At 33.0% G+C, this 115,343-nt stretch carries 124 protein-coding genes and 1 tRNA gene (1 of these 125 running past the window's edge); 40 read left to right on the top strand and 85 right to left on the bottom strand.

The features are described from left to right. The 32 genes from HNP99_RS07230 to recR all read right to left on the bottom strand — a co-directional run. Positions 1-199 carry the start of a GumC family protein gene (locus tag HNP99_RS07230; RefSeq protein ID WP_173852710.1) on the bottom strand. Its footprint begins 2,150 nt before the window's first position, so 199 of the gene's 2,349 nt are visible here — the first part of the coding sequence; it begins with the start codon at positions 197-199; its stop codon lies off the left edge, out of view. Between the two features lie 6 nt (positions 200-205). Then, positions 206-970 carry a polysaccharide biosynthesis/export family protein gene (locus tag HNP99_RS07225; protein WP_217424399.1) on the bottom strand — a complete coding sequence of 255 codons (765 nt, stop codon included), beginning with the start codon at positions 968-970 and terminating at the stop codon, positions 206-208. 199 nt (positions 971-1,169) lie between these two features. Beyond that, positions 1,170-2,318 (bottom strand): DegT/DnrJ/EryC1/StrS family aminotransferase, encoded by a 1,149-nt coding sequence (locus HNP99_RS07220; protein ID WP_173852709.1) that lies wholly within the window; start codon positions 2,316-2,318, stop codon positions 1,170-1,172. Then, a complete protein-coding gene (locus tag HNP99_RS07215) occupies positions 2,311-2,937 on the bottom strand; it encodes an acetyltransferase (RefSeq protein WP_217424398.1) in 627 nt (208 codons plus the stop codon). Before HNP99_RS07215 ends, HNP99_RS07220 begins: the two co-directional genes overlap by 8 nt. Further along, entirely contained in the window at positions 2,927-3,529 is a 603-nt protein-coding gene (locus tag HNP99_RS07210) for a sugar transferase (protein ID WP_173852708.1), read from the bottom strand. Before HNP99_RS07210 ends, HNP99_RS07215 begins: the two co-directional genes overlap by 11 nt. Continuing rightward, positions 3,522-4,682, bottom strand: coding sequence for a glycosyltransferase family 4 protein (locus HNP99_RS07205; RefSeq protein ID WP_173852707.1), 1,161 nt, complete (start codon positions 4,680-4,682; stop codon positions 3,522-3,524). The genes HNP99_RS07210 and HNP99_RS07205 overlap by 8 nt, the downstream gene beginning before the upstream one ends. 9 nt (positions 4,683-4,691) lie before the next feature. Beyond that, positions 4,692-5,786 carry a hypothetical protein gene (locus tag HNP99_RS07200; RefSeq protein ID WP_173852706.1) on the bottom strand — a complete coding sequence of 365 codons (1,095 nt, stop codon included), beginning with the start codon at positions 5,784-5,786 and terminating at the stop codon, positions 4,692-4,694. A gap of 148 nt (positions 5,787-5,934) precedes the next feature. Then, complete coding sequence (locus HNP99_RS07195; RefSeq protein WP_173852705.1) at positions 5,935-6,996, bottom strand: glycosyltransferase family 4 protein; 1,062 nt, start codon at positions 6,994-6,996, stop codon at positions 5,935-5,937. Positions 6,997-7,012: 16 nt separating this feature from the next. Then, positions 7,013-8,107, bottom strand: coding sequence for a glycosyltransferase (locus tag HNP99_RS07190; RefSeq protein WP_173852704.1), 1,095 nt, complete (start codon positions 8,105-8,107; stop codon positions 7,013-7,015). Continuing rightward, positions 8,104-8,460 carry a hypothetical protein gene (locus tag HNP99_RS07185; RefSeq protein WP_173852703.1) on the bottom strand — a complete coding sequence of 119 codons (357 nt, stop codon included), beginning with the start codon at positions 8,458-8,460 and terminating at the stop codon, positions 8,104-8,106. Before HNP99_RS07185 ends, HNP99_RS07190 begins: the two co-directional genes overlap by 4 nt. 45 nt (positions 8,461-8,505) lie before the next feature. Continuing rightward, positions 8,506-9,636, bottom strand: coding sequence for a glycosyltransferase family 4 protein (locus tag HNP99_RS07180; RefSeq protein WP_173852702.1), 1,131 nt, complete (start codon positions 9,634-9,636; stop codon positions 8,506-8,508). A gap of 18 nt (positions 9,637-9,654) precedes the next feature. Continuing rightward, positions 9,655-10,563 carry a glycosyltransferase family 2 protein gene (locus HNP99_RS07175; RefSeq protein WP_173852701.1) on the bottom strand — a complete coding sequence of 303 codons (909 nt, stop codon included), beginning with the start codon at positions 10,561-10,563 and terminating at the stop codon, positions 9,655-9,657. Further along, positions 10,563-11,939, bottom strand: coding sequence for a surface carbohydrate biosynthesis protein (locus HNP99_RS07170; RefSeq protein WP_173852700.1), 1,377 nt, complete (start codon positions 11,937-11,939; stop codon positions 10,563-10,565). The genes HNP99_RS07175 and HNP99_RS07170 overlap by 1 nt, the downstream gene beginning before the upstream one ends. 19 nt (positions 11,940-11,958) lie before the next feature. Beyond that, positions 11,959-13,389: a lipopolysaccharide biosynthesis protein gene (locus HNP99_RS07165; protein WP_173852699.1), complete on the bottom strand. Its 1,431-nt coding sequence runs from the start codon at positions 13,387-13,389 to the stop codon at positions 11,959-11,961. 254 nt (positions 13,390-13,643) lie between these two features. Beyond that, positions 13,644-14,390, bottom strand: coding sequence for an SDR family oxidoreductase (locus HNP99_RS07160; RefSeq protein ID WP_173852698.1), 747 nt, complete (start codon positions 14,388-14,390; stop codon positions 13,644-13,646). Further along, positions 14,372-15,283, bottom strand: a complete 912-nt coding sequence (locus tag HNP99_RS17845) for a Gfo/Idh/MocA family protein (protein WP_173852697.1) — start codon at positions 15,281-15,283, stop codon at positions 14,372-14,374. Before HNP99_RS17845 ends, HNP99_RS07160 begins: the two co-directional genes overlap by 19 nt. Next, positions 15,283-16,005 carry an acylneuraminate cytidylyltransferase family protein gene (locus tag HNP99_RS07150; RefSeq protein ID WP_173852696.1) on the bottom strand — a complete coding sequence of 241 codons (723 nt, stop codon included), beginning with the start codon at positions 16,003-16,005 and terminating at the stop codon, positions 15,283-15,285. Before HNP99_RS07150 ends, HNP99_RS17845 begins: the two co-directional genes overlap by 1 nt. 5 nt (positions 16,006-16,010) lie before the next feature. Further along, a complete protein-coding gene (locus tag HNP99_RS07145; RefSeq protein WP_173852695.1) occupies positions 16,011-17,057 on the bottom strand; it encodes a nucleotidyltransferase family protein in 1,047 nt (348 codons plus the stop codon). Beyond that, positions 17,044-18,153, bottom strand: coding sequence for a UDP-N-acetylglucosamine 2-epimerase (gene neuC, locus HNP99_RS07140; RefSeq protein WP_173852694.1), 1,110 nt, complete (start codon positions 18,151-18,153; stop codon positions 17,044-17,046). Before neuC ends, HNP99_RS07145 begins: the two co-directional genes overlap by 14 nt. After that, entirely contained in the window at positions 18,150-19,163 is a 1,014-nt protein-coding gene (neuB, locus tag HNP99_RS07135) for an N-acetylneuraminate synthase (protein WP_173852693.1), read from the bottom strand. The genes neuC and neuB overlap by 4 nt, the downstream gene beginning before the upstream one ends. Continuing rightward, on the bottom strand, positions 19,163-19,792 hold the full coding sequence (locus tag HNP99_RS07130; protein ID WP_173852692.1) for an acetyltransferase: 630 nt from the start codon (positions 19,790-19,792) through the stop codon (positions 19,163-19,165). Before HNP99_RS07130 ends, neuB begins: the two co-directional genes overlap by 1 nt. Beyond that, on the bottom strand, positions 19,779-20,927 hold the full coding sequence (locus HNP99_RS07125; protein WP_173852691.1) for a LegC family aminotransferase: 1,149 nt from the start codon (positions 20,925-20,927) through the stop codon (positions 19,779-19,781). The genes HNP99_RS07130 and HNP99_RS07125 overlap by 14 nt, the downstream gene beginning before the upstream one ends. Continuing rightward, on the bottom strand, positions 20,927-22,114 hold the full coding sequence (locus tag HNP99_RS07120; protein WP_173852690.1) for a UDP-N-acetylglucosamine 4,6-dehydratase: 1,188 nt from the start codon (positions 22,112-22,114) through the stop codon (positions 20,927-20,929). Before HNP99_RS07120 ends, HNP99_RS07125 begins: the two co-directional genes overlap by 1 nt. A 112-nt stretch (positions 22,115-22,226) precedes the next feature. Further along, positions 22,227-23,231, bottom strand: coding sequence for an NAD-dependent epimerase/dehydratase family protein (locus HNP99_RS07115; RefSeq protein WP_173852689.1), 1,005 nt, complete (start codon positions 23,229-23,231; stop codon positions 22,227-22,229). A gap of 52 nt (positions 23,232-23,283) precedes the next feature. Next, positions 23,284-24,564 carry a nucleotide sugar dehydrogenase gene (locus HNP99_RS07110; RefSeq protein WP_173852688.1) on the bottom strand — a complete coding sequence of 427 codons (1,281 nt, stop codon included), beginning with the start codon at positions 24,562-24,564 and terminating at the stop codon, positions 23,284-23,286. A gap of 727 nt (positions 24,565-25,291) precedes the next feature. Beyond that, positions 25,292-26,299, bottom strand: coding sequence for a mannose-1-phosphate guanylyltransferase (locus HNP99_RS07105; RefSeq protein WP_173852687.1), 1,008 nt, complete (start codon positions 26,297-26,299; stop codon positions 25,292-25,294). A gap of 87 nt (positions 26,300-26,386) precedes the next feature. Then, positions 26,387-26,854 (bottom strand): UpxY family transcription antiterminator, encoded by a 468-nt coding sequence (locus tag HNP99_RS07100; RefSeq protein ID WP_173852686.1) that lies wholly within the window; start codon positions 26,852-26,854, stop codon positions 26,387-26,389. Between the two features lie 68 nt (positions 26,855-26,922). Further along, a complete protein-coding gene (locus tag HNP99_RS07095) occupies positions 26,923-28,314 on the bottom strand; it encodes a UDP-glucose 6-dehydrogenase (RefSeq protein WP_173852685.1) in 1,392 nt (463 codons plus the stop codon). A gap of 108 nt (positions 28,315-28,422) precedes the next feature. Next, positions 28,423-29,406 carry an SDR family oxidoreductase gene (locus HNP99_RS07090; protein WP_173852684.1) on the bottom strand — a complete coding sequence of 328 codons (984 nt, stop codon included), beginning with the start codon at positions 29,404-29,406 and terminating at the stop codon, positions 28,423-28,425. A gap of 27 nt (positions 29,407-29,433) precedes the next feature. Next, entirely contained in the window at positions 29,434-31,890 is a 2,457-nt protein-coding gene (locus tag HNP99_RS07085) for a polysaccharide biosynthesis tyrosine autokinase (protein ID WP_173852683.1), read from the bottom strand. Between the two features lie 16 nt (positions 31,891-31,906). Next, on the bottom strand, positions 31,907-32,695 hold the full coding sequence (locus tag HNP99_RS07080; protein ID WP_173852682.1) for a polysaccharide biosynthesis/export family protein: 789 nt from the start codon (positions 32,693-32,695) through the stop codon (positions 31,907-31,909). A 70-nt stretch (positions 32,696-32,765) separates the two neighbouring features. Further along, entirely contained in the window at positions 32,766-33,386 is a 621-nt protein-coding gene (gene recR, locus HNP99_RS07075) for a recombination mediator RecR (RefSeq protein WP_173852681.1), read from the bottom strand. Positions 33,387-33,518: 132 nt separating this feature from the next. On the opposite strand from recR, the gene HNP99_RS07070 reads away from it, so the two are divergent. After that, positions 33,519-35,027 carry a sodium:solute symporter gene (locus tag HNP99_RS07070; RefSeq protein ID WP_173852680.1) on the top strand — a complete coding sequence of 503 codons (1,509 nt, stop codon included), beginning with the start codon at positions 33,519-33,521 and terminating at the stop codon, positions 35,025-35,027. A gap of 117 nt (positions 35,028-35,144) precedes the next feature. Here HNP99_RS07070 and HNP99_RS07065 read toward each other — a convergent pair whose 3' ends face one another. Next, the gene (locus tag HNP99_RS07065; RefSeq protein WP_173852679.1) at positions 35,145-35,510 is read right to left on the bottom strand and encodes a CoA-binding protein; all 366 of its coding nucleotides are present in this window, start codon (positions 35,508-35,510) and stop codon (positions 35,145-35,147) included. A gap of 175 nt (positions 35,511-35,685) precedes the next feature. Between HNP99_RS07065 and HNP99_RS07060 the strand changes: the two genes are divergently transcribed. Next, positions 35,686-36,318, top strand: a complete 633-nt coding sequence (locus tag HNP99_RS07060; protein WP_173852677.1) for a MarC family NAAT transporter — start codon at positions 35,686-35,688, stop codon at positions 36,316-36,318. A 186-nt stretch (positions 36,319-36,504) separates the two neighbouring features. Here the strand turns inward: HNP99_RS07060 and ctlX are convergent, their stop codons facing one another. From ctlX to rpsL, 37 genes are all read right to left on the bottom strand, one after another. Continuing rightward, positions 36,505-37,440: a citrulline utilization hydrolase CtlX gene (gene ctlX, locus HNP99_RS07055; RefSeq protein ID WP_173852675.1), complete on the bottom strand. Its 936-nt coding sequence runs from the start codon at positions 37,438-37,440 to the stop codon at positions 36,505-36,507. Positions 37,441-37,482: 42 nt separating this feature from the next. Beyond that, positions 37,483-38,397 (bottom strand): dimethylarginine dimethylaminohydrolase family protein, encoded by a 915-nt coding sequence (locus tag HNP99_RS07050; protein WP_173852673.1) that lies wholly within the window; start codon positions 38,395-38,397, stop codon positions 37,483-37,485. 71 nt (positions 38,398-38,468) lie between these two features. Continuing rightward, a complete protein-coding gene (locus tag HNP99_RS07045; RefSeq protein WP_173852671.1) occupies positions 38,469-39,749 on the bottom strand; it encodes a citrate synthase in 1,281 nt (426 codons plus the stop codon). 154 nt (positions 39,750-39,903) lie between these two features. Continuing rightward, positions 39,904-41,196, bottom strand: a complete 1,293-nt coding sequence (eno, locus tag HNP99_RS07040; RefSeq protein WP_173852670.1) for a phosphopyruvate hydratase — start codon at positions 41,194-41,196, stop codon at positions 39,904-39,906. A gap of 263 nt (positions 41,197-41,459) precedes the next feature. Next, complete coding sequence (gene carA / locus HNP99_RS07035; RefSeq protein WP_173852668.1) at positions 41,460-42,560, bottom strand: glutamine-hydrolyzing carbamoyl-phosphate synthase small subunit; 1,101 nt, start codon at positions 42,558-42,560, stop codon at positions 41,460-41,462. A 230-nt stretch (positions 42,561-42,790) separates the two neighbouring features. Then, entirely contained in the window at positions 42,791-43,279 is a 489-nt protein-coding gene (rplQ, locus tag HNP99_RS07030) for a 50S ribosomal protein L17 (protein WP_173852666.1), read from the bottom strand. A gap of 63 nt (positions 43,280-43,342) precedes the next feature. After that, positions 43,343-44,335: a DNA-directed RNA polymerase subunit alpha gene (locus tag HNP99_RS07025; RefSeq protein ID WP_026706997.1), complete on the bottom strand. Its 993-nt coding sequence runs from the start codon at positions 44,333-44,335 to the stop codon at positions 43,343-43,345. A gap of 21 nt (positions 44,336-44,356) precedes the next feature. Beyond that, on the bottom strand, positions 44,357-44,962 hold the full coding sequence (gene rpsD / locus HNP99_RS07020; RefSeq protein WP_066334062.1) for a 30S ribosomal protein S4: 606 nt from the start codon (positions 44,960-44,962) through the stop codon (positions 44,357-44,359). Positions 44,963-45,053: 91 nt separating this feature from the next. Then, positions 45,054-45,437 carry a 30S ribosomal protein S11 gene (gene rpsK, locus HNP99_RS07015; protein ID WP_024981527.1) on the bottom strand — a complete coding sequence of 128 codons (384 nt, stop codon included), beginning with the start codon at positions 45,435-45,437 and terminating at the stop codon, positions 45,054-45,056. 8 nt (positions 45,438-45,445) lie between these two features. Then, on the bottom strand, positions 45,446-45,820 hold the full coding sequence (rpsM, locus tag HNP99_RS07010) for a 30S ribosomal protein S13 (protein WP_173852664.1): 375 nt from the start codon (positions 45,818-45,820) through the stop codon (positions 45,446-45,448). A 2-nt stretch (positions 45,821-45,822) separates the two neighbouring features. Then, positions 45,823-45,939 (bottom strand): type B 50S ribosomal protein L36, encoded by a 117-nt coding sequence (ykgO, locus tag HNP99_RS07005; RefSeq protein WP_008992256.1) that lies wholly within the window; start codon positions 45,937-45,939, stop codon positions 45,823-45,825. 12 nt (positions 45,940-45,951) lie between these two features. Continuing rightward, the gene (gene infA / locus HNP99_RS07000; protein ID WP_007136545.1) at positions 45,952-46,167 is read right to left on the bottom strand and encodes a translation initiation factor IF-1; all 216 of its coding nucleotides are present in this window, start codon (positions 46,165-46,167) and stop codon (positions 45,952-45,954) included. A gap of 4 nt (positions 46,168-46,171) precedes the next feature. Then, the gene (gene secY, locus HNP99_RS06995; RefSeq protein WP_173852662.1) at positions 46,172-47,518 is read right to left on the bottom strand and encodes a preprotein translocase subunit SecY; all 1,347 of its coding nucleotides are present in this window, start codon (positions 47,516-47,518) and stop codon (positions 46,172-46,174) included. Between the two features lie 11 nt (positions 47,519-47,529). Beyond that, entirely contained in the window at positions 47,530-47,982 is a 453-nt protein-coding gene (gene rplO / locus HNP99_RS06990; protein ID WP_173852660.1) for a 50S ribosomal protein L15, read from the bottom strand. A gap of 11 nt (positions 47,983-47,993) precedes the next feature. After that, a complete protein-coding gene (rpmD, locus tag HNP99_RS06985) occupies positions 47,994-48,176 on the bottom strand; it encodes a 50S ribosomal protein L30 (RefSeq protein WP_026707002.1) in 183 nt (60 codons plus the stop codon). 12 nt (positions 48,177-48,188) lie between these two features. Then, complete coding sequence (gene rpsE, locus HNP99_RS06980; RefSeq protein ID WP_026707003.1) at positions 48,189-48,713, bottom strand: 30S ribosomal protein S5; 525 nt, start codon at positions 48,711-48,713, stop codon at positions 48,189-48,191. Positions 48,714-48,719: 6 nt separating this feature from the next. Next, on the bottom strand, positions 48,720-49,070 hold the full coding sequence (rplR, locus tag HNP99_RS06975; protein ID WP_173852659.1) for a 50S ribosomal protein L18: 351 nt from the start codon (positions 49,068-49,070) through the stop codon (positions 48,720-48,722). Positions 49,071-49,083: 13 nt separating this feature from the next. After that, positions 49,084-49,626, bottom strand: a complete 543-nt coding sequence (rplF, locus tag HNP99_RS06970; protein WP_173852657.1) for a 50S ribosomal protein L6 — start codon at positions 49,624-49,626, stop codon at positions 49,084-49,086. Between the two features lie 15 nt (positions 49,627-49,641). Continuing rightward, the gene (rpsH, locus tag HNP99_RS06965) at positions 49,642-50,040 is read right to left on the bottom strand and encodes a 30S ribosomal protein S8 (RefSeq protein ID WP_026707006.1); all 399 of its coding nucleotides are present in this window, start codon (positions 50,038-50,040) and stop codon (positions 49,642-49,644) included. 71 nt (positions 50,041-50,111) lie between these two features. Next, the gene (rpsN, locus tag HNP99_RS06960) at positions 50,112-50,381 is read right to left on the bottom strand and encodes a 30S ribosomal protein S14 (RefSeq protein WP_126745308.1); all 270 of its coding nucleotides are present in this window, start codon (positions 50,379-50,381) and stop codon (positions 50,112-50,114) included. A gap of 3 nt (positions 50,382-50,384) precedes the next feature. Next, positions 50,385-50,936: a 50S ribosomal protein L5 gene (gene rplE, locus HNP99_RS06955; RefSeq protein ID WP_173852655.1), complete on the bottom strand. Its 552-nt coding sequence runs from the start codon at positions 50,934-50,936 to the stop codon at positions 50,385-50,387. 2 nt (positions 50,937-50,938) lie between these two features. Then, the gene (rplX, locus tag HNP99_RS06950; protein ID WP_173852654.1) at positions 50,939-51,253 is read right to left on the bottom strand and encodes a 50S ribosomal protein L24; all 315 of its coding nucleotides are present in this window, start codon (positions 51,251-51,253) and stop codon (positions 50,939-50,941) included. Positions 51,254-51,264: 11 nt separating this feature from the next. Further along, positions 51,265-51,633, bottom strand: a complete 369-nt coding sequence (rplN, locus tag HNP99_RS06945; RefSeq protein WP_007136556.1) for a 50S ribosomal protein L14 — start codon at positions 51,631-51,633, stop codon at positions 51,265-51,267. 2 nt (positions 51,634-51,635) lie between these two features. Further along, on the bottom strand, positions 51,636-51,896 hold the full coding sequence (gene rpsQ, locus HNP99_RS06940) for a 30S ribosomal protein S17 (protein WP_072945395.1): 261 nt from the start codon (positions 51,894-51,896) through the stop codon (positions 51,636-51,638). Positions 51,897-51,913: 17 nt separating this feature from the next. Further along, positions 51,914-52,105, bottom strand: a complete 192-nt coding sequence (rpmC, locus tag HNP99_RS06935; protein WP_026707011.1) for a 50S ribosomal protein L29 — start codon at positions 52,103-52,105, stop codon at positions 51,914-51,916. 13 nt (positions 52,106-52,118) lie between these two features. Next, on the bottom strand, positions 52,119-52,544 hold the full coding sequence (gene rplP, locus HNP99_RS06930) for a 50S ribosomal protein L16 (RefSeq protein ID WP_173852652.1): 426 nt from the start codon (positions 52,542-52,544) through the stop codon (positions 52,119-52,121). Between the two features lie 18 nt (positions 52,545-52,562). Then, complete coding sequence (gene rpsC, locus HNP99_RS06925; RefSeq protein WP_026707012.1) at positions 52,563-53,312, bottom strand: 30S ribosomal protein S3; 750 nt, start codon at positions 53,310-53,312, stop codon at positions 52,563-52,565. Between the two features lie 6 nt (positions 53,313-53,318). Continuing rightward, positions 53,319-53,729 carry a 50S ribosomal protein L22 gene (rplV, locus tag HNP99_RS06920; RefSeq protein ID WP_173852650.1) on the bottom strand — a complete coding sequence of 137 codons (411 nt, stop codon included), beginning with the start codon at positions 53,727-53,729 and terminating at the stop codon, positions 53,319-53,321. A 6-nt stretch (positions 53,730-53,735) separates the two neighbouring features. Further along, on the bottom strand, positions 53,736-54,014 hold the full coding sequence (gene rpsS, locus HNP99_RS06915) for a 30S ribosomal protein S19 (protein ID WP_007136562.1): 279 nt from the start codon (positions 54,012-54,014) through the stop codon (positions 53,736-53,738). Between the two features lie 6 nt (positions 54,015-54,020). After that, entirely contained in the window at positions 54,021-54,845 is an 825-nt protein-coding gene (gene rplB / locus HNP99_RS06910) for a 50S ribosomal protein L2 (RefSeq protein ID WP_026707014.1), read from the bottom strand. A gap of 9 nt (positions 54,846-54,854) precedes the next feature. Continuing rightward, entirely contained in the window at positions 54,855-55,145 is a 291-nt protein-coding gene (gene rplW / locus HNP99_RS06905; protein WP_026707015.1) for a 50S ribosomal protein L23, read from the bottom strand. A 6-nt stretch (positions 55,146-55,151) separates the two neighbouring features. Then, entirely contained in the window at positions 55,152-55,781 is a 630-nt protein-coding gene (rplD, locus tag HNP99_RS06900) for a 50S ribosomal protein L4 (RefSeq protein ID WP_173852648.1), read from the bottom strand. After that, positions 55,781-56,398, bottom strand: coding sequence for a 50S ribosomal protein L3 (rplC, locus tag HNP99_RS06895; protein WP_026707017.1), 618 nt, complete (start codon positions 56,396-56,398; stop codon positions 55,781-55,783). Before rplC ends, rplD begins: the two co-directional genes overlap by 1 nt. Before the next feature lie 156 nt (positions 56,399-56,554). Then, on the bottom strand, positions 56,555-56,860 hold the full coding sequence (rpsJ, locus tag HNP99_RS06890; RefSeq protein WP_007803605.1) for a 30S ribosomal protein S10: 306 nt from the start codon (positions 56,858-56,860) through the stop codon (positions 56,555-56,557). A 10-nt stretch (positions 56,861-56,870) separates the two neighbouring features. Next, positions 56,871-59,027 carry an elongation factor G gene (gene fusA / locus HNP99_RS06885; RefSeq protein ID WP_173836777.1) on the bottom strand — a complete coding sequence of 719 codons (2,157 nt, stop codon included), beginning with the start codon at positions 59,025-59,027 and terminating at the stop codon, positions 56,871-56,873. Positions 59,028-59,037: 10 nt separating this feature from the next. After that, entirely contained in the window at positions 59,038-59,514 is a 477-nt protein-coding gene (gene rpsG / locus HNP99_RS06880; protein WP_173852647.1) for a 30S ribosomal protein S7, read from the bottom strand. Positions 59,515-59,587: 73 nt separating this feature from the next. Next, positions 59,588-59,971, bottom strand: coding sequence for a 30S ribosomal protein S12 (gene rpsL, locus HNP99_RS06875; RefSeq protein ID WP_007136570.1), 384 nt, complete (start codon positions 59,969-59,971; stop codon positions 59,588-59,590). 179 nt (positions 59,972-60,150) lie between these two features. On the opposite strand from rpsL, the gene HNP99_RS06870 reads away from it, so the two are divergent. From HNP99_RS06870 to rlmB, 7 genes are all read left to right on the top strand, one after another. Next, positions 60,151-61,845 (top strand): BamA/TamA family outer membrane protein, encoded by a 1,695-nt coding sequence (locus tag HNP99_RS06870; protein WP_173852646.1) that lies wholly within the window; start codon positions 60,151-60,153, stop codon positions 61,843-61,845. Positions 61,846-61,929: 84 nt separating this feature from the next. Next, a complete protein-coding gene (locus HNP99_RS06865; protein WP_173852645.1) occupies positions 61,930-65,013 on the top strand; it encodes a SusC/RagA family TonB-linked outer membrane protein in 3,084 nt (1,027 codons plus the stop codon). 10 nt (positions 65,014-65,023) lie between these two features. Further along, the gene (locus tag HNP99_RS06860) at positions 65,024-66,526 is read left to right on the top strand and encodes a SusD/RagB family nutrient-binding outer membrane lipoprotein (protein WP_173852644.1); all 1,503 of its coding nucleotides are present in this window, start codon (positions 65,024-65,026) and stop codon (positions 66,524-66,526) included. 12 nt (positions 66,527-66,538) lie between these two features. After that, the gene (locus HNP99_RS06855; protein WP_173852642.1) at positions 66,539-67,360 is read left to right on the top strand and encodes a DUF4843 domain-containing protein; all 822 of its coding nucleotides are present in this window, start codon (positions 66,539-66,541) and stop codon (positions 67,358-67,360) included. Between the two features lie 715 nt (positions 67,361-68,075). Continuing rightward, positions 68,076-71,318, top strand: coding sequence for a SusC/RagA family TonB-linked outer membrane protein (locus tag HNP99_RS06850; RefSeq protein WP_173852640.1), 3,243 nt, complete (start codon positions 68,076-68,078; stop codon positions 71,316-71,318). 4 nt (positions 71,319-71,322) lie between these two features. Continuing rightward, positions 71,323-72,774, top strand: a complete 1,452-nt coding sequence (locus HNP99_RS06845) for a SusD/RagB family nutrient-binding outer membrane lipoprotein (RefSeq protein WP_173852639.1) — start codon at positions 71,323-71,325, stop codon at positions 72,772-72,774. Between the two features lie 64 nt (positions 72,775-72,838). Then, the gene (gene rlmB, locus HNP99_RS06840; protein WP_173852637.1) at positions 72,839-73,573 is read left to right on the top strand and encodes a 23S rRNA (guanosine(2251)-2'-O)-methyltransferase RlmB; all 735 of its coding nucleotides are present in this window, start codon (positions 72,839-72,841) and stop codon (positions 73,571-73,573) included. A 50-nt stretch (positions 73,574-73,623) separates the two neighbouring features. Here rlmB and HNP99_RS06835 read toward each other — a convergent pair whose 3' ends face one another. Beyond that, complete coding sequence (locus tag HNP99_RS06835) at positions 73,624-74,391, bottom strand: rhomboid family intramembrane serine protease (RefSeq protein ID WP_173852635.1); 768 nt, start codon at positions 74,389-74,391, stop codon at positions 73,624-73,626. 228 nt (positions 74,392-74,619) lie between these two features. On the opposite strand from HNP99_RS06835, the gene HNP99_RS06830 reads away from it, so the two are divergent. Next, positions 74,620-75,897, top strand: coding sequence for a replication-associated recombination protein A (locus tag HNP99_RS06830; RefSeq protein WP_173852633.1), 1,278 nt, complete (start codon positions 74,620-74,622; stop codon positions 75,895-75,897). A 65-nt stretch (positions 75,898-75,962) separates the two neighbouring features. On the opposite strand, the gene HNP99_RS06825 is transcribed toward HNP99_RS06830, so the two are convergent. Genes HNP99_RS06825 through radC form a run of 3 tightly spaced genes read right to left on the bottom strand, consistent with a single transcriptional unit; the run spans position 75,963 to position 78,119 of the window. Then, entirely contained in the window at positions 75,963-76,724 is a 762-nt protein-coding gene (locus HNP99_RS06825; RefSeq protein WP_173852632.1) for a hypothetical protein, read from the bottom strand. A gap of 3 nt (positions 76,725-76,727) precedes the next feature. Next, positions 76,728-77,417: a YjjG family noncanonical pyrimidine nucleotidase gene (locus HNP99_RS06820; protein WP_173852630.1), complete on the bottom strand. Its 690-nt coding sequence runs from the start codon at positions 77,415-77,417 to the stop codon at positions 76,728-76,730. Between the two features lie 9 nt (positions 77,418-77,426). Further along, entirely contained in the window at positions 77,427-78,119 is a 693-nt protein-coding gene (gene radC / locus HNP99_RS06815) for a RadC family protein (protein WP_173852628.1), read from the bottom strand. Positions 78,120-78,213: 94 nt separating this feature from the next. Between radC and HNP99_RS06810 the strand changes: the two genes are divergently transcribed. Next, positions 78,214-78,840 carry a DUF1287 domain-containing protein gene (locus HNP99_RS06810; protein ID WP_173852626.1) on the top strand — a complete coding sequence of 209 codons (627 nt, stop codon included), beginning with the start codon at positions 78,214-78,216 and terminating at the stop codon, positions 78,838-78,840. 49 nt (positions 78,841-78,889) lie between these two features. Here HNP99_RS06810 and HNP99_RS06805 read toward each other — a convergent pair whose 3' ends face one another. Together HNP99_RS06805 and HNP99_RS06800 are read right to left on the bottom strand one after the other, a co-directional pair. Then, entirely contained in the window at positions 78,890-80,245 is a 1,356-nt protein-coding gene (locus tag HNP99_RS06805; protein WP_173852624.1) for a UDP-N-acetylmuramate--L-alanine ligase, read from the bottom strand. A 17-nt stretch (positions 80,246-80,262) separates the two neighbouring features. Continuing rightward, entirely contained in the window at positions 80,263-80,952 is a 690-nt protein-coding gene (locus tag HNP99_RS06800; RefSeq protein ID WP_173852622.1) for a tetratricopeptide repeat protein, read from the bottom strand. A 243-nt stretch (positions 80,953-81,195) separates the two neighbouring features. On the opposite strand from HNP99_RS06800, the gene HNP99_RS06795 reads away from it, so the two are divergent. The 3 genes from HNP99_RS06795 to lysM all read left to right on the top strand — a co-directional run bounded on the left by HNP99_RS06795 (position 81,196) and on the right by lysM (position 83,417). Next, positions 81,196-82,185 carry a glycosyltransferase family protein gene (locus tag HNP99_RS06795; RefSeq protein ID WP_173852620.1) on the top strand — a complete coding sequence of 330 codons (990 nt, stop codon included), beginning with the start codon at positions 81,196-81,198 and terminating at the stop codon, positions 82,183-82,185. 212 nt (positions 82,186-82,397) lie between these two features. Next, on the top strand, positions 82,398-82,859 hold the full coding sequence (locus tag HNP99_RS06790; protein ID WP_173852618.1) for an Mpo1 family 2-hydroxy fatty acid dioxygenase: 462 nt from the start codon (positions 82,398-82,400) through the stop codon (positions 82,857-82,859). Between the two features lie 99 nt (positions 82,860-82,958). Then, on the top strand, positions 82,959-83,417 hold the full coding sequence (lysM, locus tag HNP99_RS06785) for a peptidoglycan-binding protein LysM (protein ID WP_173852616.1): 459 nt from the start codon (positions 82,959-82,961) through the stop codon (positions 83,415-83,417). A gap of 84 nt (positions 83,418-83,501) precedes the next feature. Here the strand turns inward: lysM and obgE are convergent, their stop codons facing one another. The 4 genes from obgE to hpt all read right to left on the bottom strand — a co-directional run bounded on the left by obgE (position 83,502) and on the right by hpt (position 87,253). Beyond that, positions 83,502-84,503, bottom strand: coding sequence for a GTPase ObgE (obgE, locus tag HNP99_RS06780; RefSeq protein WP_173852614.1), 1,002 nt, complete (start codon positions 84,501-84,503; stop codon positions 83,502-83,504). A 204-nt stretch (positions 84,504-84,707) separates the two neighbouring features. After that, positions 84,708-85,982 (bottom strand): hemolysin family protein, encoded by a 1,275-nt coding sequence (locus tag HNP99_RS06775; protein ID WP_173852612.1) that lies wholly within the window; start codon positions 85,980-85,982, stop codon positions 84,708-84,710. Positions 85,983-86,133: 151 nt separating this feature from the next. Then, positions 86,134-86,706, bottom strand: a complete 573-nt coding sequence (locus HNP99_RS06770; protein WP_173852610.1) for an adenylate kinase — start codon at positions 86,704-86,706, stop codon at positions 86,134-86,136. Between the two features lie 16 nt (positions 86,707-86,722). Then, the gene (gene hpt, locus HNP99_RS06765; RefSeq protein ID WP_173852608.1) at positions 86,723-87,253 is read right to left on the bottom strand and encodes a hypoxanthine phosphoribosyltransferase; all 531 of its coding nucleotides are present in this window, start codon (positions 87,251-87,253) and stop codon (positions 86,723-86,725) included. A gap of 111 nt (positions 87,254-87,364) precedes the next feature. On the opposite strand from hpt, the gene HNP99_RS06760 reads away from it, so the two are divergent. The 12 genes from HNP99_RS06760 (at position 87,365) to HNP99_RS06705 (ending at position 96,419) form a co-directional block, all read left to right on the top strand. Further along, positions 87,365-87,895 (top strand): hypothetical protein, encoded by a 531-nt coding sequence (locus tag HNP99_RS06760; protein WP_173852606.1) that lies wholly within the window; start codon positions 87,365-87,367, stop codon positions 87,893-87,895. Positions 87,896-87,950: 55 nt separating this feature from the next. Then, complete coding sequence (locus HNP99_RS06755) at positions 87,951-89,108, top strand: 5-(carboxyamino)imidazole ribonucleotide synthase (RefSeq protein ID WP_173852604.1); 1,158 nt, start codon at positions 87,951-87,953, stop codon at positions 89,106-89,108. Between the two features lie 11 nt (positions 89,109-89,119). After that, entirely contained in the window at positions 89,120-89,524 is a 405-nt protein-coding gene (locus tag HNP99_RS06750; protein WP_173852602.1) for a hypothetical protein, read from the top strand. Positions 89,525-89,535: 11 nt separating this feature from the next. Continuing rightward, on the top strand, positions 89,536-90,021 hold the full coding sequence (gene purE / locus HNP99_RS06745) for a 5-(carboxyamino)imidazole ribonucleotide mutase (protein WP_173852600.1): 486 nt from the start codon (positions 89,536-89,538) through the stop codon (positions 90,019-90,021). A 60-nt stretch (positions 90,022-90,081) separates the two neighbouring features. Next, positions 90,082-92,109: a M3 family metallopeptidase gene (locus HNP99_RS06740; protein WP_173852598.1), complete on the top strand. Its 2,028-nt coding sequence runs from the start codon at positions 90,082-90,084 to the stop codon at positions 92,107-92,109. A gap of 140 nt (positions 92,110-92,249) precedes the next feature. Next, positions 92,250-92,753: a GbsR/MarR family transcriptional regulator gene (locus HNP99_RS06735; RefSeq protein WP_173852596.1), complete on the top strand. Its 504-nt coding sequence runs from the start codon at positions 92,250-92,252 to the stop codon at positions 92,751-92,753. A 61-nt stretch (positions 92,754-92,814) separates the two neighbouring features. Continuing rightward, on the top strand, positions 92,815-93,129 hold the full coding sequence (locus HNP99_RS06730; RefSeq protein WP_173852594.1) for a hypothetical protein: 315 nt from the start codon (positions 92,815-92,817) through the stop codon (positions 93,127-93,129). Positions 93,130-93,131: 2 nt separating this feature from the next. Beyond that, positions 93,132-93,842 (top strand): YqjF family protein, encoded by a 711-nt coding sequence (locus tag HNP99_RS06725; protein ID WP_173852592.1) that lies wholly within the window; start codon positions 93,132-93,134, stop codon positions 93,840-93,842. After that, positions 93,839-94,660, top strand: a complete 822-nt coding sequence (locus HNP99_RS06720; protein ID WP_173852590.1) for a DCC1-like thiol-disulfide oxidoreductase family protein — start codon at positions 93,839-93,841, stop codon at positions 94,658-94,660. Before HNP99_RS06725 ends, HNP99_RS06720 begins: the two co-directional genes overlap by 4 nt. Positions 94,661-94,664: 4 nt before the next feature. Next, positions 94,665-95,570, top strand: a complete 906-nt coding sequence (locus HNP99_RS06715) for a TIGR01777 family oxidoreductase (RefSeq protein WP_173852588.1) — start codon at positions 94,665-94,667, stop codon at positions 95,568-95,570. Between the two features lies 1 nt (position 95,571). Continuing rightward, the gene (locus HNP99_RS06710) at positions 95,572-95,967 is read left to right on the top strand and encodes a hypothetical protein (RefSeq protein ID WP_173852586.1); all 396 of its coding nucleotides are present in this window, start codon (positions 95,572-95,574) and stop codon (positions 95,965-95,967) included. Then, the gene (locus tag HNP99_RS06705) at positions 95,967-96,419 is read left to right on the top strand and encodes an SRPBCC family protein (RefSeq protein ID WP_173852584.1); all 453 of its coding nucleotides are present in this window, start codon (positions 95,967-95,969) and stop codon (positions 96,417-96,419) included. The genes HNP99_RS06710 and HNP99_RS06705 overlap by 1 nt, the downstream gene beginning before the upstream one ends. Positions 96,420-96,441: 22 nt before the next feature. On the opposite strand, the gene HNP99_RS06700 is transcribed toward HNP99_RS06705, so the two are convergent. Beyond that, the gene (locus tag HNP99_RS06700) at positions 96,442-97,254 is read right to left on the bottom strand and encodes a UbiA prenyltransferase family protein (protein ID WP_173852582.1); all 813 of its coding nucleotides are present in this window, start codon (positions 97,252-97,254) and stop codon (positions 96,442-96,444) included. Positions 97,255-97,392: 138 nt separating this feature from the next. Between HNP99_RS06700 and gcvP the strand changes: the two genes are divergently transcribed. From gcvP to HNP99_RS06670, 6 genes are all read left to right on the top strand, one after another. Next, positions 97,393-100,236: an aminomethyl-transferring glycine dehydrogenase gene (gcvP, locus tag HNP99_RS06695; protein WP_173852580.1), complete on the top strand. Its 2,844-nt coding sequence runs from the start codon at positions 97,393-97,395 to the stop codon at positions 100,234-100,236. Positions 100,237-100,522: 286 nt separating this feature from the next. After that, entirely contained in the window at positions 100,523-101,584 is a 1,062-nt protein-coding gene (locus HNP99_RS06690; protein WP_173852578.1) for a 3-oxoacyl-ACP synthase III family protein, read from the top strand. A 202-nt stretch (positions 101,585-101,786) separates the two neighbouring features. Next, positions 101,787-102,320, top strand: coding sequence for a methyltransferase domain-containing protein (locus HNP99_RS06685; protein ID WP_173852576.1), 534 nt, complete (start codon positions 101,787-101,789; stop codon positions 102,318-102,320). Between the two features lie 49 nt (positions 102,321-102,369). After that, positions 102,370-103,218: a glycosyltransferase family 2 protein gene (locus HNP99_RS06680; RefSeq protein WP_173852574.1), complete on the top strand. Its 849-nt coding sequence runs from the start codon at positions 102,370-102,372 to the stop codon at positions 103,216-103,218. Between the two features lie 79 nt (positions 103,219-103,297). After that, positions 103,298-104,047 carry an MlaE family ABC transporter permease gene (locus HNP99_RS06675; protein ID WP_173852572.1) on the top strand — a complete coding sequence of 250 codons (750 nt, stop codon included), beginning with the start codon at positions 103,298-103,300 and terminating at the stop codon, positions 104,045-104,047. Continuing rightward, positions 104,044-104,805, top strand: a complete 762-nt coding sequence (locus tag HNP99_RS06670) for an ABC transporter ATP-binding protein (protein WP_173852570.1) — start codon at positions 104,044-104,046, stop codon at positions 104,803-104,805. Before HNP99_RS06675 ends, HNP99_RS06670 begins: the two co-directional genes overlap by 4 nt. 66 nt (positions 104,806-104,871) lie before the next feature. On the opposite strand, the gene HNP99_RS06665 is transcribed toward HNP99_RS06670, so the two are convergent. The 3 genes from HNP99_RS06665 to HNP99_RS06655 form a co-directional block, all read right to left on the bottom strand. Continuing rightward, positions 104,872-105,471 carry a SprT-like domain-containing protein gene (locus HNP99_RS06665; protein ID WP_173852568.1) on the bottom strand — a complete coding sequence of 200 codons (600 nt, stop codon included), beginning with the start codon at positions 105,469-105,471 and terminating at the stop codon, positions 104,872-104,874. A gap of 15 nt (positions 105,472-105,486) precedes the next feature. After that, complete coding sequence (locus HNP99_RS06660; RefSeq protein ID WP_173852566.1) at positions 105,487-106,164, bottom strand: SDR family NAD(P)-dependent oxidoreductase; 678 nt, start codon at positions 106,162-106,164, stop codon at positions 105,487-105,489. A 112-nt stretch (positions 106,165-106,276) separates the two neighbouring features. Then, positions 106,277-107,416 (bottom strand): acyl-CoA dehydrogenase family protein, encoded by a 1,140-nt coding sequence (locus tag HNP99_RS06655; protein ID WP_173852564.1) that lies wholly within the window; start codon positions 107,414-107,416, stop codon positions 106,277-106,279. A gap of 224 nt (positions 107,417-107,640) precedes the next feature. On the opposite strand from HNP99_RS06655, the gene HNP99_RS06650 reads away from it, so the two are divergent. From HNP99_RS06650 to HNP99_RS06615, 8 genes are all read left to right on the top strand, one after another. Then, positions 107,641-108,708, top strand: a complete 1,068-nt coding sequence (locus HNP99_RS06650; protein WP_173852562.1) for an anhydro-N-acetylmuramic acid kinase — start codon at positions 107,641-107,643, stop codon at positions 108,706-108,708. 146 nt (positions 108,709-108,854) lie between these two features. Then, positions 108,855-109,439: a chalcone isomerase family protein gene (locus HNP99_RS06645; protein WP_173852560.1), complete on the top strand. Its 585-nt coding sequence runs from the start codon at positions 108,855-108,857 to the stop codon at positions 109,437-109,439. 90 nt (positions 109,440-109,529) lie between these two features. Further along, positions 109,530-110,756, top strand: a complete 1,227-nt coding sequence (locus tag HNP99_RS06640; RefSeq protein WP_173852558.1) for a Glu/Leu/Phe/Val dehydrogenase dimerization domain-containing protein — start codon at positions 109,530-109,532, stop codon at positions 110,754-110,756. Positions 110,757-110,974: 218 nt separating this feature from the next. Continuing rightward, positions 110,975-111,679: a MotA/TolQ/ExbB proton channel family protein gene (locus tag HNP99_RS06635; RefSeq protein WP_173852557.1), complete on the top strand. Its 705-nt coding sequence runs from the start codon at positions 110,975-110,977 to the stop codon at positions 111,677-111,679. A gap of 46 nt (positions 111,680-111,725) precedes the next feature. Continuing rightward, positions 111,726-112,118: an ExbD/TolR family protein gene (locus tag HNP99_RS06630; protein ID WP_173852555.1), complete on the top strand. Its 393-nt coding sequence runs from the start codon at positions 111,726-111,728 to the stop codon at positions 112,116-112,118. Positions 112,119-112,151: 33 nt separating this feature from the next. Continuing rightward, positions 112,152-112,946 (top strand): energy transducer TonB, encoded by a 795-nt coding sequence (locus HNP99_RS06625; protein WP_173852553.1) that lies wholly within the window; start codon positions 112,152-112,154, stop codon positions 112,944-112,946. 46 nt (positions 112,947-112,992) lie between these two features. Continuing rightward, positions 112,993-114,213 (top strand): bifunctional folylpolyglutamate synthase/dihydrofolate synthase, encoded by a 1,221-nt coding sequence (locus HNP99_RS06620; protein ID WP_173852551.1) that lies wholly within the window; start codon positions 112,993-112,995, stop codon positions 114,211-114,213. Between the two features lie 87 nt (positions 114,214-114,300). Continuing rightward, a tRNA-Val gene (locus tag HNP99_RS06615) sits at positions 114,301-114,375 on the top strand. Positions 114,376-114,478: 103 nt separating this feature from the next. Here the strand turns inward: HNP99_RS06615 and HNP99_RS06610 are convergent. Beyond that, on the bottom strand, positions 114,479-115,060 hold the full coding sequence (locus tag HNP99_RS06610; RefSeq protein WP_173852549.1) for a MiaE family protein: 582 nt from the start codon (positions 115,058-115,060) through the stop codon (positions 114,479-114,481). Positions 115,061-115,343: the final 283 nt, after the last annotated feature.

Raw genomic sequence — 115,343 nt, 5'->3', positions numbered from 1 at the left:
CACTTTTACTATTATCTTTAATTAGTATTGTAGTAGCAGCTTTATATAAAGGCTTGGTGTATCTTAATTTTAAATAGACCGCAAAAAAAGTGATCAATAAGCACAATACAAACCATTTCCAGTGTATTGTATATTTATTAATCTCCATTTTAAGATCGAAATTTTTTTCTACATCTTCATTTGAAAGTTGATTTTCCATAAGTAATTATTTTGCAATAGCAATAATGAACGTTGTAACTGAAATTAATAATGAAGCGATAGTTGTAAATGAACGAAGGTTAGGATTCATAACCGTATATCCTGGTTCTACATAAATCACGTCATTTTGAGCTAAGTAATAATAAGGTGAATTGATAAAGTCTGCCTTGGTAAGATCTATTTTTTCAATACTTTTAACACCGTCATTCTCTCTAATTATCATCACGTTTTTCCTGTTAGCCAAACTAGTTAAATCACCTGATTTAGCTAATGCTTCAATTAGTGTAAATCGATCCGATGTTACACTATACGTACCTGGTGCATTTACTTCACCTTGAACACTCACTTTAAAGTTGAGTAATCTCACCGTTATAATAGGTTGCTTTATGTAGTTCCCTACTCTAGTTTGAAGTAAACTTAGCACTTCGGTGCGAGTCAATCCTGCTAACTTTAGTTTCCCTAACACCGGAAAATCGATACAACCACTTGCATCAACAAGGTAAGAAGTAGTATTAGTTTGTACATTTGCACTTTGTCCCACTACATTTTGCGGATTCAAATTAAAAGGAGCAGATATTTCTGGATCTTCGGCAGATACATTTATCGATAATAAATCATCTGGCTGGATTTTTATTTCATACGAGTTTGGATTCTGTTTTGCTACACTAGCAATATCTTGATAATAAATCATATCTTTTTTAGGAATACAAGAAACCAACAATAGGATTGACAATAACGGAATTACTCTTTTTATTTTAAAAAAATTTCTCATTTTTTTTTATTTTTAGGGTGCAAATATAGGAAATTCGCTGTGAATTAAAGTGTAATTAAAATAGATATATAAACTTTAAAATTAAAGTTGTTTAATTGTACCTCAACCCACTTAACACTAATTATTTAATCTTTAAACAAGCTTAGCGCTTCCTAAAGCAATTGCATTAGGAAGTAAGCTCGATTGTATTTCAAGCTTACTAATTGGTCTTGGTCAGTAGGTTTAAAAATACTGTTTTTATTCTATTGCGTTCTTCATCAGATAGGTTTGACCCAGAAGGCAAACACAAGCCTGTTTCAAATAGTGTTTGCGCTACTTCGTTTCCATAATAAGGATACTCTTTAAAAATAGGTTGCAAATGCATCGGTTTCCACAATGGACGAGACTCTATATTGGCCGCATCTAAGGCTGCTCTAATTTTATCAGCAGTTAAACCATTTGTTTTATCAGAATCTATCAAAATGGCACTCAACCAGGAATTTGAAAAGTAGTCCTCATTAGGAGTAGTAAAAACAGTTATACCGTCATAAGTATTAAATAAATCCTTATAAAAGGAATTCATAGCTCTTCTTAAATTTACATGCGCATCTAAAACTTCCATTTGTCCGCGCCCAATACCGGCACATATATTACTCATTCTATAGTTATACCCCACTTCACTATGCTGATAATGTGGTGCATTATCTCTAGCTTGTGTTGCTAGAAAAATTGCTTTTTCTTTTAATTCTTTTGTTTTTGTAACTATTGCTCCTCCTCCAGAAGTAGTAATGATCTTATTTCCATTAAATGACAATACGCCTATAGTACCAAAAGTACCACATTGCTGTCCTTTATAACTACTTCCTAAAGCTTCGGCACTATCTTCTAAAATAGGAATTTCATAACGCACTCCAATTGCTGTAATTTCATCAATTTTATAAGGAACACCGTATAAATGTACTGCAATAATCGCTTTAGGTTTTTTACCTTTGGCAATTCTATCTACAATAGCTTCCTCTAATGCTACAGGACAAAGATTCCAAGTCTCTTTTTCACTATCAATAAAAATAGGCACTGCCCCAAGGTAGCGTATTGGGTTAGCAGATGCTGAAAACGTCATGCTTTGACAAATTACTTCATCACCAGCTTGAACTCCTAGTAAAATAAGTCCTAAATGTATGGCTGCCGTACCGGAACTCAATGCACCCACATAACAATCGCTACCTAAGTAGTTTTCTAAATCTTTCTCTAACCCATTTACGTTAGGTCCTAATGGAGCTACCCAATTGGTATCAAAAGCTTCTTGGACAAATTTTTGCTCACTTCCTCCCATGTGCGGAGAAGAAAGCCAAATTTTTGAATTATTCATTATCTATTATCTTTTTACTTTTTATCACTCTACCTGGATTCCCTACAACTACTGCATAATCTGGGACATCTCTTATTATTACTGTACCGGCACCTATTATTGCCCATTTCCCAATAGTAACTCCTTGAATTACACAGGCTCCTACACCTATGTGAGCACCCTCTTTCACTACTACGTTACCACTAAGGGTAGCGTTTGGAGAAAGGTGCACGTAATCTTCAATGACACAATCATGCTCTATAATAGCTCCAGTGTTTACAATACAGTGCTTACCAACCACCGCATCCACATTGATTATTGCTCCAGCCATCACCATTGATCCTTCCTTTACTTTTGAAAACAAAGATACAATTGCTTTTGGGTGTATCGCAGTATGAAAATTACCCTTAATTTTATTTACTATTTTCTTTCGTATCTCGTTATTGCCTATAGATACGATTAGTTTTTGATTATTCTCAGCAACAAATTCTGTGGAATGAATTACTGGAACGGCTAACAATTCTTTAGTTTTAGGATTGTCATCAATAATAGCAGTAATCTTTTCTTGATTGGCTAACAAAATAGTCATTACCACTTTGCAATGTCCACTAGCGCCGTATAAATAAATTTTATTTTCCATTAAAAGGTTCAATTGTCGCTGCATCAGCCGCATTAATACCTTCACTTTTCACTACTTTTTGGACTGTTTTAAGTATAATTTTCACATCTAATACAAAAGAAATATGATCTACATACCAAACATCAAGCTCAAATTTTTTATCCCATGATATAGCATTTCTTCCATTTACTTGCGCCCATCCAGTTATTCCTGGCTTGACTTCATGTCTTCTATTTTGAAAATCCGAATATAAATCCAGATACTGAACTAATAAGGGTCTAGGCCCAATTAAACTCATGTCTCCCTTAATAACATTGATTAATTGCGGAATTTCGTCTAGAGAAGTTTTACGAACAAAGCTTCCTATTTTAGTTAATCGGTGTGCGTCAGACAGTAAATTGCCAGTACTATCTTTTTTATCATTCATCGTTTTGAATTTGATGATTTTAAAAATCGTTCCCTTTTTTCCTGGACGCAACTGAAAGAAAAAAGGCTTGCCTTGATTGGCAAAAAACAATCCAATAGTCACCAATAAAAAAATAGGACTTAATACAATAAGACCAAGTAAAGAGGCAGTAAAATCAACAAAGCGTTTTATAAATAGGCTATACATTTTCCTCTAATTTTTTATATTCTGATAGCATTGCTTGCCAAACAACTTCTTGCTCGTATCGAGACACAATCATAGCCCTCGCATTATTTTTTAACTCTTGCCAAAAAGCAACTTCAGAAATCATTCTTTGCATTGCATCATGTATTGCTTGCGTACTTTTTACCGGAATAATAATCCCGTTTTTACCTTCAATAATAATTTCGTCACAGCCATTAATATTCGAGACGATACTGGGTAAACCCATCGCTCCTGCTTGCAGTACTACATTAGGAAATCCTTCGCGATAACTAGGAAAAACCAAACAATGCGCTAAAGCAAAATAGGGACGAACATCTGATTGAAACCCAACGTTAATTATATTGACATTATTTTCAATTTGCGCTACAGTATCTGCAGACAAAGGGTCTAATTCATCTTCAAAAGGACCAACCAATAGTAATTTAGCATTGCTATAATTTAATGCTAATTTTGTAAAAGCAGCTACCAGCTCATTGATTCCTTTGTCCTTAACTAACCTACCTACAAAAATAAAAACAAAATCAGTAGTTGCTAAATTTAACTCGTTCAGCAACACCGTTTGACGCTGCATAACTAAGTCATTTTTTGAATAAAGTGTCGTATTAATTCCATTAGAACTACCATTTGCAATCACCTTTAACTTATGTGGAGTTGTTAATTTTTCTTCAATAATAAAATCATTCAAGCCTTTAGAATTTGGATATACCTTCGTTGCACAAGCATACGTTAGCTTTTCTACAGCATCTAAAATTTTTCTTTTAAAACCTATAGCCTCCATTAATGGTAATCCCGCGACAGTATGCAAGCGGTGCGGTACTTTAGCGAGTTTAGCCGCTAGCATTCCTACAATACCGGCTTTTGGAGTATGGGTATGAACAATAAATGGCTTTGTTTTTTTAAACAAAGAATACAACTGATAAACCGAAATTAAATCTTTTATAGGAGTTATTTTTCGACTCATTTCAATGGGTACCACAGTAATTCCCTCCTCCTTTTTTACTTGCTCTAAATCTGGACCACTTGACGCTACTCCAATAACTTCAAAATACTGAGACATGAATTGCAACTGGCCTTTGAGTAGAATTTTTAATGAAATGGGTACCGTAGTAATGCGTATGAGTTTATGGCGTTTCATAATACTATGTTATATTAGATTGCCTTTTGAAACTTGCAATGCTTTTTTCTTTTGTTTTTGATATGATAATGCCCAAAGAATATAAATTAACAGTCCCGGTAACAACATGTTTCGCATTCGTATCATGATCCCCACATTCCCTAAAGATTGTGAAAAAGCTAAGGTACCTATTAGCAAGAAAATAAAAAGTCCTTTGATAATGAAAGGGGCTTTCCTAAAAGTTTCAATCCGGTCTTTTTTAAATGCTTTTATTGTTAGTAATAGTAAAGCCAAATTTTCGAATGACGCAATTATTGCCGGAACACCATTAATATCAAAGAAAAAAGGACGGAATAAAAAAGTAAAGATTTTTAATGGTAAAGGATAAGAGGCTATATCTACAGACGAACCTGTGTTTTTACCACTCAAAACCAACGCTTTGGATTCAGAGTACTTACTAATAGAATCAGCAGAAATTTCTTCAATTTTCACATATTCCATAACACTAGGAAGTATCGCAATCCCGCCTCCTAATAAAACGATCATAAAAAAAATACGTTTAAAACCAGACACTTTGTTAGAAAATAAATAAGCCATCCCAAAAGATACCACAAGAAATAATGCAATATGAGGACGCACTAAATAACTAATTAATAAACTCAATATTAATAATGGCAGCCTTTTTATTACATTTAACATGGCATAACAAAACATACCAATACACATAAAAAGTATAGTATCCTTACCAATACCGGAAGACCAAAAGTGCAAGTTGGGCATAAAAAAAAGCAATGGAAAAAGCCAAAATTTACTATAATAAGTATTATTAGGAACAACTTGTTCACATATTGTATAAAAAAAAGTAATCCCAATATAGCCCAAAAGGGAAAACAACAAGGTATTAGTAAAGAAATCCATATCCAAAACATTTGCTGGAAAATAATTCAAGGCATGCATAAAATAAGTTCCCTTTGCTGTTTGAATATTTACTATAAAATCATTAAAATTCATTCTTCTTGCCAGTGTCCAATATCCCCAAGCATCTCCCCCTCCATTGTTCGTTAAGAGATAAAAACCAACAGTTGTTAGTAAATGGAAAGACCACAAATTCCTTAAATTCTTCAAGTGGTATTTTTGTTCTTTATCAAAAAAAAGAAAACGAATAAAATAACCAATTAACACTAGTAGTGTTATATAAACTAAATCCAATATATATAATTAAATAATTGCGTAATTATTGTTGTACTCGTTGTCAAAAAACTATTAAATTTCTTTATGCTTGACTACTATTTTTAAGTAAAGATGTTAATTTCCCCTGTGTTTGTTGCAAACAGTACTCTTTTGCCACTTTCGCTCTACCTTTTATTCCTAATGCTTCACGTAAGGAAGTATTGCATATTAATTTTTCTAATGCCGTAAACCAATCCTTTTCACTAGTCACTAAAAAACCTTGTTCTCCCTCTTGTACTACCTCTTTATTCATTCCAACTGCCGAAGCTACAACAGGAACCCCACAAGCCATATATTGAATTAATTTATATGAGCATTTACCCAATTCCCAAGGAGTATCTTCTAATGGCATGATACCAATATCGAAGTCTAAAATAGATTCCACTTCTGAATCCTCTGTCCAAGAAATATAGTGCATGTTATCACCAAAACCAAGATCCTCTTTAGCACCTACAATATTAATTTTTACGTTGTAGCGCGCTACTAATTGCTTTAAAACAGGCGCAATTTGTTTTACATATTTAAACGTTGAAGGGGAGCCTATCCAGCCAATCGTTACTTGTTGCGTTGCGTATTCATTTTTAACTTGATAGCGGTCTAAATCAATAACGGTTGGAATAATTTCGATTTTTTTTGCACCTGCTATTTTTGCTCTATGAGCTAAGTAGCTATTCCCCGCAATTACACAATTGCTACAACGCATCACCGTATTGATTTTATTTTTTAGAAAAAAACAAATCCACTTGTTTGTACTCAAATCATAATTATGAAAAATAGCATCGTCATAATCTACAATATAGCTAACGCCTAAAAATGCCAGCAATCTTTCAAACCAACTAAAAAAATAAGGAAATAATTCTTTTTCTATTACCACCACATCATATCTAAATACGGTTCCTAAATTAATAAGCCTTTTAAAATAAGCTTTTATAATGGCCGCTTTATTTTTTTTTCCCAAATACAGCGACTTCAAATAAGCATCATCAAAAAACGGTTTTACTGTAACTAATAAACCCGATTTTTCCAGATAAGGAAAATATTGAAAACTTCGCAATCGGCTGCTCGCTCCTTGCTGTGAATATTTAGTAAAATAAAGTACTTTCATAAACTATTATTATTACCTAAACTAAATATTTCTTAATAACTATTTCATACTGTGCAAATATCAAATCATCTGAAAAAATGAGTCTGCTTTTTTGCATAATATCTTTTTTAGAATCCTTAACCTCATTTTGCATTGCGTTCAACATAGTATTAGCCAAAGCTTCGCTATCTTTTATATCACATAACCAGCCGTTATTCCCGTCATTAATAACCTCTGCATTCCCACCTGGACAATTAGTAGCGACTACCGGAGTTCCTAAGCATAAAGATTCAATGATAACATTAGAAAACCCTTCATAAAGTGAAGAAGAAACCAGATAGCTAGCTGTTTTTATATACGGGTACGGATTTGCTTGATGTCCTAATAAAAAAACTTCATTCTGTAAATTTGCTTTTTCAATTTGATGCTGTAAATCAGCTTTTAAATTACCGTCTCCCAAAATAGCTACTGAAAATTCATATTTTCTTTGTTTCAAAATTGCAGCAGCTTGAATTAATGTTTTATAATCTTTTTGAGGATTTAATCGCCCTACAGCAACAAAAGTGTACCGATGAGCTATTTCTTTTGAAGCTAAGTCAATAACATGATCAATTTTTACGGGATTGTAAATTATCGAAAAATGCTTTGGAGTTACTTTAGTTTCTTTGCAATAATCCGCAGCCATATAATTACACTGAAAGATAACATGATCAGACATTTTTGCTATAATCTTATTTGCAAAAATGTACAAGAATCGTTTTATACTATTTTTAAATAAAAGTTTTTCAGCACCTATCGTATTTCCTATACGATTGATAATTACGGTATCATTAGGAATAAATGGTTTGGCTAAACTAGTGGTTAAACTTGCCCCTAAGCTGCTAAAAACAATATTAGGCTTTAACTTGTTACAAAAAGAAACAAACGAAATAACTGATTTTGAAGCACCAGTAGTGTTCAATTCATAAATTGGTATTGTTTGCGGAACTTCTCCCAATAAAGGGCCTTCTTTTTTAAACAATAGCAAGCTTACTTTTACTTCTGGAAAATCGTAATGATATCGCAATAATAGGTTAAGCATTACTCGTTCAGCACCACCAGCCCTTAGATCAGGAAGGAAAAAAACTATCATTTATTTCTATTTTCTAAAAATTTAACCATTGTAGCAATTTGATTATATTGTCCTTTGTATTTCTCTGGAGATTGAGAATCGATATTCTTAACATTTCTTAAATCAACATCCGTTGTTTCTTTGCCAATCACTAATCCCGAATAACCTTTAATCAATTCTTTATCTTCTAAAAGATATTGCTTCTGTGATTTTATGAATGTGGTAGCAAAAGAGATAAAATGAAAATCCTCAATTTTCTTCTCAAAAACATTATAATGTTTGAGCTGATTTATTTCATTTATTATTGATAATGAATTATCAACAAATGAAGGAATAAAATCTTTATTCCCATATTTTAATATCCAAATATTCATAAAATTGTAATGTTTTATTTTAAAGATTTCATTAAAGAAATTGTTTTATTTTAATTTATTAACAAACCTATTTAACAAGCTCGGTTTGTATTCCTTGTATATATGCCAATCTTTAAATGGAAGTGCTACAGGTTTTTTAAATAATAAAACATCATTAAATATTTGCTGGTATCTATAACAAATTTCAGTTAAATTAAATCTGGTTATAACTGTATCTCTTGCATTGTGTTTTAGCTCCATTAATCTTTTAGGGTTATTGTATAGATTATTCAAAATCTTTAAATAAGAGTTAATATTATTCTCTTTAACTATAAATCCATCATGATCATTAGTTATTATATAATCCGTAATACCTGGCAGTAAATTAGCAATAGGAACTACTCCACAATTCATTGTTTCAATGAGCGTCAAACCAAAACCTTCAACAACAGAAGGAAAAATCATAATATCCCACTTAAGAACTAGATTATTTATTTCTGCGTTAGGTAATGCTCCAAAATTAGTAAAGGATATTTTATTTTTTTTTAATGCCTCTATAAAGGCATCACCGTCAACTCCATCGCCAATAAGTTCAAAATGAAATGGAAATTCTATTCTCTTTAGAACTTCTAATATAACTGATATTTTTTTTTGACCTTCATTTAGTCTTCCTAAATAACCGATAACTAAAGTTTTGCTATTAGATTCTTCAGAAATTATTTCATTAAGTACAACTCCATGTGGTACTATTTCTAATCGTGAGACTATTAAATTACTTTTGGATAAAACTGCCTTTTTTTGCTGTGGAGAAATACAAATAAATTTACTAACATAATTGAAATGACTTAATATATATTGGTATACCCGTTCTGTATTACTGTTCACTATTTGAATTACCTGAACAGATTCAGGCATAAAAGGAATCGCAGATACCACCAAAGGTGAATTCATAGGTATGACGATATCAATTTTATTTTCTTCAATGTACGCTAATAATAGCGTTACTAATTCTTTTTGCTGTTTATTCCTATCCATACCCTTCCCTAGTTGAATAAAATCAGGATCATAATGAATATTTGTATTTATTTCCCCTAGCGTCATCATGGTAAATTGCGCATTTTTAATACCTTCTCTTAAATAACAAAAATGAGTATAGTTACCACTAACAATAGGTAAGCCAAAAAATAAAATTTTCATATTTAATTCTTATATTTTTTACGTAATTTTTCTTATTTTCCTGTAAAAACGGGTTCCAAACCCTAATAATACAATTTTTACTAATGTGGAAAATCTTTTTGGATAGTAGCGGTAAGAAGTAATAAATGCATAAAATGCTGCTTTCTTATTACCGTTTATGGCATTTAATTCCCCCAGACGTTCTTGAATCTCACTCCATCGCCTCCGAGGGAATATTAACTCTGCTTGATATTTACTAATAAATTGGACCATATAAAATAGTTTATCAGTATGAATTTTACTTAATGTAATATTATGGATATTATATCTCATTATTAAATCTTCAACATAGTCTATTTGATACAATTTAGCCAACCGATAATAAAATTCAATATCTTCACGAGAACGGAAAGTTTCATCAAATCCACCTATATTTTCAAACACCTCTTTTCTACACATAATCATCGATGGAGAACCAATATGGTTCAATCCAAGAATCGATTGCAAATCTCCCCTATATTTAGGCATAATGTTTGTAGTTTTTCCATTTTCAGAGCGGATAAAACTACCATAAACTAATCCTAAATTTTCATTGCTTTTATCAAAACAATTTAGTTGAAGATCAGTTTTATTAGGTAAAAATTCATCATCATCATCTAAAAAGCTAATGAAGTCACCTTTTGCTGATTTAATACCTGTATTTCTAGCTGCAGAAATACCTTTATTACATTCATGTTCAACATAAATAATACTAGAATTTAAAATATATTTATTTAGATTTATTTTAGTTTGTCTTCGATCCTCGTTATCTCCGTCATTATCATCAACGACAATTATTTCAATGTTGGGGTACGTTTGTGCCAACACTGAATCAATTGCCCTAATTAAATATTCGGATCTTTTGTATGTTGGTATTATTACCGAAACCAACCTAGTACTACTATTCATTAATTAATTTCTATTAGTTTAGAATTATGATATTTTACACTAATATTTTTATCTAAAATATTGGCTATTTTTTTAATCTTATCATTAAATTCTTTTTCATCTATTCCGTAAAACTTAGTTGCATGATACTGCAATTCTTTTGCTTTTTTCGGCTTTAAAATTGGATAAACAATACTCTTTAAAATACTTTTATAATAAGTTATAGATACGGCAGTACTATTTATAGTAGCGTGAGGAGTCTCTTTTTTACCACTGATTTTTGTATCTATGACATTTAAAAGAGCTTCAAAACTATCGCCTTTAAAATTGTACAAAATTTCAGATATCGCGTTTTGATTAGGATTTGACTCAAATGGAACATTTATTTTACCATTAATAGCATTATGAACGTGTTCAACTACTTGGTCAATTGATGCTGCTTTTACTCCCATTTGATTAGGTAACCATATATCTGTTTCTAAATTAGACTCCGGCTTATAATTAATTACAGGCACTCCAGAAAGTGCAGCTTCAATAGCAGTTGTACACCCATCATGAATTATTGCCTGTGATGCTAATATCCATGGTAAGATGGGGCCATCGTGTGAAACAATGATATTTTTCACTCCTGAGAAAACAGTTTTATAATAACTGTGATTTTCTGAAGGGTGTGGTCTATAAATAAAATTTAAGTCAGGAAACTTTATTGCTAGGTAATGTGTTAACTGAATCATAGATAATAATTGCTTAGACGAGTACGAAAAAAAATCTACTCTTTTTAGTCTTTCGACTTCATTAACTACATTATAATTTCCTTTATCAGAGAATACATAATCTATACCTAAACCATGATTAGCCAATCCATAATTTCCATTTATTAAAACAAAATCTCCATACATTGACTTAATATTTTCAATTTTACTATCTTGGATAAAATGCCATTTTTCTTTACACAAATCAAATCTAGGATGCCCAGTTGTAATTACAGGAACCTTCCCTTTTATATTTCTATCGGTATCGACTTTATTTTGAAAATCACCCCAAACACATACAGCGTCATTTTCATCAAAATAATCAATATTATACTGTGATTTCAAAACCGTGATCCAATTATTTTTATCTCCCGCAAAAACCCCACCTTCCTCATGTAAATATACTATGTCAAACCCAAATTTTTTTAATAAATGGTACTTCTCTCCCTTTTCAATATCTGCCCTTTTATTAAAGATATTTTTCCCAACGTAAATGCCTCCATTTTTAAATTTTGGTAAAATTTTCATTAAAAAGTCATGTTGCCCTAAATATATTGTATTATTAGAATCAGCTAAAAGCCCAGCTAACACAATCTTAAAATCGATTTCTCTATTAATTGTCTCAATTGGAAGTAAAATATTCATAAATAATTGATTAAGTAAATTAAACTTTTTTTAAAATTAATTTTAATTCTTTTTTATTAAATACATAAAAAAGGCCAGTAGTTGTAATTGTATAAAAAAAGCCAAAATATAAAAATGAAAACAAAGCTGACAAATCGGGAAACACATAATCTAGTAAAATTTTAATTCCTATGCCAACTAATATATGAGTTAAAAACAAAAATATAAGTGATCTCAACTCTAATAAAAAAGAGAATTTAAGTATCAAACTAGTAAAATAAAAATTGATCAATGATGTTAAAAAAGTTATTAAGACTAGAATTCTTAATATTGTAGCTAAATCATACAATGAAATACAAGAGAAAATAATAATTAAACCTAAAGCTTTAGATATTAATTCAATTTTAAGAAATAAATTCACCTTATTCTTAACTTTAAAGATGCTTTGACATTGGCCATTCATGGGTATAAGAAGACTTCCAACAGCAACTATTTTTAGAAAGACCTCCATTTTTAACCATTTATCACCTAATAATAGTTTTATAATCTCATGTGCTTGAAAATAAAATACTCCATTAACAACTAGAATTAGGAAAGTAACTACTTTTATATTAGGGAGAACAATTCGTTTTAATAAGACTACATTATTTTGTAATGAGACTAAAGTAGGATAAAGACCTTTTAAAAATGGACTTGTAATTATTTCTATAGGAGTATTTTGCAAACTATTGGTTTTAGTATATAAACCAAGAATAGCTGGCGAAAATACTTTTGCGTAAATTAAATTTAACGATTGTACATAGAAACGAGACAATAAATTCACTCCCAATAATCGAACACCAAATTTATACAAAGGTAAAACGACTTTTAAATCAAAAACAAATTGTGGCTTAAACTTAATGTTAATTATTAACATCAAAGAATAAATGAAAACATTCACCAATTGTTGTACGATCAAGGAAACAATTCCATAACCAAAATACGCCATGGATATACCTACTAACAAGCTAATTAATGACGCTGGTATTCTTGCTGTAGTAATTTTTTTTAGTTTTAAATCTTTAGTTGCTTTTACAATTTGAATCAAACCGAAAGCTTCTATAATCAACGTTAATGATTGTAGACGTATATAAAACGCTAAATTTTCAAAACCATAAATACTTTGAATAAATGGTGCCGCAACAAAAAGTATTAAGTAAATCAATGAGGACTTACCTATGTTCAACCAAAATACCGATGAATAATCTAAATCTGTTACATCATTCTTTTGAATTAAAGCTTCTTTTAAGCCTGCGTCAATAAAAAGAGTTGTCAACAGATAGAAAACATTAACCACTGCCAGGATCCCAAAAGCACTAGGCTCTAACAACCTAGCTAAAACTATACCCAATACAAAGCTCACTAATTTTAAAGAAATGGACTCAATAAAAGACCATTTCACATTACTTATAGTTGCATTCTTAATACTCATTTTAACTATATATTAAAGACTAATACATTTAAATTATTTCTGATAGGCTGTTGTAAACATGAATTTTATACATAATAGGGCATCTAATTGATGAATTGACCCGTAAATTGTAAAAATAACATAATTCGTCCGGGGTATTTGACCAGTAAGATATTACAGAAGAGAATAGTTATTAAAAGTAACCTAAATTAGATAATATCTAACTCTCAAGTCAGTCTTTATAATTATTTCATAAATGCGCATCTAAATCTAAATTAGATTGCAGTCCATCCTCCATCTACCATCAAATTATGACCTGTTATAAAGGATGCTTCATCCGATAAAAGAAAAGTAACAGCTGGAGCTATTTCTTCTGGTTTACCCATCCTTTTCAATGGAGATTTTTGTTCATATCTTTCTACAAAAGATTCATGTTGATTATCTTTAATTCCTCCTGGAGACACGCAATTTACTCTAATATTGTGCTGACCAAAATAAGAAGCTAAATATCTGGAAAAATTAATCACACCCCCTTTTATAGCTGAATATGCAGCTGGAGAAGTACCACCATAACCTTCGTAAATGGTAAAATCGTTTCCTACTACTCCATATATGGATGCAATATTAACTATAGACCCACTATTTTGATTTTTCATAACTTTTAAAACTTTTTGACAAATTAAAAAAACAGCATTCATTTGCATGTCTACATTTTTTTGCCATGACTCATATGAAATATCTTCAAATTTATTAGCCCAGTCATCTGTTCTAGGGTAAGCGTTGTTCACAAGCCCATCTATTCTTAGGTATTTTTCTTCAACTTCTTTTACAAGTCTGTTCACCTCATCGTAATCAGTAATATCACATTTATAATACCCTTTACTCCAATCAGTCTCAATATTAACGTCAACATTGACAACTAAAGCACCATTAGCTTTTAAGTTGTTAACGATTTCTTTGCCAAGTAATCCATTACCTCCGGTGACAATAATAACTTTATCTTTTAATCTTTCTGTAAGCATAATTTAAGTATTTCAAAGGCTTCATTAATTGAGTTTACATTTTTTTTATTTTTCAAAACTGTGTTCATAAAATACTTAAGCTGATCCTCATAAGTATCTAAAACAGTTTTTTGAGATGTAAATATTACTTTATCATTAAATAAAACTTTATTTTTTAACAAGTCAACGTATATAGTCCCTTCACTCGTTAGAATTTCTAAACTTCTTTTAGCATCAACTCGATAATAATTCAATATAAGATTAACATTAAAAGAGGGATATTCTAATGTATAATTAGCATAATCATAAGCTGAAATATTTAAAGAAGATTTATTTGACATGGTAGCGTTTACTTTTTCAGGCATGCCAAAAAACCAATATAGGTAATCCATTTCATGTATTAGATCGATATGAACACCACCTCCCATTACTTTATTAGCACTATATGATTTCCTAAAATCAACATTAGGCCTCCAATAAGGTAGAAAGGAACCACAATAACTATTTACTTCATTAATTCTTTTATTTTTAATAAAATCTAACGTAAAAATTAAACAATCCAAAAAACGTAAATTACATGCTACATAAGTCTTTAAGTTTGCAGCAAACACTTCATTTATAATTTTTTCGTTATCAATTTTATTAAAAAGAGGTTTTTCAATAAAAAGTGGAATATTAAAAGGTATTAAATTTTCAATAGTATCAGCATGAAGTGCTGTAGGATTTGAAATAATTACAAAATCAAAATTATATTGAGGAATTTCAGAAAACTTATAAATATTGGTGATTTCATTTGTTTCTGGTGATGACTCTATAGATCTTAATGCAAAAACCTCAGTACTTGAGTCAATTATTTTTAAAGCTTTAATATGCTTAACCGCTATCGAACCTAAACCAATAATTAAAACTCTCACTATAACTTAAAATTAAGTTTATTATTAACTAATAAAAATTCCATAAAATCAAAATCAATAGGATGATCTAGATCAAAGCACAAATGGGGAACTTCATAAATCATCGACCTGCTGGTAATAGCTCCTTTGAAATTATTGCTAAAAAAACTGTGTTTATAGATATAAAAAGAAGCATTCATATCATAAACATTTGGAGCCGACTGCCTCGTTAAAAACGAACCTTTTTTGGACGTGCTGTAATAACCAGAACTGTCCTCTTCTACCATATTAAAATAAGGATTACGATTTGCAGGGCTAACAGAAAAAATATTGTAAGCCTCTGAATCATTTTTTAATAATTCAAATGCATCTTTAAGATCATTTAAAGTACGTAATGGAGATGTTACATCTAAATCAATTACGTAATCAAAATTAACATTATTTTTTTTTTCGGAGTAACTAAGTACATCTTTGATTGCATCAATTTTCCCAGCAGAATCTGATGCTAAAAACTCAGGTCTAGAATATTCCGTATCAATTTCAACATTAAAGTTATTAACCACCGCTTTTATCTCAGCATCATCAGTTGATAACACAACTTTTGTCCCTAAGAATTCTTTAGCAAAATCTATAGCTGTTTTGATTGAATAATAAATTAATGACTTACCATTAATCATTTTAATATTTTTACCAGGAATTCCTTTTGAACCACCTCTAGCGCATATTGTAATTAAAATAGCCACTTTTTTTAAAATTTTATTTGTTTAATATCCTCTTGTGCTTTCTGAAAATCATCATGTTTGCCAATATCTAACCAATATCCAACTAATGGGTACGATACAACTTTTAATTTTTCATCAATTAATTTATCTATTAAATCTGTAGCATTAAAAAAAGCTTCTTTAGGAAGGTATTTCAATACTGTTTTTTTCATCAAATAAATACCTCCATTAGAATAATAAGTATACGTAGGTTTTTCTTTAAAACTTTTAACATGCCCTCCTTCGGTTTCCAACACTGCATAAGGGACATTCACTTGATACGGGATAGTAACAACTGAAAAGTCAGCATCTTTAGATATAAAATCAAGAAATAAATGTTCGTAATCTAAATTCGTCAGTAAATCTGAATTCATAATCAAGACATAATCATGTATAAAATTATCAATCTTAGAAACTGCCCCAATAGTTCCTAAAGCAACATCCTCCCAAACATAGTTAATTTTAATATTTCTTTCCGCCCCATCACCAAAATGACTCACAATTTGCTCACCTAAATATTTGACAGAAAACCAAAAATCATCTATGCCATATAACGCAAGACGATCTATGTTATATTCCATAATAGCCTTATTACCTATCTTTAAAAGTGGTTTTGGGATTGTATCAGTTAGGGGCTGTAAACGCTGTCCGCGTCCTCCAGCCATTACAACAACATCAACAGGCAAATATGATCTAATTTCTCGAAAGTTTATGACATTTACAACATTATCATTGTTATCTAAAATAGGCAAAATCCTATAATTACCTTCGCGGTATTCAATTATTTTCTCAATATCTTGATCCCCTTTCCTAATGTACTTAGGCTCTGATTGAATTATTTCATCTACAGCCTTATCTATAGTAACACCGTTAATAAGTGCTCTCCTAACATCTCCATCAGTGAGCGACCCTAATAACTTATCGTTACTATCAACTACAAACAATATTGCATCTTTAGAAAGAATGTTCAGTTTCAACAACCCTTCCTTTATAGTACTTCCTGAAAAAATCAGATAATCTCTAAAATTTCTCATATTCTTTTTTTAAAATTTTTATGATTTTGGAAGCAGTTTCTCCATCTCCGTAAATACTTTTAAAACTCACGCTATTCTCACCTTCAATAAAATTTGTTGCTTCTAAAATAGCATCTTTATCAACTGGTATAGAAATAATATTTTTACTTACAATCCTACCGTCTTGCCTATTACCAATATTGATAACCCATTTTGGAAAAAAGGCCGCTTCAACAAACCCACTAGATGTATTTCCTATCATAAAACTAGACAATTTCATACAAGATAAATATCCAATCATTCCAAAAGAATCAACTATTTTTAGGCTTGGATTATGTTGACCGAACTTGATAATAATTTCCTTTATCTGATCGCCAATTGTATCTGCATTGGGCAACGTAATTACTATCTGATATCTTTTCATTAACTCTGAAAATGAAGATAATAATTCATTGATATAATTTATATTCTTTTCCAAATTTACTGTTTCAGGGTGAAAAGTGCATAAAATCGTAGGTAAAGCTAAGTCAATATTAAATTTAGACTTAAAATCATGAATATTTAAATAATCTATTTTTTTTAAATTTTCTACACTTAGAGCTCCAACATTAAAAGTTTGTGCTAATGGATTTATCTGAATAGCTTTCTTTTTATATATCTCAGTTGAAACGAATAGCAGATTAGACATTAATGAAATAGCATGTCTGTATACATTATCTATTGCACCTAAAGTTGTTTCGCCAGCGTGTAAATGAGCAATTCTAAACACAAAAGGTGTAGTAGCTGTTACAGCTGCAAACATTTCATATCGATCACCTAATGCAATTATATAGTCATAAGATTTATTTGACCAAAAATCAGCAAAAACAGTAATAGTTTCTCCAATGTTTTTACTAATATCTACTGAATTTCTATTAATTAAAGGTGTCTCCACTTCATAAACATTTTCAAAATTAGCATTTTTAATTTCATTAATTGTATAACCATGTTGCCTGGATAGGTGTGTTCCAAAAGCAACCACATCTAAATCAAAAAAATCATCAGCTTGAAAGGCTTTTAATAAAGGTAAATAAATACCAAAATCTGCACGTGAGCTCGTTAATACCGCAATTTTCATAATTCTATTAAGTCGTCTTCATTAAAATCATTGATCGCTCTCCTACCTATAACCTCATCCCATTGCATTGGAGAAATTCCGTTTCCTGGTCGTTTTACTGTAATGTTTTGTTCTGAAAAAGTATCTCCTTTTTTAATTTCGGTTAAGGCTACTATACTTTTTCTTGCTATGTTAATATTTTTCTTTTCTGATGGACTTGGTTCTTTAATTCCGCTTCCTGAAATTGCCAATTCAATATTTCTGATGGCTTTTGTCATGGCTTTTAATTCCTCTGGTTCTAAAGAAGCAGCATGATCTGGACCTTCCATAGTTCTATCTAAAGTGAAGTGTTTTTCAATAACAACAGCTCCAAGTGCAACAGCTGCAGTAGGCACTTCTATACCTAATGTATGGTCTGAATAGCCAATTTTTACTCCAAACATTTTTTCAATCGAAAGCATTGCTTTGAGGTTTACATCTATCATTGGTGTTGGATATTCTGTATTGCAATGCAAAATTGTTATTTTATCTTTTGCAATTCCAGCCTTTAAAAAGACATCTAGTGCGTCTTTTATTTCGCTCATCATAGCCATTCCTGTAGAAATAATTACTTCTTCAAACAATGTTGCTGCTTTTTTTAGATAAGGCAAGTTTGTTATTTCTCCACTAGGAATTTTCACCAATTTTAATCCAATTGAAGCCAAATAATCCAAAGACAACATATCGAAAGCTGTTGAGAAAAACTTAATATTTTTTTCTTTACAATATTTTATTAATTCTTCATGTTGATGATGCGATAATTCTAATCCTTTTAGCATTTCAAATTGCGTATCATTTTCATTTTGAGTATTCTGAATTTGATATTCTGCTTTTTTTGCAGTTTTAGACACTAAATTTTCAGCTTTAAAAGTTTGAAATTTTACATAATCCACACCTGCATTTACTGCTGCGTCAATTAATTCTATAGCTTTTTTGATGTCACCATTATGGTTGACACCTGCTTCTGCTATTATAATTACTTTTTCTTTCATTACTTTATTTTTTTGGCAGGATTCCCTACCCAAGTTTCATTATTTGGGATGTTTTGTAGTATTACACTTCCTGCTCCCAAAATACAATTTGAACCTATACTAATATTTTGTTTAGAAGAAGAATTAACTCCTATAAAACTTTTATTACCAATTGTTATATTTCCTGCTAAAGTTGCCGATGGAGCTAAATGAACAAAATCACCTAATTCACATTCGTGTTCTACAACTGCATTTGTATTGATTATAACTCCTTTTCCTATTTTACTTAAAGCATTTACAATTGCATTTTTCCCTATATAGGTTGATACTCCAATTGTCGCTGTTTTGGAAACATTTGCTGTTTTATCAATAAGAACAAACTGATTTAGTTCGTTTTTGATAAATAGATTGACCAATTTTTCTCTTACGTTTGGCTCACCAATTGTTGGAAAAACATAATCATCTTTTACTATCGCTTGTAACTCAGCTTCCGATTCATTCCCAAAATATTCAAGATTATATGGGTTTGACTTTACTTCATGCCTATCAAAATAACCTAAAATAGTGTAGCCTAATTCCAACATGCTTTCAATTAAAACATAAGCATGTCCTGAATAACCATATATATATATGTTTTTACATTCTTGCACTACTTGGTATATTTACGATTCTTTCTTCTAGAAATAATGCGTTTTTTTGTTCGTCTCTTTGGCAGTGATTGTACATTGGCAAACGATGCATTAATTGCCAAATTGGTCGTGACATAACATTATTTTCATTTGATTGTTTTAAAAACAAATCCCTTTCGGCTTTATTTTCTAATTCAATACACATTAACCAATAATTTGCTTTAGTGTTTTCTAATTCTGTTCTGAAATTTATTCCTTTGCTTGCAAAAAAAGAAGCATATTCTGTAGCTAATGTTCTCTTGTTTTCAATTAATGAATTTAATTGTTCTAATTGCGCACAAGCTAAGGCTGCATTTAAATTTGGCATTCTATAGTTATATCCTAGTTCATCATGATAAAACTCATAAGGATGTGGTTTTTTTGCAGTTGTTGTTAAATATTTTGCTTTAGTACCAATTTCTTCGTCGTTTGTAATAATTGCACCACCACCACCAGAAGTCACAACTTTATTTCCGTTAAACGAAAAAGCACCTAACTTTCCTAAAGTTCCAGTATGTTTTCCTTTATAATAACTTCCTAAAGATTCTGCTGCATCTTCCACAACTGTAATATTCCATTTATCACAAACACTTAATAATTCATCTAAATGTACTGGAAAGCCAAAAGTGTGCATTGGCATACATGCTGCTATTTTTCTGTTTGTTTTTTTATTATAACAAACATTATTTCTCATTTCTGCATTTTCATCTAGAAAATTTGAAACGGCAATTGGAGACAATCCCATTGTATCAATATCCACATCTAGAAAAACTGGGTGTGCATTATTATAAGCTATTGCGTTGGCTGTTGCCACAAATGTTAAGCCTTGTGTTAGTACTTCATCATCTGACATTACCCCTGCAAGTCTCAAAGCAACTTGTAAACCAGCTGTTCCATTTACAACCGCAATTCCTTTTTTGGCAGTTGTTATATCTTGCATCATTACTTCAAAACGATCCACAAAAGCACCTACAGACGAAACAAAAGTACTATCGATTGTTTCTAAAAGGTATTTTTTTTCATTTCCTCCAAAATGTGGTACATGCAAAGGAATGAATTCGTCTGTTTTAAATTGAGATTTAATAAAATCTATTGTGGTTTCGAAATCGTTAGCCATTACATTTTTGCGTCTAAATATTTTCCTGTTTCTTTATGTCCAAAGTCTGGAATCATTTTATGAAATAAATCAACAATTTGTTCTTTTGTCCATTTTCCATCTTTCTTCATAGTATCAATGGCATCAGAAAATAAATTTAGTTTATCATCTTCACTATTGAATTCATTCTTGATAATTCCTAAATTAACGAATTTATTCATATCAAGAACTTCGTTTTCTGTATAAAATTCTTCAAAATCTTTCTCTCCAGTTGTATCACTTTTTGTGAATAAACATGGCCATTTTCCTTCTTGTGGTAAAGCTTCCATTAAAGCTCTAGCTTCATTTTCGTCTTCACATAAAAAGGGTTCGTAGCCCAATTGCTTTAAAAATTTTACAGCTATATCTGCAAAAGTAATTAGATGTAAACTTTCACTTAATTTAGGAAAAAAGACATCTCTACTTTCTCCAAATATGCATGACATCAAGCATAATTCTCCAGACTCTTGTGGTACAACAAAATATCTTTTAATATCATTTGGAGCAACAATTGGTTGTTTTTTTTGAATTCTTTGGTTAAAACCATGTAGTAAAGAACCATCTGAAAATGCAACATTTGCAAAACGTGCTGTTGAAATGTTGATTTGTTTACTTCTTCGCATTAGGAACATTTCCATAATTCGTTTAGAAGCACCCATCATGTTTACTGGATTTGCAGCTTTATCTGTAGAAACACAGAAATATTTTTTTACACCTTTATTAATAGATTGCAGAATAGTTTTGTCTGTATTGAATACGTTGACATTAATCATTCTCATTAATGTGTAAGGATCTTTTTCAGATCTAACATGTTTTAAAGCTGATAAGTTTAGTACATAATCGTACTCACCATCTGATTCTATGAATGCATCGTATTCTATTGATCCAATATCTAATGCAAATGTTTGAAAATCCCCTTCTATATATCCAAAAGAGCTTCTGATGTCCCTTACGAGTTCGACCATATTATTCTCAGAAATATCAACAACATGCAGTTTAATTGGATTTCTCTTAAATATCTCTTTTGTAACAGCTTGTCCAATTGATCCAGCACCTCCAATCACTAGGAATTTTGAAGATGAAACGATTTCATTCAACTTAACCTTGTGTTCGGTTATATCATTATTGAAAAGTAATTCATTTCTGCCAATTAAATTAAGTATATTCATAATTTACAACTATATATTTATGATTAAATTTGTTATTAATGTAGATATATCTTTCATTTTTAAACATCATTTAAATAAGTAACTTTAATATTAAAACTTTGGTCAAATAATCTTAATTATAATATTCTTCATACCAATCTATAAATTCTTTTACTCCTTTTTTAATGGTTGTATTTGGTTTATAATCAAAATCTTTTATTAAACTATCGACATTTGCCCATGTTCTATTAACATCACCAGCTTGCATTGGTTGCATATTTTTCTCTGCAACTTTACCCGTATAGTTTTCAATTTCTGAGATGAAGTCTACTAATTTTACTGGTTGACTATTACCTATATTATAAAGCCTATAATTTTCGTCTTCAACATTGTCCGTAATCAAAGTTGCTATAATCCCTTCTACAATATCATCGATATATGTAAAATCTCTATATAAATCTCCATTATTAAAAACATTTATAGGTCTGTTATTCAATATCGCGTCCGTAAACAAAAACATAGCCATATCCGGTCTTCCCCATGGACCATATACTGTAAAAAAGCGCAGACCAATTGTTTTAATATTAAACAAGTGACTATACGTATGAGCCATTAGTTCGTTTGCTTTTTTTGTTGCGGCATAGATGCTTATTGGTTTATCTACAGATTGATCTACATCAAATGGTACAGCTGTACTATTGCCGTAAACACTAGAACTGCTAGCATATACTATTTTTTTTACATTATTATGACGAATACATTCTAATAAATTCATAAATCCAACAATATTACTTTCTACGTAAACCATTGGGTCTTCAATACTATATCGTACTCCTGCCTGTGCTGCTAAATTACATACAGCATCAAATTGTTGCTCTTTAAATAATAAAGGCAAGTGCACTTGATCTTCTAAATTTAATTTTATGAATTTATATTTATCTCCATAAGTTTTACTCACTGAAACTTTATGTTCAGAAACTTCAAAAATACCAAGATCTTTGAGACGAGCCATTTTTAAATTAATATCATAATAGCCATTAATATTATCTAAACCAAATACATCATGACCTAATGAAATTAACTTTTTACAAAGATGATAACCTATAAATCCTGCCGCTCCTGTTACTAATATTTTCATGTTATCTTAATAAATTAATATTATTTTATAAATCTAAATACTTTTAGTTACACTACAATTTCCCATCAACATTTACTTTCAAAACACCTTTTACATCATACACTATGCTATTGTCTCCCCTTAAGGCGTCAAAATCCATTTGTAAAAAATCAGTATGCGCTACTCCTAGAACAATTGCATCAAATTTTTGTAACGGTACTATTTTAGTGGTAACAAGCTTGTATTCATGTTCTACCTCAGCTGGACTAGCCCAAGGATCATATATGGTTACATTAATACCATAATCAGCCAAAGCTGCAATGACATCTACAATTTTAGTATTGCGTACATCAGGGCAATTCTCCTTAAAGGTAATTCCTAACATTAATAAATTAGCATCCTTTACGGTAATTCCTTTTTTTATCATCAATTTTACAACCTGTGCTGCAACATATTCTCCCATACTATCATTTAAGCGACGTCCCGCCAAAATAATTTCAGGATGATAGCCAAATTCTTGTGCACGTTGTGCCAAATAAAACGGATCTACACCAATACAATGACCACCAACTAATCCTGGTTTAAAAGGTAGGAAATTCCATTTAGTTCCGGCTGCTTCTAAAACGGCATGCGTATCAATATCCATTAAGTTGAATATCTTAGCTAATTCATTTACAAAAGCAATATTGATATCTCTTTGTGAGTTCTCAATCACTTTGGCTGCTTCTGCCACTTTAATCGTTGGTGCTAAATGCGTTCCCGCTGTTATCACAGATTTGTACAAATTATCTACTTTTTGTCCTATTTCTGGAGTAGAACCAGCTGTAACTTTTAATATTTTTTCAACTGTATGTTCCTTATCACCGGGATTAATACGTTCAGGCGAATAACCTGCAAAGAAATCTACATTAAATTGCAAACCTGATATTTTTTCTAAAATAGGTACGCATTCATCTTCAGTAACACCTGGATAAACAGTAGATTCATAAATAACGATATCCCCTTTCTTAAGTACCTTTGCTACGGATTCTGAAGATTTATATAAAGGGGTTAAATCTGGACGGTTGTTTTTATCAACAGGTGTAGGCACAGTAACAACATAATAATTACAGTCGGCTATATCGTTTAAATTAGCTGAGCATAATAATCCGTTTTGATTGGTATTGAAATTATCTACTAAAACTTTTTGCAAAACATCATCAGATATTTCTAATGTGCTATCCGTACCGGAACGCAAGCCGTCAATTCTTCCTTGATTAATATCAAATCCAACAACTGGATACTTAGTAGCAAATAATCTTGCCAAAGGAAGACCAACGTACCCTAACCCTATAACTGCAATTTTTATACTCATTTTTTATATTTTCTGTCTCTAAACAACAGCTGTGTTTGTGACTATTATTATATCAAGTTTAGCTTTTTTTTAAATGACGAAGCCTACTGATTCTTTATTTTACAAAATTCATTGCTATCAATTCACAATAAAAAACAGCTATTACTTTTATACCTGTACATTATCCCTTTTCTATCGCATCACTGTTTTTAAAATCAAACGGTTTGCTGCAAATTAAAGTTAGCGGTATTCTCTAACTTTGATTACATACTTTTCTGTCTTACATACTAAATAAAAAATATGTCCAGCAAATTTATTACAGCAAATCAATTATGAATTTGTGATATCTGTATGCCTTTTTAAATACAATACAAGTTACGGATAACCCTATTTTATTGTATGAAACAAATTAATTTTAAAGAAAGTACTATTTGTTTTTTTTTTAATTCTAAGAAAAAGAAAACTCAGCCATCTAGCAATGGCTACGCCGTAGTAAATCCCATTTTTAATGTGACTTGCTAACAACTCCCTCTTATTTCCTATTAAAATCAGTAGAGAATTCTATTTACTTGTACCGATTTCAATTTTGGCAAATATAGAAAAAAGATTCCCCTAATGTCCATTTTAATAATTCTAAAAAAATCATCAAAAAACACAACGTCTCGTAATCCCTATAAACCAAGACAATACCATTAGAAATATCACTAGATTTAGTTAGAAAAACAAGACCTATTAAAGGTTTTTAAATTTATGATAGTAACTCTGGTTTTTCTCTTTCTAATGTACCGTACAAACTTTTCACATCTTGTGAAAATTCTTTTTGTAAAATTAAATGTGCGGTATCTGTATAAATAAAAATAGCATCTTTCATCCCGATAAATGCAGTATATTTATCGGTACCAATTACCATATTCCTATGTTTATCTATTGGATGCCCGATAGAAACTAAATAGTCATATACGGACTCAAAGGAACCTAGATCAGACCAAACAAATTCTGACGAAACTACTTTTATCTTTTTACTGCGCTCCATTACAGCATAATCAACACTTATTGAAGGAATTTGCATTGAGGCCTCATAATCAACGATACCGTTCACGCTTTTTTGCCAAGCTATTTTAGATTTCTCATATACTTTAGGCGCATATAATTTTAATTCTTCTAAAAACACTGATGCTTTAAAGCAAAACATACCACTATTCCATAAAAAATTTCCTTTAGCAATAAAATCGGCTGCAGTTACTTGATTTGGTTTTTCTCTAAAAGAAACCACATCATCTCCATTTCTTTCAATGTATCCATAACCAATTTCTGGCTTTGTTGGTATTATTCCAAAAGTAACAATAAATCCTTTGCTGGCTTTGTCAATAGCCTCTTCCATTGCTTGACCATAACTTTCCATATTACCAATGATATGATCCGAAGGAGTTACAATTAAAATATCATTCTCTTGAGATGCAAATGCAGCAAATGCTATCGCAGCTGCCGTATTCCTAGGTGTAGACTCAATGATATCGACATAATCTGTAGCTGATTTTTCTAAAATAGCTTTACTTAAATGACAATTATCAATATTACCTACTACCATTATTTTATTCGCAATATCCTTATTGCGATTAACTGTCATTTCAAACAATGATTTACCATCAAAGATATCAAGATATTGCTTGGGTCTGCTTTTACGGGACAAAGGCCACAATCTACTTCCCACTCCTCCAGTAAGAATAACATGCGTAATCTCATTTGAATTTTCCATATTATTTATCTTAAATTATTATTCTATGAATTAAAAGTAGGCACATTTAAAATCATTGCAAAATTTTTATCGAAATAAACGCTGTAACTATCTATTATAATTAATTTTCAACACGCAACCCAATGTTTCTAGAACAAGTAAATAATGATTACTATTTACTTCCTGCACTATTGCTTTTTGAGAAATAAACGGTCCAGAATCAAGTGTGATGGTATCGCCTATCTTTATTTGATCAACACTAATATCGTAATTATCTGATGTATCCAACCATTTTTTAATAGTCGCAATTTCATCCTCTTTTACAATGGCTGCTTTACCTAACCAAAACAAGTAGCGCACTGCACCAGCAGATTGAAAAACTAAATTCCTATCTTTTTCTTCTAAACGAACAAAAACATACGAATTAAAAAGAGGCACTTCTACTTTTTTCTTTCTATCAGTCCATTGCCTAATTTGAATTGTCAAAGGGCAATAACATTCTATTCCAATTTTATTTAATTGAGTCGCTACTTTCTTCTCCCATTTCGGTTTTGTATAGACTACGTACCAATTCATTTTTTTTTATATTAACTATTCATAAGTCCTCGAATACTACTTTTATTTAAATTATAGTTTTAAAATAATTAAGCACCAATTCCTTGATAAATAAAACCAATCTTCTTCAAATCGGCTCCATTCAAAATATTTCGTCCATCAAAAATAAAAGCGGGTTTTTGCATTCCATCGTAGATTGTTTGCCAATTGTATTCTTTGAACTCATCCCATTCGGTCAAAACAGCAATAGCGTGCGCTCCTTTACAAGCTTCGTAAGGATCCTCAAAGGAGCTTACAAAATTTTTATTTTTATCGGAGGAACGTGTTGCTAAATAATTCAAATCTGCTAAAACTTTTTTCTCAGTAACCTTTGGATCAAAGACAGCAATTTGCGCTTCTTCATTAATCAAATCATCTGCAACGTAGATAGCAGCTGATTCTCTAGTGTCATTCGTATCTTTTTTAAATGCCCATCCCAAGAAAGTAATTTTTTTACCCGAAACGGTATTGTACAATGTTTGAACGATTTTATTAGAGAAACGTCTTTTTTGGTAATCATTCATAATAATCACCTGCTCCCAATAATCAGCAACTTCATTCAAGCCATACGATTTAGCGATATACACTAAATTTAAAATATCTTTTTGGAAACAAGAACCACCAAAACCAACAGAAGCTTTTAAAAACTTAGCCCCTATCCTACTGTCCATTCCTATTGCTTTGGCTACTTCACTGACATCAGCTCCCGTTTTTTCACACAGTTCAGACATTGCGTTTATCGAAGAGATGCGTTGTGCCAAAAAAGCATTTGCCGTTAGCTTAGATAATTCTGATGACCAAACATTAGTTGTCAAAATCTTATCCTTTGCAACCCAGTTTGCGTAAACTTCAACTAATGAGTTAATTGCATCTTGCCCTTCTAACGAAGTATCACCCCCAATTAATATACGATCTGGGTTTAATAAATCAGTAACTGCAGTTCCTTCAGCCAAAAATTCTGGATTAGAAAGAATTTGAAATTGCACTCCATTACCGGTATTATCTAAAATACTTTTTATAGCCTCTGCTGTTCTTACAGGCAACGTTGATTTCTCAACTACTATTTTATCCTCTTTAGCAACTCTAGCAATTTGTCTAGCACATAATTCGATAAACTTTAAATCGGCTGCCATTCCTTTCCCTTTTCCGTAGGTCTTTGTAGGTGTATTTACCGAGATAAAAATCACTTGCGCCTCGGCTATAGCCTTATCTACATCTGTTGAGAAAAATAAGTTTCTCCCTCTAGCATCGGCAACAACTTCAGCAAGTCCTGGTTCATATATCGGAATATTATTTACGTCTTCATCATTCCAAGCAGCAATTCGCTCTTCGTTTAAATCAACAACGGTAACTTGTATGTGCGGACATTTTTGTGCAATTACAGCCATAGTAGGTCCCCCTACATATCCTGCCCCAATGCAACAAATTTTTGTAATCTTCATCTTCTTGTTTTTTTCTTACTTCTTTCTTCTTTTCTCTAGTCTATTTCCTAGTGCCTATTGCCTAATGCCAAGCAGCTATATCTACAACCAACTCTCTTCATAAAAGAGTTACTTCAAATTATCCCAATACCATGCAACTGCTTCTTGCAAACCATCTTGTAACGAAAATTGAGGATCATACCCTAACAATTCCTTTGCCTTATTGATACTCGCCAAGGAATGCGGAATATCACCTGCTCTATTAGGGCCATATTCTGGAACTACATTTGCAATTTCAGGGTTGTATTTTGACAAAAACTCTTTTAAATAACGCATTAAATCGTTTAATGTATTTCTATCACCAAAAGCAGTATTGTAAACGGTATTTACTGCTGCGCTATTGGTAGTATTCATAGCCAACTCATTCATTTGAATCACATTGTCTATATAGGTAAAATCTCTTGAATAATTTCCGTCACCATTAATTTTAGGAGATTCTAATTGCATTAATTGCATTACAAATTTCGGAATCACAGCGGCATAAGCTCCGTTAGGATCTTGCTTTCTTCCAAAAACATTAAAATAACGCAATCCTATTGTTTCAATACCATACGTTTTACTAAAAATCTCAGCGTATAGCTCATTTACGTATTTTGTTATTGCATAAGGTGACAACGGTTTTCCAATCACGGCTTCAACCTTTGGCAAACCTTCTGAATCACCATAAGTAGAAGAACTTGCTGCATAAATAAATCGTTTAACTTTAGCATCTCTTGAAGCAACTAACATATTTAAAAAACCCGAAACATTAACATCATTTGTAGTAACTGGATCATTTATAGAACGTGGAACCGAACCTAAAGCGGCTTGGTGAAAAACGAAATCTTTATCTTTTACTGCTTTTTCACAATCAGCCGCATTACGAATATCACCTTCAATTAAGGTAAATTTTGGGTTATCAATGCAATTCGCTAAATTATGCTTGTGTCCCGTAGCAAAATTATCCAAGCAAGTTACTTCATGTCCTTTGGATAAAAAATACTCACATAAATTGGATCCTATAAATCCAGCACCACCAGTAATTAATATCTTATTATTCGTTCCTTCTGTCATAATCTTTTTTATTATTTCTACTTTTTTTTATTTCTTGAACTTTTTTAAAATACTACTTAAAAAAGATTTTCTATCTTCATCTTCATGGTAACCTCCATAGTCTCCAGTTGCATAATAGCCATATCCTCCTCCATATCCATATCCAGCGCCATATTTTGCTTTGTTCTGAAAACCATTTAAAATGATACTTACATTACTTAATTCCCCTCTTTTAATTCGGTTGTTTAATAATGTTATCATTTCTTTTTTAGAATAGTTCTGCCTCACAATGTACAAAGAAACATCTGAAAATTGAGACAATTCTAAAGCATCAGATACTAATCCTACAGGAGGTGTATCCAATATAATATAATCGTATTTTTTCTTTAATTCTTCAATAAAATCGCCCATTCTATCACTAATAATAAGCTCTGAAGGGTTAGGCGGCACTGGTCCTGAAAGGATAACGTCAAGATAGGGTATTTGAGTATGATTTGTGATCTCTTCTATTGTTTTTTGTTTGATCAAATAATTCACTACACCCAAATTATTTGTTAAATTAAACTCATCAAAAAGCTTTGGTTTCCTTAAATCCATACCTACAATGACAGTCTTTTTTTCGCTTAAAGCAAAAACTGTAGCGATATTTATAGAACAAAAAGTTTTTCCTTCACCTCCTACTGAAGACGTAATCATTAATGTTTTTGCCCCTTCTACATCTTGTTTTTTATACAAAAATTGTAGCGAAGACCGAATCGCTCTAAAAGATTCTGATAAAGCCGACTTCGGTTTTTCAAACACTGCTAAATCACTTGATTCTTTCAACAAGCCTACAACTCCTATTAACGGAATTTTAGTTAATTTATTGATATCCTCGACATTTTGAATCGAGTTATTTATGAAGAACACCGCAAAAACAAAAAGCAAGGGAAACAATAACCCTAAAAATAAAGCCATGACGTAATTCACAGATGTTTTTGGCCCTACTAATCCTCCGCCAACATCTTTAGCAGGATCAATAAAATGGATATCTGATAAATTGGCTGCTTTTACGATATCCGCCTCGCTTCTTTTTTGTAAAAATGTACTGTAGATATTGTCGCTTAAATCGTATTTTCTTTTAATTTTAATCAACTCTTGTTGGTCATCTGGTAGTTTTTTAATACTTCCCTCTGCTTGATTAATTTTATTAGTAACCATCGCAAGGTCGTACTGAAGCGACGATTTTGCGGAAGCAATATTCTCTAAAAGAACATTCTTAATGGCAGCCATTTGATTGTCAAAATCCTTAAATATTTTATCACTTTTGACAGCATAAGCCATTTCAGAGCGCTGGGTAGACAATGCAATTAACTTAGATACATTAGTCACAATATTAGGATCTTCGATGCCCGCAACTGAAGGCGCAGGAAGTTTTGCATAATCAACACTATTTCTCAAATAGGCTTTTAAAGAATTGTAGTAAGCCACTTTACGTGTTAATTCGTCTTTTTGAACATCAAATTCAAGAATTTTATCCGAAAACTTAGCACCGCCTTCTTCAATATCATAAATATTTTTATCCTTTCTAAATGTTTTTAACTCATTACCAGTTTCTTTTAACTGAGATTCCATAGAAACCAAAGTACTGTCTATAAAGGCTATGGTATTAGTAGCAAATTGATTTTTACTGTCCAGCTGTCTCTTAATCAACATTTTTACTGTCGCATTAAGATAAGTAACCATTCTTGCTTTATTAGTCCCCTGCATCCCTAAGGTGATAATGGAACTCCCCTTATCATCAGAACGCACATTGATACCTTTATAGCCTGATACAGTACCATTAAAATCATTAAAACGTACAAAATACTCGTTTCCTTTATAGAACCCTGGAGCGTCTTTTATTTGTAATTTCCAATTTAAAAAAGGCAAAGAAACTTGCTGACCTACTTTATACCTTTTTACAAATTCTCCTTCAGCAACAGCCGTTGTTGCATAGGAATTATCAGAATAAGTAAGTATGGAAACACTATTTTGTTCAAACGGAATACGAATTTCATACTCGCTTTCATTTATAAATTTGATCCCAATAAGCCCTCCAGCAAGTTGCCCCTTAGTCTTATCAATAGTGACATAAAAAGGAACGGCACCATAGGCATCTGTTAAATTATACTTGCCTTGAACCAAATAATCAATATAAAACTGAAGATTTTCAACCACTAATTCGTTATGCGACCTTGACTGTAATGTAGTTGAAATAGTTTGTACTTGATCAGAAATACCACCCCAGTTAAAAACCAAACTGGTAGTCGAAGTAAACAATGGATTATTCTCTTCCTTTACAGAAATAAGGGTTTCCATTGCGTAAATTTTTTCTTTTCGAATATTTACCTGATAGGCAATAGTAAAGGAGATTATCAAACTCAATAAAAACCATTTCCAATAACCAGCAATCTTCATCAAGAAGCCTTTAAAATCAAAGCTTGCCTGGTTTTCAAAAATTGAAAAGTCTTTTATATCTAACATTATTTATAGTCTGTTTTTAATTCCTAAGTAATAAGAAAGTAGTTGTTGCAAGTGACAATAAGGTAATAATAGTACCTAAGGATTCAATTCCTGTTTTTCCTGTTCCCCAAGTTTTTTGCTTAAGCGGCTTTACATAAATATAATCATTAGGTTGCAGGTAAAAATAAGGTGATTGCATTACCGCCCTATCAGTAAGGTCAATATCGTGCAACTCACTACCTGTAGGTGTTTGTCTAATGATAGTAACCTTTTTTCTGTTTCCTGTTATTGAAATATCTCCTGCATTTGCTATAGCTTCCATAATATTTACATTGTCTTGGAACAAAACTTTAGTTCCTGTACTTCCCACTTCGCCATTAATTGTATACCTAAATCCTGCTAACTTAACAGTAACAAATATATTGGCTTCTTTCTTAAAATACTCTGACAGTAATTGGCCCTCAATTTTTTTTCTAACTTCATCTAGTGTATATCCAATTACATTTACTTCACCCAGCATAGGCATTCTAATATTACCGTGATCGTCTACCGTAAAACCACTAAAATACAATCCATCAGCAGATTTTTCAGAAGTTGCATCTTCAGTAGTATTAAAAATAGCAACTAACTTAGGGTCAATCGCTTTTATATTTATACTTAAAACATCATTTGTTTGCAATCGATAGGGCTTAGCAACAACTTCTTTAATCGAATTTGTTAACTCATCACCGTCTTTTTTTTGCAAATAAATCAAATCCTGTGTAGGGATACAAGAGCTAAATAATACGCTAATACTTAGGAATAAAAAGAAAGTATATCTATTCATTTTTTTATTTTAGATAACAAATATAGCTTTTCATTTTTTATATAAAAAGTTTCGTTATTTATTAAGACAATTAATTATTTTTGAAAGACTTTTCAAAGGGAACCCGATGCAAAATACTGCGTCCTAAAGTAACTTCATCAGCATATTCTAGCTCATCCCCCACCGCTATTCCGCGTGCAATAGTCGACATTAAAATACCTGAATCAGCAATTTGTTTGTAAATATAAAAATTAGTGGTATCTCCTTCCATAGTAGAGCTCAAGGCAAAAATTATTTCAGACACCTTAGCTTGTTTTACTTTTTCGACTAAAGTGGTTATTTTTAACTGACTAGGACCCACTCCATCAATAGGAGAAATCTTCCCTCCTAAAACATGATAAACACCTTTATATTGTCCTGTATTTTCAATTGCCATTACATCTCTAATGTCTTCTACAACACAAACCAGTTGGTGGTCCCTATTTTTATTGGCACAAATTTCACAAACAGCACTATCAGAAATATTATGACACTGCTCACAATATTTAATATCCTCACGCATTTGCACTAATGCTTGCGACAAAAAAGTGGTTTGCTCTTTGGGCTGCTTTAGCAAATGAAGCACTAAACGCAAAGCAGATCGCTTACCTATCCCCGGTAATTGTGCAATTTCATTAACTGCTTTTTCTATTAATTTTGATGAAAATTCCATAGCTGCAAAGGTAGCAAATTGTTTACTTTACTAATAAGTAAAATTTCGCATTAAGCGCCTTTTATCAAATAATTCAAGGGATAAATAGCGCATTAAACAAAAAATTGTATTTTGGTCTGCAAAAACCAAGCAATGACTCCATTTACAATACTCACGCTAATCATTATTTATTTTGGGATACTGTTTACAATCTCTCATTTTACCAGTAGAAAAGACAATGGAAACGAAGCGTTTTTTAAAGCCAATAAAAACTCTAAATGGTACTTAGTTGCTTTTGGAATGATTGGAACAGCCTTATCTGGCGTAACCTTTATTTCGGTGCCTGGTGAAGTAGGCGCTCCTAGTGGAGAACAGTTTAAATACTTTCAATTTGTTTTAGGGAACGCTATTGGTTTCCTGATTATTGCTAGAATATTACTCCCTTTATACTACCGCCTGAACCTGACTTCAATTTATGGTTATATTGAACGCAGACTTGGCACGTACTCCTATAAAACGGCAGCTACGATATTCTTGATTAGTAGAACAATAGGCTCCGCTTTTAGACTTTATCTTGTGGTAATTGTTTTACAACGCTACGTTTTTGATTTTTATGGCATTCCGTTTGCAGCCACTGTAATGATTTCGTTAGCTTTAATTTTCGCCTACACTTACCGCGGTGGATTAAAAACCATCATTATCACGGATACCTTGCAAACATTTTTCTTAGTGACATCCGTATTTATGACTATTTATTTCATTTGTCAGAGCATGAACCTGAATATGGTGGAAGCATTTGAAGAAGTAAAAAACAGTAATTATTCTAAGATATTTTTCTTTGATGATTTTGTCTCTAGTAAGTTTCATTTTGTAAAACAAATTCTAGGCGGAATATTCGTTACCATAGCCATGGTGGGATTAGATCAAGACTTAATGCAAAAAAACCTAAGTTGTGCAACGATTAAAGAAGCACAAAAAAACATGTACAGCTTTACGGTAATATTTGTTTTGATAAATATTTTCTTTTTGAGCGTAGGAGCTTTGCTGTATATTTTTGCCGCTAAAAATGGCATAGCAGTACCTACCGATTTAATCACAGGTAAACCAAGAACCGATCTTCTTTTTCCAGAAATTGCTTTTCACCACCTAACGATAATTCCTTCGGTGGTATTTCTACTAGGATTGACAGCAGCGACATTTGCCACTACAGATTCTGCTTTAACCGCACTAACCACTTCTTTTTGTGTCGATTTTTTAGCAATGGATAAAACAGAAAATCTCAACAAACCAAACGTGGTAAGAACAAGACACTTTGTTCACGTAGGGTTTTCATTATTGATGTTTTTTGTAATTATCTTTTTTAACGCCGTGAATGACAGCTCAGTTGTAGGAATGATTTTTAGAGTAGCCTCTTATACGTATGGACCACTACTAGGACTATACAGTTTTGGATTATTTATGAAATCCAAAACCGTTACAGACAAACTAGTCCCTTTTATTTGTGTAGTATCTCCAGCTTTGACTTTCTTAATTAGCGAAAATTCGAAAAGCTTATTTTTTGGATATGTTTTTGACAACGAACTGATCATTATCAATGGACTGATAACATTTTTAGGTCTACTTATAATCAGTAAACCCACTACTGAAAAGGTCTCATTTTAATTTTTTAGTCTGATAGCAGAAAAAAATCCTTTCTCTTTTAAAGAAAAAAAAGAATGATTACTTCGTCAGTTCGCTTTGCTGGGGTATAGCAAATAGCAGGATTAGCTCCTAAAGAAATTAATACCTATTAGTAGTCAAAAGCACTAATGTACAAGCAACTTCTGATTTGATATTGTTTAATGTTAATAACTGAACCAACTCAGGATTTTCGGTTCCAGGATTAAAAATAACGCGTTTTGGTTTTGCCTCTACGATATAGTTGTAATAATCACGTTGACGTGCTGGGTTTAAATACAAACTCACAGTATCTATATTAGATAACGGAATGGCTTTAGTTTTAATTTTAACTCCGGCAACTTCACCAGCATTTTGCCCAATAGCAAGAACAGAGTGTCCTTTTTCAGTAAGCATGGTAATTGCCTTAAAGGCGTATCGCTCTGGTTTTGTGGATGCACCAAGAACTAAAGTTTTTTTATTTTTCATTACTTAAATATTTTTCTACAAAAGTACTAAAATAGTATAGTTCATTTCAATTAAAATTAATATCTTTCTTTTCTGCTTTTGCATTAGCAATAAAAAAAGGGACAAACGATAACCTTTTCTTAATCTATTGAAAGCACACGCAACAACACTAACAAACTAATTTCGCCAAAAAAACATGGAACTTTTTATTTACCTATTTGCTGCTTTATTTTCCGTCTTAAATCCTATTGGAACCGTGCCTATTTTTGTTGGCTTAACAATGGACGACAGTAAAAGCGAGCGTTCCAGAATTTCATTATGGACAGCTATTAATGTCTTTATAATATTGATTATTTCGTTTTTCTTTGGAGAATATGTGTTGACTTTTTTCGGAATTAGCATAGAAGCGCTTCGAATTGCAGGAGGAATTATTATTGCCACGTCAGGGTTTTCATTGCTTACAGGAAATTTCAACAAAAAAAGAGGGGTTAATAAAAAAGTTGAAAACGACGCACAAAGAAGAAACGACATTGCCTTAACTCCACTCGCAATCCCCATGCTCGCTGGACCAGGATCAATTTCATTATTGATTGCTTTCTATCATGAACACAACACCCTATCTGACATTATAATATGTATTCTAGCGATACTTGCTGTTGCAATTGCTATTTTTATCACTTTACGAAGTGCTCATTATTTAGCCAAAATCCTTGGGGCTTCAGGAATTGTAGCTATTTCCCGAATTGTAGGTTTTATAGTTATTGCAATTGGGATACAATACATCATCAGCTCAATTATAACAATTGTACAAACGAATTTCATGAAATAACAAACTAAAAAAACACCTCCAAATACTGAAGGTGTTTTTTTTATGTAAAAGTTAAGCTATAACAATACTAATCATAAAAAATCCCAATTGATAATTCGAGCAGAGTCGAGAACCACTCGCGTATCTCTAATGCGCTCGAAGTGATAAAAATTAGGCTAGACTATATTGAAATAGTTTTAGGTACTATTATGCTTTTGGCAAAAATATCTCTGCCATCATGCAACGAGCACTTCCGCCCCCACATGCTTCAATAGTATCTAAACTAGAACTAAGGATTGTAGCATGTTTTTCTAATTGCTCAATTTGCTTAGCAGTCAAACTTGTATGCGCCGCAGCACTCATCACTAAATATCTTTTATCAGCTGCCCCACGAACTTCTAACATGTTCCCAGCAAAATTATTTACTTGAGCTTCAGTGATTAAAATAACTTCTTTTCCGTCATCTTTTAAATTATCAAGAACCATTTTACGCTCTTTCTTATCATCGATACATTCTGCACAAATTACAGCAAAAGTCTCCCCTAAACACATCATTACATTAGTGTGGTAAATAAGTTTACGTTCCCCATCAACTGTTTGAAAAGCTTCGAATACTACTGGTGCATAATCAAAATCTTCACAGAATTCAATAAACAACTCTTCGTCAGCTCTTGGCGACAAAGCACAATAGGCTTTTTCATTTGCTCTATCTAATAACAAACTACCCGTACCTTCTAAGAAAAAACCATCTTCTTCAGCAGAAGTATAGTCTACAATAGTATCGATCTTAAATCCTTTTTCCTCTAATTCATCTAAGATTTCTTCACGACGTTCAACACGACGGTTCTCAGCAAACATAGGGTAAAGTGCAACATCCCCATTTTCATGGAAAGAAACCCAGTTATTAGGAAAAATACTATCTGGTGTATCTGGGTTTAAAGTATCATCAACAACAGTTACATCAACACCTACTGCTCTTAATTTATTTGCAAAATCGTCAAATTCTTGTTGTGCTTTAGCATTAACCGTAGCAGGCAAAAGTCCGTCAAGAACTTTTTGATAATAATTATTCACTGCTGTTTGTTCATTCATACGAAACGCCACTGGACGAATCATCAAAATTGAATTAGTAGTTTGTTTCATTTTATATTTTTTTTATAGCATTCTATTTAGCAAATCGAACAATTAACCTCTAATTAAAGGCAAAGTAGAACAGCGCAATAATCCTTCTTGTTTTGAAATTTCTGCGTAAGGAATCTCTTCGACGATAAAATCATTAGAACGCAACCAATTATTCAATCTAGTAAAATTTCGTTCAGATACAACAACATTTGAATCTATCGAAAAAACATTCGAATTCATCGTGTACATTTCGTCTCTTGTAATGTGGAATAAATTTTCCTTTCCAAAGAGATTCACCAAGTACAAATAGTCTGCCTCTTCTCTAAAACCACTTTTATAAATAATTCCCTTGTCTTTCCCTACAGGTTGAAAACAACAATCTAAATGCAAAGCGTTGTCTCTCGCTTCTAACTTTGATTTTACTAAATCAAATTCTTTCACTATTTTGTTAGGGAACAACTCTTTTATAAATTGAACTCCTTCTTTATTAGTACGAGCAGTCATATAATCTTTATAATCACTCCCCTTGTAAGTACCAATAAAAATATAATCGTTCCAAAGCATCACATCACCACCTTCAATATGTACTTCTTCCGGCGGACGCACTACTTTTTTTGGATCAATTTTATCAATAACATATTGAATAGCGTCTAACTCTCTTTCTCTTTCAGGCAAAATGTTTGCTTTAACAAAAACATCATCAATAACAAAACCAATATCACGAGAAAAAATCTGATTGTAATTTTCTATTAACTCTGGTCTAAAAACAGTTACATTGTATTTTTTTAAAACAGTATAAAAAGCATCCATTTCTTCAATCATATCTTGCTCTACTGGATAAGTTCCTGCCAATATATGTTCTAATGATTTTGGATCATACGCTTCCTCTACAGAAGGTGTAGGCCCATTATTATTGGCACTACCTAATACTACTGCTTGTAGCTTTGACGTTTCGTTATTTACTTTTAATTCTAACATATAGCGTTATTAATTTGGACAAAGGTAAAAAAAAAGCCTCACTATTTAGTGAGGCTTTTAAGCAGATTATTTTATTTTTCTCCTTTTTTGAATTCTCTTAAGGTAGAACCTGTGTAAACCTGTCTTGGCCTTCCTATAGGCTCTTTGTTTTCACGCATTTCTTTCCATTGTGCGATCCAACCTGGTAAACGTCCAATAGCAAACATTACTGTAAACATATCAGTAGGTACTCCTAATGCTCTATATATAATTCCTGAATAGAAATCAACATTAGGATATAAGTTTCTTGATTTGAAGTATTCATCTTCTAAAGCAGCTGCTTCTAATTTTTTAGCAATTTCAAGAATTGGATCTTCAACTCCTAAAGTTTCTAAAACCTCTTTTGCTGCTTTTTTTATAATTCTTGCACGTGGATCAAAGTTTTTATATACTCTATGACCAAATCCCATTAAACGGAATGGATCATTTTTATCTTTGGCTTTAGCCAAATAAGCATCAGTATCCCCACCATTTTTATTGATTTCCTCTAACATTTCAAGTACCGCTTGATTAGCACCACCGTGAAGAGGTCCCCATAATGCCGAAACTCCTGCAGAAATTGAAGCGAATAATCCTGCGTGAGAAGAACCAACCATTCTTACCGTAGAAGTAGAACAGTTTTGCTCATGATCAGCATGAAGAATAAATAACTTATCTAGTGCATCAATTACAATTGGGTTTGGTTTGTAAGGCTGAGTAGGCAATTCAAACATTAATCGCATGAAATTTTCAACATACCCTTTAGTATTATCATAATAATTTAAAGGATATCCCATACTTTTTCTATAAGTCCAAGTAGCGATAACTAAAAATTTACCCATTGTTTTACAAACAGCGTGGTACATTTCTTTTTCATTATCTACATTAACAGACTTAGGATTAAATGCAGTTAATGCACTTGTTAAAGCAGCTAAAACTCCCATTGGGTGTGCTGTTCTAGGAAAACCATCAATGATGTTTTTCATTTCTTCATTAACCAGTGTATGTTTTCTGATATCTTCTTCAAACTGCTCTAACTGTGAAGCAGTAGGAAGGTCTCCAAAAATCAATAAATAAGAAACTTCTAAGAAGTCTGCTTTTTCAGCTAAATCTTCAATAGAATACCCTCTGTAACGTAAAATCCCAAGTTCTCCATCAAGGAAAGTAATTTTACTTGTACAAGAACCTGAATTCTTATACCCTGGATCTAAAGTGATAACACCAGTTAAATCTCTTAATTTGTTTATATCGATAGCTTCTTCATTTTCGCTTCCTTTAACCATCGGAAACTCAAATTTCTTACCATCAATTTCTAATATAGCTGTTTTTGACATAATATTTTGGAAATAAATCTTTATATTTAATAATTTACCAAATCTAAGGATAATAACATTAATTAAAAAGAGAAAAACACAATGATATTGTTAAATTTTACAAAAAAAGCCATCCGTGTTGAGTGAATGGCTTTTTAAGAGACTATTTCTTAAATTAATTAATCTTAAATGCTTTTTTTCCAGGAAAATAAGCCGTGTCACCTAATTCTTCTTCGATTCTAAGTAATTGATTGTATTTAGCCATACGATCAGAACGAGATGCTGAACCTGTTTTTATTTGACCACAGTTTAAAGCTACTGCTAAATCAGCAATTGTATTATCCTCAGTCTCCCCTGAACGGTGTGACATCACAGAAGTATAACCTGCATTCTTAGCCATATTTACCGCTGCAATTGTTTCCGTTAAAGTTCCAATTTGGTTTACTTTAATCAAAATTGAATTTGCAATTCCTTCTTCAATTCCTCTAGACAAACGCGCTACGTTAGTTACAAATAAGTCATCACCTACTAACTGAACTTTATCTCCAATTTTTTCGGTTAATAACTTCCAACCATCCCAGTCATTTTCATCCATACCATCTTCGATTGAGATAATAGGATATTTAGCCGCTAATTCAGCTAAATAATCAACTTGCTCTGCTGATGATCTAATTTTTCCAGTTTCTCCTTCAAATTTAGAATAATCATATTTACCGTTTACATAAAATTCCGCAGCAGCACAATCTAAGGCAATCATAATTTCATCTCCAAAAGTGTAACCTGCATTTTCAACTGCTTTTTTGATTGTATCCAAAGCGTCTTCAGTACCTCCAGGTAAATTTGGTGCAAAACCACCTTCATCACCTACAGCTGTACTTAATCCTCTATCGTGTAATACTTTTTTCAAACTATGAAAAATCTCTGTCCCCATTTGCATAGCATGAGTAAAAGAAGTTGCTTTTACAGGAAAAATCATAAACTCTTGAAATGCGATAGGCGCATCAGAGTGTGATCCACCATTTATAATATTCATCATTGGTACCGGCAAAGTATTCGCCGAAACCCCACCTACATATCTATACAAAGGCAATCCTAATTCATTTGCAGCCGCTTTTGCAACAGCAAGAGAAACACCTAAAATTGCATTCGCTCCTAAATTAGATTTATTAGGCGTACCGTCAAGATTAATCATAGTTTGATCAATCAAGTTTTGTTCAAAAACCGAAGTGCCTAATAACTCATCAGCAATGATTGTATTAACATTTTTCACTGCATTCAAAACTCCTTTTCCTAAGTAAGCTTTTCCACCATCACGTAACTCTACTGCTTCATGCTCACCAGTTGATGCCCCAGAAGGAACAGCAGCTCTTCCTAAAACGCCATTATCAGTAATTACATCTACTTCGATAGTAGGGTTTCCTCTTGAATCGAAAATTTGTCTTGCGTGAATTTTAATAATAATACTCATACTACTTTATTTTTAAATTTTATATTACAAATATATTCTATCTTTTCTAATGATTTTATGAAAAAAAGTGAATGTTATTAACGAAAACGTTATAATTTTTTTAAAAAACAAAATAAAAACGATAAAGATAAAAATACAAAGATTTTTTTATCTTATATTTTTAATATAGAAAAACATAACGTTAGTATATAGCCACGATTTAATATCAACAGTATAAAAAAAAGGATAATATTCAGACTTAATATTATCCTTTTTTAAAATTATTAACCTTTCAAACTCTCAATAAACTCATCAAAAAGATACGAAGAATCGTGAGGTCCAGGACTCGCTTCAGGATGGTATTGCACCGAAAAACATTTTTTATTCTTCATTCTCATTCCGGCAACTGTTCCGTCATTTAAATGCACATGAGTTATCTCTAAATCATTATTACGCTCTAATTCCTCTTTATTTACAGCAAAACCATGATTTTGAGAAGTTATTTCTCCCTTACCAGAAATTAAATTCTTAACGGGATGATTTATACCACGGTGGCCATTAAACATTTTATAAGTAGAAACACCATTAGCTAAACCTATAACTTGATGCCCTAAACAAATACCAAATAAAGGAATATCAGACTTTATTATACTCTTTGCAACCTCTATAGCATTAGAAAGTGGTTCTGGATCTCCAGGACCATTAGACAAGAAATAACCATTAGGATTAAAAGCAGCCATTTCTTCAAAAGAAGAATCGAAAGGAAAAACCTTTATATAGCAATCTCTTTTAGCCAGATTACGTAATATGTTTGTTTTAATCCCAAGATCTAAAGCAGACACTTTATACTTCGCGTTTTCATCACCATAAAAATAAGGTTCTTTAGTAGAAACTTTAGAAGCCAATTCCAAACCTTTCATGTCAGGCACATTTTGTAATGCTATTTTCAAATCCTCAACAGCAGTTCCATCTGTACAAATAACAGCATTCATCGCTCCATTATCTCTAATGTAGCTAACTAAAGCACGTGTATCAACATCTGAAATACAAATTAAGTTTTCTTTTTGAAAATAATCTTCTAGACTACCAGAAGCATCTTCGCGAGAATAATTAAAGCTAAAGTTTTTGCAAACTAAACCAGCAATTTTAATCCCGTCTGATTCGACTTCATTGTCGTTGACACCATAATTCCCAATATGAGGATTAGTAGTAACCATAATTTGCCCAAAATAAGATGGATCAGTAAAAATTTCTTGATACCCTGTCATCCCAGTATTAAAACAAACTTCACCAAAAGTAGTTCCGCTAATTCCAATTGATTTTCCGTGAAAAATTGTACCATCGCTTAATAAAAGGACAGCGCTTTGTCGTGTTGTATATTTCATGTGTAGTTAAATATAGTGCAAATTTAATTTTTTAATATAATGGAAGCAAACTTTTAAAATTTATTATAAAACAAAAAGGTTATTGCTATAATTATGCTGAGTATCAAATGAGAAAACCAGACGAACAATTAAAAAAATAATTATTAGATAAACAATATTTGCATTCCAAAAAAAAAGGATAAACTATAAATAGCTTATCCTTAATTTTTATTGAATGATTATTTTCATAACTATTCAGCAGCGTCAGTAGATGTTTCAGTTTCAGGAGCTGGAGCTTCAGTAGCTTCATCACCTTTTTTAGCTTTTCCACCACGACGGCTTTTAGCTTTTTTAACTTCTTTTTTACCTCCATTATAAAGTTCATTGAAATCTACAAGTTCGATCATTGCCATATCAGCATTATCTCCCAAACGATTTCCAACTTTAATGATACGAGTGTATCCACCTGGACGGTCTCCTACTTTAGCAGCTACGTCTCTGAATAAATCAGTTACGGCATATTTGCTACGTAAATAAGCAAAAACAATACGACGATTGTGAGTCGTATCTGATTTTGATTTTGTTATTAAAGGCTCAACAAATTGTTTAAGCGCTTTTGCTTTAGCAACAGTAGTATTAATACGTTTGTGCTCAATAAGAGAACAAGCCATATTAGCTAACATAGATTTTCTATGTGCTGTCTGTCTGCTTAAGTGATTGAATTTTTTTCCGTGTCTCATGACGTGTATTTTTATACTTTCATCTTGATACTATCCGCTTTGGAGATCAAAATATGAAGTAATTTATTCTTTATCTAATTTGTATTTCGCTAAGTCCATACCGAAGGTTAAATTCTTAACAGCAACTAGTTCATCTAGTTCAGTTAAAGATTTTTTACCAAAATTACGGAATTTCATTAGGTCATTTTTATTGAAAGATACTAAATCTCCAAGTGTATCAACTTCAGCCGCTTTCAAACAATTTAATGCTCTAACAGATAAATCCATATCAACAAGCTTAGTTTTAAGCAATTGTCTCATATGTAATGATTCTTCATCATACGATTCTGTTTGTGCAATTTCATCAGCCTCAAGTGTAATTCTTTCATCAGAGAACAACATGAAGTGGTGAATTAAAACTTTAGCAGCTTCAGTAAGGGCATCTTTTGGATTAATAGAACCATCAGTTTTAATTTCAAAAACTAATTTTTCATAATCTGTTTTTTGCTCTACACGGAAGTTTTCTATTGCATATTTTACATTTTTTACCGGAGTAAAAATAGAATCTGTAAAAATGGTTCCAATTGCAGCATTCTGTTTTTTGTTCTCTTCAGCAGGAACATATCCTCTACCTTTTTCGATTGTTAAATCGAAATTCAGTTTGATTTTACTATCTAAATTACAAATTACTAGTTCTGGATTCAAAACTTGGAAACCTGAGATAAATTTTTGAAAATCACCAGCTGTTAATTGATCTTTACCAGAAACAGAAATAGTAACTGCTTCATTATCTATATCTTCAATTTGACGTTTAAAACGTACCTGTTTAAGATTAAGAATAATTTCGGTAACGTCTTCAACAACTCCTGAAATAGTAGAAAACTCATGATCTACACCTTCTATGCGAACAGATGTAATTGCATAACCTTCTAATGCTGAAAGCAAAACTCTTCTAAGTGCATTACCAACGGTTAATCCGTATCCTGGTTCTAAAGGTCTGAATTCAAACTTTCCTTCAAAATCAGTTGAATCAATCATGATAACTTTATCGGGCTTCTGAAAATTAAATATTGCCATAAATTTCGACTAAGTCAATTATTATTTGTTGTACAACTCTACGATTAATTGTTCTTTAATGTTTTCTGGAATTTGAAGTCTAGCAGGTACAGAAACAAAAGTACCTTCTTTAACGTCATTATTCCAAGTAATCCATTCATAAACATGACTTGAATTAGATAAAGAACGTTCGATTGCTTCTAAAGATTTAGACTTTTCACGAACAGCAACTTTATCACCAGGTTTAAGGTGGTAAGAAGCTATATTTACAACATCACCGTTTACAGTGATGTGTCTGTGAGAAACTAATTGTCTAGCACCTCTACGAGATGGAGCAATACCCATTCTGAATACTACGTTATCTAATCTAGCTTCACATAATTGTAAAAGAACTTCACCAGTAACTCCTTTAGTAGCTGATGCTTTTTTAAATAAACCTCTGAATTGTTTTTCTAAAATTCCATAAGAATATTTAGCTTTTTGCTTTTCCATTAACTGGATTGCATATTCAGATTTTTTACCTCTTTTTTTGGCCATCCCGTGTTGTCCAGGTGGGTAGCTTCTTCTTTCGAATGCTTTGTCATCTCCGAATATTGCTTCGCCAAATTTACGAGCAATTCTAGTTTTTGGACCAGTATATCTTGCCATTTCTAAAAAATTAAATTAAGGTAGAGATTATGAATTCAGGTCATATCCTTCGATAATCGTATATTCTACCTAGTTATACTTAAATATATTATTAAACTCTACGTCTTTTTGGAGGACGACATCCATTGTGAGGCATTGGAGTAACATCGATAATCTCTGTAACTTCAATTCCACCGTTATGTAAAGATCGAATAGCAGACTCACGTCCGTTACCTGGTCCTTTAACATAAACTTTCACTTTTTTAAGTCCTGCTTCAAGAGCTACTTTACTACAATCTTCTGCTGCCATTTGAGCCGCGTATGGAGTGTTCTTTTTAGAACCTCTAAAACCCATTTTACCAGCTGAAGACCAAGAAATAACTTCACCTTTTTTGTTTGTCAAAGAAATGATGATGTTATTGAAGGTAGCAGAAATATGAGCTTCTCCCGTTGATTCAACGATAACTTTACGTTTTTTTGCAGTTGCTTTAGCCATATTACTTATTATTTAGTTGCTTTTTTCTTGTTCGCAACAGTTTTTCTTTTACCTTTTCTAGTTCTAGAGTTATTCTTAGTTCTTTGCCCTCTTAAAGGAAGACCAGTTCTATGACGAATACCTCTATAACAACCAATATCCATTAAACGTTTGATGTTTAAAGAAACTTCAGAACGTAATTCTCCTTCAATTTTAAATGAACCAACTACTTCACGAATTGCTCCGATTTCGTCATCATTCCAATCTTGAACTTTTTTGTCTTGGCTTACTTGAGCTTTTTCTAAAATCTCAATAGCTCTACTTTTTCCTAATCCGAAGATGTAGGTAAGTGCTATAACACCTCTCTTATTTTTTGGGATATCTACCCCTGCTATTCTTGCCATAATTATCCTTGTCTTTGTTTAAATCTAGGATTCTTTTTGTTTATAACGTACAATCTCCCTTTTCTACGCACAATTTTGCACTCGGGACTTCTCTTTTTTACTGATGCTCTAACTTTCATAGTGAATATCCTTTAATATCTATAAGTAATTCTTGCTTTTGACAAATCGTAAGGGCTCATTTCTAATTTCACTTTATCACCAGGTAATAATTTGATGTAATGCATACGCATTTTTCCAGAAATATGAGCAATTACAATATGTCCGTTCTCTAATTCTACACGGAACATAGCATTTGATAATGCTTCAATGATCGATCCGTCTTGTTCTATTGCTGATTGTTTTGCCATAAAATTAAGCTACTGCTTTTCTATTTTTTCCACTTTTCATTAAACCGTCATAATGTTTGTTTAACAAATATGAATTGATTTGTTGAATTGTATCAATTGCAACACCAACCATGATGATTAATGAGGTACCCCCAAAAAACATTGCCCAAGATTGTTGAACATCCATAACACTTACAACAATCGCTGGGAACACAGCTATTAAAGCAAGAAATAAAGATCCTGGGAAAGTTATCAATGACATCACTTTATCTAAAAATTCTGAAGTTTCAACTCCTGGTCTAACACCTGGAATAAAACCACCACTTCTCTTTAGATCATCTGACATCTTATTAGTAGGAACAGTAATCGCAGTATAAAAGAATGTAAATACAACAATTAATGTTGCAAACAGTAAATTATACCAAAAACCGAACATATTACTAAAAGCACCAGCAATTGATTGTGATGCATCTGATTTTGATAACCCAGCAACTGCAGCAGGTATAAACATAATTGCTTGAGCAAAAATAATAGGCATAACTCCAGAAGCATTAAGCTTTAAAGGAATCCATTGTCTATTACCACCCATTAAATCTTGCTCATAATCACCTGATGTAGTACGACGTGCATACTGAACTGGTATTTTTCTAATTGCCATAGTTAATAAAACACAGGCAACAATAACTAAAAGCCAGATAATAATTTCAATAACCAATAACATTGGTCCTCCATTGTTATTTGTAACTCTAGTTGTAAATTCTTGTATAAATGCTTGAGGAAATCTTGCAAGTATACCGACCATAATTAAAAGTGATATACCATTTCCAATTCCTTTGTCAGTTATTTTTTCTCCTAACCACATGGCAAAAATCGTACCTGTAACTAAGATAACTACTGAAGAAAATAAGAATTCAAAAGAATTAAACCCTAATAAAAATGCACTACTAGGTAAAGTTCTATATAGATTATAGATGTAAGTTGGGCCTTGAAGTAGAGTAATCCCTATCGTCAACCAACGTGTTATCTGATTAATCTTTTTTCTACCACTTTCACCGTCACTTTGTAATTTTTGTAAATAAGGAATAGCAATTCCCATTAACTGAACTACAATAGATGCCGAGATGTAAGGCATAATTCCTAGAGCAAAAACAGACGCTTTAGAGAATGCACCACCAGTAAACATATCTAAAATAGATCCAATACCACTTTTGGTTTGGCCAGCTAAACTTGTTAATTGTGTTGCATCGATTCCCGGCAGCGTAACATGTGCTCCAAAACGATAAACTAAAAGCAGACCTAATGTAATTAGGATTCTGTTTTTTAGTTCCTCGATTTTCCAAACATTGCTTATTGATTCAATAAATTTCTTCATAAATTGAAAAATTATATTGTCACAGCTTCTCCACCAGCAGCTTCAATAGCAGCTTTTGCAGTAGCAGTAAATTTGTGAGCGGTTACTTTTAATTTTGCTTTCAATTCTCCTCTTCCTAAAATCTTAACAATTTCATTTTTAGTAGCTAAACGATTTGCAACATAGGTTGTCATATCGATAGAATCAGTTACGATTCCATTATCTACTAATAACTGGATTGTATCTAGATTAACACCTTCGTAATCTTTACGGTTGATGTTTGTGAAACCAAACTTAGGCACACGTCTTTGAAGTGGCATTTGCCCTCCCTCAAAACCAATCTTTTTAGAATAACCAGAACGAGATTTTGCTCCTTTGTGACCTCTTGCAGAAGTACCACCTTTTCCAGAACCTTCTCCTCTACCTAATCTTTTATTTTGATTGTGCGTTGACCCTTCAGCTGGTTGTAAGTTACTTAAATTCATAACAGTATTTGTTATTTAGCTTCCTCTACAGAAACTAAGTGTTTAACTTTGTTTATCATCCCAAGGATTGCAGGGTTTGAGTCATGTTCTACAACTTGACCCATTTTACGTAGACCTAAAGCCTCTAATCCTCTTTTTTGATCAAGCGGACAGTTGATTTTACTTCTAACTTGTTTTACTAATAATTTAGCCATAATTTCCTTGAATTAACCTTTAAAAACTTTTTCTAAAGAAACCCCTCTTTGTTTTGCAACACTGTAAGCGCTTCTCATTTGTAATAAAGCATCAAAAGTTGCTTTAACTACGTTGTGAGGATTTGAAGATCCTTGTGATTTAGATAATACATCGTGAATACCTACTGATTCAAGAACTGAACGAACAGCTCCACCAGCAATAACTCCTGTACCATGAGAGGCAGGAATTAAAAATACACGTGCACCACCAAATTTACCTTTTTGTTCGTGTGGAACTGATTGTCCATTTAAAGGAATTTTTACTAAATTTTTCTTAGCATCTTCTACTGCTTTCGCAATTGCTTCAGAAACATCTTTAGATTTTCCTAATCCATGTCCTACAACACCATTTTCATCACCTACAACTACAATAGCAGAAAAACCAAAAGCTCTACCTCCTTTTGTAACCTTAGTAACACGATTAACACTCACCAAACGATCTTTTAATTCAAGACCAGTTGGTTTTACTAACTCTACATTCTTGTATTTATTAGACATAATATATTAGAATTTAAGTCCAGCCGCTCTCGCGCCTTCTGCTAATGATTTAATACGCCCATGATACAAGTAACCTCCTCTATCGAATGTCACCACTTCTATCCCAGCTTTTAATGCTTTTTCTGCAACTAGTTTCCCAACTGCAGTAGCAACCTCTACGTTCGTACCTTTTCCTATTTCTTTTTCTCTTGAAGAAGCAGCTAATAAAGTAACTCCATTTACGTCATCAATAAGTTGCGCGTATATTTCTTTGTTACTTCTAAAAACAGATAGTCTTGGATTTGTAGTAGTACCACTAATCGTTTTTCTAATTCTGAATCTAATTCTCTGTCTTCTTTCAGGTTTTGTTAATGACATAATCTCTTATTTTTTAAGCTGATTTACCTGCTTTTCTTCTTAATACTTCACCCACAAACTTAACACCTTTTCCTTTATACGGCTCAGGCTTACGGAAACCTCTAATCTTTGCCGCTACTTGACCTAAAAGTTGTTTATCAATTGATGTTAACTTTACTATTGGGTTTTTTCCTTTTTCAGATATTGTTTCAAGAGTTACTTCAGGAGCAATATCTAAAACAATATTATGAGAATATCCAAGAGCTAAATCTAGTTTTTGACCTTGATTTGAAGCTCTATAACCAACACCTACCAATTCTAAAGATTTTGTAAAACCATCAGTAACACCTAAAATCATGTTATTGATTAATGATCTATATAAACCATGTTTTGCTCTTTGGTCTTTATGATCAGATGATCTATCAACTTGGACTTGATCACCTTCAACTGTTACAGTAACGTCCGAGAACTCCTGAGTTAGTTGACCGTTTTTTCCTTTTACTGTAATAATACCGTCTTTAACTTCTACAGTTACGCCAGCAGGGATTACAATTGGGCTTTTACCTATTCTTGACATCTTATAGTCTTTTTATTAGTATACGTAACAAATTACCTCTCCACCAACATTAAGTTGTTTTGCTTTCTTTCCAGTCATCAAACCTTTTGACGTAGAAACGATAGCAATTCCTAATCCATTAAGGATTCTTGGAATAGAAGAAGAACTTGAATATTTACGTAAACCTGGTTTACTAATTCTTTGGATATCTTTAATTACTGACTCCTTAGTATCTTTATCATACTTCAAAGCAATTTTGATTGAACCCTGAACAGCGTTGTCTTCAAATTTGTAACTTAAGATATAACCTTGATCAAATAAGATCTTAGTTATTTCTTTTTTTAGATTAGATGCAGGAATTTCGACAACTTTGTGGTTTGCAGCCACAGCGTTTCTAACCCTTGTTAAATAATCTGCAATAGGATCTGTATACATATGTATAAATTTGCGATTATGGTTTTCTTTAGACCTTCTAAAGAACCTTTAACCAATTAAAATTCAATTTTTTACCAACTAGCTTTTTTCACGCCTGGTATCAATCCATTATTAGCCATTTCACGAAATGTAACACGTGAAACACCAAATTGACGCATATACCCTCTTGGTCTACCTGTTAATTTACATCTATTATGTAAACGAACTGGCGAAGCATTTTTCGGTAACTTTTGCAAACCTACGAAATCTCCAGCTTCTAACAAAGCTTTTCTTTTCTCAGCATACTTTGCTACCGTTTTTTCTCTCTTAACCTCACGGGCTTTCATTGATTCTTTAGCCATATCTTAATTCTTTTTAAAAGGTAATCCTAGTTCAGTTAACAATGACTTTGCTTCCTTATCTGTCTGAGCAGTAGTAACAAAAGTAATATCCATACCTGAAATTTTGTTTACTTTATCAATATCAATTTCTGGAAAAATGATCTGTTCTAAAACACCAAGGTTATAGTTTCCTCTTCCATCAAAACCTGTAGCTTTAATCCCACTAAAATCCCTTACACGCGGTAAAGCAGAAGTAATAAGTCTATCTAAAAACTCATACATTCTCTCTCCACGTAAAGTAACTTTTGCTCCAATTGGCATCCCTTTTCTTAATTTGAATGACGCAACGTCTTTCTTTGAGATAGTAGATACTGCTTTTTGTCCAGTAATTTTAGTCAATTCATCAACTGCATAGTCGATTAATTTTTTATCAGAAACTGCTGCTCCAACTCCACGGCTTAAAACGATTTTTTCCAATTTTGGAACTTGCATTACGTTTACATATCCGTACTCTTCTTTAAGAGCAGAGATAACTCTACTCTTATATTCTTCTTTCAATCTAGGTGTATACGCCATTACTATAGTACTTGATTAGATTTTTTTGAAAATCTTACTTTCTTATCTCCTTCAACTCTAACTCCTGTTCTAGTTGCTTCCTTAGTTTTAGGATCAATTAGAGAGACATTAGATATTTGAATAGAAGCTTCTTTTTTCACAATACCACCTTGAGGGCTTTTTGCACTTGGTTTCGTATGTTTAGAAACCATGTTTACACCTTCTACGATAGCTTTGTTTTTCTCACGGTCAACACGTAATACTTTACCTTCAGAACCTTTATGGTCTCCAGCAATTACTCTTACAATGTCACCTGTTTTTATTTTTAGCTTTATCATCTTAAAACGAATTAAAGCACTTCTGGTGCTAATGATACAATTTTCATGAATTGTTTTTCACGAAGTTCTCTTGCTACGGGTCCAAAAACACGAGTTCCTCTCATTTCACCTGCAGCGTTCAAAAGAACACATGCATTGTCATCGAAACGGATATAAGAACCATCGGCTCTTCTCACTTCTTTTCTGGTACGTACAACAACTGCAGTTGAAACAGCTCCTTTTTTAACGCTTCCGTTAGGAGTTGTATCTTTGATAGAAACTACAATCTTGTCACCAACAGAGGCATACCTTCTTTTGGTACCTCCTAAAACACGGATAGTTAAAACTTCCTTTGCTCCAGTGTTATCTGCTACTTTTAGTCTTGATTCTTGTTGTACCATAATTATTTAGCTCTTTCTAGGATTTCAACTAATCTCCAACATTTAGATTTACTTAAAGGACGCGTTTCGCTAATTCTTACAGTATCTCCAATATTACAGTCGTTTGTTTCGTCGTGTGCAACATATTTCTTTGTTTTCAACACGAACTTACCGTATAATGGGTGTTTTACTTTACGAACTTCTGCAACAACAATAGATTTATCCATTTTGTCTGAAGTTACAACACCAATTCTCTCTTTTCTTAAATTTCTTTTTTCTTCCATCTTTCAGCAGATTACAATTATTGTAACTCTCTTTTTGTAAGTTCTGTAGCTAATCTTGCAACTGTTCTTCTTACACCTCTAATTTGAAGTGGATTCTCAATTGGAGAAATAGCGTGAGCCATTTTTAGATCGGCATATGCCTTCTTAGTTTGACTAAGTTTTTCTTGCAACTCCGCTGCAGAAAGATCTTTTATTTCTGATTGTTTCATAATATAATATAGATTATGCTTCGAAATCTCTAGCAACAACGAATTTAGTTTTTACTGGAAGCTTTTGAGCTGCAAGACGTAACGCCTCTTTTGCAACTGACAAAGGAACTCCTCCAACTTCAAACATAATTCTTCCGGGTTTAACAACGGCAGCCCAATACTCAACTGCACCTTTACCTTTACCCATACGTACCTCAAGAGGCTTCTTAGTAATTGGTTTGTCTGGAAATATTTTGATCCATAATTGCCCCTCTCTTTTCATAAAACGAGTTGCAGCGATACGCGCAGCTTCAATTTGACGAGAAGTTAGAAACATTCCATTTTCATGTACAGATTTAATACCAAACATTCCATTAGAAAGTTCATGCCCTCTTCCAGAGTTCCCTTTCATTTTACCTTTTTGTACCTTACGGTATTTTGTTCTTTTAGGCTGTAACATTTTTCTTTAATTTAAAAATTACTTTCTTTTACGAGCGTCTGGTTTACCACCTTTGTTAAAGTTAGATTTTCCACGAGGAGAATCACCACCTTTTCCACCAGATTGTTTCTTGTCCATTCCAGCAAGTGGAGAAAGATCTCTCTTTCCGTAAACTTCACCTTTCATGATCCACACTTTGATACCCATTCTACCATAAGTAGTATGCGCCTCAGCAAGTGCATAATCAATATCAGCTCTGAAAGTTGATAAAGGAACTCTTCCTTCTTTGAAACCTTCTGAACGAGCCATCTCAGCACCATTCAAACGACCAGAAATCAAAACTTTGATACCTTCAGCGTTCATACGCATAGAAGCAGCAATAGCCATTTTGATTGCACGTCTGTAAGAAATTCTGCTTTCGATTTGACGGCAGATACTTGTTGCAACTAAATAAGCATCAAGTTCAGGTCTTTTAATTTCAAAGATGTTGATTTGAACCTCTTTGTCAGTAATTTTCTTAAGTTCTTCTTTTAACTTGTCTACCTCTTGCCCACCTTTCCCAATAATGATACCAGGTCTAGCTGTAGTGATAGTAACGGTTACAAGTTTCAAAGTTCTCTCGATGATTACTTTTGATACACTAGCTTTTGATAAACGAGCATGGATATACTTTCTGATTTTATGATCTTCGGCAAGTTTATCACCATAATCATTTCCACCATACCAGTTTGAGTCCCATCCTCTGATGATACCAAGTCTATTTCCAATTGGATTTGTCTTTTGTCCCATCTTGTATTAAATTGCTTGTGTGTTATTAATAGATCCAAGCACGATTGTTACGTGATTAGAACGTTTTCTAATTCTGTGTGCACGACCTTGTGGAGCCGGACGAAGTCTTTTCAACATCATTCCACCATCTACTCTGATCTCCTTAACAAATAAACCTGCTTCTTCCATATTAGCATCAGGGTTTTTTGCTTGCCAATTGGCAATAACAGATAAAACCAATTTCTCTAATTTTCTTGAAGCTTCTTTAGAACTAAATCTTAAGATGTTAAGTGCTCTTTCTACCTTCTGACCTCTTACCAAGTCCGCTACTAAGCGCATTTTTCTAGGTGAAGTAGGGCAGTTATTCAATTTCGCGAAAGCAATAGACTTATTAGCCTCTTTTCTCGCATCTGCTGTTTCTCTTTTACGAACTCCCATTGCTTCTTATTTTTTACCTTTATTTTTTGCTCCAGCATGACCTCTAAAAGATCTAGTTGGTGAAAATTCTCCTAATTTGTGACCTACCATGTTTTCAGTTACATAAACCGGTACAAATTGACGACCGTTATGAACTGCGATAGTCTGACCAACAAAGTCTGGAGTAATCATAGAAGCTCTAGACCATGTCTTTACAACTCCTTTATTCCCACCTGCTATGTTTTCTTGAACTTTCTTGTCTAACTTATAATGAACGAAAGGTCCTTTTTTTAATGAACGTGCCATATCTTATTATTTCTTTCTACGTTCTACGATATACTTGTTACTCGGGTTTTTCTTAGAACGAGTTCTATAACCTTTTGCTGGTATTCCATTTCTTGAACGTGGATGTCCACCAGAAGAACGTCCTTCACCACCACCCATTGGGTGATCGACAGGGTTCATTGCAACAGGTCTTGTTCTAGGTCTTCTACCTAACCATCTTGTTCTACCTGCTTTTCCAGATACAACTAATTGATGATCAGAATTAGAAACCGCTCCAATTGTAGCCGAACATGTCAACAAGATTAATCTTGTTTCACCAGAAGGCATTTTAATAGTAGCATATTTCCCATCTCTTGCCATTAACTGAGCAAATGTACCAGCAGAACGAGCAATAACAGCCCCCTGACCTGGACGTAACTCAATACAAGAGATTACAGTTCCTAATGGAATTTTACTCAATGGTAACGTATTACCAATTTCTGGCTGAGATTCTGGTCCTGAAACTAATTTCTGACCAACCTTCAATCCATTTTGAGCAATAATATAAGTTTTCTCACCATCAGCATAAGCTAACAAAGCGATAAACGCAGTACGATTTGGATCATATTCTATTGATTTCACAGTAGCAGGAATTCCTTCCTTAGTACGTTTGAAATCAATAATACGATATCTCTGCTTGTGACCACCACCCGTATAACGCATGGTCATCTTTCCTTGACTATTTCTACCTCCAGAGTTTTTTATCGGCGCTATCAAAGAGCGTTCCGGCTTATCAGTTGTAATGGCGTCATAACCATTCACAACTCTAAATCGCTGACCTGGGGTAATAGGTTTTAATTTTCTTACTGACATTTTTCTATCTTAGATATTGTTGTAAAAATCAATTGTTTCTCCTTCTTTTACTTGAACAATTGCTTTCTTAATTGCATTTGTTTTTCCAGTAATTAAACCACTTTTAGTGTATTTTGTAGTTCTATCCGGTCTTACGTTCATCGTGTTAACACTCAAAATAGTTACACCATAAGCAGCTTCAACAGCTTTCTTAATCTCAACTTTATTTGCTTTTTTGTTAACAACGAATCCGAAGCGGTTTAAAACTTCACTTTCTTTGGTTACTTTTTCTGTTACTATAGGTTTAATTATGATACTCATATCCTATTATTTACTTAAATTTTCTTCAATTACTTCCAAAGAACTCTCTAAAAGTACTAAATTATTAGCGTTTAATATAGCATAAGTGCTTAATTCTAAGCTACTTACAACACTAGCCGCTTTTAAATTGCGTGACGACAAATATACGTTTTTATTCGTATTACCCAACACAAACAGCGATTTTTTATTCTCTAACTCTAAAGCCTTCAAAACATTAATGAAATTTTTAGTGTTTGGAGCATCAAAACTAAAGTCTTCAAGAACAATAATATTTGACTCTTTTGCTTTCATTGAGAAAGCAGATTTTCTTGCTAAACGCTTCAAGTTTTTATTCAATTTAAATGAATAACTTCTTGGCCTAGGTCCAAAAACCGTTCCCCCACCTTTAAACAATGGATTTTTAATACTTCCCGCACGAGCAGTACCTGTTCCTTTTTGCTTTTTAATCTTACGTGTACTTCCCGCAACTTCAGCTCTTTCTTTAGCCTTGTGCGTTCCTTGTCTTTGATTAGCTAAGTATTGCTTAACATCAAGGTATACAGCGTGATTATTTGGTTCAATTGCGAATACTGAATCAGAAAGTTGAACTTTTCTCCCAGTATCTTTTCCGTTGAAATCTACTACTTTTACTTCCATTACTTGTGAATGATTACATAAGAGTTATTATGACCAGGAACACATCCTTTGATCACAAGTAGGTTCTTTTCAGTAACTACTTTTAAAACTCTAAGGTTTTGAATGTTTACATTTTCTCCTCCCATACGTCCAGCCATACGCATTCCTTTGAATACTCTAGATGGATATGAAGAAGCTCCTACAGAACCTGGCGCTCTTAAACGGTTATGTTGACCATGAGTTGCTTGACCAACACCACCAAAACCGTGACGTTTAACAACCCCTTGAAAACCTTTACCTTTAGATACACCTTGTACATCTACAAATTCTCCTTCTACAAACATAGAGACATCAATAAGATCCCCTAATTTTTGTTCTGTTGCAAAATTTTGGAATTCAACGACTTTTTTCTTAGCTACAGTTCCCGCTTTTTTAAAGTGACCTAAAGCCGCTTTAGTGGAATGTTTCTCGTTTTTGTCATCGAAACCCAGTTGCAACGCTTCGTACCCGTCAACACCTTTGGTTCTGACTTGGGTAACAACACAAGGACCAGCTTCGATTACTGTACAAGGAATGTTTTTCCCGTTTTCATCAAAAATGCTAGTCATGCCGATTTTTCTACCAATTAACCCAGACATAAATATTAATTATTAATTATTAAATATAAAAATAGAACACATCATTTAAGTGAACTCTTATTTTTAAAGTGGTGCAAAAGTATAACTTATTTACACACAATCCAAAAAAAGTTTTCACTTAAACAAAGTGCCCTCAATTTTCCTTTATTAAGATACTTAAACTTTGATCTCTACTTCAACTCCACTAGGCAATTCTAATTTCATTAAAGCATCAATTGTTTTAGATGAAGATGAATAAATATCAATTAATCTCTTATATGACATTACTTCAAATTGTTCTCTCGCTTTTTTGTTAACGTGTGGAGAACGCAATACTGTAAAAAGTTTTTTGTGAGTTGGCAATGGGATTGGCCCTGTAACAACTGCACCAGTAGTTTTAACTGTTTTTACAATCTTTTCAGCAGACTTGTCTACCAACATATGATCGTAAGATTTTAGTTTTATTCTGATTTTTTGACTCATTTTCTTAAAATTAAGCGTTTCCTTTTGCTTTTTTGATTACTGCTTCCGAAATATTAGAAGGCGTTTCTGCGTAGTGTGAGAATTCCATAGTTGAAGTTGCACGACCTGAAGACAAAGTCCTTAAAGTTGTAACATATCCAAACATTTCAGATAATGGCACATCGGCTTTAATAGTTTTTGCTCCATTTCTATCACCCATGTCATTAACTTGACCTCTACGACGGTTGATATCACCAACGATATCTCCCATGTTTTCTTCAGGAGTAATAACTTCCATTTTCATGATAGGCTCAAGAATTACAGCTCCAGCAGCTTTAGCTACTTCTCTATAACCCATTCTAGCAGCTAACTCAAAAGAAAGTGCATCAGAATCCACAGGGTGGAAAGATCCATCCAATAAAGTTACTTTTAAACTATCAACTTGGTATCCTGCTAAAGGACCAGTCTTCATAGCTTCTCTAAATCCTTTCTCTACAGAAGGAATATATTCTTTAGGAACGTTACCACCTTTTACAGAGTTAACAAACTGTAATCCAACAGGAGCCTTACCATCAACTTCATCTGCAGGCTCTAAAATAAATACGATATCACCGAATTTACCACGACCACCAGATTGTTTTTTGTAAGTCTCTCTATGCTGAGCAGTTCTAGTAAACGCTTCCTTGTATTCAACTTGAGGTTCACCTTGGTTTACTTCAACTTTAAATTCACGACGCATTCTATCTACTAAGATATCCAAGTGAAGCTCACCCATACCAGAAATAATTGTTTGACCTGAAGCCTCATCAGTTCTAACTGTAAACGTAGGATCCTCTTCAGCTAATTTAGCCAAAGCCATACCCATTTTATCTACGTCAGCCTTAGTTTTAGGCTCAATAGCGATACCAATTACTGGTGCAGGAAATTTCATAGACTCAAGAATAATTGGGTGTTTTTCATCACACAATGTATCTCCAGTTTTAATATCCTTAAATCCAACTGCCGCTCCAATATCTCCAGCTTCGATATAATCGATTGGATTTTGTTTATTAGCATGCATTTGGTAGATACGAGAAATTCTTTCTTTATTTCCTGAACGCGTGTTCAAAACGTAAGAACCAGCATCCAAACGACCTGAATAAGCACGGAAGAAAGCTAAACGACCTACGAATGGGTCAGTAGCAATTTTAAATGCTAAAGCAGCGAAAGGCTCTTTAACATCTGGCTTACGCAAGATTTTAGTTTGATCTTCTTCTAATAACTCAGCATCATCAGGATGAATTCCTTCAATCCCGTCTTTATCCATTGGAGATGGCAAATATTTACATACCGCATCTAACATGAATTGAACACCTTTGTTTTTAAAAGACGACCCTGCAATCATAGGTATGATCGCCATATCCATTACAGCAGCTCTTAAAGCAACATTGATCTCTTCCTCTGTAATAGATTCTGGATCTTCCATATACTTATCAAGTAAATTCTCATCGTAATCAGCTACTGCTTCGATAAGAATATCTCTGTATTCTTTAACTTCATCAACCATATCAGCAGGAATATCAACAACTTCATAAGTTGCACCCATTCCAGCATCATCCCAAACAATAGCTTGGTTTCTTACTAAATCAACAACACCTCTAAAGTCATTTTCTTCACCAATAGGTAAAGTAATCGCAACAGCATTAGATTTCAACATATCTCTTACTTGTTGACATACCATCAAAAAGTTAGACCCTTGTCTATCCATTTTATTAACGAATCCAATACGAGGCACTTTATATTGATCAGCTAATCTCCAGTTAGTTTCTGATTGAGGCTCAACACCATCAACAGCACTAAACAAGAAAACTAAACCATCAAGAACACGTAAAGAACGGTTTACTTCAACTGTAAAGTCAACGTGTCCCGGTGTATCGATAATATTAAAGTGATAAGGTAGCGTCTCAGGTAAAATTTTACCTTGAGTAGTTGGAAAATTCCATTCACAAGTTGTAGCTGCCGAAGTAATTGTAATACCTCTTTCTTGCTCTTGTGCCATCCAGTCCATTGTCGCAGCACCATCGTGTACTTCACCAATTTTATGTGATTTTCCTGTATAGAATAATATACGCTCAGTAGTTGTTGTTTTACCAGCATCAATATGAGCAGCAATTCCTATGTTTCTTGTATATTTAAGTTCTCTAGCCATTTCTTAAGAATTAAAATCTAAAGTGAGAGAACGCTTTATTAGCCTCTGCCATCTTGTGAGTATCCATTCTTTTCTTAACTGCAGCACCTTCCTCTTTAGCCGCAGCTAAACATTCATTTGCCAACCTTTGAGCCATAGATTTTTCGTTTCTTCTTCTTGAATAAAGAATCAACCATTTCATAGCCATAGAAATTTTTCTATCCGGTCTAATTTGCATTGGAATTTGAAATGTAGCTCCACCTACTCTACGACTACGTACTTCTACGTGAGGCATAACGTTAGTTAAAGCGTCTTTCCAAATTTCTAATGAAGGTTTTTCTGCATCTTGCTTTTTAGATTCTATAATGTCAATTGCATCATAAAAAACTTTAAAAGCTGTTGATTTCTTACCATCCCACATTAGGTTGTTCACAAAACGTGTTACCAATTGGTCGTTAAACCTTGGATCTGGTAAAAGTGGTCTTTTCTTTGCCGCTCTTTTTCTCATGTCTTTTTTTTAATAAAATACCATACTTATAAAGTTGTAATAAATCACAACACTAGAAGCATATTATTTTAAATTACTTTTTTGCTTCTTTTGGGCGTTTAGCTCCGTACTTAGATCTTCTTTGCGTTCTTCCTGCTACTCCTGACGTATCAAGTGCACCACGAACGATGTGATATCTAACTCCTGGTAAATCTTTTACCCTTCCACCCCTAACTAATACTATCGAGTGCTCTTGTAAATTGTGTCCTTCACCAGGGATGTAGGCATTTACTTCATTACCATTTGTCAAACGTACACGCGCTACTTTACGCATTGCAGAGTTTGGTTTTTTTGGTGTTGTAGTGTAAACACGCGTACAAACCCCTCTTCTTTGAGGACAAGAATCTAAAGCAACCGATTTACTCTTCTTAGTTATCTGAGTTCTTCCTGTTCTTACTAATTGTTGAATTGTTGGCATAATTAATACTAAAAATTTATTATGTATATTTAATTCCCGCTTTTTACGGGGTTGCAAATGTATAAAATATTTTTTACTCTACAAATGTTAATCCATTAATTTTCAATAACATTATTTATCAATTCCTAAATATTTAAACAATAGCAGAATTTTACATTACTTTTATCAAAAAAAAACTCTTGAAAAAACTCTTAATATTTATACTAATCCTTATATACCAATCGAATTGCCATTCCCAGCAATTAAATTTAAAAATTAGCGGAGAAAACTCATTCGAAACAACTTCAATAGATTCATTAAACTACCAAACAATACATCCAAACCTTAATTCAATTCAAAACACAATAACCCAACTAAATGAAAGATTAATCAAAAAGGGTTTTTTAGAATGTAAAATAATTGAAATAAAAAAAATAAACGACACAACTTATCAAGCTAAACTGAATCTTAAAAAAAAAATAAGATACATTACTATCTATAGCGATGAAAATAATCTTTTAAGCAAAACAGCAAAACCAACTTTAAAAAGCAACAGCGTCACACTACACTATTCAGAAACAGATAATTTCTTAAAAAATACTTTAAAAAAACTCGAAATAGAAGGATACCCTTTAAGCAAATTGAAATTTCTAAATACAACAATAAACAACGACACACTTTACACGAACCTCAATATTGTTTATAACCAACAAAAAAAAATAAACGCCATCGTCGTAAAAACAGAAGACAAATCAGCCAGCATATTTCCAAAAAGTCATCTATATCAAATTAGTCAAAAATACAAAAACAAGATTCTCACAAAAGACATCGTAAATCAACTTTACTTAGATTTTCAAAAATTCAACTATATAGATCAAATAAAGTATCCCGAAATATTGTTTTTAAAAGACAGCACAAAAATCTACATCTATCTTGAAAAAAGAAAAGCAAACACATTTGACGGATTCATTGGCTTTAACAACAACGAAAAAAACAAATTAAAAGTAAACGGTTATCTAGACTTAAATCTAGAAAACACAATTAAATCAGGAGAAAGAATTGCGATATTCTGGAAAAGTGACGGAAATCAACAAACGACATTCAAGGCAAACCTTGAAATCCCCTATTTATTCAAAACTCCATTAGCATTAAAAACAGAACTATCAATATTTAAACAAGACAGTACTTTTCAAAATACTAAAACAGGAATAAACATTGGCTACTTATTTAATTACAATAGTAAAATCTACTTAGGATATTCAGCGACTACCTCAAGTGATATACAAAACACAAACAGTACCATCATTACTGACTACAAAAATAGTTTCTTCACAATGAATTATGAATACTTAAATAAAAATCAACTCTTAACATACGAAACAAAATCAAGCATTAAAATCAAGAGTGGATTTGGAAAAAGAAACCTTCTCACTGAAAACCCAAATTTAAGCACAAACAAACAATTTTTTATAGAATCGGAAATAACCTACGTATTTTACATTAATAAAAAAAATAACATTAATTTAAGAAATCAGACTTATTTTTTACAAAGTAAAGAATATCTAAATTCAGAACTTTATAGATTTGGAGGCATAAATTCGATTAGAGGATTTGAAGAAAACAGCTTACAAGCTAGTAGTTATTTAACTTTTTTGAGCGAATACAACCATATTGTTAACTCCAATTTCAAAATACATACACTGCTAGATTATAGCATATTAAAAAATTCAGAACCAGAAAAAAACTCAACAAAAATATTCGCATTAGGAGGAGGAATCACTATTAACAATAAAAACAACAATTTAAAATTATTGATAGCTAGTGGAAATCAAAATATCAAAACCATACGATTTAACAATACAATAATCCATATCCAATACACTGTTAAATTTTAACTTTTATAAAAAAAAGAGGATTTTATATTAGGAAAGTTAACAAATTATTATGATTTTCGCATAACTAATTCAAAATAATATAAAATGAAACTAAAGTTCAACGGAATCTTAGTACTATTACTAGTACTTATGGCGCAACTAACTTTTGCGCAAGAAAGAACTGTGACGGGAATTGTTTCTGATAATACAGGAATGCCTATACCAGGTGTTAATGTGTTAATCAAGGGATCAAAGATCGGAACACAGACAGACTTTGATGGTAAATATGCAATAAAAGCATCGCCAAGTCAAACAATCATCTTCAACTACATTGGGATGAAAGCTCAATCAGTAGTCGCTACGTCAACTAATGTTAACATTACTATGACAGGAACAGCAACTGAACTTGAAGGAGTGGTAGTTACTGCATTAGGTATCAAAAGAAAACCTAAAGAATTATCTTACTCAATTGAAAACATCAAGAGTGACGATTTAACTAAAACTAGAGCGGTAAATGTTGCTACAGCATTATCTGGTAAAGTTTCAGGTTTACAAGTAAACGTTATCAACAATGGTGTTAATCCAACTACTAGAGTTGTTTTAAGGGGTAATAGATCATTACTAGGTAATAACGAAGCGCTTATTGTTATTGATGGTTTCCCATCTGCAAGAGGTGTACTTGACCGTATTAACCCTAATGATATTGACAATGTAACTATATTAAAGGGTGCAAATGCATCTGCTTTGTATGGTGCTGAAGCTGCAAATGGTGTAATGGTTATTACAACTAAAAAGGGTAATGGAAAATTATCTATCACATACAACAGTTCTCTACAAATGGAAAGCGTTGCTTATTTACCAGAATTTCAAACTGAATTTGGTGCTGGTGGATTTCCTGATGGAACTTTACTTCCTTTAGAAAACGTTAACTGGGGACCACGTTTTGATGGTCGTTTAGTAGATGCTAGTGAAACATTAGATGATGGTTCAGTATGGCAAGTACCTTTTTCTCCTGTAAAAAACAATATTAAAAACTTTTTCAATACTGGTATCTCAACTAGACATGGAATAACTTTTAAAGGCGGTGATGAATTGAGTGATTTTCTTTTCTCTATTGATCAAACGAACACTACTGGTACTGTACCAAAGGATACTTACAACAGAACTAATGTTAGGTTAAAAGGAAGTAGAAAATACAACAAACTGACTGTAGGAGGAAATGTAAGTTTCTTTAGAGCACACTCTAACCAAGTAAGTGAACAAGCTGGTAGACAAGAAAGACCGGTATACTGGAATGTAATAAACACACCAGCACACATTCCTTTAGATCAAATGAAAAATTGGAGAACAGGTGAATTTACAAGAAATGAAGTTTCTTACTACAGATTTTATGAAAATCCATATTTCATTATTGACACACAAAGAGAAAAAACAGATTACACAGAATTTAATGTATTATCAAACATTGATTATGATGTAAATGACTGGTTCACTATCTCTTTAAACAATGGATACACAAGTTATTCTTCAAACTTCAAAAGAGAATTTGAAGCATTTACATATGCTTTCCATTTAGCAGACACATATTCAGAGATGGAAGCTTATGGTGCTAAAACAGCTTCTAGCTTAGGTAATGGTCAACGTTTAAATACTGATTTACTTCTTAAATTTGACAAAGACATTAACAAAGGCTTTAATGTTAAATTAACTTTAGGAGCAAATTCTAGATTGGAATCTGCAAATTCAATGGCGGTAAGTGGAGATAACTTAATTATACCAGATTTCTATAACGTTTCAACAAGAACAGGAGATTTAACTGGTTCAGAAGCTACTAGCATGTTTAGAAGACAAGGTGTGTACGGAGAACTTACTTTAGGATATAAAGAATATCTTTTCTTAACTGGTACTGCCAGAAACGACTGGTCTTCTGCTTTACCTAAAGACAATAATTCTTTCTTCTATCCTGGAGCAGGTCTTTCATTTGTAGCTTCAGAAGCTTTCCCTGGAATAACTAGCGACAACGGTATCGATTTATTAAAAGCTACCTTTAACGTGACTAAAACAGGTAATGACCCAACTGCATACCAAATACAAGGAGTATTCGCTGCACCTGATGGATTCCCATTTGGTTCAACTGTAGGATTAGGACAAAGTCTAAGAGATCCAGATGCTCAATTAAATCCTGAATTTACTTTATCAAAAGAAATTGGAATTGAATTAGGATTATTTAGAAGCCGTTTAACATTTACTGCTGCTGCATATCAATCTAATAGTACTGACCAAATTGTACCAATCAATGTATCTTTAGCTTCTGGAGCTTCAAGTATTTTAACTAATATTGGAGAAATAGAAAACAAAGGACTTGAATTAGATTTAAAAGGTACGATAGTTAAGACTGAGAATTTTAGTTGGAAAGCGGGTGTTAACTACGCGGGTATTAAATCAGAAGTTGTCTCATTAATCGATGGAATTGATGAAGTTAACATTGGTGGTTTTGCTGATGCTCAAATTGTAGCAAAAGTAGGAGAATCATACCCTTTAATCAAAACTACATCTTATTTAAGAGATTCTGAAGGAAGAGTAATTGTAGGAGCTAATGGAAACCCATTAAAAGATTCACAAAATCAAACACATGGTCAAACAGCTCCTAAATACATCATGGGTTTAAACACAACATTCACATACAAAGGATGGACTTTATATGCTGTTGGTGATTATAGAACAGGACATGTATTTTACAACAACTTAAATGATGCACTTGAATTTACAGGTTTATCTCAACATAGTACTACTTCTGGAAGACAGCCATTTGTATTTCCTAACTCATCTTATTCTGATGGTGCTGGAGGATATGTTGCTAACACAAATCGTTTAACTGCAGGTGGTGGAAACGCTTTCTGGGACGAGTATAATGAAGTTAAAGAAAACTATGTAACTGATGCTACAACTCTTAAATTAAGAGAAATTTCATTATCATATGACTTCTCACCTGATTTTACAGATAGAATTGGTATCAAGTCTATGAATATTGGTGTTTTTGGTAGAAACCTTATGACTTGGAGACCAAAATCTAACGTTACTACAGATCCTGAATTTAACTTTACATCAGGAAACGCAGTAGGTGTAGGTACACAAGCACAAACACCTCCAACAAGACAATTTGGTCTTAATTTGAATGTAACATTTTAAAAAAAAAATTATGAACATAATAAGAATCATAAAATCATGTGCAGTACTATCTATTACTGCCTTGATTACAGTAAGTTGTAGTGATTATTTAGATGTCAACGACAATCCAAATGATCCAGCAATATCTACACCACGATTAACATTACCAGTTGCCGAGCATAACCTTGCTATACTAAACGCTCAAGACATGACTTATTTAGGGCAGTACTTAGCTTATAACTGGGCAACACCGTCAAACTGGTCAACAAACCAAGAGTTTTACAGATACACTATTAACACAAGTTTTTACAATCAAGTATTTGAAGAGTCTTATGGAGTAATCTTTAGAGATTTAACATACGTTCAAAACTATGAAGATCCAAACGGTGTTATAGATTATAGCGCTTATAAATCAATAGCTTCAGTGCTAAAAGGATTTCAATATCAGTATTTAGTAGATCTTTACGGAGATGTCCCATATACAGAAGCGAATTTAAGAAGTGCTAATATCACTCCTAAATATGATGATGCTCAAACAGTTTACAAAGCTGTAATAGATGATTTAACAGCTGCTGCTAACACAGCGTTAAACTTACCTGTAAATGCTGAAAATCCAGGTACTCAAGACATCATAAACCATGGAGACATGAATAAGTGGGCACAATTTGCTAATTCAGTAAAATTAAGAATGCTAGTACGTTTAAGTAATACTGGACAAGACACTTACATCAAAGATCAAATAGCATTAATCAATGCTAATGGAGCAGGTTACATTACATCAGACATAATTTCTAACCCAGGCTACACTGACAATGAAGACAAACAAAATCCTTTCTTTGGATATTTCAGGAAATTTTCTACTGGAGCCGAAACAGATAGAGGAGATTATACTGTTGCAAGTGATTATGCTATAACGTATTTAAGTAACACTGATGATTTACGTTTAGAAAGGTTATATGCTGCTCCAGCTAGTGGAAGTACTTATAAAGGAGCTACACAAATTACGTCTCTTCCTGCTGTGGGATTCACATCTAAAGATTTATCAAAAGTTGGACCTGGATTACTTGTTAGCACAGTACAAGACCAACCAATAATGATTATGCCAGAAATACTTTTAATACAAGCAGAAGCTATTTCAAGAGGATATATTCCTGGTGGAGATGCTGCAGCAAAAGCTAAATACGAGGAAGCAATAACTGCTTCATTTGTAAAATTACAAGTTCCAGATGCAGCAAACGAGGCTATGACTTATTATAATCAACCAATAGTAAATGTTTCATGGGCTTCATCACCTAATAAAATTGAAGCAATTATTACTCAAAAATGGGTAGCATTAAATGGTACATCATCTATTGAGTTATGGATTGAAAAAACAAGAACTGGATTTCCATCAGGACTACCAATACCTTCTGAAGGTGGTGGTGTACGCCCAGTGAGGTTACTTTATCCAGGTTCTGAAGTCTCAAGAAATAGTCTAAATGTGCCAGCTCAAACAGCACAAACTGCTTTTACTGATAATCCATTCTGGAAATAAAAAACTAAAAAAATGAAAAATTTAATAAAAAAATCAAAAGTTGCAGCTTTACTACTAGTAATGGTAGGTTTTAGCTCATGTGACGCTGTTTTAGATCAAGAAAAAACAGATTTTGGAACTGGTCCAGTATTAGCTCAATTTACGAACTCTAGCATTTCTGCTAATTTCATAAAAGATGGTACAGAACAAACTTACAACATTCCTTTAACGATTGTTGGTGGTAGAAATTTGGCTTTAAACGAGCCAATTCAGGTAACTGTTAGTGCTGATGCGAGTTCTACTGCAGTATCAGGAACGGAGTACACTTTAGAAACAACTACTTTTACAATACCTGCTGGCGAAATGACAGTAAATGTGCCTATTAAAGTAGCTACTAGTAGTCTTGACCCATTTGATGCTAAAACATTAGTATTAAAAATTGATAGTTCTAGCAAAGGTGTTTCTGAAAACAACAAAACAAGCGTTGTTCTACAAGCAGTTTGCGAATTAGATCTAAATAATTTTGTTGGAACTTACACCACTAATGATTCAGGTGTATCTAAACAATCAACTGTAACTTTAGGAGCCTTACCTAATTCATTACTAATCAAAACAGGTAGTGAAAAAATCTATATTGAATTAAATACTGATGTAACTAATCCCACAATTACTTATGTAGAAGAAGGAGCAGTATTATCTGTTAGTTCAACTTATGGAGACATATGGGCAACTACGGTAACTGCTGAACAATCAACTTATGGATCTTGCGACTATTCTTTAAATTTAGAATACAAAAGATGCGTTAGCATAGGGTGTTTTAGCGGAACTAAAACTAAAACAATGGTTAAGAATTAAAATTCTTAAACTAAAATTAATAAAGCATCCTTTTAAATTATTTAAAAGGATGCTTTTTTTTTAAAGCTTTTTAAATTTGTATAAATAATTATTTAAATGTATTAAATTAGTAAACATATCTCAACTTTATTAATCATTTAAAATTAAATCCAATCTTGTATTTAGTAATTAAAATTCACAATTTTACAAATGAATACATCAAACAATATGAACAATGATTTTAAATTTAAAAGAATAAATTACATAAACTTATTTTTTAAAATAACTAAAATATAAAATTTATAACAAAATAAATTATCACAACACTTTAATAAACGAAGCAGTAATAAACTAAAAATTTATTACTGCTTTTTTTTTGGCAATTAAAAAAGCAGGCTTTAATTTTAAAATGATATTTTAAAACCACAAAAAATAAATCATTTTTTAACTATGAATTATGAAAAAATTAACAAATAAAATCTAAATAGTTGATGTTAAAATTAGTTTTTATGTTAAAATTTATAAATATAATCTTAAAACAAAAAATTAAATAAATTCATAAAAAAACACAAATAAACCAGTATAACAAGGGTATATTAACATTTAATAAAGACAAAATCGCATATGTGCAATAATACTTACATAAGTAAAAAAATAAGAATACACAATAGATTAGAACAGGAGAATATTAAGTTTTAGTTATGATATTTGTAACACTAATTCAAAAAATCACAAAATGAAATTAAAATTTAATGGAATCTTAGTACTATTATTAGTACTAATGATACAAATAGCATTTGCACAAGAGAAATCTGTGACAGGTGTTGTTTCTGATAATACGGGCATGCCTATTCCTGGTGTAAGTGTATTAATCAAAGGTACTAAGACAGGTACACAGACAGATTTTGATGGAAAGTACACCATTAAAGCTGCACCTAATCAAACGCTAATTTTTAGCTACATAGGTATGAAAAGCCAAACACTATCTGCTAATGCGAGTATGGTAAACATTACAATGACCGGCACTGCTGTGGAGCTTGAAGGTGTAGTTGTTACCGCGTTAGGAATAAAAAGAGAAAAGAAGTCTCTTGGCTATTCTGCACAACAAGTAACTTCAGAGGAGGTTTCAAATGTTCCAACAGGAAATTTTGTAAATAATTTATCCGGAAAAGTAGCAGGTTTAAGTATTACTAACGGAACAAATTTTGGAGGATCTACAAATGTAGTTCTTAGAGGTTTCAAATCACTTTTAGGAGATAATCAAGCTTTGTTTGTTGTTGATGGCGTACCTATTTTAAACACAAACGTTAATAGTTCTGATCAAAAAAGCGGTAGAGGAGGATTAGATTTTGGAAATGCTGCGTCAGATATTAATCCAAATAATATAGCCGAAATAAATATTTTAAAAGGTGCTGCAGCAACAGCACTTTATGGATCAAGAGCTCAAAATGGGGCAATTATTATAACTACAAAAAAAGGTAAATCAGGCAACGACTTGTCAATAGAATTATCTTCCTCTTTTACTATGTCAAAAGTAGATAAATCAACTTTCCCAGAGTATCAAACTGAATATGGAGAAGGGTACTTTGGACAAAGATTTTCCACATACTTAGGACAACCAAGGGCTAGAACTGGAGATGATGCGTCTTATGGACCTAAATATGACGGTTCATTAGTATACCAATATGATGCTTTTATTCCCGGTTCAGCAACATTTGGACAAGCTACTCCATGGGTTGCTGCTGAAAATGGTCCAATAGCCTTTTTTAACACAGGAACATCAACTGTAAATAATATTGCATTGAGTGGCGGAACTGATAAAGGAACCTACAGAGTAACGTACTCTAATACCGACAGCAAAGATATACTACCAAATTCTTTACTTAGTAAAAACAATTATAATGCAGCTGCAACTTACAAATTTAACGATAAATTAAGTTCAAACTTTAATCTAACGTACGTTAACCAGAACACAAGAAATAGAAATTCAACTGGTTACAATGGAAATATAATGTCTAATTTCAGACAATGGTGGGCTACCAATATTGACTTAAAAGAACAAAAACAATTTTATGAACTTGGGAACCTAAACTATACTTGGAATCAAAGAAGTGCTACTGATATAGCGCCTAATTATTGGGACAATCCTTACTTTCAAAGATATAACAATTACAATACTGATACTAGACAGCGATTTGCAGGAAATGCAAGTGTAAACTATGAAGTATCAAAAAACTTTAGCTTAATGGGTAGAGTGGGTACTGATGGTTTTAATATGAGAACTGAAGACAGATTAGCTGTAGGATCCTACCCAAATATAATTGGATCTAATTCAAACGGAGCTAACTTACCTGCACAACCATCAGGATATACAGTAGACTTATATAACTTTAGCGAACAAAATTATGATTTTTTAGCAACCTATAAAAAAGACATTATTGAAGATTTGAATCTTAACATAATAGCTGGAACAAACTATAATGTACAAAATAGATACTTAAACCAACAATCAACATCAGGAGGTTTATACATACAAGGCTTATATACTATTTCAAACTCTGTATCAGCTCCAGCTTTACCAAGAATAGTTGACACTAAGAAACAAGTACTTGGCATATTTTCACAAGCAACACTTGGGTACAAAGGAACCTATTACATAGAAGGTTCTGTAAGAAGAGACCAATCTTCAGCTTTACCAGTTAACAATAATTCATATTGGTACTCTGCGGCATCAGCAAGTATTGTTTTCTCAAATTGGTTAAAAGATGTTGAGTTCATAAATTTTGGTAAATTTAGAGCTGCTTTTGCACAAGTTGGATCAGACACTGACCCAAATCAATTAGAAAACACTTATGTTGCTCGTACACCATTTGGAACACCTGTTTATTCAGTTAATACAAATGCTAAAAACCCAAACTTAAAACCACAACAACTTGACAATATTGAATTAGGTTTAAACATGCAATTTGCTAAAAACAGACTTGGATTTGATGTATCATGGTTTCAAAATAAAGCTTATAATCAAATCCTACCATTACCTGTATCAACTGCTACTGGTTCATCATTTAACACAATCAATGCTGGTACATTAACTACTAAAGGCCTTGAGGTTACACTTAATCTCACACCAATAAAAACAACAAACTTTGATTGGGACATTAATGTAAACTGGGCGAATCCAAATACTAAAGTAACAAAACTATCACCAGGTATTGAAAACATAAACATTAATTCACTGCAAGGAGGTATCAGTATCAATGCACCACTTAATGAAGACTACGGCTCAATTTGGGGAACAACTTACGTATTAGACGGCTCAGGCCAAAGAGTAATAGGTACTAATGGGGCATATATCGTTTCTACCACTACAGACAATAAACTAGGTACCTATCAAGCAGATTGGACAGGTGGGATTAACAATAAATTCACTTATAAAAATTTAGCATTTAGTTTTTTAATAGACATTAAAAAAGGAGGAAGTGTATTTTCACTAGATCAATATTATGGATATGGAACAGGTATTTACGCAAACTCTGTTGGTAATAATGATTTAGGAAATCCAATAAGAAATAAACTAGCTGACGGAGGTGGAGATCTATTACAAGGCGTAATGGTAAATCCTACCTATACATCTACAAATGGTCAACCACAATATGTAACAAATACAACACGCTTAGATAAATCACAATCAAGCCAAGTTTTAGGAACTGACCCACCAGCCGCAGCATTTGTTTATGATGCTGGATTTGTAAAACTGAGAGAAGTAGTACTTACATATAGTCTTCCGTCAAGCATATTAGGTAAAAGTGTTAAAGGAGCCTCATTAAGCGTGATTGGTAACAACTTATGGATAATTGACAAAAGCTTACCGTACTCAGACCCAGAAGCTGGATTGTCTTCAGGTAATACACAAGGATATCAAGCAGGACCTATGCCAACAACAAGAAATATTTCTTTTAATTTCAAAGTTAATTTTTAAAAAGATGAAAACGAAAAAAATCATAGCAATACTAGCAATAAGTCTGTCAATGACAGCTTGTGTTAGTGAGGATATAAACACAGACCCAAATAGTGCATACGATACAACACCAGGATCTCTAATAAATTATGCTCAAAAAGAATTAAGTGATTATGTAAACACTCCTAGTGTAAATCAAAATAACTTTAGACTAACAATGCAGTATTGGCAAGAGACTACATATGTTAACGAAAGTAATTATGACTTTACTAATAGAAATGTTTCTAATCAAATATTTTCTAACAATTATGTAAATGTCCTTGACAATTTAGAAGAAGCTAAAAAAATAATAATAAACTACTCCCCTTCTATAGCAGAAGCACCGGGATGGCCAGTTAATAAAAAAAATCAATTAGCCATTATTGACATAATGGAAGTATACACTTTTCAGAATCTTGTTGATACATTTGGTAATGTTCCTTATAGTCAAGCAGCTAATTTAGCAACCTACCCATTACCAATTTATGATGATGGATCAACAATCTATTTAGATTTAATCAAAAGAATTAATAGTGATATAGCTAGTTTAGACATTAGCGGTACCGGATTTACATCTTTTGATGAAGGAGATAAACTTTATGGAGGAAATATTTCAAAATGGTTAATCTTAGCCAACACTGTGAAATTAAAACTTGGAATAGCAATCTCAGATTCAAACCCAGTATTAGCAAAAACTACTGCACTTGATGCTATAACAGCTGGAGTTATAACTTCACCTTCTGAAAATTTTCAATTTCAATATCTTGCAGCATCCCCAAACTATAGCCCTCTGTATGAGAATTTAGTTGCTGTTGGTAGAGATGATTTTTTTGCAGCTAAAACATTGGTAGACTTCATGAATACTAAAGCAGATCCAAGAATAGGTAAATATTTTGATGAAATACCAACTGGAGGATATTTAGGTCAAACAATTGGAGAAGGTGGTGAATTTGGAGATTTCTCTGCAGCATCCTCATTTGCTTATACTGAAACGACTCCAGGAATGCTATTAAGTTACACAGAGGTAGCTTTCTACATTGCCGAGGCAAATGCAAGATGGAATAGCACTGTTGCTGCAACATCCTACAATACTGCTGTAACTGCTTCAATTTTAGAATGGGGTGGTACAACAGCAGAAGCTACTACTTACCTAACATCAAACCCGTACAACCCTGCAAATTGGAAAAAATCAATTGGGGAACAAGCTTGGGTTGCAATGTATAATCAAGCATTAACTTCTTGGAACTTTTGGAGGAGATTAGATTTCCCAGTACTATTAGCTCCAAGTACTGCAATCACAAATGCAGCGGGTAAAGTTCCTGTAAGAATGTCATACCCTGTACTTGAACAACAAGTTAATAACACCAACTACACTGTAGCATCTGATGCAATAGGTGGAGATTTATTAACAACAAAAATATTTTGGGATAAATTCTAATTATCAATTAAATATCTTTACAAACCACCAACTAACGTTGGTGGTTTTTTTATATATTTGCATTATGGAAAAAGAACATCAAATATTTGGAATTAGAGCGATCATCGAAGCTATTCAAGCGGGAACTACAATAGATAAAGTTTACATTCAAAAAGAGATTTCAGGCGAGTTAATGAAAGACTTAATGAAAGTAATGAAACGCGCTAATGTAAATTTCTCCTATGTACCAGTCGAAAAACTAAACAAACTAACACCTAGTAATCATCAAGGAGCTGTTGCAAGCATCTCTCCTATTTCATTTTTTGACTTAGAGACTTTGATTGATACCGTTGTTGATAACGGAAAAAAACCTTTGTTTTTAATCCTAGATCAAATATCAGATGCGCGTAATTTTGGTGCTATCATTAGAACAGCCGAATGTACTGGAGTAAATGGTATTATTATTCAAAAATCAGGTGCTGCGCCTGTAAACGGAGATACCGTTAAAACATCTGCAGGTGCCGTTTTTAATATTCCAATTTGTAAAGTGGAGCACATTAAAGATGCTATATTCCTATTACAAGCTAGCGGAATAAAAACTGTTGCTGCAACTGAAAAAACAGATAAAAATATCTATGACGTTTCCTTAAACGAAGGAGTAGCTATAATTATGGGTTCTGAAGATCGTGGTGTAAACCCTTCGGTATTAAAAATTGTAGATGAAAAAGCTAAACTTCCTATGTTTGGAACAATAGGTTCATTAAACGTATCTGTTGCTTGTGGAGCTTTTTTATATGAGGCATTAAGACAAAGACAATAATCAAAAATATTTTTTTCGACTTCAAAAAGTTGAAAACTATAAAAAACGAATCAAGACTCCGGTTTTGATTCGTTTTTTTTATCTGCAATAATTTCATAATTGATAAGTATATTAGACGTGAAGTAAGCAGGCTGCTCCTCTTCTATCACTTCTTCAGGCAAGTTTACAAAATTACCGTTTTCATCAAATCGTTGCATAAACTTATCTTCTGACGCATCAAAATCCTTTTTTTCCCAATCGTATTTAATTACTTTTTTATACTCTGGAGTTTTAAAAAAAATAGCAAATATAAAACCAGATAATAATCCCGCTAAATGTCCCTCCCAAGATATTGCTTCGTCAACTTTAGGAAAAATATACCAAACCATTCCTCCATAAAGTATCACTACAGTTAATGAAAGCGCAACTAATCTAAAATACTTAGTTATAATTCCTTTTAAAAATACAAACCCCACAAGAACATAAATCAATCCGCTTGCGCCAATATGATAACTTGTTCTCCCTATTAACCAAGTGAAAATACCCGTTAATAAAATACCATAAACAATAACTGCAAAAGATTGTTTTGGATAAAAAAATTGCAATGCAGCTAACAATATCAATAAAGGAACCGAATTATTATAAAGGTGACCTAAGTCTGAATGGATAAAAGGACTAAACAGCACGCCTTGTAATCCTGAAAATGTTCTTGGTAAAATACCGTTTGTAGCAAAATTATAATGAAAACGAATTTCAACCCAATAAACAATCCACAACGATAAAACAAAAAAAAGTGGTAATGCAATTACGGCATTGGTATATTTAAAATCTCTTTCCATAGTATTCTCTAAAAATTATCTACCCTTTAAGTGCAAAAATGAAACCAAATAAAAAGTATGCTATTATGTCACCTTCACTAAAGATTTCGTTGTTCTTAAATCACATAACTTTTTTTTAGCCCAGATCGAAACGGCATCCTTTTTTTAAGATGCGAGGGACGAGCAATCTTAAAAAAAGATATAGTGGAGAGCTGGAATAGCTTCAAATAAAATTAGTAATTTTGTAAAATGGAAGCACCATTAGCAGAACGCATACGACCACAAACTTTAGAAGATTACGTAAGTCAATCCCATTTAGTAGGACCTAAAGGTTCCTTGACACACCAGATTACTAAAGGAATTATTCCGTCTTTAATTTTATGGGGGCCACCGGGAACGGGAAAAACAACACTAGCGCAAATAATTGCGCAGGAATCCAAACGCCCTTTTTATATATTGAGCGCCATTAACTCTGGTGTAAAGGATATTAGAGAGGTTATTGAGAAAGCAAAACAAAGCGGCGGACTTTTTACTGCCAAGAATCCGATATTATTTATTGATGAGATTCACCGTTTTAGTAAATCCCAACAAGATTCTCTTTTAGCAGCAGTCGAAAAAGGATGGATTACTTTGATAGGGGCTACTACTGAAAACCCAAGCTTTGAGGTCATTCCTGCCCTTTTATCACGTTGTCAAGTCTATATTTTAAATGCTTTTACAAAAGAAGATTTAGAAGCATTATTACAACGTGCGTTAAAAAAAGATGTTTTTTTAATGTCTAAAAACATCAATCTTAAAGAAACAGAAGCGCTACTACGTCTTTCAGGAGGTGATGGACGTAAGCTATTAAATATATTTGAACTCGTTATAAACGCTTCTGCAGAAGAGGAAATTATTATTACGAATGATCGTGTTTTTGCTTTAGTACAACAAAACACAGTTTTGTATGACAAAAGTGGCGAGCAACATTATGATATTGTTTCGGCGTTTATAAAATCCATTCGTGGTAGTGATCCTAACGGAGCAGTTTATTGGCTTGCAAGAATGATTGAAGGTGGCGAAGATGTAAAGTTTATTGCTAGACGCATGTTGATCCTTTCTAGCGAAGATATAGGCTTAGCTAACCCTACTGCGTTTATAATGGCTAACAACACTTTTCAAGCGGTTGCAACAATAGGTTATCCTGAAAGCCGAATCATATTGAGCCAATGTGCAATTTATCTAGCTACTTCTCCTAAAAGTAATGCCTCTTACCTAGCAATAGGAAATGCCCAACAACTGGTTAAACAAACCGGTGATTTGTCAGTACCCATACATTTACGCAATGCGCCAACTAAATTAATGAAAGAGTTGGGGTATGGGGACGAATACAAGTATTCACATGATTATCAAAATAACTTTGCAGAACAAGAATACCTGCCTAACGAAGTAAAGAATACACCATTGTATACTCCAGGAATAAACTCTCGTGAAAATACTACTAGAGAATTTTTAAAAAATCGCTGGAAAGACAAATACGGTTATTAAATAAAAAAGGTTCTAAGAACAGCATCAATCTGTTTTTAGAACCTTTTTTAAAATATTATTTCAATTTAAAACTTAACTGCAATTTTTTCTGAAACAAGTTTTTCATCTTTATAATACTCAAAATACCAAGCTCCATTTTTAGCAACTAATACTCCCTGAACTTCGCCTTTAGTCGCTATATATGTTGATGGACTAGAAGTTTTAGTAACTTTCATAACCACTTTAGGGCTTGCGTCTACTAATTGATAACCATTTTCTATAGGCTGTGCATATAATAAGTCGGCTGCGTTAGTAACATCTTCCATTACTGTAGTTGCGTTATTTTGAACTGACTCATCCTTGATGATTGTTTCAGGAATATCTTCCTCTTCAACTTCAGTTTCAACAACAACTTTTTTAGCTGCTCCAGCGTAAATGTAATGTAAAGCGTTAATTGACTCAAATGCCTGATTTAAACACTCAACGTAAGCCGTTTCATATTCTTTATCTTTACTTCTTCCCGTTTCTGACTGAAAAACCAGCTTCCCTTCACAATCTTTTAAGGTCACAAAAAGTTTAGTAACTAAAAAACCGCTCTCCTTTTCAACATTTAAATATAATAGATCACATCTTTTTGCAAATTGTTTTGGCATTTGTTCATTTGAATAAAAAGCTTCAAATCCTGCTTTTTTCAAATTAAACTTGGATAATGTATTTAAACGATACGCATTATCTGATTTTAAAAAATCAAATTTAATAGGCACAACAACCGCTTTATAATTATTAACAGATTGCGCATTAACAAAATTTCCTGCTACTATAAGCAGTAATAAAATATATTTTTTCATGGTTTAAAGGTATTTTTTTAATTCTAATAAATGGTTAACTTGTTTAATATTTGAGGCTACTTTAACATTACTTTCGTTAAAGAAAATAGCATCTAACCCTATATTCAATGCGCCCTCTACATCTGCTTCTAGAGAATCACCTATCATGATACTATTTTCTTTTTTGGCTTTAGCCAAATCTAAAGCGTATTCAAAAATAACAGGATTAGGTTTTTTTACACCCGCTAATTCTGAATTAGTGATCGTTAGGAAATAATCTTCTAATTGAGCATTTTTTATTTTTCGATCTTGAACTGCTGCAAAACCATTAGTTATTATATGCAAATTGTACCTTTCGTTTAAATAATCCAAAACTTCAAAAGCACCATCAAAAAGATGGTTATTATCCGGTAAATGGGTTAAATAGTCTTCAGCAATAACTGATATTTGAGCATCCGTAATCACGTAATTGATAGCATCAAAGGATTCTTTAAGTCGGTTATAACGCAATTCTTCGTGTGTGATCTTATCAAATTGATACAATTTCCAGCAAGCCTGATTAATAGGCACATACTTTTCTATAAATTCTGTTATTTGAACTGAGGGATGGTAATTAGACAATATTTTACCGAAAGTAATTTCAGAATTTTTATCAAAATCCCAAAGAGTGTGGTCTAAGTCAAAGAACACGTCGCTAATATTTGTAATCTTCATTTGTAATTTTTAAAATATTCCTTCGTCTACAAAGCTAAAATAATTTACCTCAGTAATAATCAAATGGTCTAAAACTTTAACTTCTAAACTATCGCCAGCAAGTTTCAGTTTTTTAGTGATTTGTTTGTCGGATTCACTTGGAACTAATGTTCCTGAAGGATGATTATGACACAAAATTAATGCCGTTGCTCCTATTTCTAGCGCTAATTTAAAAACAATTCTAACATCTACTAAAGTTCCGGTAATGCCGCCTTTGCTTAATTGTGATTTTGACAAAACTTTGTTCGAATTATTCAAATAGACTATCCAGAATTCTTCATGCGGCAACTCCCCTATTATGGGTTGCATTAGTTCAAATATTGCTTTGCTGGAAGTTATCTTGACCAAATCTAAAGCATCCTCTGACCTCCTACGCCTACCTAATTCTAATGCTGCAATTATCGAAATAGCTTTTGCCTCACCTATTCCTTTATATTGCGTTAATTGTGCTATAGAAAGCTTCCCTAATAAATTAAGATTATTATTCACACCAGCTAAGATTTTTTTACTCAATTCCACTGCCGACTCGTTGCGACTTCCTGAACCAATCAAAATAGCAATTAACTCGGCATCACTTAAAGCACTTTTGCCTTTGAGCATCAGTTTTTCTCTAGGCTTATCGTCTTCTGACCAATGTGTAATTGGAAAATTACTGCTTTCCATATTATTTATTTATGAATGTTATTTAGCTAAACTACACAAAAAAAGGAACTTAACTAAATTCCTATCAAAAATAGCCTTAACTTTAAAATAAAAAATGAAATTCTTAGTAGCAGTCATCACGTTTCTATCCGTTTGTTCTTGTGGCCAAAAACAAGAAATCAAAACACCTCTTATTGCCGAGAATGTTATTATAAACACCTTTGAGCAAAAATTATCTGACGCCGCTTTGTCTATAATTAATCCTTCAATAGTATACGATCCCAGTTATTTTTCGATAAAATACCCTAACGGTGACATTGCAGCAAACAAAGGCGTTTGTACTGACGTGGTCATTAGAGCTTACCGAAAATTAAATATTGATTTACAAAAAGAAGTACATGAAGATATGAAAGCAAATTTCTCAAAATATCCCAATTTAGTAAAATGGGGAATGACAAAAACAGACACGAATATAGATCATAGACGTGTACCAAATTTAGAAGTTTTCTTTGATCGAAAGGGAGAGCATCTACCCATAAATCAAGACCCGTCAACTTATAAAACAGGCGAAATTATAACCTGGATGATTAATGGAAAACTGCCACACATAGGGATTATAACAAACCAAAAATCAGCTGATGGGAAACGAAATCTAATAGTCCATAACATTGGTGGTGGTCAAGTACTCGCAGACTGCTTATTTGATTTTGAAATTGTTGGACATTATAAATACCAAAAATAAAAGCCAATTATCAAGTTGACAATTGGCTTTCTATCATATTCTATCTTAATTATTCTATTAATTTCTTAACTTCATCAAAATCTAATCCTCCATAATTTCCAGAACTCATTAATAACAAGGCAGCATTGTCAAAGTTTAAACTAAAAAGATATTCTTTGAACTCTTTTGGGTTTGTGTAAATAACAAGATCTTTTCTATTAAATGCAGTTGCTATTTGTTCATAACTAACTTCGTCTAATTGCTTAATTTTTACTGCATCTGGCGAATAAAATACCACAGCCACATCAGCATATTCAAGAGCACCTTCGTATTCTTTTAAAAACTCTGCATTCAAACTACTGTAGGTATGTAACTCTAAACATGCTATTAATTTACGATCTGGATATTGCTCTTTTACAGCCTTTGTAGTTGCCGCGACTTTACTTGGCGAATGTGCAAAATCTTTATAGGCAACACTTTTATTACTTTCAGCTATTTTTTCTAGACGTTTTGATGCTCCCTTAAAACTAGCAATCGCCTCATAAAAGGCAGCTTCATCAACACCCATATTTTGACAAATCCATTTGGCTCCAGCCAAATTATTCAAATTATGAGCACCAAAAACTTCAATAGGCATATCTCCTTCTGGAGTTTCTAATAAAGTTATTCCATTATCAACTTTGTAACTTGGAGTTGAATACGGTAATTTTCGGATCGGGTTTGTTGCTGCTTCCGCTACTCTTTTCACTTCGGTATCATCTTCATTGTATACTAAAATTCCGCCATTAGTAATTTTACCAATGAAAATTTCAAATTGCTCCACATAATTTTCATATGTTGGAAACACATTGATGTGATCCCAAGCAATTCCTGATATTAAAGCAATATTAGGTTGGTACAAATGAAACTTAGGACGCCTATCAATTGGTGAAGACAAATATTCATCTCCCTCAAGAACAATAAAATCATTCTCCTCTGTAAGATGCACCATAGTGTCAAATCCTTCTAATTGTGCTCCCACCATGTAATCAACAGCAATATCATGATAATGCATCACGTGCAAAATCATTGAAGTAATGGTTGTTTTACCATGAGAGCCACCTATCACTACTCTCGTTTTGTTTTTAGACTGTTCGTATAAAAATTCAGGATATGAGTATATCTTAAGCCCCAACTCTTGCGCTTTTAATAATTCAGGATTATCAGCCTTAGCATGCATTCCTAAAATTACTGCTTCAATGTCTTGGGTTATTTTTTCAGGAAACCAACCCATTTCGACTGGTAAAATTCCTTTTTTATCTAAGCGTGATTTTGATGGCTCAAAAATTGCGTCGTCACTCCCAGTTACTTGATACCCTTTATTCTTTAATGCTAAAGCTAGATTATGCATGGCGCTACCACCGATAGCTATAAAATGAGTTCTCATATATTGTTCTTAAATGTTCAATTTAATTTTTTAATTTGTTCTTGTATTGCATTTGCTCTAGTTGGATCATCCATTTTATTTCGGTATAAATCAGCTAGCATTTTATAACTCTCAATAGAATTATTACTCACCACAATAGCCTTTTTATACATGTTTTCGGCTGATTTATAGCGTTTAAAATATTCCTCAATTCTTCCGCGTGACATGTAACCATCAACCGGTGAAATTGCTAATAGTTCATTAGAATACCGTATTGCTTTAGACTCACTCCCTCCTACAATTCCAGGCAACTGAATATACAGCATTACTAAAGCCCACCTGGCATCAATATGTTTAGGCTCCAGCTCAATTGCTTTTTCAAAGGATTCTTTTATATCATCAATCATCCCTAAAGCTTTGAATTTATTTACTTCTAAAGCATACATACCTGTAGCACCACCGTATTTATAATGATAATTTGCCTCATTAGGCTTAAGTGTTTTTAACCTTTTGTAGTATCCTATTGCCTCCGGCCAAGATTTACTCGCCCCAGCAATATCACCTAAGTCTTCAATTATTACAAGATTAGTACTATTTGATTTCAACAGCGTTTCGAAGATAGGTTTAGCTTGTTCGTATTTTTTATCGTCAAACAGCCTCTGAGCTCGCTCATAATTAGATTGCGAAAAAAGCATTACTGGAAATAATAAGAATAACAACTGTTTCATTTTTCAAAAATAAGAAATTTATATAAGCATTAGAAAGATAATTCATCAACATTAAAACTAAAAAGTATAATGAAATAGAAAACTTAAGAACACTTTACCATAACACACTCCACTTAATTTAGCCATCTATCATTTTGATAAAAATTAATAGCATTATTAATAAACAAAGTTCTTGCCATATCGCCAATATAAAAATAACGAATACCTACCAAATTAGATTTCTTATTAGCACCACAAAATTATATGAAAATATTTTATGCCATTCAAGCCACTGGAAACGGACACATAAGTAGAGCCACACAGTTATACCCTTATCTTTTAAAACACGGAACTGTTGACTTCTTTGTAAGTGGAAACAACGCCACTCTGGACCTTAAATTGCCTATTAAATTTCAAAGCAAAGGTTGCAGTCTCTATTACAGCAAATGTGGCGGACTCGATTATTGGAATATTACTAAAAATATTAGACCACGCCAAATCTATAAAGATGCTGATGCGCTCCCGTTGAAAGACTATGATATAATTATTAATGACTTTGATGCAATAACGTCATTAGCTTGCAAGATGCAAAACGTACATTCGGTGCAGTTTGGGCACCAAGCAAGTTTTCTTTCTAAAAACACACCAAGACCAGAAAAAAAAAGCCTTATGGGCGAAATGATCTTAAAACATTATGCAAGCGCTCCTAAAAACATTGGATTGCATTTTGAAAAATACGACAGTTTTATTCGTCCACCCATCATTAAAGACCAAATACTTGAAGCAACACCAAAAAACTTAAACCACATTACCGTTTACTTACCTTCCTTCGATCAAGACTGCTTACAAAAAGCCTTCAATAAACTAAATGATGTACAATTTCATTGGTTTCTAAGTGATGTAACCCAAAAACATACTGTAAACAATATCACCTATTATCCCGTAAACCAAAAGCAGTTCAATCAAAGCTTAATAACTTGTGACGGAATCATTACCGGTGGCGGATTTGAAACTCCAGCCGAGGCGCTTTACCTTGGTAAAAAAGTACTTTCCATCCCTATTCGCAATCACTATGAACAAGAATGTAATGCTGCTGCACTAAAAAAACTAGGTGTTCCCGTAGTTTATGATGTAGCTAAAGACTTTGACCAAATCATTGCTAACTGGTTGGATTTAAAAATAACGTATCCAAAAATACAAGCCAACAACATTCCCGAAACATTGGATTATTTATTTGACACTTATCGCAGCTAAAAAAATATTTTTGGGAATGCCCCGCAAAAAAAGCGGGTCGGGCTATGCGCTACAATCTTTTTAGAGGAAAAAACCTCAAAAAAGGATTTCTGCTTCTATCCCTCATTCAAACTAGAATAAAGCAGAAAAACCCTCAACTAATAAATACGCATTATAAAACCACATTAATTATCAATTTCATGTTTTTTTATTACATTAGTAAAAAATAAAACATGAAAACACTACCACAATGGTTTGAAGAATACGGAGTAAGTCACAAAAATGTAACCAATAAAAAAATTCATTACATCTGTGTACCGTTGATCTTTTTCTCAGTTGTAGGCCTTTTTATGAGTATTCCAAACCAGGTTTTAACTCCGCTTGCAAACTTACACCCTGTTTTTGCTAATTGGGGTTTTATCGCTTTAGTTTTTGTGTTATTATTTTACTTTAGGTTATCCCTTATCATGGGTTTAAAAATGCTGCTTTTTACAACATTGTGCTTGATTGGCAACTATATAATCTCTCAAACAATAAATATACTATGGTTTTCTATAGCCGTATTTGCAATTGGATGGATTGGTCAATTTTATGGCCATAAAATTGAAGGAAAGAAACCATCATTTATAAAAGACTTGCAATTTTTACTCATAGGACCAGCATGGGTAATTGATTCTGTACTTAAAATAGATTAATTATGATAACATAAATTTCACAAAGTTTTAAAACAGCTTATTGTAACACCATATTTTTTTTTAGTAACTTGTTGATTATTAATCTAAACATAATTAAAAATGGGATTACTATCATTTATCAAAGATGCTGGAACAAAATTATTTGGAAAAAAGGAAGACGAAGCACCAGCAGCCGAAAAAGAAACCTTAAAAGCAAGTGCGCTATTAGCACACGTACAATCTTTAAAATTGCCTTTTAAAAGTTTAAAAATATACCTACAAGCAGAAAAAGTTACTCTTAAAGGAGAAGTAGAAAATCAAATAGATGCTGAGAAAATTGCATTAGCAGTGGGTAATATCGAAGGCGTATCCGAAGTAGACAATCAAATGGATGTAGCCATCAAAGAACCTGAAGCAAGATACCACACGGTAGAAAGTGGCGATTGGTTGTCTAAAATAGCCAAAAAATATTATGGAGATGCGAATAAATACAATGTTATTTTTGAAGCAAACAAGCCCATGCTTACCGACCCCGATAAAATATATCCTGGTCAAGTTTTAAGAATACCCAACTTGTAACTATTAGAACCAGTAAAGTAAACCTATAAAAAAATCCGCTTCAAGTTTCTTGAGCGGATTTTCTAATTTATAATGACTGACTAATTAATCATTCAGCATTTTCCAAAGTTTGTCTTTCAGTTCTGTTAATCCTTGTTGCGTCACAGAAGATATAAACATATAAGGTACGTCTTTGAAAGCAACATCAAGTTCTACTTTCAGTTCTTCTCTTAGCTCGTCATCTAGCATGTCAATTTTTGAAATCACTAACAAACGTTCTTTATCAAGCATTTCTGGGTTGTACTTTGTCAACTCATTTACTAGAATATCGTATTCCCCTTTAATATCTGGAGTGTCAACAGGAACTAAAAACAATAGCGTTGAATTTCTTTCAATATGTCTCAAGAAATAATGTCCTAATCCTTTTCCTTCTGCAGCACCCTCAATAATTCCAGGAATATCAGCAATTACAAATGATTGATAATCTCTGTAAGCTACAATTCCTAAATTGGGTTTTAAAGTTGTAAACGGGTAATCAGCAATTTTAGGCTTAGCTGAAGTTAAAACAGATAACAACGTTGATTTCCCAGCATTAGGAAAACCTACTAATCCTACATCAGCAAGTACTTTAAGCTCTAAAATAACATCACTCTCTGTACCTGGTAAACCTGGCTGAGAATAACGTGGTGTTTGATTGGTTGAACTTCTAAAATGCCAGTTCCCTAATCCACCTTTACCACCTCTTGAAAGTACTTGACGTTCTCCATCTTCAGTAATCTCGAATAAGATTTCGCCTGTTTCTTTATCTTTTACAACAGTTCCTAATGGTACTTCGATAAATTTATCATCACCATCAGCACCTGTACTTCGGTCACCACTACCATCTCCACCGTTCCCAGCTTTGACGTGTCTTGCAAATTTAAGGTGAAACAAAGTCCATAGTCCTTTATTTCCAACTAAATATACGTGTCCTCCACGACCACCATCACCACCATCTGGCCCACCTTTTTCAATAAATTTCTCTCTGTGCAAGTGCGTAGATCCCTTTCCTCCTTTTCCTGAAGAAACAAATATTTTTACATAATCTACGAAGTTTCCTTCTGTCATAACTCTTTATTTAATTTGACACGATTCAAAAAAACTGACAACCGCTGATTGCCTTCCTTTTAATTTTAAATCCTCTGTCATTTTTTTATAATCTGTTTAAAGATTCCATCTACCAAAGTTGGCAAACAACAACTCTTAAACAATCTACTATTTTTGCATGAACAATATAAAGTTTCAAGCAGAACTGAATATTGAATCTTTATTTTATTTTCGTAATGATTTCACTATCACTTTATCAATCTTTATTCCGTCCATATCGATTACCTCTAACTGGAATTTATTCCAAATCAGTTTTTCTCCTTGTTTAGGAATATGTGAGAGTTCTGTCATAATTAATCCACTAACGGTAGTTACATCATAATCATTGATTAAATCATCTAACTCAAAATAAGTTAAAAAATCATGCAATGAATAATGTCCATCAACTAACCAAGTACCGTCTTCTCTTTCTATTAATTGAAAATCGTCTTTATAAAATTCTGAAGCATCTCCTACAAGCGCTTCAAGAATATCATTAAGCGTAATAATTCCCTGAAAAATACCATACTCGTCAGAGACGAAAGCATAGTGAATTCCGGTTTTTTTAAATTGCTCTAAAGCTTTATAAGCAGTGGTATACTCCATCATAAATGGTGCATCTGTCATAATACTTTGCAAACTAAAACCTTCATTATCAATGGTTGCAAAGATGTTTTTTAAATTCGCAACTCCTACAATATCATCATAATTATCATTGTAAACTGGATAAATTGAATGCAATTCTTCGAGCATAAATTTTTTAACGTCAATTTTACTGGAAGTCAATGGTAAAAAAACCACTGATTTACGGTGTGTCATCAACGAATTTATTTTTCTATCTCCAATATGAAAAACGCGTTCTACAATATCTTGTTCAATTTCTTGTACTTCACCACCTTCAGTACCTTCTTTAATGATGGCTTTGATTTCTTCTTCGGTTACTTTACCATCAGCACTAGGTCTTATTTGCAAAACATTTAATAAGAACTCAGTCGAATTAGTTAGTAACCAAATAAATGGTGCCGTAATTATAGAAACCACTTTCATAGGCATTGCTACTTTTTTAGCAATTGCTTCTGGGTGATTTAATCCAATTCTTTTGGGCAATAACTCTCCTAATACTAAAGAGAAGAATGTCAATATTACCACCACTACTCCTACTGCAATAGTAGGCGCGTAGGGTTTTAAAACCGCAAAAGAACTAACAAATGCTTGCACATCAGTCGTTATTTTATCACCGCTATAAATACCCGTTAAAATACCAATAAGGGTAATTCCTATTTGTACGGCTGACAAAAACTTATTAGGAGCATTAGCTAGTTCTAATGCTATTTGGGCGCTTTTATTGCCTTTTTTTGCTGCAGATTCTAACCTGTTTTTCCTTGCTGAGATCAGTGCGATTTCAGACATGGAGAAAAGTCCGTTTAGTAAAATCAGAAAAAGTATGATTAGTATTTCCATATTTTTTTTAGCCCAGATGGCAGCAAAAAGTGCGACGCTTGTAAAACTTTGTTTTTCTTGATAAAAAAGAGCGACCGGAGGAAGCTCCTTTTTTATTTTAGAAAAGCTGTTTTATAAGCAAGAACTTGTAGCGTACAGCTGGAATTGCTTCTTATAAATTATCTATAACATCACTTAGACGTACTGTAATTTCATCAATAGTTCCTATTCCGTTTACGGCATGAAACTTATTTTGTTCTTTATAGTACCCCATTAAAGGTGCTGTTTTCTCATTGTATTCTTGGTATCTATTACGAATTTTATCTTCGTCTTGATCGTCAATTCTTCCGCTTGTTTTTCCTCTATCAAGTAATCTTGCTACTAGAATATCATCATCAGCTTCTAAGGCAATTGTAGCCGTGATGATTTCATTTTTAGAAGCTAAAAAAACATCTAAGGCTTTAGCTTGAGAGATCGTTCTAGGAAAACCATCAAATAAAAAACCAGCAGTATTTGGATTTTTTTCTACTTCACTTTGTAACATTTTAATTGTTACTTCATCAGGAACTAGATCTCCTTTGTCCATATAAGTTTGCGCTAACTTCCCTAATTCAGTCGCATTTTTTATGTTGTATCTAAAAATGTCTCCTGTTGAAAGGTGCGTTAATTTGTACTTTTCTTTTAGAAATTCAGCTTGAGTTCCTTTTCCTGCTCCTGGTTTCCCAAATAAAACGATGTTAGTCATAATGTGTGTTGCGTAGTTATTCTTTTAGTTGATATACTTCTGGCAAGTTTCTTCCTAGACCGTCATAGTCTAGACCAAAACCTACTATAAATTTATTTGGAATTTCGATTCCAACATAGTCAATTTTAATATCTTTTTTATAAGCCTCTGGTTTAAAAAACAAAGTTGCTATTTTTAACTCCTTTACATTTTGTTTTTTAAACAACTCTTTTAACTCAACAAGTGTATTTCCTGTATCTACTATGTCTTCAATAATTACTACTGAACGACCTGTTAAATCTTGATTTAGACCTATTAGTTGTTTTACCTCATCTGTAGAAGAGGTTCCTTCATAGGAAGCCATTTTTATAAAACTTACCTCGCAAGCACTTTTATACGCTTTCATAAAGTCAGCTACGACCATAAAAGAACCATTTAAGACACCTATAAATACAGGCGTTTCATTTTCAAAATCAGCTACTACTTGAGCGGCCATTTTATCGATTGCAAAGGCTATTTCTTTGGCTGTTATAAACGGAACAAATTGTTTATCGTGAAGTTGAATCATTATTTTTGTGTTTAAAATAATGTGCAAAGATAGGAATTTCTGAGTTGCCAATTCAGATTAAAAACCATAAGAATAGTTTACAATTGAAAATAATAGGTATTTTAGCCCTAGATGAATAGCGAATTTTATAAAAACATAGCCAAAAGCAATGCTTACAGAGCGAGTCGTGACAAAAACACACAGCTAGTTATGACTAATTTGCTTTTATTTCCTGATTTATTAGCAATCGCACTCAATACCGCCGACAAAAACCACCATAAAGCGTGCTGGATTATGGAGTTAGTTCTTGAAAAACAACTGCATTTACTCACTGATCATCTTGCATTATTTTGCAATAGTCTCTCTAGCTTTACTAACGAAAGTGCTTTGCGTTCTATTTCAAAAATTTGTTTGTTTTTAAGTCTACACATTCACCTAACACCATTACAAGAAGAGCAAATCACTGAAAACTGCCTTGACTGGCTCATTCAAGAAAATCGAAAAGTAGCCACAAAAGCCTACGCTATTAGAACATTATTTGAATTAGGAAAAACTCAAAAATGGATTTACCCAGAATTACAACGCATCCTTAGTGATGACTACCCAAAATATTCTGCTGGATACAAAGCTGTTGCAAGAGAAATATTGAAGAAAATAAAATAGCATTTTTTGATTTGCTACATATAAAGTATCTTTGCCAGTAACAAACAACTACACAATGAATTATTTTTCTTCTGATTTTAAATTAGGAATTTTGGGCGGTGGACAACTAGGCAAAATGCTGTTATCTGACACCCGGAAATTTGACATACAAACCTACGTTTTAGACCCAAGCGATGAAGCACCTGCGAGAATTGCTTGTAATAAATTTTACAAAGGCGACTTAATGCATTTTGACACTGTTTACCAATTTGGAAAAATGGTAGATGTTTTAACTATCGAAATTGAATTAGTAAACCTCGACGCTTTAGAAAAACTAGAAAGTGAAGGTGTCAAAATATATCCTTCACCAAAAACATTAAAAGCCATTCAAAACAAAGGAAAACAAAAAGATTTCTATGTAGAAAATGGGATACCAACATCAAAACACCTTCGTTTTGTGGATATCGCCGACTTGACGAAAGCATTAGAAAAAGACGAATTAGAATTTCCTTTTGTCTGGAAGTGTGCCGAATTTGGTTATGATGGTAATGGGGTAAAAATTGTACGTTCTACTTTAGACCTGATTAACTTACCAGATGTAGAATGCATTGCTGAAGACATGGTGCCTTTTAAAAATGAATTGGCAGTCATTGTTTGTCGCAATCCATCAGGAGAAATTAAGACTTACCCTGTTGTAGAAATGGAATTTCATCCAGAGGCTAACCAAGTAGAATATGTGATTTGCCCTGCTCGAATTGATATTAAAATAGCTGAGAAAGCAATCGCTATTGCATTGAAAGTTTCAGAAAGCTTTGACCATGTAGGTTTATTAGCCGTAGAAATGTTCCAGACTGAAGATGATGAAATCCTTGTAAACGAAGTAGCTCCTCGTCCACACAACTCAGGCCATTACTCTATAGAAGCGAGTTATACATCACAATTTGAAAATCATTTACGCGCTGTTTTAAACTTACCATTAGGAAACACTGCTAGTAAAGTTGCTGGCGTTATGGTAAACTTAGTAGGAGCCGAAGGATATGAAGGCCAAGTAGTTTATGAAAACATAGAAAAAATCATGGCAATTGATGGTGTAACACCTCATATTTACGGCAAAAGACAAACTCGTGCTTTCAGAAAAATGGGACATGTTACCATAGTAAATGAAGACATGGCTGAAGCGAGACGCATTGCCGAGGAAGTGAAGAAGAGCATTAGGGTTATTAGTCAAAAATAAAAACTTTAAAAATGAATGAATTAGAAACGATCGGAAAGAAAAACACAATACTCATTTTAATAAGCATTTTATTAGTTTCTCTTCATACCCTTTATTTGTACAATAGTTCCGTTTCAGTAATTGAAACAGAAAAAATCATGAAGCAAATTGGTCGATTTTTTTTAACAATTGGGCTATTATATTTTATTTACAGTGGAAAAAATTGGGCTCGAATAATTGCAATTATTTTATTCTCCCTTGCAGTCGTTGGGGCAACCATAGGCTTAATCACTTTGAACACATCATTACCCTTTAAAATTCCTTTGATAGTGATAATTTTCATTTATTCATTATCAATTTATCATTTTGCTTTCGCTAAGAGTTTCAAAGCTTTTTTTGAATATCAAGTTCAAAAAGCAAATAATTTCAATCTTTAATAAAAAAAACAATGAGCAAAGTAGCTATAATAATGGGTTCAAAATCAGACTTACCCGTAATGCAAGAAGCAATCGATATTTTAAAAAGTTTTGATATCGAAACAGAAGTTGATATAGTGTCTGCTCATAGAACACCTGAAAAGTTATTTGATTTTAGCCAAAACGCACATCTTCGAGGAATTTCAGTAGTAATTGCTGGTGCTGGTGGTGCAGCGCATTTACCTGGAATGGTGGCTTCAATGTCTCCCCTTCCTGTAATTGGTGTTCCAGTAAAATCGAGTAATTCTATTGACGGATGGGATTCTGTTTTGTCAATTTTACAAATGCCGGGTGGTGTTCCTGTTGCAACTGTCGCTTTGAACGGTGCCAAAAATGCTGGAATATTAGCCGCTCAAATTATCGGAAGCAGTAACAAAGAGGTCCTAGACCGCATAATTGCTTATAAATTGGAACTGAAAGAAGCAGTGATTACCGCTTCTGAAAATTTGAAAAAATAAAAATATTTTAAAAATACCCGATCAGGGTTTAAAACCCTGATCGGGTTAAATAAATAAAACATGAACATCCTAACACAATATTTCAATACCAAACATAACACGGCGCCTTTTTCGCAGATTAAAAACGAAGATTATTTGCCTGCGATACAAGAAGGAATTGCTTTGGCAAAAGCAGAAATTGATGCCATTGCTAACAATCCAGAAGAACCGACTTTTGAAAACACAATTGTTGCCATGGATTACACCGGAGATATTTTGGATAGAGCGTCAAGTATCTTTTTTAATTTGAACTCGGCAGAGACGAATGACGAAATGCAAAAAATAGCTCAAGAAGCTTCGCCTCTATTATCTGAATTTGGAAATGACATCACGCTAAATCCTGTTTTGTTTGCGCGCGTAAAAGCGGTTTATGATTCAAGAGAATCATTAGACTTGACTACTGAGCAAGCCACTTTATTGGATAAAAAATACAAAGGTTTTTCTCGAAATGGTGCTAATTTGCCTGAAGATAAAAAAGACCAACTCCGCGCTATTGACAAAGAATTATCTAAATTAAGCTTACAGTTTGGCGAAAATATTTTGGCAGAGACTAATGCTTTCGAAATGCACTTAACCGAAGAAAAGGATTTGGCTGGGCTACCAGAAGGAACTATCGAAGCCGCTCGCTCTTTGGCGAAAGCCCAAGAAAAAGAGGGTTGGATTTTTACATTAGATCATCCAAGTTACGTTCCGTTTATGACGTATGCAGACAATCGTGAATTGCGTAGAAAACTAGCTATTGCCTTTGGTGCAAGAGGTTTTCAAAATAACGAATTTGACAATCAAGAAATTGTTTTGAAGATTGCTAAACTTCGTTTTGATAGAGCGCAATTATTAGGCTATGCGACCCATGCTCATTTTGTATTGGAAGAACGTATGGCGCAAACTCCAGAAAAAGTACTTTCTTTTTCGAATGATATGCTAGCAAAAGCCAAACCGGCAGCCTTGAAAGAATTTGAAGAGTTGACGGCTTTCGCCAAAAAACTAGACGGAATCGAACAACTAGAAAAATGGGACGGTGGTTATTATGCCGAAAAATTGAAACAACAACTTTTCAATTTGGATGACGAAAAATTGAAGCCTTATTTCCAGTTGGAGAAAGTATTGAAAGGTGCTTTTACAATCGCTGATAAATTATACGGTTTGACTTTTACCGAAGTATTTGACATTGACAAATACCATCCTGAGGTAATGATTTATGAAGTTACCGATGAGAAAAAAGATTTAGTTGCTATTTTCTACGCTGATTTTTTCCCTCGAAAAGGAAAACGTAATGGTGCTTGGATGACTTCATTCAAATCGCAATATGTAAAAAACGGAATTAACGAAAGACCTCATGTTTCGAACGTTTGTAATTTTACAAAACCAACAGAAACTAAACCATCGCTATTAACATTTAATGAAGTAACCACCTTGTTTCATGAATTTGGACATGGTTTACACGGCATGCTTGCCAACACGGTTTACCCAAGTTTATCTGGTACATCGGTATTTTGGGACTTTGTAGAGTTGCCTAGTCAAGTGATGGAAAACTGGTGTTACGAGCCTGAAGCTTTGGCATTGTTCGCAACGCACTACCAAACGGGTGAAGTTATTCCGCAAGAATTTGTAGAAAAAATCAAAGAAAGTGCTAGTTTCCACGAAGGATTAGCAACGATGCGACAGTTGAGTTTTGGCCTTTTAGATATGGGATGGCACGGACAAGACCCTACGGGAATCACGTCAGTGAAGGCATTCGAAAAAGAGCAATTTGAATCTACTAGATTATACCCAGAGGTTGCCGAAAACGCTATGAGTACGGCTTTCTCACATATTTTTCAAGGTGGTTACTCATCAGGATATTATAGCTATAAATGGGCAGAAGTATTAGATGCTGATGCTTTTGAATTTTTCCAAGAAAAAGGAATTTTTAATAGAGAAGTAGCAACCAAATTCAAAGATAATGTACTTTCTAAAGGAGGAACAGAACCACCAATGGAATTGTACAAACGCTTTAGAGGACAAGAACCGAAGCCTGATGCTTTATTGAAAAGAGCGGGGCTTTTATAGATTTCAGATTGTTGATTAACGTCCCGACGGTTCGGGATTGATTGCAGATATAAACCGAAGTAGAAATGCTTCGGTTTTCTTTTTTAAATAAACTTTCATTTATTTTTGAAAGTTTAAAAACTTTTACATACATTTGTACTATGGAATTCAGTGAAGCAAAAAATAAGTTTGTACAAACCTGGGGAGCACTTGGGTCGCAATGGGGAATTAATAAAACCATGGCGCAAATTCACGCTCTTTTAATGGTTTCAGCAGAACCAGTTTCTATGGAAGATGTGATGGAAGAATTGCAAATTTCCCGCGGTAACGCCAGCATGAACTTACGCGCTTTGATGGATTGGGGCATCGTTTACAAAGAATACAAAGCGGGAGAACGCAGAGAGTTTTTCACAGCTGAAAAAGACTTAGACGAATTAGCCGTTAAAATAGCAAGAGAAAGAAGCAAAAGAGAAATCAAACCTGCTTTGAAAGTTTTAAAAGAAGTATCGTCGATCACTGCGAATCAAACAGCAGAAGAAAAACACTTTGTAGATCAAACGACTAAATTATATGATTTCGTTTTAAAAGCCGATAATGTATTGGATAAAATCACAGAATACAAAGACAATTGGTTGACAAAGCTAGTTGTGAAGTTTATGAAATAAGAACAAAAAAATTTAACTAAAACTTTCATTTTTTTCTGAAAGTTTAAAAATATTTAAAGTTATGAATTTTCTAAAAGTATTAAATACAGTTGCAATTATGATTCCGTTACTCTTTGTTATTGTTGGTTTATTTATTACCGACTTACTCGGGTTGGCAATGATTTCAACGATATTAACAGGTATCATTCAATTAATTATAGGAGTTTCTTATTTCATGAAATTCCCGAAAAACAATGATATTAAAATCTATTTCGTTTTTGTTGTCTTATTTTTCATTTGCATAAGTTTCAATCTAACTTCAGGTTGGATTTGGATCTTACCCCCCGCACTTTGTGCTTACTTATCGATATTAATTTATTTACCTAAAGAATCCTAACTATGAGTTTCTTAAAAGCAAATTGGACCAATCTAGCCTTAATCAACTATGAAGTTAACGCTAGTCTATTAGAAAAATATATCCCAAAAGGAACTGAAATCGAACTATATAATGGCAAATGCTATGTGAGCTTAGTCGGATTTATGTTTGAAAATGTCAAAATATTAGGATTCAAAATTCCGTTTCATGTGAATTTTGAAGAAGTAAATTTACGATTCTATGTAAAGAGATTTGAAGATGGAAAATGGAAACGCGGTGTTGTTTTTATAAAAGAAATTGTTCCCAAACCTGCCTTAACTTTTGTTGCAAACACAGTTTACAAAGAGCATTACCAAACGCTACCGATGAAACATTCCGTACTTCAAAATGCAGATTCAAATAATTATGAGTACCAATGGAAAACAAACGAAAAATGGAATTCTATTCTAATCGAAACAGAAAAAACAGCATTGGATATTGCAATTGATTCAGAAGCGGAGTTCATCACAGAACATTACTTTGGATACACCAAAATAACCGAAACTAAAACTTTTGAGTACGAAGTAAAACACCCACGATGGCAACAACTAAAAGTTATAAATCATAAAATTGACGTTGACTTTAATACGACTTATGGCAATGAATTTGACTTTTTGAAAAATAGTATCCCAACATCGGTCATTTTCGCAAAAGGTTCTGAGATTAGTGTTGAAAATAAAAGAGAAATAAAATGAAAACTTTAGACAACCACACCCTTCTTTACGATGAAGAATGCCCAATGTGCAACATGTACACCTCAACATTCATCAAAGCAAATATGTTAGATAATCAAGGTAGAAAACCATTTGTAAATATAACAACCGAAGAAGAAAACTACATTGATTTAGAAAGAGCCAAAAACGAAATCGCTTTAGTCGATAAAGTAAACCAAAAAGTATATTACGGAATTGACAGTTTACTCAAAGTAATTGGGAATTCTTTTCCTTGGATGGAGAAAATAGGTAATTGGAAACCCATAAATTACTTTTTGAAAAAGTTATACAAATTCATCTCTTACAACCGAAAAGTAATTGTTCCTAGCAAAACGAAGGCCGAACACAAGATAAATTGCATTCCAGATTTCAATACAAAATACCGTTTATTCTATATTGCATTTGCTACTTTATTTACAGCATTAGTTTTATTTCAATATGCAGAATTGATTGTATTTTTACCAAAAGGGACTTTCGTAAGAGAACTACTTTTAGCAGTGGGACAAATAGGTTTTCAAGCGATTTTTACACAAAAATTAGACAAACAGAAACAACTTAACTACATAGGCAATTTAGTCACTGTTTCCATAATAGGAAGTTTGCTTTTGTTACCGATATTAATCTTAAACAGTTATTTTGATCTAAATGATTATTTTATTTTAGGTTGGTTTGGATTAACCGTGAATTTTATGATTTACGAACATTATAGAAGAATTAGCCTATTAGAACTACCCAAATATTTAACCCTAACATGGATTTTGTATCGAATAATCGCATTGGTCATCATCATAAATTTATAACATCATGAAAAAACTTATTATAGCAGCAGGAACAGGATTTTTAGGTCAAGTTCTAGTGAATCATTTCGAAAATAAATTTGACGAAATCGTCATTCTTACACGCGGACAAAGCAGTGTAAACGGCAAAATTAAATTGGTCAATTGGGATGCCAAAACATTGACAGGTTGGGAAACAGAATTAGAAAACGCCACTGTTTTAATTAATCTCGCAGGAAAATCTGTGGATTGTCGCTACACCGAAAAGAACAAAAAAGAAATATTGCTTTCACGCATTCAAAGTACCAAAGTACTTAACCAAGCCGTACTCGCATGCACTAACCCACCAAAACACTGGCTAAACTCATCAATATCAACCATTTATCGTTTTTCATTAGACAAACAAATGAGCGAGGAAAATGGAGAAATTGGCAATGATTTTTCGATGAATGTAGCGCAATCTTGGGAGAAAGCTTTTTTTAAAACTGCAACGCCAAATACCTTAAAAACCGCTTTGCGCACCTCTATCGTTTTGGGTAAAAATGGCGGTGCTTTTATCCCTTTAAAACGATTAACCCAATTTGGATTGGGAGGAAAACAGGGAAAAGGAAACCAATTCATCAGTTGGATTCATGCCGAAGATTTTGCTAGAGCCATTGATTTTATTATCGAAAAACAAATGACAGGCGTTATCAACATTGTTTCACCTCAATCTATTTCTAATACAAATTTCATGGCGCAATTACGAAAACAATTGAACGTTTTCATCGGATTACCAACACCTGAGTTCCTGTTAAAAATTGGAGCAAAAATCATCGGAACAGAAACTGAATTGGTTTTAAAAAGCAGAAATGTGATTCCGAAACGATTGCAAGAAAACGGATTTGAATTTGAATTTAATACGCTAGAAAAAGCCTTGAAAAATCTATTATAAAATGGCACCAAAAAACATAAAGTGGAATTATTTATTTAAACATTGGTTCAGTACATTATTAATAGCTCCATTTATTTCACAGATAATAATGTATATTACAATTTTGAATTCAAATAAAATTGTTGGTTTATTAGAAGTATATCCAATAGCGCTAATTTTTAGTTTAGCTTTTTCAATACCAACATATATTCTTTATAGTTTTTTATATCGTTTTTTAGGACAGATAAATACTAAAGAAAAATATGCGAAAATAATTTTAGTTGCATTTGCAGTTTGTGGTATTTTAATAACTGCAATGATAATAAAAGGAAGTATGATGAAAGATGTTATATGGTCTTATTCGATTTCATCAATAATTTCAGGGTTTATTTTTAAACTAAATTTTAAAGAACAATAATGTCAATCATAAACATAACCACGAAAATAAAAGCCCCTATTCAAATCGTTTTTGATCATGCTCGAAATATTGATACACACCAAAAATCTGCAAGTAAAACTAGTGAGGTTGCCATAGCAGGAACAACACACGGATTGATCAATAAAGGAGAAACCGTAACTTGGAGAGGTAAGCATTTTGGCTTCTTTCTACAACATCAAAGCATTATATCTCAAATGGAGTTGTACTCTTATTTTGTAGACGAACAATTAAAAGGTCATTTCAAATCCTTCAAGCACCAACATTTCTTTGAAGAAATTGATGGACAAACGATTATGAAAGATGTGATGGAATACGAAACTCCGTTTGGAATTTTCGGAAAATTGTTTGATTTACTATTTCTAAAGAGACATCTTACGAACTTCTTGATCGAAAGAAATGCCTGTTTAAAATTGGTTTCTGAAACCAAGTAATTACTGTTTTCGATAAATAATCTTAAAAGAAAACCACCATCAGCCACCAGAAAATAGGAATACTTTCGACCCAAAAAGAAGTGTAATATTTAGAACGTTTTTCATTGGCGAAAGCCAAAAATAAAGCAAGTATTAGTACTAGAATTCCGTTGACAATTAATTGTTCTTCAATAAAATTATTTTTCAAAAATTCTAAAAAATAAAACGGAATTAAAAGCAACAAACCAGTGATTTTAGTTCGTTTCACCCCTATTTGCTGTGGGACCGTTTGCAAATGTGGGTCATCATTGGCTAAATCTAATATTTCGAAAACTAAGATCAAATCAAAAACAAGAATAAAGCGTTGGATGCATTTTAGAAAAAAATCATTTCCTAGAGAAACATGTGCATTCAACAATGGCAGTACTAAAGTCACTCCTACCCAACACAAAGCCACAATATAAATTTTGATTCCAGCCCAGTTTCTAGCATTTTTTCTATTTGGAAAAAATGGAAGGGTATATAACAATGTCAAACCCAAAACTCCAACAGAAACGATTTGCGTAATCAATTCAAGTTGAAAAAAGTAATAGGCTACACCAAGTAACGACACAAAACTCAATGTTGCAATTAGTTTCAGCTCGTTGCGCATTACTCTTTTTTTGGCTCTAGCCAAAGCATCATACTTCACAAAATTATACCCAACAATTGTACCCAAAAAAGCAAAATTTGCCATAGGTACATCTTCCTTTATGTTGAACATAAAATGGGTCATTCGCACTAATGCATATACTGATAAAGCCACATGAATACTGCTGCGAATGTAAAAATCAAAAACTCTTTTAAAACTAATCATTAAACAAATCTAATCAATTGTGAACAAATACCACATTTAGTTGAAAAATTGATAAAAAATCAATCCAAAAACACGAATTAGATTGTTTATAATACTTATTTTTGCAACACTAAAAAAACACAACATTACCATACTTACATGAAAACAGACTCATTTGCATTAAGACACTTAGGCCCAAGGGAAAACGACTTACCAAAAATGTTAGAAACCATAGGTGTTGAAACTTTAGATCAGTTAATATACGAAACTATTCCTACTGATATTCGTTTAAAAAAACCTTTAGAATTGGAGCACATTATGACCGAATACGAATATGCAAATCACATTCGTTTATTAGGGCGTACCAATAAAGTCTACAAATCATACATTGGTTTAGGATACCACCCTACAATTGTTCCTCCGGCAATTCAAAGAAATATTTTTGAAAACCCAGGATGGTACACGGCATACACGCCTTATCAGGCTGAAATTGCACAAGGTCGTCTAGAAGCGATTTTGAATTTCCAAACTATGGTGATTGAATTGACTGGAATGGAAATTGCAAATGCTTCGTTACTTGACGAAAGTACCGCTGCCGCAGAAGCAATGGCTTTGTTGTATGATGTACGTTCAAGAGATCAAAAAAAGAATAACGTTTGTAAATTTTTCGTTTCAGAAGAAATTTTACCACAAACATTATCTGTTTTACAAACACGTTCAGCACCTATTGGTGTAGAATTAGTTGTTGGTAACCACCAAGAGTTTGATTTCTCAAAAGAATTCTTTGGAGCAATCCTACAATATCCAGGAAAGTACGGTCAAGTATACGACTATGCTGATTTTATCAAAAAAGCGAATGAAAACGAAATAAAAGTAGCTGTCGCTGCTGATATTCTATCCTTAGTAAAACTAACTCCTCCAGGAGAAATGGGAGCTGATGTAGTAGTAGGAACAACACAACGTTTTGGAATCCCGATGGGTTATGGTGGGCCACATGCTGCTTACTTTGCTACTAAGGATGAATACAAACGTTCTATGCCGGGTAGAATCATCGGTGTGTCGCAAGATGCAGATGGTAACCGTGCGTTACGTATGGCATTACAAACAAGAGAACAACATATTAAACGTGAAAAAGCAACTTCAAATATTTGTACTGCTCAGGTTTTATTATCTGTAATGGCTGGAATGTTTGCCGTGTATCACGGCCCAAGAGGTTTGCGTTATATCGCTAATAAAGTCCACTCGATGGCAGTTACGCTAGCCGATGCTTTGAATAAATTAGGCGTTTACCAAACTAACTCTTCTTTCTTTGATACTATTGTTATAAAAGCAGATGCTAAAAAAGTAAGAGCGATTGCAGAAAGAAACGAAATCAACTTCTTCTATATTGATGATGAAACGATTTCTATCTCGATAAACGAAACAATTTTGTTTAAAGATGTGAATGAAGTAATTGCTGTTTTTGCAGAAGCATTAGGAAAAGATGCTTTTGAAGTAAGCGAATACACTTTGGAAAACAACTACCCAACAACTTTAAACAGAACAACAGAATTTTTAACGCACGAAGTATTCAACAAATACCACTCCGAAACGAGTTTAATGCGTTATATCAAAAAACTAGAACGTAAAGATTTATCATTGAACCACTCGATGATCGCTTTAGGTTCTTGTACAATGAAATTGAATGCAGCAGCAGAAATGTTGCCATTGAGTATGCCTTATTGGAATACCATTCACCCATTTGCACCATTGGATCAAGTAGAAGGGTATACAAAAATGCTTAAAAAACTAGAGCATCAATTGAATGTTATTACCGGTTTTGCTGGTACTACCTTACAACCTAACTCTGGTGCTCAAGGAGAATATGCTGGATTAATGACTATTCGTGCGTACCACCATTCAAGAGGAGACGATAAAAGAACAATCTGTTTGATTCCGGCATCGGCTCACGGTACAAACCCGGCATCGGCAGCGATGGCTGGAATGAAAATTATCGTAACTAAAACTACAGAAAACGGTAATATTGACATCGAAGACGTTAGAGAAAAAGCATTACAGTATAAAGATGAATTATCTTGTTTAATGGTTACTTACCCATCTACACATGGTGTTTTTGAAAGTGCTATTAAAGAAATTACTCAAATCATTCACGACAATGGCGGTTTAGTATATATGGATGGCGCTAATATGAACGCACAAGTAGGATTAACAAACCCTGCAACAATTGGCGCTGATGTTTGTCACTTAAACTTGCACAAAACTTTCGCCATTCCTCACGGAGGTGGTGGACCAGGTGTAGGGCCAATTTGTGTCAACGAAAAATTAGTTCCATTTTTACCAAGTAATCCATTAGTACACGTAGGTGGAGACAAAGCAATCACTGCTATATCTGGAGCACCTTATGGATCAGCTTTAGTTTGTTTGATATCTTACGGATACATTTGCATGTTAGGATCGGAAGGAATTACCAATGCCACTAAATACGCAATTTTGAATGCGAATTATATGAAAGCGCGTTTAGAAGAACACTACCCAATATTATATTCTGGTGAAAAAGGAAGAGCGGCACACGAAATGATCTTGGATTGTAGAGGTTTTAAAACCAAAGGAATTGAAGTTTCGGACATTGCCAAACGTTTAATGGATTATGGTTACCATGCACCAACGGTTTCTTTCCCTGTGGCTGGAACATTAATGATTGAACCAACTGAATCAGAAGATTTAGGAGAACTAGATCGTTTTTGTGATGCAATGATTGCTATTCGTCAAGAAATTGATGCTTCATCAGCAGACGAGCCTAATAATGTATTGAAAAATGCACCACATACTTTAAATATGTTAACGGCTGATACTTGGGTTTTACCTTATACAAGAGAGAAAGCAGCGTATCCATTAGAGTATATCGCTGAAAATAAATTCTGGCCAAGTGTTCGTCGCGTTGATGAAACTTATGGTGACAGAAACTTAGTTTGTAGCTGTGCGCCAATTGAAGCGTACATGTAATAAATTATGGATTTATATTCTAAAAATGCCTCGATTGTTTCGAGGCATTTTTTTTGTTTACAACCAATACAACTTTCAATAATTTAAAGATACTTTAAAAACTGTAGTATTTAGACTATAATAAATAGCAATGAAAAAACAGTAGCTTTTTTGCACATATATTAAAAAATCATCAGTAAATTAGCTAAAAAGCTATTATTCTATAATTATATGCACGCATAGTAAATATCATGGCTATATTTATTTTTTTATCTTTAAATTAGCCTCAAATTTGGAAAACAATTCGATGAAAATAAAAATAACTGGGATAGGAAGTTATATTCCTGAGAAAAAAGTAAGCAATTCCGACTTTGGAGATCATGTTTTTTTGAATGAAGACGGAACCCTGTTTGGACGTCCAAACAATATTATAATAGATAAGTTTAAAGGAATAACAGGAATCGAGCACAGGCGTTACGCTGAGGAAAATCAAAACTCGTCTGACTTAGCCTTCTTAGCTTCGCAAAAAGCAATCGATAATGCAGGAATTGATCCTGAAACTATCGATTATATCATTTTTGCACATAATTTTGGTGAGGTGAAATTTGGTACAACACAAGCAGATACAGTACCTAGTTTAGCTACTAGAGTAAAGCACAAACTACAAATAAAAAACCCTAAATGCGTTGCCTACGATATCCTTTTTGGATGTCCTGGTTGGATTGAAGGCGTGCTTCAAGCAAACGCTTATATCAAATCTGGAATGGCAAAACGCTGTTTAGTAATTGGATCTGAAACTTTATCGAGAGTCGTTGATGACCACGATAGAGATTCCATGATCTATTCTGATGGTGCTGGTGCTTCTATAATTGAAGCTTCTGATGATGATGAAACAGGACTACTTTCCTATGAAAGTGGTACCTATGCCATGGATGAAGCTAACTACTTGTTTTTTGGACAATCTTACAACAAAGACCTAGAAGAAGATACGCGTTACATTAAAATGCATGGTCGCAAGATTTACGAATTTGCATTAACAACTGTCCCTGCTGCTATGAAAAGCTGTTTGGACAAGAGCGGAATCGCAATTGATGATGTAGCAAAAATATTGATTCATCAAGCAAATGAAAAAATGGACGAAGCCATCATACAACGTTTTTACAAACTGTATGACAGACCCGTTCCTCAAGACATTATGCCCATGAGTATTCATGAATTAGGAAACAGCAGCGTAGCTACCGTACCTACTTTATTTGATTTATTGATTAGAGGCGAAATAAAAGACCAACAAATAAATAAAGGAGACATCCTTCTTTTTGCTTCGGTAGGAGCTGGAATGAATGTAAATGCTTTTATATATAGGTATTAATTTTAAAGAATTTGTTTAAATACAAGTCCGCTATTATTGCAATAGCGGACTTGTTCTTTTTATAGAAATACTAAATAGCAATAAATTATATCTAATTAATGTAAACTGCAATAAAATACTGTTCATAAAGAAGGATATCTTTGTAACTTTGCAACTTTATAAACCATAACGAACGAGGAGCAACTTCGTTCCCGCAACGACTATGTACGAAAAAACGTTTCCTAATAAAAGATTCAAGCATACTTTAGAATTTTTAAATAAACATATTTCCACTTCAGAGAGCATTTTGGATTTAGGTGTCGAAAATCCTTTTTCAAAAATAATGAAAGAAGATGGATACACTGTTAAAAACACTTCTGGCGAAGATTTAGATCTAGACCAATCAGTATTTTCAAAAGAAAAGCAAGATGTAGTAACCGCTTTTGAAATTTTTGAGCATTTGCTAAACCCATATACTATTTTAAGTGAGATAAAATCAGATAAACTTTTTATTTCCATCCCAATGCGTTTGTGGTTTTCGCCAGCATATAGAAGTAAAACAGACATGTGGGACAGACATTACCATGAATTTGAAGACTGGCAACTGGACTGGTTATTAGAAAAAACAGGATGGAAAATTATTGATAGACAAAAATGGACCAATCCAGTGAAAAAATTTGGTATACGCCCATTATTGCGTTATTTCACAAACAGGTATTACATAGTTTATGCTGAAAAAATAAAAAAACAAGTATAAATTATCCTTTTGTATTTTACAACTCAAGATTTTAATTCCCTTTAACCTAATGAATTACTACATAGTTATTCCTGCACACAACGAAGAAGCTTTGATTGGTCTAACATTAGAGTCATTAATTTCACAGACATTATTACCAAAAAAAATAGTGATTGTGAATGATAACTCTACAGATGAAACTGCCAGTGTCGTTTTGGCTTTCGCCAAAGAGCATCCATACATAACATTAGTAGAAAAAAAATCTAGTGCAATTCATTTACCAGGAAGTAAAGTAATACAAGCATTCAATACCGGCTTAGAAACTCTTGATCAGGACTATGACATCATCATGAAAGCTGATGCTGATTTAATATTTCCAGCTAATTATTTAGAAACGCTAACAAAACATTTTCACTCAGATCCTACTATAGGTATGGTAGGCGGTTTTTGTTATATCGAAAAAAACGGCGATTGGATATTAGAAAATCTAACCGATAAAGATCATATACGAGGTGCCTTAAAAGCCTATCGTAAAGAAACTTTTAAACAAATAGGTGGATTAAAAGCCCAAATGGGTTGGGATACAGTAGATGAATTACTTTGTAAATTCTATTATTGGAAAGTAGTTACAGACAACTCTTTAAAAGTAAAACACTTGAAACCAACAGGAGCTAATTACAATAAAACAGCTCGTTTCAAACAAGGAGAAGCATTTTACACCTTAGGTTACGGATTTTTAATTACAGCAATAGCTTCGGCAAAATTATCTTTTATGAAGAAAAAACCTTTGCTGTTTTTTGATTACATCCAAGGATTCTGGAAGGCTAAATCATCTAAAAAACCACTAATGGTAACCGAAGAACAAGCACTCTTTATTAGAAATTACCGCTTGAAAAAAATGAAAGAAAAAATTTTATAAGCCCAGCTATTACTTTACTATTTATAAAATACTAAATACTATTCACTAAATTTGTAATTTAGCCCATATTCGCAAAACTATGATGCTCATTCGATATTTATCACAAGTAGGTCGCTACTTTTTAATGCTACGAGAAATTTTCATTAAGCAAACCAAATGGTCTGTAATGAAAAAATTAATCTTTAAAGAAATAGACGATTTAATCATCGACTCATTAGGAATCGTTGCTTTTATCTCTTTCTTCGTAGGAGGAGTTGTTGCCATACAAACAGCACTCAACCTTACGAACCCATTGATTCCCAAATACCTTATTGGGTTTGCAACTAGACAGTCAGTAATTCTAGAGTTTGCCCCCACTTTTATCTCCGTTATTATGGCGGGTAAAATGGGATCATTCATCACCTCTAGTATTGGAACCATGCGTGTTACCGAACAAATTGATGCGCTTGAAGTAATGGGTGTTAATTCATTAAATTACTTGGTTTTCCCTAAAATTATTGCTTTACTAATGTATCCTTTTGTAATAGGTATCAGTATGTTTTTAGGAATCCTAGGAGGATGGGTAGCTGGTGTTTACGGTGGTTTCACTTCAAGTGATCAGTTTATTTTAGGAGCACAAATGGAATTTATTCCGTTTCACATTGCATACGCATTTATAAAAACATTGATTTTCGCAATGTTATTAGCAACAATACCTTCATTTCATGGATATTATATGAAAGGTGGCGCACTTGAAGTAGGAAAAGCAAGTACAGTAGCCTTTGTTTGGACAGCTGTATGTATCATACTTTTCAACTATATTTTAACCCAATTGTTACTAGGAGCATGATAGAAATAAAAAATATAGAGAAATCATTTGGTGGAACCAAAATTCTCAAAGGTATTTCGACTGTTTTCGAAACTGGAAAAACAAATTTAATCATCGGACAAAGTGGATCAGGTAAAACTGTTTTACTAAAAAGTCTTCTCGGAATACACACACCAGAATCAGGGCAAATTTGTTTTGACGGAAGGGTATATTCAGAATTAGAAGATGACGAAAAAAGAGAATTACGTACAGAAATAGGAATGGTTTTTCAAGGAAGTGCCTTATTTGACTCCATGACTGTTGCCGAAAATGTAGCTTTTCCATTAAAAATGTTCACCAAAGACAATAGAGCGGCAATAAAAGAACGTGTTGATTTTGTACTTGAAAGAGTTGCTTTAAAAGATGCTCACAACAAATTACCTTCGGAGATTTCAGGAGGAATGCAAAAACGTGTTGCAATTGCAAGAGCCATCGTTAACAAGCCTAAATACCTTTTTTGTGACGAACCTAACTCAGGCTTAGATCCAAATACGGCAACGTTAATTGACAATTTAATCAAGGAAATTACTGAAGAATATGACATCACAACCGTTATCAATACACATGATATGAATTCGGTTATGGAGATTGGAGATAACATTTTATTCCTAAAAAACGGTATCAAAGCATGGCAAGGAAACAAAGACGAAATTTTTAGAACAGATAATGAAGATGTTGTTGACTTTGTTTACTCCTCTAACCTTTTCAGAAAAGTAAGAGAAGCGTATTTAAGGGTGTAATAGTAATTTCAAAAATAATACTATATAAAAACGGAGATAGATATAAAATCAGTCTCCGTTTTTTTTTTAATTTGGTAGTAATTCAACTTCTGCATTTGGATTGAACAAATACAATTTTCCTGAACTTATTTCTAGACACTCGAAACGCTTTGTTCGCACCGCCATTTTCTTAAATATCTTACCGTTTTTGATTCTAAAAACGCTACCAAACGGAATTTCAAAAACGTAGTTGTTATCATTTTTCTTGTCAAATTGCTTTAGAGCGAGCGCTAAAGTCGCATCAGTATCACTACTTGCACTAGGATTTCTAAAGTGCTTCGCTAGTAATGGTAAAAGATGATTTGGAAAAATCTCTGGTCTAATATAAGGCACCATTAATTGTTGAAATGTGTATTTCCACTCTTGGCCATGCGGCTTGATTTTTCTACCAAACTTTTCAAAAGCAACTAAGTGACCAATTTCGTGAATAAGCGTTATTAAAAATTTGTATTTATTCAAACTTGAATTAACCGTTATTTCATGTTTGCCGCTAGGACCTTTTCTATAATCACCATGGCGTGTAGCACGTTCATTTACAATTTTTAAATGCACTTGATTGCCAACTATTAAATCAAATACAGGTTTAACAGCATGTTCCGGAATATATTTAGCAAGTGTTTCAATCAAAACTTATAGTAACTTTTATGGATTAGTAGAAGAAACCTGCAACACTTTTCCGTTAAAATATTTATTTCCTGTTAGGGTAAAATTATAAATATAGTCCGCTATTTCGTTAGCTTGAATTGGCGCTTGGTAACCTGGAAAAGCTTCTTGTAACATTTCTGTTTGTACTGATCCTAATGCCAAAACATTAAATGAGATTCCTTTTTCTTTGTATTCTTCTGCTAATAATTCTGATAACGTAATCACTGCTCCTTTACTCGAGCTATATGCTGCTAGCCCAGGGAACTTAAGACTTCCTTGGATGCCACCCATCGAACTTATCGTTACTACGTGACTTCCTTTTTGAAGGTATGGAATACAAACGCGTGTTAAATTTGCTACAGCAAAAACATTTACTTTATATACGTTTTCAAAGTCAGCTTGTGTTAATTGTTCAAAAGGCTTATTAATTAGACTTCCTGCATTGTGAATAACCGCATCAACGTTTTTCCATATTGCCGAAAGGAAATTTACTACTTTATCTAATTGTGACTCATCTGACAAATCAACTGACAAACAATTTATATTTTTATGTGATAGCAATGCCTCTGGTGTTTTTCTAGAAATAGCTAAAACCTGATGTCCTGCATTTGCAAATTGCAACGCTAGCTCATACCCTATTCCTCTGCTTGTTCCTGTAATTATAATATTTTTCATGATACAAAAATAAACAAAACAAATAAAATATTCTACAACAGTAGTAGCAAAAAAAAATCCATTTCCCTAGTTAAGGAAAATGGATTTTAAAATATTTTATGTAAATCTTATGTTATGAAGTTAATCCTCTTGAAATTACAATTCTTTGAATTTCTGAAGTTCCTTCATAAATTTGAGTAATCTTGGAGTCACGCATCATACGTTCTACATGGTATTCAGCAACGTATCCGTTACCTCCATGAATTTGTACCGCTTCGTTTGCTACTTCTAAAGCAATTTCAGAAGCATATAATTTTGCCATTGCTCCAGAGTGTGCAATATCCATACCTGCATCTTTCTCACAAGCTGCTTTCATTACTAACAATCTAGCTGCAGTAACTTTTACATACATATCAGCTAATTTAAAAGCAATAGCTTGGTGATTGAAAATCTCTTTACCAAATGCTTTTCTTTCATGAGAATACTTCAATGCAATCTCGTAAGCTCCGGTTGCTATTCCTAATGCTTGAGAAGCAATACCAATTCTTCCTCCATTCAAGACGTTCATTGCAAACGCAAATCCAAATCCATCAGCACCAATTCTATTTTCTTTAGGAACTTTTACATCATTAAACATTAATGAATGTGTATCTGATCCACGAATACCCATTTTCTTTTCTTTAGGACCAACATCAAACCCTGCCCATCCTTTTTCAACGATAAAAGCATTGATTCCTTTGTGTCCTTTTTCGATATCTGTTTGTGCAATGACAATATAGGTAGATGCCGAAGACCCGTTAGTGATCCAGTTCTTAGTTCCGTTTAATAAATAGTGATCCCCTTTGTCAATTGCAGTTGTTTTTTGAGAAGTTGCATCAGAACCAGCTTCTGGCTCAGATAAACAAAAAGCACCAATTATATCTCCTTTTGCTAAAGGAACTAAATATTTCATTTTTTGCTCTTCACTACAATATTTCTCTAGACCTGCACATACTAATGAGTTGTTAACTGACATAATCACCGCTGCAGAAGCATCTATTTTAGCGATTTCAGTCATTGCAAGAACATAGGAAATACTATCTAATCCTGATCCACCATATTTAGGATCTACCATCATTCCCATGAAGCCTAAATTGGCCATCATTTTAACTTGTTCAGTTGGAAATTTTGAATGTTCGTCACGTTCAATAACTCCTGGCAACAATTCTGCTACAGCAAAATCTTTAGCTGCTTGTTGAATCATTAATTGTTCTTCGGTTAGATTAAAATCCATAATTCTATTTCTTTTTTATTATTTTTTTTTTAATTCTTATTATTACAAAATAGTGTTTTTTAATGTAATTTTACGCGTTACATTTAGATAAAAACATTTATTTCACAGTTTAGAATTGATGACTATTATATGTTGTTTAAAATTCCTTTCTTTATCTATAAAAAAAGTAGTCAAAGATACTTTTTTATTGTGAAATTTTCAATAGCGATTAACAATTTTGACCAATGAAAGAAGAATACTATAACGTTATCGGAGTAATGTCAGGAACTTCTCTCGATGGAGTCGATTTAGCCCACATTGAATTTTCGGTAATAAACACTATTTGGAAGTTTAAAATTAAAGAAATAGCAACTATACCTTATAATAAGCTATGGCTTGAAAGACTAAAAATAGCTGTAAATTTCTCTACAAAGGCTTTAGAGGAACTAAATCAAGAGTACACAATACTTCTTGCTAATATCATAAACAACTTTATAGAAAAAAATGCTATTGTAAATCTAGATGCCGTATGCTCTCATGGACACACTATTTTGCACCAACCACACAAAGGCATCACTTTACAAATAGGAAACCTTCCTGATATTGCTTCATTAACCCGTCAAAAAGTAGTTTGTGATTTTAGGGTTAAAGATGTTCAACTTGGTGGTCAAGGTGCTCCACTAGTCCCCATAGGTGATCAACTGTTATTTTCAGAATATGATTATTGTATGAATCTTGGTGGGTTTTCTAATATTTCATTTAATAATAACGACGAACGAATTGCTTTTGACATTGCACCGGTAAATACTGTTTTGAATTTTTATGCAAATAAATTAGGATTAGATTATGATGACAAAGGGCAAATTGCAAAAGAAGGTACAATAAATCAAGAGTTACTTGCTGAATTGAATGATTTAGACTTCTATAGAAAGAGTTTTCCTAAATCATTAGGTTTTGAATTTGTAAAAGAAACAGTCCTACCTATCATTGAATCTTATAAAATCACAATAAAAGATAAACTAAATACGTTTACTGAACATATTGCACAGCAAACAGCTGCGGCACTTCCTTTAAAAAAAGGCAGTTTATTAATTACAGGTGGAGGCGCTTACAATCAATACCTTATATCTCGTATAAATAATTTATTGCCAGATTTAAAGATTATTATCCCAGCTAAAGGAATTTTAGAATTTAAAGAAGCGTTAATATTTGCACTTTTAGGTGTTTTAAGATTAAAAAACGAAATTAATATTTTAAAAAGTGTAACTGGAGCATCAAAAAATCACAGTTCAGGAACGATTTATGATTTTTAAATCCATTTTTATTTGTTTTTAAGCAAAAAACAAATAAAATCCATAATTCTACTGATTTGACATCAATTCTAAGATATTTTTATGAAATTGATTTAAAATTGTGTAGTACTTTTGCCAACGAAACCAAACAAATAAAATTTTTTAGTATGAAAAAACTATTATCATTATTCGCATTAATAATCGCAATGCAATTTAACACTGTAAATGCGCAAAAAAAATTCATCGTTAACGGTGTCGAAATTCCTAGAACATTAGAGTTTAAAGGAAAAATAATGTCTCTAAACGGAGTTGGAGAACGTTCAAAGTTCTGGACAGATCTTTATGTTCAAGCTTTATACTTAACATCTTTGTCTCAAGACCCTAAACAAATCCTTAATAGCGAAACTGAGATGGCAATATCTTTGCACATCACATCAGGACTTGTTAGCTCTAAAAAGTTATCAAAAGCTTTAGCAAAAGGTATGGAAAAATCTGTAGGAGAGCAAGGCATTAGAAAATTCGCTAAAGAACTTGAAGAGCTTGAAGCTTTATTGAGTACTGAAGACACTAAAATAGGCGATATATTTGAATTAACATTCAATCCTTTAGACGAGTCACTTTGGATAACAAAAAACAAAGAATACAAAGGAAAAATTAAAGGTCTTGAATTCAAAAAAGCATTCTTTGGTATTTGGTTGTCTGAAGACCCAGTTGACAAAGGATTGAAACAAGATTTATTAGGTATATACTAGTAAAATTATTCTTTTAAATATTATTACAATAATAAACAAATTGCATAATTCCTTTTTTTATATTTGTAAAAATAAATATATCATAATAAAATGAAAGATTTACTAAAGAAATTCGAAAATAAAGAACCTGAAATTGTTTTTAACTGGAAAGATGCCGAAACGGAAGCCGAAGGGTGGACAGTAATCAACTCGCTACGTGGTGGTGCAGCTGGTGGTGGTACTAGAATGAGAAAAGGTTTAGACATGAACGAAGTTTTGTCTTTAGCTAAAACAATGGAAGTTAAGTTTTCGGTTTCTGGACCTGCAATTGGAGGCGCTAAATCTGGAATTAATTTTGATCCTAACGACCCTAGAAAAAAAGGCGTATTACAACGCTGGTACAAAGCTGTTTCTCCGTTATTAAAAAGTTATTATGGAACAGGTGGTGATTTAAATGTTGACGAAATTCACGAGGTAATTCCCATGACGGAAGAATGTGGTGTTTGGCACCCACAGGAAGGTGTTTTTAATGGTCATTTTAAACCTACTGAAGCTGATAAAATCAACCGTATAGGTCAATTGCGTCAGGGTGTTGTTAAGGTAATCGAAAACCCAAAATTCTCACCAGATGTTGCTCGCAAATATACTATTGCTGACATGATTACTGGATACGGTGTTGCTGAAGCTGTTCGTCATTTTTACACCACTTATGGAGGAGATGTAAAAGGTAAAAAAGCAATCGTGCAAGGTTTTGGAAACGTAGGATCTGCAGCTGCTTTTTATCTTGCTGACATGGGTGCAAAAGTTGTAGGTATCATTGATAGAGATGGTGGCTTGATTAACGAAGAAGGTTTTTCTTTTGAAGAAATCAAAACCCTTTTCTTAAACAAAGACGGTAACAAATTAGTTGCAGAGAACATGATCCCTTTTGACGAAATTAATAAAAAAATATGGACTATTGGTGCTGAAGTTTTCACACCGTGTGCCGCGTCAAGATTAGTACAACAAGACCAAATTGATAGTTTGATTGCTAGCGGACTTGAAGTAATTTCTTGTGGTGCGAATGTTCCGTTTGCTGATAAAGAAATCTTTTTCGGACCAATCATGGAGGATGTAGATCACAAAGTAAGTTTGATTCCTGACTTTATTTCTAACTGTGGTATGGCGAGAGTTTTTGCTTACTTCATGGAGAAAAAAGTTCAAATGACTGATGAAGCGATCTTTCAAGATACTTCAGAAATCATTAAAAATGCAATCGTTAAAGCACATGCGTTAAACAGCAGCAAAACTAATATTAGTGCCACTGCTTTTGAAATCGCTTTAAAACAATTAGTTTAAGACAAAATACGTCAAAACCAATTTATAAATCATTAAGCCAAATCTATTTCTACGTTAGAAATAGATTTGGCTTTTTTTCATTAAATAAATAATCCATAAAATTGGTATAATTATTGCAAAACAAAAGACTATGTTAAATGTAGATTTGTTTATTTTTTTATCTAAAAAAGTAACAATTTTTATAATATATTAGCGTTTCATTACTAAAGAAAAATTGTATGAGTTTAATGTTACAAGCAGACACCTTATCTGTAGCACAAGAAAATCTAGCCGATGCGGTTCCAGTTGAAAAGACTTTATCTATTATTGAACTGCTAACTAGCGGAGGACTAGCAGGTCAAATCATTATGATTTCATTGTTCATTATGTTTTTTGCTGCTCTTTATCTTTATTTTGAACGCCTAATGGCAATCAATGCAGCCTCTAAAATTGACAGTAATTTCATGAGTCAAATTAGAGATAATATTAGAAACGGACGAATAGATAACGCAAAAATGCTTTGCGCTCACTCTAAATCTCCCGTTGCACGACTAATTGAAAAAGGGATCTCAAGAATTGGCAAGCCACTTGACGACATTAATACAGCAATCGAAAATGCTGGAAAACTCGAAATTTACAAATTAGAGAAAAACGTAAGTATGTTAGCTACAATCTCAGGAGCAGGTCCTATGACGGGCTTCTTAGGGACAGTTGTAGGAATGATTCAAGCATTTCATAAAATGGCAAGTGCTGGTGGTCAAATTGAAGTAGGCGCACTTTCTGAAGGTATTTATACTGCAATGACAACAACAGTTGTAGGTCTAGTAGTAGGAATTATTGCATATGTAGGGTACAATCACTTGGTAGTTAAGACCGATAAAATAGTGCATCAGATGGAAGCAAATGCAGTTGACTTTTTAGATTTACTAAACGATCCTGCATAAAATACAATCATTCGATTAAATTTCCGATAAATAACAAACATACAATATGAATTTAAGAGGAAGAAATAAAGTTAGTCCAGAATTCAATATGTCATCAATGACTGATATTGTTTTTCTTTTGCTAATCTTCTTTATGCTAACATCAACAATGGTAACCACTAACGCATTAGATTTAGTACTACCAAAGGCAAAAGGGAAAACAGACAGCAACAAAAACATCGCAGTAAGCATTAATAAAAAACTAGAATTCTTTATAGACAAAGAACCTGTACCTGAAGCAGAATTAGAATCTAAATTACTATCAGCACTTGGAACCGATAAAGAAAAAGCTATTATTTTAAGAGCTGAAGAAGGTGTCCCTATCGAAAAAGCGGTTAATGTTTTAGATATTGCCAACAGAAATCAAATCAAGGTTGTCTTGGCAGTTAGACCTAAATAATCCTTATTTGAAGTTAAAAAAGCACAATTCTACATGAAATACTTAGAAACAGAAGAAGAAAAAAAATCATTTACCATCACATCAGTACTTTTTGTGATCATGTTTATTTTGTTTTTTTATTTAGGATTAACCTCATTAGACCCACCTCCTGAAAACGGGATTGCGATTAATTTTGGAACTACTGAATTTGGATCTGGTGACAAGCAACCTACTGAAGCAATTCAGTCAGCTCCACAGCCCACAGCAGCACAGCAAGCAGCCTCGAGTGACGATGAAGTGCTATCGCAAGATGTTGAAGATGCTCCTATAATGAAACAAGTAAAAAAAGCCCAACCTACAAAGGCAACTGCAGAAGAACAAAAACCAAAACCTAAAGAAAGCCCAAAGCCTTCTAAAAGCACCTCCGATGCGTTATCTAGCTTAATCAACGGACCAAAATCAGATGGAAAAGCTGCTGGAGGAGAAGGAAATGACGATAAAGCTGGAGATAAAGGAAGTATTAATGGTAACCCTTACGCTAACAGCTATTACGGTTCTGGTGGTGGATCTGGAAACGGAAGCGGTTGGGGACTAAACGGACGGTCCATAAGTTCCAGAGGTAAAGAAGTTCAAAAATGCAATGAATTTGGTACCGTAGTAGTCCAAATTACTGTAAACAGAAACGGGAACGTTATTGGTGCAAAATATGCTAAGGGCACAACTAACACTAACCCTTGTTTAGTAGAACCTGCTTTAGCCACTGCCAGAAAATACAAATGGCAACCTGATGCTGATGCTCCAGAAACTCAAATAGGTTTCATAACAGTCAACTTCAAGCTAGGAGAGTAATCAACACTCCTACTCTACTCCATTCCATAATAATAAATTACGAAAAATGAATTACCAAGAAACTACAGATTGGATGTTCAACCAACTCCCTATGTACCAACTTCAGGGAGCTTCTGCTTATAAAAAAGATTTAACAAACACTCATTTACTTATAAACCATCTTAATAATCCGCATCAAAATCTAAAATTCATACATGTTGCAGGTACAAACGGAAAAGGATCCACCTCACACATGCTAGCTTCAATATTACAAGAAGCTGGCTATAAAGTAGGGCTTTACACATCGCCACATTTAAAAGATTTTAGAGAACGAATAAAAATAAATGGAAAGGATATATCAGAATCGTTTGTTTGTAGTTTTATTAATACCAACAAGACGTTTTTTGAAAGCAACGACATTAGTTTCTTTGAAATGAGTGTAGGATTAGCTTTTGATTATTTTGCTAAAGAAAAAGTCGACATTGCCATTATTGAAGTTGGAATGGGCGGTAGATTAGACGCCACAAACATCATTACACCGTTAGCATCTGTAATTACAAATATAGATCTAGATCACACCCAGTTCCTAGGAAACACTCTGACCGCAATTGCTACTGAAAAAGCAGGTATAATAAAACAAAATATACCCGTAATTATTGGCGAATATACAACAGAAACAAAAGCTGTTTTTTTGGCTGTAGCCAAAGAAAAAAATACAAACATCTATTTCGCCTCTGAATTAATCTCAGTTAACTTCCCATCTGACTTAATTGGTGATTACCAAATACACAATAAAAAAACCGTTTTACAAACTATTGAAATTCTTAATAAAGAAAAAGAATTTAGCGTTTCTGAAATTATGATAAAAAACGGATTATTAAATGTCATTAAAAACACGGGGCTGCAAGGAAGATGGCAACAACTAAAAGAAAACCCAAAAGTAATTTGCGATACGGCACACAATAAAAACGGACTAGAAATTGTATTTCAACAAATAGCTAAAGAACAATTTAAAAATTTGCATGTGATTTTTGGCGTAGTCAATGATAAAAACCTAAACTCAATACTACCTATACTTCCTACAAATGCAAAATATTATTTTGCTAAACCAAATAATCCTCGCGGATTAGACGCTGCTATTCTTGCTGAAAAAGCAACCCAACACGGATTAAACGGAGAAGTATTTAATTCAATTACAGAAGCTTACACAAAAGCACTCGAAACCGCTAGCCACAGTGACTTGATATACATTGGCGGAAGTACATTTGTAGTTGCAGAAGTTTTATAATTTTTTTTCTCAAAATGCTTGTTTATCCAAAAAACAGTCTTATATTTGCACTCGCAATAAGGAAATGAAAATTATCGAATTGCAATAGGGCGATTAGCTCAGCTGGTTCAGAGCACCTCGTTTACACCGAGGGGGTCGGGGGTTCGAACCCCTCATCGCCCACAAAACTTCTTAAGAAATTAAGAAGTTTTTTTTTGCATTAAAGTCAAATAAAAAAGCCAACTCATATCTGAATTGGCTTTTCAATTTTAATACTATTCGTTTGTTACCCATGAATTGTTTCTTGCGTACCATAATTAGTAATTATCGACGTTTCATAAGTAATCCACTCTTGCCAGCGCTTCTCAACGTCTACATTGTCTGCATATTTTCTAGCAAATCCTAAAAAAGTAGTATAATGTCCCGCTTCACTCACCATCAAATCTCTATAAAACTTAGCTAATATAGGATCTTTAATGTTTTCTGAGAGTACTTTAAACCTTTCACAACTTCTTGCCTCTATCATAGCCGAAAATAGCAAACGCTCACATAAAGCATCGTTCCTACTACCGTCTTTTTTCATGAATTTAAAAAGTTCATTAACATAGCTGTCTTTACGTTCTCGACCAAAGTTGAGTCCGCGTTCTTTTATAAGATCGTGCACCATTTTAAAATGCTCAATTTCTTCTTGAGCAATAATCATCAGCTCAGAAACTAATTCTTCCTTCTCCGAATTTTGAGTAATTAAACTTATCGCATTTGATGCTGCTTTTTGTTCGCACCAAGCGTGGTCTGTCAATATTTCTTCAATATTCGATTCTACTATATTTACCCATCTTGGGTCTGTCGCTAATTTTAATCCTAACATCTCCGTTCGTTTGTTTGTTTTTTACAAAATTAGTGTTTTCTTTCTAATTAACTTGGATCCATTGCGGAATCAAAGTTGGATTATTTAGGGTGTACCCCTCCAAAAACCCGATAGCTATCGGGGTCGGGTCGGGCTATTCGTTTCAATCTTTTATGGGGTCAAGAAGCCCCATAAAAGGATCTCCACTACTATCCCAATGTCATTAAGTTAAGGATTAGATCACTCTTTTATAGTTATTTACGGATTTATATTTTCCTGATTGTCTTATTTTCGATTTTCTACG

The organism is Flavobacterium gelidicaeli (genome assembly GCF_013294005.1).
Taxonomy (GTDB): Bacteria; Bacteroidota; Bacteroidia; order Flavobacteriales; family Flavobacteriaceae; genus Flavobacterium.
The sequence above is the reverse complement of the archived record's forward strand: the minus strand, read 5'-3'. Positions and strand labels throughout refer to the sequence as shown.

Excerpts from the sequence above, each read along its gene's own strand:
- HNP99_RS07225 (WP_217424399.1), bottom strand. The coding sequence starts at position 970 with ATGAGAAATTTTTTTAAAATAAAAAGAGTAATTCCGTTATTGTCAATC.
- HNP99_RS07220 (WP_173852709.1), bottom strand. The coding sequence starts at position 2,318 with ATGAATAATTCAAAAATTTGGCTTTCTTCTCCGCACATGGGAGGAAGT.
- HNP99_RS07215 (WP_217424398.1), bottom strand. The coding sequence starts at position 2,937 with ATGGAAAATAAAATTTATTTATACGGCGCTAGTGGACATTGCAAAGTG.
- HNP99_RS07210 (WP_173852708.1), bottom strand. The coding sequence starts at position 3,529 with ATGTATAGCCTATTTATAAAACGCTTTGTTGATTTTACTGCCTCTTTA.
- HNP99_RS07205 (WP_173852707.1), bottom strand. The coding sequence starts at position 4,682 with ATGAAACGCCATAAACTCATACGCATTACTACGGTACCCATTTCATTA.
- HNP99_RS07195 (WP_173852705.1), bottom strand. The coding sequence starts at position 6,996 with ATGAAAGTACTTTATTTTACTAAATATTCACAGCAAGGAGCGAGCAGC.
- HNP99_RS07190 (WP_173852704.1), bottom strand. The coding sequence starts at position 8,107 with ATGATAGTTTTTTTCCTTCCTGATCTAAGGGCTGGTGGTGCTGAACGA.
- HNP99_RS07185 (WP_173852703.1), bottom strand. The coding sequence starts at position 8,460 with ATGAATATTTGGATATTAAAATATGGGAATAAAGATTTTATTCCTTCA.
- HNP99_RS07180 (WP_173852702.1), bottom strand. The coding sequence starts at position 9,636 with ATGAAAATTTTATTTTTTGGCTTACCTATTGTTAGTGGTAACTATACT.
- HNP99_RS07175 (WP_173852701.1), bottom strand. The coding sequence starts at position 10,563 with ATGAATAGTAGTACTAGGTTGGTTTCGGTAATAATACCAACATACAAA.
- HNP99_RS07170 (WP_173852700.1), bottom strand. The coding sequence starts at position 11,939 with ATGAATATTTTACTTCCAATTGAGACAATTAATAGAGAAATCGATTTT.
- HNP99_RS07165 (WP_173852699.1), bottom strand. The coding sequence starts at position 13,389 with ATGAGTATTAAGAATGCAACTATAAGTAATGTGAAATGGTCTTTTATT.
- HNP99_RS07160 (WP_173852698.1), bottom strand. The coding sequence starts at position 14,390 with ATGCTTACAGAAAGATTAAAAGATAAAGTTATTATTGTCACCGGAGGT.
- HNP99_RS07145 (WP_173852695.1), bottom strand. The coding sequence starts at position 17,057 with ATGAGAAATTTTAGAGATTATCTGATTTTTTCAGGAAGTACTATAAAG.
- neuC (WP_173852694.1), bottom strand. The coding sequence starts at position 18,153 with ATGAAAATTGCGGTATTAACGAGCTCACGTGCAGATTTTGGTATTTAT.
- neuB (WP_173852693.1), bottom strand. The coding sequence starts at position 19,163 with ATGAAAGAAAAAGTAATTATAATAGCAGAAGCAGGTGTCAACCATAAT.
- HNP99_RS07125 (WP_173852691.1), bottom strand. The coding sequence starts at position 20,927 with ATGGCTAACGATTTCGAAACCACAATAGATTTTATTAAATCTCAATTT.
- HNP99_RS07120 (WP_173852690.1), bottom strand. The coding sequence starts at position 22,114 with ATGAATATACTTAATTTAATTGGCAGAAATGAATTACTTTTCAATAAT.
- HNP99_RS07115 (WP_173852689.1), bottom strand. The coding sequence starts at position 23,231 with ATGAAAATATTAGTAACAGGAGCGGCAGGATTTATAGGTTATCATCTT.
- HNP99_RS07110 (WP_173852688.1), bottom strand. The coding sequence starts at position 24,564 with ATGAGTATAAAAATTGCAGTTATAGGGTTAGGGTACGTTGGTCTTCCT.
- HNP99_RS07105 (WP_173852687.1), bottom strand. The coding sequence starts at position 26,299 with ATGGAAAATTCAAATGAGATTACGCATGTTATTCTTACTGGAGGAGTG.
- HNP99_RS07100 (WP_173852686.1), bottom strand. The coding sequence starts at position 26,854 with ATGAATTGGTACGTAGTCTATACAAAACCGAAATGGGAGAAGAAAGTA.
- HNP99_RS07095 (WP_173852685.1), bottom strand. The coding sequence starts at position 28,314 with ATGAAGATTACAAAAATTTGTTGCATTGGGGCAGGATATGTAGGGGGA.
- HNP99_RS07090 (WP_173852684.1), bottom strand. The coding sequence starts at position 29,406 with ATGACAGAAGGAACGAATAATAAGATATTAATTACTGGTGGTGCTGGA.
- HNP99_RS07085 (WP_173852683.1), bottom strand. The coding sequence starts at position 31,890 with ATGTTAGATATAAAAGACTTTTCAATTTTTGAAAACCAGGCAAGCTTT.
- HNP99_RS07080 (WP_173852682.1), bottom strand. The coding sequence starts at position 32,695 with ATGAATAGATATACTTTCTTTTTATTCCTAAGTATTAGCGTATTATTT.
- recR (WP_173852681.1), bottom strand. The coding sequence starts at position 33,386 with ATGGAATTTTCATCAAAATTAATAGAAAAAGCAGTTAATGAAATTGCA.
- HNP99_RS07070 (WP_173852680.1), top strand. The coding sequence starts at position 33,519 with ATGACTCCATTTACAATACTCACGCTAATCATTATTTATTTTGGGATA.
- HNP99_RS07065 (WP_173852679.1), bottom strand. The coding sequence starts at position 35,510 with ATGAAAAATAAAAAAACTTTAGTTCTTGGTGCATCCACAAAACCAGAG.
- HNP99_RS07060 (WP_173852677.1), top strand. The coding sequence starts at position 35,686 with ATGGAACTTTTTATTTACCTATTTGCTGCTTTATTTTCCGTCTTAAAT.
- ctlX (WP_173852675.1), bottom strand. The coding sequence starts at position 37,440 with ATGAAACAAACTACTAATTCAATTTTGATGATTCGTCCAGTGGCGTTT.
- HNP99_RS07050 (WP_173852673.1), bottom strand. The coding sequence starts at position 38,397 with ATGTTAGAATTAAAAGTAAATAACGAAACGTCAAAGCTACAAGCAGTA.
- HNP99_RS07045 (WP_173852671.1), bottom strand. The coding sequence starts at position 39,749 with ATGTCAAAAACAGCTATATTAGAAATTGATGGTAAGAAATTTGAGTTT.
- eno (WP_173852670.1), bottom strand. The coding sequence starts at position 41,196 with ATGAGTATTATTATTAAAATTCACGCAAGACAAATTTTCGATTCAAGA.
- carA (WP_173852668.1), bottom strand. The coding sequence starts at position 42,560 with ATGAAATATACAACACGACAAAGCGCTGTCCTTTTATTAAGCGATGGT.
- rplQ (WP_173852666.1), bottom strand. The coding sequence starts at position 43,279 with ATGAGACACGGAAAAAAATTCAATCACTTAAGCAGACAGACAGCACAT.
- HNP99_RS07025 (WP_026706997.1), bottom strand. The coding sequence starts at position 44,335 with ATGGCAATATTTAATTTTCAGAAGCCCGATAAAGTTATCATGATTGAT.
- rpsD (WP_066334062.1), bottom strand. The coding sequence starts at position 44,962 with ATGGCAAGATATACTGGTCCAAAAACTAGAATTGCTCGTAAATTTGGC.
- rpsK (WP_024981527.1), bottom strand. The coding sequence starts at position 45,437 with ATGGCTAAAGCAACTGCAAAAAAACGTAAAGTTATCGTTGAATCAACG.
- rpsM (WP_173852664.1), bottom strand. The coding sequence starts at position 45,820 with ATGGCAAGAATAGCAGGGGTAGATATCCCAAAAAATAAGAGAGGTGTT.
- ykgO (WP_008992256.1), bottom strand. The coding sequence starts at position 45,939 with ATGAAAGTTAGAGCATCAGTAAAAAAGAGAAGTCCCGAGTGCAAAATT.
- infA (WP_007136545.1), bottom strand. The coding sequence starts at position 46,167 with ATGGCAAAACAATCAGCAATAGAACAAGACGGATCGATCATTGAAGCA.
- secY (WP_173852662.1), bottom strand. The coding sequence starts at position 47,518 with ATGAAGAAATTTATTGAATCAATAAGCAATGTTTGGAAAATCGAGGAA.
- rplO (WP_173852660.1), bottom strand. The coding sequence starts at position 47,982 with ATGAATTTAAGTAACTTACAACCAGCTGAAGGGTCAACGCACAATCAA.
- rpmD (WP_026707002.1), bottom strand. The coding sequence starts at position 48,176 with ATGGCTAAATTATTAGTAAAACAAGTTAGAAGTAAAATCAACTGTCCG.
- rpsE (WP_026707003.1), bottom strand. The coding sequence starts at position 48,713 with ATGTCTAATAAATACAAGAATGTAGAGTTAGTAAAACCAACTGGTCTT.
- rplR (WP_173852659.1), bottom strand. The coding sequence starts at position 49,070 with ATGTCATTAACAAAACCTGAAAGAAGACAGAGAATTAGATTCAGAATT.
- rplF (WP_173852657.1), bottom strand. The coding sequence starts at position 49,626 with ATGTCAAGAATAGGTAAAAGCCCAATTGTAATCCCTGCTGGCGTAACT.
- rpsH (WP_026707006.1), bottom strand. The coding sequence starts at position 50,040 with ATGTATACAGATCCTATTGCAGATTATTTAACAAGGGTTAGAAACGCT.
- rpsN (WP_126745308.1), bottom strand. The coding sequence starts at position 50,381 with ATGGCTAAAGAATCAATGAAAGCCCGTGAGGTTAAGAGAGAAAAAACG.
- rplE (WP_173852655.1), bottom strand. The coding sequence starts at position 50,936 with ATGGCGTATACACCTAGATTGAAAGAAGAATATAAGAGTAGAGTTATC.
- rplX (WP_173852654.1), bottom strand. The coding sequence starts at position 51,253 with ATGATAAAGCTAAAAATAAAAACAGGTGACATTGTAAGAGTAATTGCT.
- rplN (WP_007136556.1), bottom strand. The coding sequence starts at position 51,633 with ATGGTACAACAAGAATCAAGACTAAAAGTAGCAGATAACACTGGAGCA.
- rpsQ (WP_072945395.1), bottom strand. The coding sequence starts at position 51,896 with ATGGAAGAAAAAAGAAATTTAAGAAAAGAGAGAATTGGTGTTGTAACT.
- rpmC (WP_026707011.1), bottom strand. The coding sequence starts at position 52,105 with ATGAAACAATCAGAAATAAAAGATCTTTCTGCAGCGGAGTTGCAAGAA.
- rplP (WP_173852652.1), bottom strand. The coding sequence starts at position 52,544 with ATGTTACAGCCTAAAAGAACAAAATACCGTAAGGTACAAAAAGGTAAA.
- rpsC (WP_026707012.1), bottom strand. The coding sequence starts at position 53,312 with ATGGGACAAAAGACAAATCCAATTGGAAATAGACTTGGTATCATCAGA.
- rplV (WP_173852650.1), bottom strand. The coding sequence starts at position 53,729 with ATGGGAGTTCGTAAAAGAGAAACAGCAGATGCGAGAAAAGAGGCTAAT.
- rpsS (WP_007136562.1), bottom strand. The coding sequence starts at position 54,014 with ATGGCACGTTCATTAAAAAAAGGACCTTTCGTTCATTATAAGTTAGAC.
- rplB (WP_026707014.1), bottom strand. The coding sequence starts at position 54,845 with ATGTCAGTAAGAAAATTAAAACCTATTACCCCAGGTCAGCGATTTAGA.
- rplW (WP_026707015.1), bottom strand. The coding sequence starts at position 55,145 with ATGAGTATCATAATTAAACCTATAGTAACAGAAAAAGTAACCAAAGAA.
- rplD (WP_173852648.1), bottom strand. The coding sequence starts at position 55,781 with ATGGAAGTAAAAGTAGTAGATTTCAACGGAAAAGATACTGGGAGAAAA.
- rplC (WP_026707017.1), bottom strand. The coding sequence starts at position 56,398 with ATGTCTGGGTTAATTGGTAGAAAAATCGGCATGACTAGCATTTTTGAT.
- rpsJ (WP_007803605.1), bottom strand. The coding sequence starts at position 56,860 with ATGAGTCAAAAAATCAGAATAAAACTAAAATCTTACGATCATATGTTG.
- fusA (WP_173836777.1), bottom strand. The coding sequence starts at position 59,027 with ATGGCTAGAGAACTTAAATATACAAGAAACATAGGAATTGCTGCTCAT.
- rpsG (WP_173852647.1), bottom strand. The coding sequence starts at position 59,514 with ATGAGAAAAAGAGCGGCAAAGAAAAGACCACTTTTACCAGATCCAAGG.
- rpsL (WP_007136570.1), bottom strand. The coding sequence starts at position 59,971 with ATGCCAACAATTCAACAATTAGTAAGAACAGGAAGAACTCAGATAACT.
- HNP99_RS06865 (WP_173852645.1), top strand. The coding sequence starts at position 61,930 with ATGAAACTAAAGTTCAACGGAATCTTAGTACTATTACTAGTACTTATG.
- HNP99_RS06860 (WP_173852644.1), top strand. The coding sequence starts at position 65,024 with ATGAACATAATAAGAATCATAAAATCATGTGCAGTACTATCTATTACT.
- HNP99_RS06855 (WP_173852642.1), top strand. The coding sequence starts at position 66,539 with ATGAAAAATTTAATAAAAAAATCAAAAGTTGCAGCTTTACTACTAGTA.
- HNP99_RS06850 (WP_173852640.1), top strand. The coding sequence starts at position 68,076 with ATGAAATTAAAATTTAATGGAATCTTAGTACTATTATTAGTACTAATG.
- HNP99_RS06845 (WP_173852639.1), top strand. The coding sequence starts at position 71,323 with ATGAAAACGAAAAAAATCATAGCAATACTAGCAATAAGTCTGTCAATG.
- rlmB (WP_173852637.1), top strand. The coding sequence starts at position 72,839 with ATGGAAAAAGAACATCAAATATTTGGAATTAGAGCGATCATCGAAGCT.
- HNP99_RS06835 (WP_173852635.1), bottom strand. The coding sequence starts at position 74,391 with ATGGAAAGAGATTTTAAATATACCAATGCCGTAATTGCATTACCACTT.
- HNP99_RS06830 (WP_173852633.1), top strand. The coding sequence starts at position 74,620 with ATGGAAGCACCATTAGCAGAACGCATACGACCACAAACTTTAGAAGAT.
- HNP99_RS06825 (WP_173852632.1), bottom strand. The coding sequence starts at position 76,724 with ATGAAAAAATATATTTTATTACTGCTTATAGTAGCAGGAAATTTTGTT.
- HNP99_RS06820 (WP_173852630.1), bottom strand. The coding sequence starts at position 77,417 with ATGAAGATTACAAATATTAGCGACGTGTTCTTTGACTTAGACCACACT.
- radC (WP_173852628.1), bottom strand. The coding sequence starts at position 78,119 with ATGGAAAGCAGTAATTTTCCAATTACACATTGGTCAGAAGACGATAAG.
- HNP99_RS06810 (WP_173852626.1), top strand. The coding sequence starts at position 78,214 with ATGAAATTCTTAGTAGCAGTCATCACGTTTCTATCCGTTTGTTCTTGT.
- HNP99_RS06805 (WP_173852624.1), bottom strand. The coding sequence starts at position 80,245 with ATGAGAACTCATTTTATAGCTATCGGTGGTAGCGCCATGCATAATCTA.
- HNP99_RS06800 (WP_173852622.1), bottom strand. The coding sequence starts at position 80,952 with ATGAAACAGTTGTTATTCTTATTATTTCCAGTAATGCTTTTTTCGCAA.
- HNP99_RS06795 (WP_173852620.1), top strand. The coding sequence starts at position 81,196 with ATGAAAATATTTTATGCCATTCAAGCCACTGGAAACGGACACATAAGT.
- HNP99_RS06790 (WP_173852618.1), top strand. The coding sequence starts at position 82,398 with ATGAAAACACTACCACAATGGTTTGAAGAATACGGAGTAAGTCACAAA.
- lysM (WP_173852616.1), top strand. The coding sequence starts at position 82,959 with ATGGGATTACTATCATTTATCAAAGATGCTGGAACAAAATTATTTGGA.
- obgE (WP_173852614.1), bottom strand. The coding sequence starts at position 84,503 with ATGACAGAAGGAAACTTCGTAGATTATGTAAAAATATTTGTTTCTTCA.
- HNP99_RS06775 (WP_173852612.1), bottom strand. The coding sequence starts at position 85,982 with ATGGAAATACTAATCATACTTTTTCTGATTTTACTAAACGGACTTTTC.
- HNP99_RS06770 (WP_173852610.1), bottom strand. The coding sequence starts at position 86,706 with ATGACTAACATCGTTTTATTTGGGAAACCAGGAGCAGGAAAAGGAACT.
- hpt (WP_173852608.1), bottom strand. The coding sequence starts at position 87,253 with ATGATTCAACTTCACGATAAACAATTTGTTCCGTTTATAACAGCCAAA.
- HNP99_RS06760 (WP_173852606.1), top strand. The coding sequence starts at position 87,365 with ATGAATAGCGAATTTTATAAAAACATAGCCAAAAGCAATGCTTACAGA.
- HNP99_RS06755 (WP_173852604.1), top strand. The coding sequence starts at position 87,951 with ATGAATTATTTTTCTTCTGATTTTAAATTAGGAATTTTGGGCGGTGGA.
- HNP99_RS06750 (WP_173852602.1), top strand. The coding sequence starts at position 89,120 with ATGAATGAATTAGAAACGATCGGAAAGAAAAACACAATACTCATTTTA.
- purE (WP_173852600.1), top strand. The coding sequence starts at position 89,536 with ATGAGCAAAGTAGCTATAATAATGGGTTCAAAATCAGACTTACCCGTA.
- HNP99_RS06740 (WP_173852598.1), top strand. The coding sequence starts at position 90,082 with ATGAACATCCTAACACAATATTTCAATACCAAACATAACACGGCGCCT.
- HNP99_RS06735 (WP_173852596.1), top strand. The coding sequence starts at position 92,250 with ATGGAATTCAGTGAAGCAAAAAATAAGTTTGTACAAACCTGGGGAGCA.
- HNP99_RS06730 (WP_173852594.1), top strand. The coding sequence starts at position 92,815 with ATGAATTTTCTAAAAGTATTAAATACAGTTGCAATTATGATTCCGTTA.
- HNP99_RS06725 (WP_173852592.1), top strand. The coding sequence starts at position 93,132 with ATGAGTTTCTTAAAAGCAAATTGGACCAATCTAGCCTTAATCAACTAT.
- HNP99_RS06720 (WP_173852590.1), top strand. The coding sequence starts at position 93,839 with ATGAAAACTTTAGACAACCACACCCTTCTTTACGATGAAGAATGCCCA.
- HNP99_RS06715 (WP_173852588.1), top strand. The coding sequence starts at position 94,665 with ATGAAAAAACTTATTATAGCAGCAGGAACAGGATTTTTAGGTCAAGTT.
- HNP99_RS06710 (WP_173852586.1), top strand. The coding sequence starts at position 95,572 with ATGGCACCAAAAAACATAAAGTGGAATTATTTATTTAAACATTGGTTC.
- HNP99_RS06705 (WP_173852584.1), top strand. The coding sequence starts at position 95,967 with ATGTCAATCATAAACATAACCACGAAAATAAAAGCCCCTATTCAAATC.
- HNP99_RS06700 (WP_173852582.1), bottom strand. The coding sequence starts at position 97,254 with ATGATTAGTTTTAAAAGAGTTTTTGATTTTTACATTCGCAGCAGTATT.
- gcvP (WP_173852580.1), top strand. The coding sequence starts at position 97,393 with ATGAAAACAGACTCATTTGCATTAAGACACTTAGGCCCAAGGGAAAAC.
- HNP99_RS06690 (WP_173852578.1), top strand. The coding sequence starts at position 100,523 with ATGAAAATAAAAATAACTGGGATAGGAAGTTATATTCCTGAGAAAAAA.
- HNP99_RS06685 (WP_173852576.1), top strand. The coding sequence starts at position 101,787 with ATGTACGAAAAAACGTTTCCTAATAAAAGATTCAAGCATACTTTAGAA.
- HNP99_RS06680 (WP_173852574.1), top strand. The coding sequence starts at position 102,370 with ATGAATTACTACATAGTTATTCCTGCACACAACGAAGAAGCTTTGATT.
- HNP99_RS06675 (WP_173852572.1), top strand. The coding sequence starts at position 103,298 with ATGATGCTCATTCGATATTTATCACAAGTAGGTCGCTACTTTTTAATG.
- HNP99_RS06670 (WP_173852570.1), top strand. The coding sequence starts at position 104,044 with ATGATAGAAATAAAAAATATAGAGAAATCATTTGGTGGAACCAAAATT.
- HNP99_RS06660 (WP_173852566.1), bottom strand. The coding sequence starts at position 106,164 with ATGAAAAATATTATAATTACAGGAACAAGCAGAGGAATAGGGTATGAG.
- HNP99_RS06655 (WP_173852564.1), bottom strand. The coding sequence starts at position 107,416 with ATGGATTTTAATCTAACCGAAGAACAATTAATGATTCAACAAGCAGCT.
- HNP99_RS06650 (WP_173852562.1), top strand. The coding sequence starts at position 107,641 with ATGAAAGAAGAATACTATAACGTTATCGGAGTAATGTCAGGAACTTCT.
- HNP99_RS06645 (WP_173852560.1), top strand. The coding sequence starts at position 108,855 with ATGAAAAAACTATTATCATTATTCGCATTAATAATCGCAATGCAATTT.
- HNP99_RS06640 (WP_173852558.1), top strand. The coding sequence starts at position 109,530 with ATGAAAGATTTACTAAAGAAATTCGAAAATAAAGAACCTGAAATTGTT.
- HNP99_RS06635 (WP_173852557.1), top strand. The coding sequence starts at position 110,975 with ATGAGTTTAATGTTACAAGCAGACACCTTATCTGTAGCACAAGAAAAT.
- HNP99_RS06630 (WP_173852555.1), top strand. The coding sequence starts at position 111,726 with ATGAATTTAAGAGGAAGAAATAAAGTTAGTCCAGAATTCAATATGTCA.
- HNP99_RS06625 (WP_173852553.1), top strand. The coding sequence starts at position 112,152 with ATGAAATACTTAGAAACAGAAGAAGAAAAAAAATCATTTACCATCACA.
- HNP99_RS06620 (WP_173852551.1), top strand. The coding sequence starts at position 112,993 with ATGAATTACCAAGAAACTACAGATTGGATGTTCAACCAACTCCCTATG.
- HNP99_RS06610 (WP_173852549.1), bottom strand. The coding sequence starts at position 115,060 with ATGTTAGGATTAAAATTAGCGACAGACCCAAGATGGGTAAATATAGTA.